The organism is Providencia sp. PROV080 (genome assembly GCF_033688105.1).
In the GTDB taxonomy this organism is placed as follows: domain Bacteria; phylum Pseudomonadota; class Gammaproteobacteria; order Enterobacterales; family Enterobacteriaceae; genus Providencia; species Providencia zhejiangensis.
Genome location: NZ_CP096346.1, coordinates 4,037,005 through 4,143,818 on the forward strand (window position 1 = coordinate 4,037,005; position 106,814 = coordinate 4,143,818).

98 protein-coding genes and 1 pseudogene (1 of these 99 running past the window's edge) are annotated in these 106,814 nt (G+C 40.1%); 44 read left to right on the top strand and 55 right to left on the bottom strand.

Annotation, left to right across the window (positions count from 1 at the left end; translation table 11 throughout):
* From M1F03_RS18275 to M1F03_RS18300, 6 genes are all read right to left on the bottom strand, one after another.
* On the bottom strand, nt 1-212 hold the start of the coding sequence (locus tag M1F03_RS18275; protein WP_163863354.1) for a sulfate ABC transporter substrate-binding protein. 790 nt of this gene lie to the left of the window's left edge; only the first 212 of its 1,002 coding nucleotides appear in the window; the start codon lies at nt 210-212; the stop codon falls past the left edge of the window.
* 184 nt (nt 213-396) lie between these two features.
* Entirely contained in the window at nt 397-1,374 is a 978-nt protein-coding gene (pfkA, locus tag M1F03_RS18280; protein ID WP_154623650.1) for a 6-phosphofructokinase, read from the bottom strand.
* A 573-nt stretch (nt 1,375-1,947) separates the two neighbouring features.
* On the bottom strand, nt 1,948-2,892 hold the full coding sequence (locus M1F03_RS18285) for a phosphatidate cytidylyltransferase (protein WP_154623649.1): 945 nt from the start codon (nt 2,890-2,892) through the stop codon (nt 1,948-1,950).
* The gene (locus M1F03_RS18290) at nt 2,889-3,530 is read right to left on the bottom strand and encodes a lysophospholipid acyltransferase family protein (protein ID WP_154623648.1); all 642 of its coding nucleotides are present in this window, start codon (nt 3,528-3,530) and stop codon (nt 2,889-2,891) included. Before M1F03_RS18290 ends, M1F03_RS18285 begins: the two co-directional genes overlap by 4 nt.
* Before the next feature lie 279 nt (nt 3,531-3,809).
* Nucleotides 3,810-4,559 (bottom strand): M48 family metallopeptidase, encoded by a 750-nt coding sequence (locus M1F03_RS18295; RefSeq protein ID WP_154623654.1) that lies wholly within the window; start codon nt 4,557-4,559, stop codon nt 3,810-3,812.
* A 428-nt stretch (nt 4,560-4,987) separates the two neighbouring features.
* The gene (locus M1F03_RS18300) at nt 4,988-5,527 is read right to left on the bottom strand and encodes a Spy/CpxP family protein refolding chaperone (RefSeq protein ID WP_154623647.1); all 540 of its coding nucleotides are present in this window, start codon (nt 5,525-5,527) and stop codon (nt 4,988-4,990) included.
* Between the two features lie 153 nt (nt 5,528-5,680).
* Between M1F03_RS18300 and cpxR the strand changes: the two genes are divergently transcribed.
* The 22 genes from cpxR to M1F03_RS18410 all read left to right on the top strand — a co-directional run bounded on the left by cpxR (nt 5,681) and on the right by M1F03_RS18410 (nt 28,739).
* Nucleotides 5,681-6,379 (top strand): envelope stress response regulator transcription factor CpxR, encoded by a 699-nt coding sequence (gene cpxR / locus M1F03_RS18305; protein ID WP_004924392.1) that lies wholly within the window; start codon nt 5,681-5,683, stop codon nt 6,377-6,379.
* Entirely contained in the window at nt 6,376-7,746 is a 1,371-nt protein-coding gene (gene cpxA / locus M1F03_RS18310) for an envelope stress sensor histidine kinase CpxA (protein ID WP_154623646.1), read from the top strand. The genes cpxR and cpxA overlap by 4 nt, the downstream gene beginning before the upstream one ends.
* A 498-nt stretch (nt 7,747-8,244) precedes the next feature.
* Nucleotides 8,245-9,684: a capsule assembly Wzi family protein gene (locus M1F03_RS18315; protein WP_196714166.1), complete on the top strand. Its 1,440-nt coding sequence runs from the start codon at nt 8,245-8,247 to the stop codon at nt 9,682-9,684.
* Between the two features lie 741 nt (nt 9,685-10,425).
* A complete protein-coding gene (gene rfbB, locus M1F03_RS18320; protein WP_318840038.1) occupies nt 10,426-11,484 on the top strand; it encodes a dTDP-glucose 4,6-dehydratase in 1,059 nt (352 codons plus the stop codon).
* A 2-nt stretch (nt 11,485-11,486) separates the two neighbouring features.
* Nucleotides 11,487-12,350: a glucose-1-phosphate thymidylyltransferase RfbA gene (gene rfbA, locus M1F03_RS18325; RefSeq protein ID WP_247047997.1), complete on the top strand. Its 864-nt coding sequence runs from the start codon at nt 11,487-11,489 to the stop codon at nt 12,348-12,350.
* Between the two features lie 4 nt (nt 12,351-12,354).
* Complete coding sequence (locus M1F03_RS18330; protein ID WP_272578454.1) at nt 12,355-13,812, top strand: lipopolysaccharide biosynthesis protein; 1,458 nt, start codon at nt 12,355-12,357, stop codon at nt 13,810-13,812.
* Nucleotides 13,805-14,902 carry a DegT/DnrJ/EryC1/StrS family aminotransferase gene (locus M1F03_RS18335; RefSeq protein WP_413242958.1) on the top strand — a complete coding sequence of 366 codons (1,098 nt, stop codon included), beginning with the start codon at nt 13,805-13,807 and terminating at the stop codon, nt 14,900-14,902. Before M1F03_RS18330 ends, M1F03_RS18335 begins: the two co-directional genes overlap by 8 nt.
* Nucleotides 14,892-15,344: a GNAT family N-acetyltransferase gene (locus tag M1F03_RS18340; RefSeq protein WP_318578319.1), complete on the top strand. Its 453-nt coding sequence runs from the start codon at nt 14,892-14,894 to the stop codon at nt 15,342-15,344. The genes M1F03_RS18335 and M1F03_RS18340 overlap by 11 nt, the downstream gene beginning before the upstream one ends.
* Entirely contained in the window at nt 15,341-16,243 is a 903-nt protein-coding gene (locus tag M1F03_RS18345; RefSeq protein WP_318578318.1) for a 1-aminocyclopropane-1-carboxylate deaminase/D-cysteine desulfhydrase, read from the top strand. Before M1F03_RS18340 ends, M1F03_RS18345 begins: the two co-directional genes overlap by 4 nt.
* Nucleotides 16,244-16,245: 2 nt before the next feature.
* On the top strand, nt 16,246-17,265 hold the full coding sequence (locus tag M1F03_RS18350) for an ATP-grasp domain-containing protein (RefSeq protein ID WP_318578317.1): 1,020 nt from the start codon (nt 16,246-16,248) through the stop codon (nt 17,263-17,265).
* Nucleotides 17,174-18,301, top strand: a complete 1,128-nt coding sequence (locus M1F03_RS18355; RefSeq protein ID WP_318840039.1) for a glycosyltransferase — start codon at nt 17,174-17,176, stop codon at nt 18,299-18,301. Before M1F03_RS18350 ends, M1F03_RS18355 begins: the two co-directional genes overlap by 92 nt.
* 251 nt (nt 18,302-18,552) lie before the next feature.
* Nucleotides 18,553-19,584: an O-antigen polymerase gene (locus M1F03_RS18360; RefSeq protein WP_171831100.1), complete on the top strand. Its 1,032-nt coding sequence runs from the start codon at nt 18,553-18,555 to the stop codon at nt 19,582-19,584.
* Nucleotides 19,581-20,639, top strand: coding sequence for a glycosyltransferase (locus M1F03_RS18365; protein ID WP_171831099.1), 1,059 nt, complete (start codon nt 19,581-19,583; stop codon nt 20,637-20,639). Before M1F03_RS18360 ends, M1F03_RS18365 begins: the two co-directional genes overlap by 4 nt.
* Nucleotides 20,640-20,692: 53 nt before the next feature.
* Nucleotides 20,693-21,859 (top strand): nucleotide sugar dehydrogenase, encoded by a 1,167-nt coding sequence (locus tag M1F03_RS18370; protein ID WP_318840040.1) that lies wholly within the window; start codon nt 20,693-20,695, stop codon nt 21,857-21,859.
* Nucleotides 21,860-22,651, top strand: coding sequence for a glycosyltransferase family 2 protein (locus M1F03_RS18375; protein ID WP_318840041.1), 792 nt, complete (start codon nt 21,860-21,862; stop codon nt 22,649-22,651).
* Between the two features lie 77 nt (nt 22,652-22,728).
* Complete coding sequence (locus M1F03_RS18380; protein ID WP_318840042.1) at nt 22,729-23,874, top strand: polysaccharide export protein; 1,146 nt, start codon at nt 22,729-22,731, stop codon at nt 23,872-23,874.
* Between the two features lie 5 nt (nt 23,875-23,879).
* Entirely contained in the window at nt 23,880-24,308 is a 429-nt protein-coding gene (locus M1F03_RS18385) for a protein tyrosine phosphatase (protein WP_318840043.1), read from the top strand.
* Between the two features lie 33 nt (nt 24,309-24,341).
* Entirely contained in the window at nt 24,342-26,420 is a 2,079-nt protein-coding gene (locus M1F03_RS18390) for a polysaccharide biosynthesis tyrosine autokinase (RefSeq protein WP_318840044.1), read from the top strand.
* Between the two features lie 17 nt (nt 26,421-26,437).
* On the top strand, nt 26,438-27,463 hold the full coding sequence (gene galE, locus M1F03_RS18395) for a UDP-glucose 4-epimerase GalE (protein WP_251464801.1): 1,026 nt from the start codon (nt 26,438-26,440) through the stop codon (nt 27,461-27,463).
* 162 nt (nt 27,464-27,625) lie between these two features.
* A complete protein-coding gene (trmL, locus tag M1F03_RS18400; RefSeq protein ID WP_154624169.1) occupies nt 27,626-28,129 on the top strand; it encodes a tRNA (uridine(34)/cytosine(34)/5-carboxymethylaminomethyluridine(34)-2'-O)-methyltransferase TrmL in 504 nt (167 codons plus the stop codon).
* Between the two features lie 78 nt (nt 28,130-28,207).
* On the top strand, nt 28,208-28,462 hold the full coding sequence (locus M1F03_RS18405) for a type II toxin-antitoxin system Phd/YefM family antitoxin (RefSeq protein WP_154624170.1): 255 nt from the start codon (nt 28,208-28,210) through the stop codon (nt 28,460-28,462).
* Entirely contained in the window at nt 28,455-28,739 is a 285-nt protein-coding gene (locus M1F03_RS18410; RefSeq protein WP_318840142.1) for a Txe/YoeB family addiction module toxin, read from the top strand. The genes M1F03_RS18405 and M1F03_RS18410 overlap by 8 nt, the downstream gene beginning before the upstream one ends.
* 81 nt (nt 28,740-28,820) lie before the next feature.
* Here M1F03_RS18410 and cysE read toward each other — a convergent pair whose 3' ends face one another.
* The 4 genes from cysE to M1F03_RS18430 all read right to left on the bottom strand — a co-directional run bounded on the left by cysE (nt 28,821) and on the right by M1F03_RS18430 (nt 31,729).
* Nucleotides 28,821-29,642, bottom strand: a complete 822-nt coding sequence (cysE, locus tag M1F03_RS18415; protein WP_154624171.1) for a serine O-acetyltransferase — start codon at nt 29,640-29,642, stop codon at nt 28,821-28,823.
* A gap of 25 nt (nt 29,643-29,667) precedes the next feature.
* The gene (gene gpsA / locus M1F03_RS18420) at nt 29,668-30,696 is read right to left on the bottom strand and encodes an NAD(P)H-dependent glycerol-3-phosphate dehydrogenase (protein ID WP_154624172.1); all 1,029 of its coding nucleotides are present in this window, start codon (nt 30,694-30,696) and stop codon (nt 29,668-29,670) included.
* An 8-nt stretch (nt 30,697-30,704) separates the two neighbouring features.
* The gene (gene secB / locus M1F03_RS18425; protein WP_154624173.1) at nt 30,705-31,172 is read right to left on the bottom strand and encodes a protein-export chaperone SecB; all 468 of its coding nucleotides are present in this window, start codon (nt 31,170-31,172) and stop codon (nt 30,705-30,707) included.
* 119 nt (nt 31,173-31,291) lie between these two features.
* Nucleotides 31,292-31,729 carry a rhodanese-like domain-containing protein gene (locus tag M1F03_RS18430; RefSeq protein ID WP_154624174.1) on the bottom strand — a complete coding sequence of 146 codons (438 nt, stop codon included), beginning with the start codon at nt 31,727-31,729 and terminating at the stop codon, nt 31,292-31,294.
* Nucleotides 31,730-32,225: 496 nt separating this feature from the next.
* On the opposite strand from M1F03_RS18430, the gene envC reads away from it, so the two are divergent.
* Together envC and M1F03_RS18440 are read left to right on the top strand one after the other, a co-directional pair.
* Nucleotides 32,226-33,518 (top strand): murein hydrolase activator EnvC, encoded by a 1,293-nt coding sequence (gene envC, locus M1F03_RS18435; protein ID WP_163863391.1) that lies wholly within the window; start codon nt 32,226-32,228, stop codon nt 33,516-33,518.
* A 26-nt stretch (nt 33,519-33,544) separates the two neighbouring features.
* On the top strand, nt 33,545-34,540 hold the full coding sequence (locus M1F03_RS18440) for a divergent polysaccharide deacetylase family protein (RefSeq protein WP_269723497.1): 996 nt from the start codon (nt 33,545-33,547) through the stop codon (nt 34,538-34,540).
* Nucleotides 34,541-34,584: 44 nt separating this feature from the next.
* Here M1F03_RS18440 and tdh read toward each other — a convergent pair whose 3' ends face one another.
* Nucleotides 34,585-35,613, bottom strand: a complete 1,029-nt coding sequence (gene tdh, locus M1F03_RS18445) for an L-threonine 3-dehydrogenase (protein ID WP_251464803.1) — start codon at nt 35,611-35,613, stop codon at nt 34,585-34,587.
* A 23-nt stretch (nt 35,614-35,636) separates the two neighbouring features.
* Nucleotides 35,637-36,833 (bottom strand): glycine C-acetyltransferase, encoded by a 1,197-nt coding sequence (locus M1F03_RS18450; protein WP_251464804.1) that lies wholly within the window; start codon nt 36,831-36,833, stop codon nt 35,637-35,639.
* Nucleotides 36,834-37,187: 354 nt separating this feature from the next.
* On the opposite strand from M1F03_RS18450, the gene rfaD reads away from it, so the two are divergent.
* Genes rfaD through rfaC form a run of 3 tightly spaced genes read left to right on the top strand, consistent with a single transcriptional unit; the run spans nt 37,188 to nt 40,145 of the window.
* Nucleotides 37,188-38,126 (top strand): ADP-glyceromanno-heptose 6-epimerase, encoded by a 939-nt coding sequence (gene rfaD, locus M1F03_RS18455; protein WP_196714183.1) that lies wholly within the window; start codon nt 37,188-37,190, stop codon nt 38,124-38,126.
* Between the two features lie 10 nt (nt 38,127-38,136).
* Nucleotides 38,137-39,183 (top strand): ADP-heptose--LPS heptosyltransferase RfaF, encoded by a 1,047-nt coding sequence (gene rfaF / locus M1F03_RS18460; protein WP_154624180.1) that lies wholly within the window; start codon nt 38,137-38,139, stop codon nt 39,181-39,183.
* Nucleotides 39,183-40,145: a lipopolysaccharide heptosyltransferase RfaC gene (rfaC, locus tag M1F03_RS18465; RefSeq protein ID WP_251464805.1), complete on the top strand. Its 963-nt coding sequence runs from the start codon at nt 39,183-39,185 to the stop codon at nt 40,143-40,145. Before rfaF ends, rfaC begins: the two co-directional genes overlap by 1 nt.
* A gap of 75 nt (nt 40,146-40,220) precedes the next feature.
* Here the strand turns inward: rfaC and M1F03_RS18470 are convergent, their stop codons facing one another.
* Nucleotides 40,221-41,687, bottom strand: a complete 1,467-nt coding sequence (locus tag M1F03_RS18470; protein ID WP_154624182.1) for an ArnT family glycosyltransferase — start codon at nt 41,685-41,687, stop codon at nt 40,221-40,223.
* A gap of 208 nt (nt 41,688-41,895) precedes the next feature.
* Entirely contained in the window at nt 41,896-43,173 is a 1,278-nt protein-coding gene (gene waaA, locus M1F03_RS18475; protein WP_154624183.1) for a lipid IV(A) 3-deoxy-D-manno-octulosonic acid transferase, read from the bottom strand.
* A 215-nt stretch (nt 43,174-43,388) separates the two neighbouring features.
* On the opposite strand from waaA, the gene coaD reads away from it, so the two are divergent.
* Nucleotides 43,389-43,874, top strand: coding sequence for a pantetheine-phosphate adenylyltransferase (coaD, locus tag M1F03_RS18480; RefSeq protein WP_154624184.1), 486 nt, complete (start codon nt 43,389-43,391; stop codon nt 43,872-43,874).
* A gap of 1 nt (nt 43,875) precedes the next feature.
* Here coaD and mutM read toward each other — a convergent pair whose 3' ends face one another.
* Nucleotides 43,876-44,685: a bifunctional DNA-formamidopyrimidine glycosylase/DNA-(apurinic or apyrimidinic site) lyase gene (gene mutM / locus M1F03_RS18485; RefSeq protein ID WP_196714187.1), complete on the bottom strand. Its 810-nt coding sequence runs from the start codon at nt 44,683-44,685 to the stop codon at nt 43,876-43,878.
* A 204-nt stretch (nt 44,686-44,889) separates the two neighbouring features.
* Here mutM and M1F03_RS18490 point away from each other — a divergent pair, with 204 nt between their 5' ends.
* Nucleotides 44,890-46,128, top strand: a complete 1,239-nt coding sequence (locus M1F03_RS18490) for an O-antigen ligase family protein (protein WP_251464806.1) — start codon at nt 44,890-44,892, stop codon at nt 46,126-46,128.
* A 31-nt stretch (nt 46,129-46,159) separates the two neighbouring features.
* Here M1F03_RS18490 and M1F03_RS18495 read toward each other — a convergent pair whose 3' ends face one another.
* The 9 genes from M1F03_RS18495 to radC all read right to left on the bottom strand — a co-directional run bounded on the left by M1F03_RS18495 (nt 46,160) and on the right by radC (nt 54,191).
* The gene (locus M1F03_RS18495; protein WP_251464807.1) at nt 46,160-47,140 is read right to left on the bottom strand and encodes a glycosyltransferase; all 981 of its coding nucleotides are present in this window, start codon (nt 47,138-47,140) and stop codon (nt 46,160-46,162) included.
* Nucleotides 47,141-47,561: 421 nt separating this feature from the next.
* Nucleotides 47,562-48,587, bottom strand: coding sequence for a glycosyltransferase family 8 protein (locus tag M1F03_RS18500; protein WP_231131875.1), 1,026 nt, complete (start codon nt 48,585-48,587; stop codon nt 47,562-47,564).
* 58 nt (nt 48,588-48,645) lie between these two features.
* Nucleotides 48,646-49,653 (bottom strand): glycosyltransferase, encoded by a 1,008-nt coding sequence (locus M1F03_RS18505; protein ID WP_196714190.1) that lies wholly within the window; start codon nt 49,651-49,653, stop codon nt 48,646-48,648.
* A 24-nt stretch (nt 49,654-49,677) separates the two neighbouring features.
* Complete coding sequence (gene rfaP, locus M1F03_RS18510; protein WP_251464808.1) at nt 49,678-50,475, bottom strand: lipopolysaccharide core heptose(I) kinase RfaP; 798 nt, start codon at nt 50,473-50,475, stop codon at nt 49,678-49,680.
* Entirely contained in the window at nt 50,468-51,592 is a 1,125-nt protein-coding gene (locus tag M1F03_RS18515; RefSeq protein WP_154622536.1) for a glycosyltransferase family 4 protein, read from the bottom strand. The genes rfaP and M1F03_RS18515 overlap by 8 nt, the downstream gene beginning before the upstream one ends.
* Nucleotide 51,593: 1 nt before the next feature.
* The gene (gene rfaQ / locus M1F03_RS18520; RefSeq protein WP_247047557.1) at nt 51,594-52,658 is read right to left on the bottom strand and encodes a lipopolysaccharide core heptosyltransferase RfaQ; all 1,065 of its coding nucleotides are present in this window, start codon (nt 52,656-52,658) and stop codon (nt 51,594-51,596) included.
* A gap of 197 nt (nt 52,659-52,855) precedes the next feature.
* On the bottom strand, nt 52,856-53,023 hold the full coding sequence (gene rpmG / locus M1F03_RS18525) for a 50S ribosomal protein L33 (protein ID WP_004924244.1): 168 nt from the start codon (nt 53,021-53,023) through the stop codon (nt 52,856-52,858).
* Nucleotides 53,024-53,034: 11 nt separating this feature from the next.
* Nucleotides 53,035-53,271: a 50S ribosomal protein L28 gene (gene rpmB / locus M1F03_RS18530; protein WP_004924239.1), complete on the bottom strand. Its 237-nt coding sequence runs from the start codon at nt 53,269-53,271 to the stop codon at nt 53,035-53,037.
* A gap of 251 nt (nt 53,272-53,522) precedes the next feature.
* Nucleotides 53,523-54,191 (bottom strand): RadC family protein, encoded by a 669-nt coding sequence (gene radC, locus M1F03_RS18535; RefSeq protein WP_163863676.1) that lies wholly within the window; start codon nt 54,189-54,191, stop codon nt 53,523-53,525.
* 180 nt (nt 54,192-54,371) lie between these two features.
* Here radC and coaBC point away from each other — a divergent pair, with 180 nt between their 5' ends.
* The 3 genes from coaBC (at nt 54,372) to slmA (ending at nt 57,214) form a co-directional block, all read left to right on the top strand.
* On the top strand, nt 54,372-55,577 hold the full coding sequence (coaBC, locus tag M1F03_RS18540; protein ID WP_251464809.1) for a bifunctional phosphopantothenoylcysteine decarboxylase/phosphopantothenate--cysteine ligase CoaBC: 1,206 nt from the start codon (nt 54,372-54,374) through the stop codon (nt 55,575-55,577).
* Entirely contained in the window at nt 55,564-56,019 is a 456-nt protein-coding gene (gene dut / locus M1F03_RS18545) for a dUTP diphosphatase (protein WP_154622533.1), read from the top strand. The genes coaBC and dut overlap by 14 nt, the downstream gene beginning before the upstream one ends.
* A 595-nt stretch (nt 56,020-56,614) precedes the next feature.
* Nucleotides 56,615-57,214, top strand: a complete 600-nt coding sequence (gene slmA / locus M1F03_RS18550) for a nucleoid occlusion factor SlmA (RefSeq protein WP_154622532.1) — start codon at nt 56,615-56,617, stop codon at nt 57,212-57,214.
* A 219-nt stretch (nt 57,215-57,433) separates the two neighbouring features.
* On the opposite strand, the gene pyrE is transcribed toward slmA, so the two are convergent.
* Together pyrE and rph are read right to left on the bottom strand one after the other, a co-directional pair.
* On the bottom strand, nt 57,434-58,075 hold the full coding sequence (pyrE, locus tag M1F03_RS18555; RefSeq protein ID WP_154622531.1) for an orotate phosphoribosyltransferase: 642 nt from the start codon (nt 58,073-58,075) through the stop codon (nt 57,434-57,436).
* A gap of 122 nt (nt 58,076-58,197) precedes the next feature.
* On the bottom strand, nt 58,198-58,911 hold the full coding sequence (gene rph, locus M1F03_RS18560; RefSeq protein WP_154622540.1) for a ribonuclease PH: 714 nt from the start codon (nt 58,909-58,911) through the stop codon (nt 58,198-58,200).
* Nucleotides 58,912-59,033: 122 nt separating this feature from the next.
* On the opposite strand from rph, the gene M1F03_RS18565 reads away from it, so the two are divergent.
* The 4 genes from M1F03_RS18565 to M1F03_RS18580 all read left to right on the top strand — a co-directional run bounded on the left by M1F03_RS18565 (nt 59,034) and on the right by M1F03_RS18580 (nt 63,368).
* Entirely contained in the window at nt 59,034-59,897 is an 864-nt protein-coding gene (locus M1F03_RS18565; protein ID WP_251464810.1) for a YicC/YloC family endoribonuclease, read from the top strand.
* A 449-nt stretch (nt 59,898-60,346) separates the two neighbouring features.
* Nucleotides 60,347-61,117 (top strand): glycosyltransferase family 25 protein, encoded by a 771-nt coding sequence (locus M1F03_RS18570; protein ID WP_154635713.1) that lies wholly within the window; start codon nt 60,347-60,349, stop codon nt 61,115-61,117.
* A gap of 12 nt (nt 61,118-61,129) precedes the next feature.
* A complete protein-coding gene (locus M1F03_RS18575) occupies nt 61,130-61,921 on the top strand; it encodes a glycosyltransferase family 32 protein (protein WP_251464811.1) in 792 nt (263 codons plus the stop codon).
* A 316-nt stretch (nt 61,922-62,237) separates the two neighbouring features.
* Nucleotides 62,238-63,368, top strand: coding sequence for an ABC transporter substrate-binding protein (locus M1F03_RS18580; protein ID WP_154625021.1), 1,131 nt, complete (start codon nt 62,238-62,240; stop codon nt 63,366-63,368).
* 230 nt (nt 63,369-63,598) lie between these two features.
* On the opposite strand, the gene M1F03_RS18585 is transcribed toward M1F03_RS18580, so the two are convergent.
* The 3 genes from M1F03_RS18585 to M1F03_RS18595 all read right to left on the bottom strand — a co-directional run bounded on the left by M1F03_RS18585 (nt 63,599) and on the right by M1F03_RS18595 (nt 66,735).
* Nucleotides 63,599-64,846 (bottom strand): nucleoside permease, encoded by a 1,248-nt coding sequence (locus M1F03_RS18585; RefSeq protein ID WP_154625022.1) that lies wholly within the window; start codon nt 64,844-64,846, stop codon nt 63,599-63,601.
* Between the two features lie 113 nt (nt 64,847-64,959).
* The gene (locus M1F03_RS18590; RefSeq protein ID WP_251464812.1) at nt 64,960-65,862 is read right to left on the bottom strand and encodes an EamA family transporter; all 903 of its coding nucleotides are present in this window, start codon (nt 65,860-65,862) and stop codon (nt 64,960-64,962) included.
* 54 nt (nt 65,863-65,916) lie between these two features.
* Nucleotides 65,917-66,735, bottom strand: a complete 819-nt coding sequence (locus tag M1F03_RS18595; RefSeq protein ID WP_154625024.1) for a purine-nucleoside phosphorylase — start codon at nt 66,733-66,735, stop codon at nt 65,917-65,919.
* A gap of 188 nt (nt 66,736-66,923) precedes the next feature.
* Between M1F03_RS18595 and M1F03_RS18600 the strand changes: the two genes are divergently transcribed.
* Entirely contained in the window at nt 66,924-68,126 is a 1,203-nt protein-coding gene (locus M1F03_RS18600; RefSeq protein WP_154625025.1) for an ROK family protein, read from the top strand.
* A gap of 42 nt (nt 68,127-68,168) precedes the next feature.
* Nucleotides 68,169-68,936: a hydroxyethylthiazole kinase gene (gene thiM, locus M1F03_RS18605; protein WP_318840045.1), complete on the top strand. Its 768-nt coding sequence runs from the start codon at nt 68,169-68,171 to the stop codon at nt 68,934-68,936.
* Between the two features lie 40 nt (nt 68,937-68,976).
* Here the strand turns inward: thiM and M1F03_RS18610 are convergent, their stop codons facing one another.
* From M1F03_RS18610 to M1F03_RS18635, 6 genes and pseudogenes are all read right to left on the bottom strand, one after another.
* Nucleotides 68,977-69,681, bottom strand: a complete 705-nt coding sequence (locus M1F03_RS18610) for a lipopolysaccharide core heptose(II) kinase RfaY (protein WP_154625027.1) — start codon at nt 69,679-69,681, stop codon at nt 68,977-68,979.
* Between the two features lie 189 nt (nt 69,682-69,870).
* Nucleotides 69,871-71,037 (bottom strand): nucleotide sugar dehydrogenase, encoded by a 1,167-nt coding sequence (locus M1F03_RS18615; RefSeq protein ID WP_163863421.1) that lies wholly within the window; start codon nt 71,035-71,037, stop codon nt 69,871-69,873.
* 59 nt (nt 71,038-71,096) lie between these two features.
* Nucleotides 71,097-72,098, bottom strand: a pseudogene (locus tag M1F03_RS18620) (NAD-dependent epimerase).
* Between the two features lie 132 nt (nt 72,099-72,230).
* Nucleotides 72,231-73,163: a PfkB family carbohydrate kinase gene (locus M1F03_RS18625; RefSeq protein ID WP_251464814.1), complete on the bottom strand. Its 933-nt coding sequence runs from the start codon at nt 73,161-73,163 to the stop codon at nt 72,231-72,233.
* The gene (locus M1F03_RS18630) at nt 73,163-74,572 is read right to left on the bottom strand and encodes a purine-cytosine permease family protein (protein WP_154624758.1); all 1,410 of its coding nucleotides are present in this window, start codon (nt 74,570-74,572) and stop codon (nt 73,163-73,165) included. The genes M1F03_RS18625 and M1F03_RS18630 overlap by 1 nt, the downstream gene beginning before the upstream one ends.
* A 10-nt stretch (nt 74,573-74,582) precedes the next feature.
* Nucleotides 74,583-75,593 carry an ADP-ribosylglycohydrolase family protein gene (locus M1F03_RS18635; protein ID WP_154624757.1) on the bottom strand — a complete coding sequence of 337 codons (1,011 nt, stop codon included), beginning with the start codon at nt 75,591-75,593 and terminating at the stop codon, nt 74,583-74,585.
* Nucleotides 75,594-75,764: 171 nt separating this feature from the next.
* Between M1F03_RS18635 and M1F03_RS18640 the strand changes: the two genes are divergently transcribed.
* Both M1F03_RS18640 and M1F03_RS18645 read left to right on the top strand, forming a co-directional pair.
* Nucleotides 75,765-76,505, top strand: coding sequence for a GntR family transcriptional regulator (locus M1F03_RS18640; protein WP_154624756.1), 741 nt, complete (start codon nt 75,765-75,767; stop codon nt 76,503-76,505).
* Between the two features lie 123 nt (nt 76,506-76,628).
* A complete protein-coding gene (locus M1F03_RS18645; RefSeq protein ID WP_154624755.1) occupies nt 76,629-77,057 on the top strand; it encodes a TOBE domain-containing protein in 429 nt (142 codons plus the stop codon).
* Between the two features lie 55 nt (nt 77,058-77,112).
* Here M1F03_RS18645 and M1F03_RS18650 read toward each other — a convergent pair whose 3' ends face one another.
* From M1F03_RS18650 to fdnG, 14 genes are all read right to left on the bottom strand, one after another.
* The gene (locus tag M1F03_RS18650; protein ID WP_154624754.1) at nt 77,113-78,771 is read right to left on the bottom strand and encodes an LTA synthase family protein; all 1,659 of its coding nucleotides are present in this window, start codon (nt 78,769-78,771) and stop codon (nt 77,113-77,115) included.
* A gap of 95 nt (nt 78,772-78,866) precedes the next feature.
* On the bottom strand, nt 78,867-80,735 hold the full coding sequence (selB, locus tag M1F03_RS18655; RefSeq protein ID WP_154624753.1) for a selenocysteine-specific translation elongation factor: 1,869 nt from the start codon (nt 80,733-80,735) through the stop codon (nt 78,867-78,869).
* Complete coding sequence (gene selA / locus M1F03_RS18660) at nt 80,732-82,123, bottom strand: L-seryl-tRNA(Sec) selenium transferase (RefSeq protein ID WP_251465257.1); 1,392 nt, start codon at nt 82,121-82,123, stop codon at nt 80,732-80,734. Before selA ends, selB begins: the two co-directional genes overlap by 4 nt.
* 22 nt (nt 82,124-82,145) lie before the next feature.
* Complete coding sequence (fdhE, locus tag M1F03_RS18665; RefSeq protein ID WP_154624752.1) at nt 82,146-83,081, bottom strand: formate dehydrogenase accessory protein FdhE; 936 nt, start codon at nt 83,079-83,081, stop codon at nt 82,146-82,148.
* Nucleotides 83,082-83,796: 715 nt separating this feature from the next.
* Nucleotides 83,797-84,513, bottom strand: coding sequence for a YoaK family protein (locus tag M1F03_RS18670; RefSeq protein ID WP_251464815.1), 717 nt, complete (start codon nt 84,511-84,513; stop codon nt 83,797-83,799).
* 37 nt (nt 84,514-84,550) lie between these two features.
* Nucleotides 84,551-85,270 (bottom strand): potassium channel family protein, encoded by a 720-nt coding sequence (locus tag M1F03_RS18675; RefSeq protein ID WP_154635715.1) that lies wholly within the window; start codon nt 85,268-85,270, stop codon nt 84,551-84,553.
* Between the two features lie 73 nt (nt 85,271-85,343).
* Nucleotides 85,344-87,077: a nitrilase-related carbon-nitrogen hydrolase gene (locus M1F03_RS18680; RefSeq protein WP_251464816.1), complete on the bottom strand. Its 1,734-nt coding sequence runs from the start codon at nt 87,075-87,077 to the stop codon at nt 85,344-85,346.
* Between the two features lie 262 nt (nt 87,078-87,339).
* Complete coding sequence (gene frc, locus M1F03_RS18685; protein WP_163863432.1) at nt 87,340-88,596, bottom strand: formyl-CoA transferase; 1,257 nt, start codon at nt 88,594-88,596, stop codon at nt 87,340-87,342.
* 61 nt (nt 88,597-88,657) lie between these two features.
* Nucleotides 88,658-89,602 carry a transporter YfdV gene (gene yfdV / locus M1F03_RS18690; protein WP_154622151.1) on the bottom strand — a complete coding sequence of 315 codons (945 nt, stop codon included), beginning with the start codon at nt 89,600-89,602 and terminating at the stop codon, nt 88,658-88,660.
* Nucleotides 89,603-89,708: 106 nt separating this feature from the next.
* Nucleotides 89,709-91,412, bottom strand: coding sequence for an oxalyl-CoA decarboxylase (gene oxc / locus M1F03_RS18695; protein ID WP_154622149.1), 1,704 nt, complete (start codon nt 91,410-91,412; stop codon nt 89,709-89,711).
* 63 nt (nt 91,413-91,475) lie between these two features.
* On the bottom strand, nt 91,476-92,726 hold the full coding sequence (frc, locus tag M1F03_RS18700) for a formyl-CoA transferase (RefSeq protein ID WP_154622150.1): 1,251 nt from the start codon (nt 92,724-92,726) through the stop codon (nt 91,476-91,478).
* Between the two features lie 800 nt (nt 92,727-93,526).
* Nucleotides 93,527-94,177 (bottom strand): formate dehydrogenase cytochrome b556 subunit, encoded by a 651-nt coding sequence (gene fdoI / locus M1F03_RS18705; RefSeq protein WP_154624780.1) that lies wholly within the window; start codon nt 94,175-94,177, stop codon nt 93,527-93,529.
* Nucleotides 94,174-95,118, bottom strand: coding sequence for a formate dehydrogenase subunit beta (gene fdxH / locus M1F03_RS18710; protein WP_154624781.1), 945 nt, complete (start codon nt 95,116-95,118; stop codon nt 94,174-94,176). The genes fdoI and fdxH overlap by 4 nt, the downstream gene beginning before the upstream one ends.
* A gap of 11 nt (nt 95,119-95,129) precedes the next feature.
* The gene (gene fdnG / locus M1F03_RS18715) at nt 95,130-98,177 is read right to left on the bottom strand and encodes a formate dehydrogenase-N subunit alpha (protein WP_154624782.1); all 3,048 of its coding nucleotides are present in this window, start codon (nt 98,175-98,177) and stop codon (nt 95,130-95,132) included.
* 182 nt (nt 98,178-98,359) lie between these two features.
* Between fdnG and fdhD the strand changes: the two genes are divergently transcribed.
* Nucleotides 98,360-99,190 carry a formate dehydrogenase accessory sulfurtransferase FdhD gene (gene fdhD / locus M1F03_RS18720; protein ID WP_154624783.1) on the top strand — a complete coding sequence of 277 codons (831 nt, stop codon included), beginning with the start codon at nt 98,360-98,362 and terminating at the stop codon, nt 99,188-99,190.
* A 3-nt stretch (nt 99,191-99,193) separates the two neighbouring features.
* Here fdhD and M1F03_RS18725 read toward each other — a convergent pair whose 3' ends face one another.
* Complete coding sequence (locus M1F03_RS18725; RefSeq protein ID WP_154624784.1) at nt 99,194-99,973, bottom strand: transferase; 780 nt, start codon at nt 99,971-99,973, stop codon at nt 99,194-99,196.
* A 231-nt stretch (nt 99,974-100,204) separates the two neighbouring features.
* Here M1F03_RS18725 and M1F03_RS18730 point away from each other — a divergent pair, with 231 nt between their 5' ends.
* Genes M1F03_RS18730 through M1F03_RS18740 form a run of 3 tightly spaced genes read left to right on the top strand, consistent with a single transcriptional unit; the run spans nt 100,205 to nt 102,503 of the window.
* Nucleotides 100,205-100,774 carry a DarT ssDNA thymidine ADP-ribosyltransferase family protein gene (locus M1F03_RS18730; protein WP_154623507.1) on the top strand — a complete coding sequence of 190 codons (570 nt, stop codon included), beginning with the start codon at nt 100,205-100,207 and terminating at the stop codon, nt 100,772-100,774.
* Entirely contained in the window at nt 100,774-101,418 is a 645-nt protein-coding gene (locus M1F03_RS18735; RefSeq protein ID WP_154623506.1) for a DUF4433 domain-containing protein, read from the top strand. Before M1F03_RS18730 ends, M1F03_RS18735 begins: the two co-directional genes overlap by 1 nt.
* A gap of 11 nt (nt 101,419-101,429) precedes the next feature.
* Nucleotides 101,430-102,503, top strand: coding sequence for a macro domain-containing protein (locus M1F03_RS18740; RefSeq protein WP_154623505.1), 1,074 nt, complete (start codon nt 101,430-101,432; stop codon nt 102,501-102,503).
* Between the two features lie 101 nt (nt 102,504-102,604).
* Here M1F03_RS18740 and mnmE read toward each other — a convergent pair whose 3' ends face one another.
* The 5 genes from mnmE to rpmH all read right to left on the bottom strand — a co-directional run bounded on the left by mnmE (nt 102,605) and on the right by rpmH (nt 106,469).
* The gene (gene mnmE, locus M1F03_RS18745) at nt 102,605-103,969 is read right to left on the bottom strand and encodes a tRNA uridine-5-carboxymethylaminomethyl(34) synthesis GTPase MnmE (protein WP_154623504.1); all 1,365 of its coding nucleotides are present in this window, start codon (nt 103,967-103,969) and stop codon (nt 102,605-102,607) included.
* A gap of 99 nt (nt 103,970-104,068) precedes the next feature.
* Nucleotides 104,069-105,718, bottom strand: a complete 1,650-nt coding sequence (gene yidC / locus M1F03_RS18750; protein WP_154623503.1) for a membrane protein insertase YidC — start codon at nt 105,716-105,718, stop codon at nt 104,069-104,071.
* Nucleotides 105,719-105,720: 2 nt separating this feature from the next.
* Nucleotides 105,721-105,981: a membrane protein insertion efficiency factor YidD gene (gene yidD / locus M1F03_RS18755; protein ID WP_014657163.1), complete on the bottom strand. Its 261-nt coding sequence runs from the start codon at nt 105,979-105,981 to the stop codon at nt 105,721-105,723.
* Complete coding sequence (rnpA, locus tag M1F03_RS18760) at nt 105,945-106,304, bottom strand: ribonuclease P protein component (RefSeq protein ID WP_163863441.1); 360 nt, start codon at nt 106,302-106,304, stop codon at nt 105,945-105,947. Before rnpA ends, yidD begins: the two co-directional genes overlap by 37 nt.
* Nucleotides 106,305-106,325: 21 nt before the next feature.
* Nucleotides 106,326-106,469, bottom strand: a complete 144-nt coding sequence (gene rpmH / locus M1F03_RS18765; protein WP_004906236.1) for a 50S ribosomal protein L34 — start codon at nt 106,467-106,469, stop codon at nt 106,326-106,328.
* Nucleotides 106,470-106,814: the final 345 nt, after the last annotated feature.

Genomic DNA, 106,814 nt, shown 5'->3' on the forward strand with positions numbered 1-106,814 from the left:
GTTGCTTGTTTACCTGAACCACCATGAGACTGACGAATGGTTACCGTATCCCCAGTTTTTCCTTGCCAATACTGGCTAAAAGCTTGGTTATATTGCTGGTAAAATTCCCGAGTCGGATCATAAGAAACATTTAATAATTGAATGTTTTTCGCCCATGCTCCCGTCGTCAGGATTAATAACAATGCCGTTGCTGACTGCCATTTTCGTGCCATTCTTCCATACCTCATTCATTTAAATGTTAAGGCAGGCTGACAGATTTCATAGATAACATGAAATAATTAAAAATGACAATTTATGCAACAAAAGAATATACCGTGAATTCGATGAGAGAGAACAAACCTGTATCGTGCCGTTAATGCACGATACAGGAGAGATTTGCAATTGTAGAGGTAAAAATCAGTACAGTTTTTTCGCTGTATCGTACCAATCTTTCTTAAAGACGCGCTTCATGTTCATTACCGCATCAATAATGTCATGGTGAACCAATTTTTCGTTTTGGATCCCGACACAACGACCGCCATAGCCCTCTAAAAGGAGCTGAATAGAGTATGCCCCCATACGCGAGGCCAAAATACGGTCATAGGCAACAGGCGATCCACCACGTTGAATATGCCCCAGTACCGTTGCACGCGTTTCATGATGGGTTTCTGCTTCAATGTATTTAGCTAATTCATCAACATCGCAAACATGTTCTGTAATCGCAACGATAGCATGTCGCTTGCCTTTCTCAATACCTTGTTTGATTTCAGACAACAGCTCTTCACGATCATAAGCCATTTCATTTTCAGGCAAGACTAAGAACTCACACCCTCCCGCAATCGCCGCGGATAGCGTTAAATCACCACAGTAGCGTCCCATCACTTCAACAATAGAAATACGTTTGTGAGAAGTTGAGGTATCACGCAGACGGTCAATCGCTTCAACAACGGTTTCAAGGGCAGTGAAGTAACCAATGGTATAGTCTGTTCCTGCAACGTCATTATCGATAGTGCCGGGTAGACCAATACATGGGAAACCAGCTTCTGTTAATGCTTTAGCACCGAGATAAGAACCATCACCACCAATCACGACGAGAGCATCAATATGATTTTTTTTCAGATTTTCAATGGCAACAGCACGAACTTTTTCATCGCGGAATTGAGGAAAACGCGCAGATCCGAGGAAGGTACCACCGCGGTTAATCATGTCAGAAACACTATAACGGTCTAGCTGTTTCATGCGATTTTCATATAAACCTAGATATCCATCATAGATACCCATGACTTCTAACCCTTCGCTCAATGCAGCACGTACCACGCCGCGGATTGCAGCATTCATACCTGGTGCATCACCACCGCTTGTTAATACCCCAATTCTTTTAATCTGCTTGACCATGATGACCTCTGATTAATGAATATAAATTGCAAATCGATAAAAGACACAACACCTGCGCTTTTCTACATCAAATTCGATTATAAACCATCGTGCTGAATTGATTCACCTACCACTATAATACGGTAAAGGTACTGATATACCTGTTTTCCATCAAGTTTTGATACTTTATTGTGATCCAGTCTACACAATTTTAGTTCATAAAATGGATTACCGTAAAAACACAGGCTCACTATAGCGGTTGTTGCCTTACTTCGAAACAAAAATTAAGTCTCCATCATAGCATTGATATGAAATAGAAAGTTAACCTTGCGAGTTAAACATCAGCGGCAGTCACTCGCACGGTTATCTATATTCACATGATAAAGCGCCATTATTCACGGGTGTTAAGGAAGCCAAGGTGAACCTCCTTGCATCATTCCCCAGTAGCGTGAGGACGACAACATGCCGTCGTTGGGTTGCTAAACACGCCAACTGTCGCGAGGTATAAAATTTGATAGGCTTTAGCTGAGTGCCTGACCCGCGCGGTTTCAAGCACTTTTTTCATTTTGGAGTTAATCGAACACAGAAGCCAAATTACGTATAAAAATAACGTGTTAAGTGAAAGAATATTGGCGCTGCGAAACATAACGAGTCGATACGGTCTAACATGCCACCATGCCCTTCAATAATTGCGCCGAAATCTTTAATACCACTATCACGTTTGATCGCCGACATACATAACCCCCCGACGAATCCCATTAAAGTGATCGCAAGAGACATCAATCCCGCAACCCACCAACTGAAAGGCGTTACCCAATATAAACAGATCCCAATAAGCACCGAAGAGAGTATGCCGCCAATAAAGCCTTCAATTGTTTTATTCGGACTTAATTTTGGCACTATCGGATGTTTGCCAAACAATTTCCCAAACACATACTGCAACACATCAGAAAGTTGGGTCACAACAATTAAAAACAGGAGTAATTTTACATTCTCGCCTTCATAACCTTGAATATCTAACATCAATAAAGCAGGAACATGGCTTAAACAAAACACCGCAACTAACATACCCCACTGAATTTTGGCTGTGCGTTCAAGAAAATGATAAGTATCCCCCGCTAAAGCGATACGTGTCGGTAGGAAAAGAAATACGAATACCGGTACAAAAATAGAAAACATGCCATACCACTGAATACCAACCAAAACATATTGCAACGGCAGGAATATAAAAAAGCACCAAAATAACGCTTCATGATCACTACGTCGAGTTGGCGTTAAAGTAATAAACTCTCTCAATGCGAAAAATGAAATTAGCGCAAATAAAATCACAACACCGATATTGCCTATCACAACGGCCAATACACACACGATACACATCAACCACCATGCACGTATTCTGGCATTTAAATTGTCGATTGTAGGATTGCTCTTTTCTCCTGAATACCGATAAGCAAGGATCCCACCAATGATACTGGCTACCACGAGTATACTAAATACACCCGATAGCAATAACACGATCTCGCTATCCCAAAGGCTCATGGCATCAACTCCTCTAATGCAGATTTAGCGCGTTGTAAAAATTCAGCTTTAGATTCATCCTCGCCTAATGGCGAGAGAGGCGCTCCCACTACTGCGGAACAAATAACGGGAACCACGAGCTTGGAGCCTTTTGGCAACACACGGTTTAAATTTTCAAGATAAACAGGAACCACTTCGACATGAGGAAATTTTTTAGCTAGGTGGTAAATACCACTTTTGAAATGACTTAATTCTTCGCCATCGCCGCGAGTGCCTTCCGGAAAGAGGATCAATGATTGTTGCTGTACTAACACCGCTTCTAGCGGCGCTAATATATTGTCTTTGGCGGCCCCCTCCCCTTTTCGATCAACCAATACGGCTCGGAATACTTTATTAACCAAATAACGTCTAAACGGTGTTTTATCCCAATAATCTTTTGCTGCCACAGGATGGACGGTATGGCGCATTAAAGGAGGTAAGCCAGACCAAATAACAAGACCATCAAGGTGACTAGAGTGATTCGCATAATATATACGAGACGTCATCGTTGGTTGACAACCGACCCAACGCGTACGTACACCGGTTAATAAGCGGCAAGTAAATGATAATAACATCCCCATTCCTTTTGCCATCAAAGAAACTCTTTGAGCTTTTTCCATCTTTATTCCTTGCAAAGCGTTTTTCTATTTTTCTACCCAGTTCTTAGTCAGAAGAGATAAATATTTTTTAATTAACACATCAGAAATGAAAATTAAGACTTAAGCTAAACGGGTTTATTTATTAGCACAACAGGGAAGCTCTGAATTCCTCTTATTTGAGATTACACTCGCAGACACGCTGCAAATTCTCTGAAAAAACTCACAAAAAATGCAAAAAAAAGTGCAGCGATGGATTCACCATAGCTGCACTTCAATATGATTGTTGACTAACAAAAAGGCTTATTTATCAGCCGCAATACGGTCACGGATATGTTGAGCTCGTTCAGCTGACGGTGGATGCGAGTCAAACATGCTGCTTTCGCTACCGCCCAGTTTTGCTAATTTTTCAAAACTGGTTGCCAGACCTTCGGTTTTAATTCCACGCTTTTTCAGCAGGTCATAAGAGAAATCATCCGCCTGACTTTCTTGGTGTTGAGAGAACTGAGAGTTAACCAGTTTTTCACCCAATGCAGCAACCTGAGACGCGCTCAATTGCTCAACCACGCCACCTGCTGAAGCCGCTGCGGTGCGGGCAGCAACAGCGGCATAAGCAACTTGCATAGCTTTACGTGAGTGACCCAGTGCAACGTGGCCCATTTCGTGGCCTAATACACCTTCAACTTCATTATCATTCATCATATCCATCAAACCGCTATAAACACGCACACAGCCATTCGCCATTGCCCACGCATTTACTTCATCGGTCAGATAAACTTTATAGTTAACAGGAGTGCCATCGATTTCATTGCCTAATGCTTTAGCAATTTTATCTAAGCGCTTCGAGTATTTGCTAGAAGCAGGTGCAATTTTATTTTGTGCATCCATCTCTTTACATGACTGGTCACTTAATTGCTTCACGTCACCGTCAGTTAAAGTAGCAGCTTGCAGTAATTGCATACCCGAGTTTGTTAGCATGCCCTGATCTAAGTTTTTACATCCCGTCAAAATCACGGCTGAAACAGCGACTGCAACAAGCGCCTTCATCTTCATCATATTTTTTCCTTTGCAATACACATAACCATTCTTTTTAAGGTTTTAAAGACTATAAAGTCTGCAAAAAATAACAATAGGAATATAGTAAGAATCGACTTATAAAGTGAAGTTCATCTGTTTTTTATCTCAATAGTAGAATTTGCAGCAGAATAAATCACGATAGACTAAATAATATGATTAAAATTAAATAACAGGAAAGCTCTATCCCGATATTAACCTGTGCACAATTCAACTGTTCATATTCATTAAATCAGTCTTTTTTGGATTTATAAGGCCTATGATACATAGTAATAGGCAAAAAAATAGCCCCAAGAAGGGGCTGTAAAAGACAGGGATGGTGTCTATGGCAAGGAAAAACTTCACTTATTGCTACTTCACTACTACGATCAAGAGAATTTCGAATTAAACAACTTCAACAAAACTATTTACTGTAAAGCCTGAAATTGAGACATCTTCTGTTGATGGATCTGCTCAAGTTGGGCTTTCTGCTCAGGTGTTAATAGCTGGTACAACTCATGGTGAATACGCGCCATTTCAACACGCTGGGCCAATTCTTTTTGCATATGTTTTTCTAACTGGTCACGAACCGCTTTTTCATCAAAATCATCGGCGATGATTAAATTGTGCAGTGCTTCACGCTCTTGCATGGAAACTGGGTTATCAAATTGATAACGACGCTGTGTTGCCATTAAATCTCGCAATTGCTGACGCTGTTTTTCATTTAACGTGATACCATTAAACATAAATGTACTTGTGCGTTCTGCATTACCAAACAGCTCATGGTGCTGAAGCTGAGCAACTACTGATGGAGACTCCGGCTCATTTTGCATTTGTAACATTAGGGGAGTCGATGAATCACCAGTTTGAATAATATTTTCTGGTGTATCCCCAAAAGCCGTCACTGATCCGATAATAAATGCAGAGGTTAACGTCAACATAACTGTTGTTTGTGCTGTTCTTTGCATTCCCAACTCCTTGTTCTCGGACAGTGCTCGTGATTCAATGTAGACAACTATACGCTGGTGGCTGCAAACTAGCGTCAGAGCATGTAAAAGAACGTAAAGTCATGGAATCGTGAAGATTGTTATCGTATTTTGGCAGCTGGAGGACTTAAACACATGCATAAAATCCTATTAGTTGATGACGACCGTGAACTCACGTCGCTCTTAAAAGAACTGCTCGAAATGGAAGGTTTCAACGTTGTCATCGCCTATGATGGTGAACAGGCTTTGCAACAACTTGATTCGTCCATTGACCTGTTATTACTCGATGTCATGATGCCAAAGAAAAATGGTATTGAGACATTAAAAGAGCTACGTCAAATCCACCAAACCCCCGTTATTATGTTGACTGCCCGCGGAAGCGAACTCGACAAAGTATTAGGGTTAGAATTAGGTGCTGACGACTATTTGCCTAAGCCTTTTAATGACCGTGAATTAGTCGCGCGTATCCGTGCATTATTGCGCCGCTCTAATTGGAGTGAACAAAACCAAGGAGATAACAGCAATACACCGGTATTACAGGTGGATAAACTACAATTGAATCCAGGCCGCCAAGAAGCTAGCTTTGACAATGAAATTCTTGACCTAACAGGTACCGAATTCACGTTACTGTATTTATTAGCACAGCACCTTGGTCAAGTTGTTTCAAGAGAACATTTAAGTCAAGAAGTGCTCGGTAAGCGGTTAACACCGTTTGACCGTGCAATTGATATGCACATATCTAACTTACGCCGTAAACTCCCAGAACGTACAGATGGTCAACCTTGGTTTAAAACCTTGCGTGGCCGTGGATACTTGATGGTTTCAGCAACATGATAAATAGCTTAACCGCGAGAATATTTGCGATTTTCTGGTTTACCCTCGCACTAGTTTTAATGCTAGTGCTGATGGTACCCAAGCTAGACTCTAGGCAGCTCACTTCCCTACTGGAAAGTGAGCAACGCCAAGGGGAGATGCTTGAGCAACACATCGAAGCCGAACTTGCACAGGCACCGATGAACGACCTACTTTGGTGGCGACGTATTTCTAACTCCATCAAAAAATGGGCTCCCCCGGGGCAACGTCTCATCATTGTGACCAGTGAAGGACGTGTTATCGGTGCGATGCCCAGTGAAATGCAAGTGATCCGTAACTTTATCGGGCAATCCGACAACGCCGATCACCCGAAAAAGAAAAAATACGGACGAGCCGAAATTCTTGGACCGTTTTCCATTCGCGACGGTGAAGATCACTATCAACTCTATTTAGTACGACCGGCAAATAGCCCGCAATCAGACTTTATTAACTTATTGTTTGATAGACCATTCCTGCTGTTAATTGCCACCATGTTAATCAGTGCTCCGTTACTACTTTGGCTATCATGGAGTCTGGCTCGCCCTGCTCGTAAATTAAAAATGGCAGCTGACGATGTCGCAAAAGGCAATTTACGTCCACACCCTGAACTTGAATCTGGACCTCAAGAATTTCTTTCTACAGGTAATAGTTTTAACCAGATGATCAGTGCGCTTGATGGCATGGTCACCGCCCAACAACGTTTAATTTCTGATATCTCACACGAATTACGAACGCCATTAACTCGATTGCAGTTGGCAACGGCACTATTACGTCGTCGCCACGGTGAAAGTAAAGAGTTAGAACGCATCGAAACCGAAACCCATCGCTTAGATAGCATGATCAACGACTTATTGGTGTTATCACGTAGCCAACACAAAAATGAAATCCTCAGGGAGAACATTAAAGCCGATGATTTATGGGGAGATATTTTAGAGGATGCTCGCTTTGAAGCAGAGCAAATGAATAAAACGTTGGATGTAACCGCACCGCCCGGCCCATGGCCTATCTACTGCAACCCATCGGCAATTGGCAGTGCATTTGAAAACATTGTTCGTAATGCCCTTCGTTACTCTAATACACACATTGCGGTGAATTTTAAAGAGGAAAACAACGGCATATTAATCACTGTTGATGATGATGGCCCTGGGGTTAGCCCAGCAGACCGTGAAAATATTTTCCGCCCGTTCTATCGCACTGATGAAGCTCGTGATAGAGAAACCGGAGGCACGGGGTTAGGTTTGGCGATTGTTGAAACAGCGATATCACAACATAAAGGTTGGGTAAAAGCTGACGATAGCCCACTTGGTGGTTTACGTTTACAGATTTGGTTACCCGAACATGGTCGATAATCTTATCCAGCCATAAGCTTTATTTTAAGCCCTTTAAATAAGATTATTTAAAGGGCTTACTTTTTATTTCGCAATATTGATACCTCACTCACGCCCACCTATTTACTTAAGCATTCTTGCTTATTTCAATATCAACACGTTTTATCATCATTTTTTGATAGGAATTAAAAGCCATTTAAAAACAATAAATAGGAAGTTCTCATATTAATAAAAATGAATACTCGATATTAATCCCTCAATTTCTATTTATCTCGTGATCTATAATCATAAACAGACAAAATACCGGATATATTGATAATCTGCTTTTTATTTACTCAAAGATTACCTATTATATTGATATAGAACGCAGCACGCATGTCTAATCAATACGACAAATATCCCTGTAATCTCAGCGTGGCAATTATCACTCTTAATTTGCGTTCAATTTGAATTATTTTATAGGCAATTGTTTGCATCAAGACACAAAAAATTAGACGACTCAACTCAACGGATTCATCAATGAAAAAAATTAAGCTTACCAAGTTGGCCATCCTAACGTTATTGAGTGCAATGAGTGGTAACGCTCTTGCTGGAGGACTCGTATTACCCGATAACAATCTACGTAACGACCTCGCCTGGTTATCAGAGCGTAATGTTATCCAAATTAGTCTTTCAACATGGCCTTTATCGGCAGAAGAAATAACCCGCTCACTAAATAATGCCAATATCACCAATAGTGAACAAGAAGCGATAGTACAACGTATTAAGCAGCAACTAAACCGCACGAAAAATAGTGTTCAATTACAAACCTATTTATCCACTGGTAAGCCTTCCATGCCACAAGGATTCGCCCAAAGCGAATACAGTGATTTCCGTTACACCGTTGAAGGCAACTATAGTACCGACGATGTTGACTTAAATCTAAAAGCCAACGCTGAACGAGCGCTACGTGTTGAAAATGGCTCTGATTACAACCTTAATGGTTCTTATGGTGGCGTAAAAATTTGGAACCAATGGGTAAGTTTCGGTGAAATCCCTCAATGGTGGGGACCTGGTCATGATGGTAGTTTGATTCGTACTGATGCAGCACGTCCAGTTACTGGTTTCCTTATGCAGCGTGCAGACCAAAGTCCATTTGAGACCCCTTGGCTGTCATGGATTGGTTCATGGCAATATCAGCTGACTGCTGGGCAAATTAAGCAATACTCGTCACAGCCACACACAAAATTAATTGGTTTACGCATGACCATGAACCCAACTGATTTCTTTGAATTAGGTGGTTCGCGCGTAGTGATGTGGGGTGGTGAAGGGCGTCCAAACAACTGGAATTCTTTCTGGAATGCGATGGCAGGTAAAGATAACACCGGTGATCAAAATGATGATCCAGGTAACCAACTCGCAGGACTTGATGCCAAAATTAAACTTTATCCGCTAATTGGCCTACCTGTCAGTGTTTATGGGCAGATGATCGGTGAAGATGAAGCGGGTATGTTTCCATCGAAAAATGCCTTTATGGGGGGCATAGAAGGCTACCACACTGCTTGGGGCCAGCCTTTAAGTTGGTATATTGAAGGTGCCAATACCCACACCGAGTGGAATAAAAACGGGGTGATGTATACTCACTTTATCTACAAAAATGGATACTACCAACAAGGTGCTCCATTAGGCCATGCCATGGGCGGTGATGGGCGTATGCTATCAGCCAAAGTGGAATACACCCTTGACGATGATAACCGTGTTAGTACACGTTTAGTGTATGCAAAAGTTAACAAAGAAAGTGAGTGGCAAAATAAAGCATTCCCTAAATCAGAAACAATTAAAGGTCTTGATTTAGGCTGGTGGCATAATTTTGACGACCGAGTTAGTACAGACGCTAAAGTCTGGGTTTCGAAAACCGATTACGATACCCGTGATGATATCGGTGCTTCCGTGATGGTGACACTGCCATTCAAGTGGTAATACTCCCCCTTATCTAAAAGACATACCCTAGCAGCCTTTCCATGCAGCTAGGGTATTATTCATTTTTTGACACCTTCCCATTCGCAATTAGTTAAGGCCACACTATAATTAACATGAGAAGTCGCTTATTGAGTGTTCTTGAGTTATTACATCAAAAATTAATTATCTTAATTTATCAATTAAACGCCTTTTACGAATATTCATTGGCAACCAAAAAATAAAAATGATGTATATCTCAATTATTCAAGTTATCTTAACGCGATACTCTTGTAACGAGAGAGTTATTAGTTTAATTAAGATAATACCTCGACAAAAAATAGGGTTATTTTATCTCTCTTAAAATAAAATGTTGCCAATTATCAAACGTTATTTAGGAAAAATATAACCTTATAATTTAAAAGAATTTATATGATTTACAAAACCAATAAGACTATTCTTTAAGACTATCACATTAATAGTCATAACCTATATTTAGTGTTATTATTAGTGGCTTTCGCTTGACCGAGTCAGCGTAGAGGCATACCCTCTCGGGGGTAAAAACGATAAGAAATGCTTATCAATTGAGCAATTACATAAAAATGTAATGTTATCAATTAATAAGCATAGATATAGAATTCAATGGTGCTCTGGGGCCCGATAACCCAGTGCGGTAGCTATGCTCGATCACAATTAGATGATGATTATTTATACCATAGCTAATTTTATTTACCCTTAATAAATTATTAAATACCAAGGTTTTCAGTGAAAATATTAGTTACTGGTGGTGCAGGTTTTATTGGTTCTGCGGTTGTTCGTCATATTGTTAATAATACCAATAATTCCGTTATTAATATTGATAAATTAACTTATGCAGGTAATTTAGAGTCACTCGATTCAATTCGTGAGAATTCTAGATATACCTTTATTAAGGTTGATATTTGTGACTCTGCTGCAATTACCGATATATTTAAACAGCATCAACCAGATGCCATTATGCATTTAGCTGCTGAGTCACATGTGGACCGTTCAATTGATGGTCCAAGTGAGTTTATCCAAACCAATATTATTGGCACTTATACATTATTAGAAGCAGCTCGCCAATATTGGAATCAATTGCCAACAGACAAAAAAGAAACCTTTCGCTTTCATCATATATCCACTGATGAAGTCTATGGTGACCTTGAATCAACAACTGATCTTTTCACTGAAACTACACCTTATGCGCCAAGTAGCCCTTACTCTGCGTCAAAAGCGTCTAGTGATCATCTAGTCAGAGCGTGGCAACGTACTTATGGTTTACCAACTATCGTAACAAACTGCTCCAATAACTATGGTCCATTCCACTACCCTGAAAAACTGATCCCTTTAATCATCCTAAATGCATTAGAAGGGAAACCCTTGCCTGTTTATGGTAACGGGCAACAGATCAGAGACTGGCTGTATGTTGAAGATCATGCAAGAGCACTCTACAAAGTTGTTACCCAAGGTAAAGTTGGTGAAACTTACAATATTGGCGGCCATAATGAAAAAGCAAATATTGACGTGGTGAAAACAATTTGTAGCATCCTTGAAGAACTCGTACCCAACAAACCAAATAATGTTGAACATTACAGCGATCTAATTACTTATGTTACAGATAGGCCTGGTCATGATTTACGTTATGCCATTGATGCAACTAAAATCAAAAATGAACTGAACTGGGTACCAGATGAAACATTTGAAACGGGTTTACGTAAAACGGTTGAATGGTATTTAAATAATTTAGACTGGTGTGAGTCAGTTCAAAATAATAAATATAATAGAGAAAGATTAGGGGCTTAATAGTGAAAGGTATTATTTTAGCGGGCGGTTCTGGCACAAGATTATATCCAATTACAATGGGAGTATCTAAACAATTACTTCCTATTTACGATAAACCAATGATCTATTATCCATTATCAGTACTTATGCTGGCTGGTATCCGTGAAATTCTGATTATTACAACCCCAGAAGATCAAAACAGCTTCGAGCGTTTATTAGGTGACGGGTCTCAATTTGGTATTTCATTACAATATGCAATACAACCCAAACCTGAAGGTTTAGCACAAGCCTTTATTATTGGCGAAGAGTTTATTGGCTCAGATAGTGTGTGTTTGGTGCTAGGAGATAATATTTTCTATGGTCAAGCATTTACACCGAAGCTAAAAGAAGCAGCATCACGCCAAGAAGGGGCAACAGTCTTTGGATACCAAGTAAAAGACCCAGAACGCTTTGGTGTTGTTGAATTTGATCAAAATAAAAAAGTTATTTCCATTGAAGAAAAGCCCCAAAAGCCAAAATCAAAATATGCAGTGACTGGCTTATATTTCTATGACAACCAAGTTGTTAAACTAGCAAAACAGGTTAAACCCTCTCAGCGCGGTGAATTAGAAATAACAACACTTAATGAAATGTATTTAAACCAGAATGCTTTAAATGTAGAAATGTTAGGTCGTGGCTTCGCTTGGCTAGATACAGGAACCTATGAAAGTTTACTTGAGGCAGCCCAATTTGTAGAAACAATAGAAAAAAGACAAGGTTACAAAGTAGCTTGTTTAGAAGAAATTGCATATAACAACAAATGGCTAACACGAGAAGATTTATTGGCAAGAGCTAAGCTAATGGCTAAAAATAGCTATGGTGAATATTTGCTATCTTTACTGAAGTAACCCTATGGATAGTAATTTAAAACAAAAAACAACTTCAGGCTTAAAATGGAGTGCAATTGAAAGGTTAGCAACACAAGCCATCCAATTAGTGGTAATGCTTGTACTTGCCCGAATGCTTGGCCCTCAAGCGTTCGGCCTTATCGGTATGTTAGCTATATTTATTGCCGTCAGCCAAGTTTTCGTTGATAGTGGATTAAGTTCGGCATTAATTAGAAAGTTAGATAGAACAGAGCTAGATTATTCAACAGCTTTCTATTTCAATATTGCCATTGCACTTGTTTGCTATCTTATTTTATATATTAGTGCACCGTATATTGCTGATTTTTATAAACAGCCAGAGCTGACTTCTTTAACTCGGGTATTAGCATTGGTTATCATAATTAATGCCCTTGCAATAATACAGCGTACTAAGTTATCCATAAATATGGATTTCAAAACCCAAGCAAAAGCTTCACTAGCCGCTGTTTGTATAAGCAGTATAGTGGCATTCGCTATGGCATATTATGGATTTGGTGTGTGGTCTTTAGTTGGACAAACTATAACTTATACATTATGTAATGTTATCTTCCTTAATATACTACATAAATGGCTACCAAAACTCAGTTTTAACTTTGACTCATTTAAGCAACTATTTGGATTTGGCTCAAAACTTATGCTATCTGGTTTAATCGATAGTATTTATCAAAACATTTATCAAATAGTTATCGGTAAAAAATTTAATGTGTTAGATGTAGGTTATTTTACCCAAGCAAACCAATTAGTTAGAACTCCAGCGATTACGATGACCTCTATTATCCAAAGGGTCACCTATCCAATGCTTAGTAGTATACAAAACGATGAACAACGATTAAATTATGCTTATTTACTAACATTGCGTTTATCTGCTGCTGTTATTTTTCCGCTACTTTTCGGACTTGCAGTGGTAGCTGATCCGTTAATACCTGAACTATTAGGCTATGAATGGAAATCAGCTTCATTACTTACCAGCATACTGGCTACTGGATTACTGCTTTATCCTATCCATGCTATAAATTTAAATTATCTACAAGTAAAAGGTAGGTCTGACCTCTTCTTAAAATTAGAAATAATAAAAAAAGTAATTACAACGATTATTCTTTTCATTACTATCCCCTATGGCATTAATGCAATATGTATTGGAATCGTTATTCAATCTTATTTAGCATTAGTCATCAATACTTATTATAACGGTAAAATTGGTAGCCTATCAGGTAGTTCACAGTTAAGAGCATTATTGCCTATATGGTTAATTGCAATAACTACTTGTTCTATAGCATGGTTAATAACAAGTTTGATATCAGTATCTCCATGGATTTCAATTATATTAATAATTATCATGGCTACATTATTTTATATATTAAGTATCCGTTTTTTACAAAAAGATCTATACAACCATATTATGTTAAATATCTTGCCTAAGAAGCTAACTAAAAATCATGAATAATATTACTGTAACATCACCTTTATTACCACCATTAGAAGAATTGACTCCTTATTTAGAAGACATTTGGTCAAGAAAATGGTTGACGAATAATGGGCATTACCATCAATTATTAGAAAAAGAGTTATGTAACTATTTAGGTGTCGACTATATTTCTCTATTTTCTAATGGGACACTCGCTTTAATTACTGCATTGCAGGCTTTAGATCTCAAAGGCGAAGTAATAACAACGCCTTACAGCTTTGTTGCAACAAGTCATGCCATTTTACTCAACAATTTGAAACCTGTTTTTGTCGATATCGATCCTAACACCTTCAATATAGATCCTAAAAAAATAGAAGAGGCAATTACTGAAGAGACATCAGCGATATTACCCGTTCACGTTTATGGTAACCCTTGCGATCATGATGCTATTCAAGAAATTGCTGATAAGCATGGATTAAAAGTAATTTATGATGCTGCACATGCTTTCGGTGTTAAAAAAGATGACGTATCCATTCTTAATTGGGGCGATCTTTCTATTCTGAGTTTTCATGCAACTAAAGCATACTCAACAATTGAAGGTGGTGCTATTATCTGTCATACCAAAGAGATGAAAGAAAAATTAGATAGACTAAAAAACTTTGGATATGAATCAGAAATTGAAATATCTATGCTTGGGTCAAACGCAAAAATGAACGAAGTACAAGCAGCATTTGGGTTAGCGACACTAAAACATATTGATTCTGCCTTAATAAAAAGAAAAAATGTTGCTTCATTTTATATGAAAAATCTAATAGATGTTGACGGCTTATCTTTATTTCCTACAGACTCAAACGTCTCTATGAATCATTCATATTTTCCTATATTGATAAATGAAGATAAGTTTGGAATGAGTAGAGATAATTTATTTCAAAAACTAAAAGATAATAATATACTAGCCAGACGTTACTTCTACCCTTTAATTACAGGCTTCAATCTTTATAAAAAATATATAGCAGACACTCCTGAATCTCAAAAAATATCAGATAATGTTATCTGCTTACCAATTCATACTGAGTTAAGTAATGATGATTTAGAACTAATTGTGAAAATCATAAAAAATGAAAATTAAATGGATTGAAGACATCGATATCCCTGCTGTTGAAGAATTCATTCGTTGTAATGATACTGAATTTTTTCCATCACTATCTTCCCGTATTGATATTCCCGTTTATACTAAAAAATTAGCAGCTCATGCCATCATACTTGCCATCATAGAAAATGAATCTATTGCTGCATTAATTGCTTGCTATGCAAATGATATTTTTGAAAAAAAAGCATATATTCCTTACATTGCTGTCGATACTAAATATAGAGGGTATGGCTACTCGAAGTTATTATTAGAAAGCATTATTAATGAGTTGAATTTAAATGGATTTAAATCATTATCTTTAACTGTAAGAAAAAATTCAACTGCCTATTATTTATATAAGAAATATAATTTTATTGAAAAAAAAGAGTTTATGTATAAAAACACAACAATACTTGGATGTGATATGGAGCTTAAATTATGAGTGCTATAACTCCCTTAGAAAAAGTAAACTCGTTTACAGATATAAATTTATATATTAAAAGAGATGACTTATATCCTATATCAGGAGGTGGAAATAAAGGCCGGAAACTTAATTATATATTAAAAAAATGCCTAGAAGAAAAATGTAATGCAGTTGTGACATGCGGTGGAATACAATCCAACCATGCTCGGGCAACAGCAATCCGTTGCCGTGAATTAGGAATAGAATGCACAATCATCATCCATAGTACTCCTCTTGAAGACTCTACAGGAAATTTAAAAATTCTTGAGTTATTAGGTGTTCGTCTAGTTTATTGTGAACTTAGTGATATATCGAAAGTGATGGATTTAGAAATGGAGCGCTATTGCAGGCTAGGCTATTCTCCTTTCTATATTTGGGGTGGTGGTCATTGCTATGAAGGTACATTGGCATATTTTGATGCAGTTTCAGAACTCAAAGAACAATCAGAAATTGAATTTGATGCCGTTTTTTTAGCAAGTGGAACAGGGGCTACACAAGCAGGTCTACATTGTGGTTTCAAACATTATTATAACCATACTATAGTTCATGGAATTAGTGTCGCAAGAGATCAAAATAGAGGTACGAGCGAAATAAAAAAATCTGTTGAGGAGTTTGTTTCTATCTCAAATTTAAATAATAATTACATCAATAATATTATTTTTACTGATAAATATAATTGTGGTGGTTATGAAAAAACATGTAATGAGCTATCAGAAATAATAAGCAAGGTAGCTAAAAATACAGGAATTATTTTGGATCCTGTATATACAGGGAAAGCATGGATGGGGATGGAAAATATTATAAAAACAGAGCAATATCCTAAACATACAAACGTCTTATTTTGGCACACCGGCGGTTTACTTAATTTAATGGCATAAAAATGAACATATTACTAACATCTGTGGGTAGACGCACCTATTTAATTGACTATTTTAAAGATGCGTTACAAGAGTTTAATGGCAAAGTTTTTGCCGCAAATAGCATCAAAACCTATGCAATGACGCATGCTGATTCATCCGTTATAACTCCTGAAATTTATTCAAATAATTATATTGAGTTTCTATTACAATACTGTAAAAAAAATAATATTAATATAGTTGTATCTTTATTTGATATTGACTTGCCAATTTTAGCCAAACATAAGCAATCGTTTTTAGATATTGGCATAAATGTTATAGTATCTTCACCAAGTGTCATCGATATTTGTAATGATAAATGGAAGTCATATCTTTTTTTAGCAAATCGAAATATTCCTACCCCGCAAACATTTTTATCTTTATCTTCAGCATATGAAGCTATTAAAAATCACTCATTAGAACTACCTTTAATTGTTAAACCACGCTGGGGGATGGGCTCTATTGGAATTTATAAAGCTGAGACAATAGATGAACTCAACATTTTTTATCAGAAAGTAAAAAATGAAATTCAATCAACGTATCTTAAGTATGAATCTGCCTTAGATATTGATAAATCCGTTATCATACAGCAATATATTTCTGGTCATGAATATGGCATAGAAATTATTAATGATTTAAATGGTAAATATGTCACTACATTCTGTAAGCAAAAAGTAGCTATGCGTTCCGGAGAAACAGATCAAGCTTTAACGATTAATAATCCAACTCTTCATAAGCTTGGTGAGTTATTATCAAGAGAATTAGGTCATATTTGTATTTTAGATACTGATTGTTTAGAAGAAAATGGTAAATTCTATATATTAGAAATGAATGCTCGATTTGGTGGACAATATCCATTCTCTCATTTAGCAGGAGCACACATTCCTAAACAAATAATTGAATGGATTTCAAATGGTCAAACTAAAAATGAGTATGTTACCATTAAAGAAAACGTTCTCTGCTGTAAAGATATCAAACCAACTATTATTAAAAATGAATATTAATCCTTTAAAAGCCCCCGAAAATGAAGCTTCAATCATGGAGCATTGGAAATATACAGATAAAGTATATATTAGCTGTGTTTGCATTACATTTAATCAAGAAGGTTATATTAGAGATGCAATCAATGGAATGTTAGCACAGGTTACAGATTATAGGTTTGAAGTGATAATTCATGATGATGTATCTACCGATAATACTAGAAAAATAATAAAAAGATATCAAGAAAAATATCCAAACATAATTAAGCTAATATTACAAAAAGAAAATCAATATAGTAAAGGTAAAAAAATAATTCCATTAGCAGTTGTTGAAGCAAAAGGTGAATATATTGCGTTATGTGAGGGTGATGATTATTGGATAAGAGATGATAAAATACATAAACAGTTTAATCTACTGAGTAATAATAAGAATGTAAATATCTGTTTCAGTTCTTGTAAATCAATTTCATCAGACCATGTTGTAAAAGTAGTTTCACATTACGGCGATAATGAAATATTGTTTACAACTGAACAAGTAGTAGAAGGAGGGGGGGCATTTATGCCAACTGCATCTCTTATGTTACATTCAAATACAATAAAAAATCTTCCAGAATGGTTTTATAATGTTCCTGTAGGGGACTATTTTATGCAAATTATCGCATCAGTTTCTAATGGTTCTTTATATTTACCTGAAATAACGTGTGTATACAGAACGAACGCAATTGGCTCATGGAGCAGCTCTAGAAAAAATTTAACAAAATATGAAATAAATTCAGAAGCTATACTCTATGAGAAGTCATTATCTAAATTAAGTGAATACGGAATATCAAAAAACACAATTAATAATGTAATAGCTAAACAGTATATAATGTTAACTAAATTAGCAATAAAAAATAATTTTTTCATTGACTCAAAAAGATTAATTATAAAATCATGGTTTTTTTCACCACGCATGAGTAAAAACCAGATGTTTTTATATTATACAAGAATGATACATCCTTTAATTAAAATGATGTATCTATTTAAAACCAATATTTTTAAATATATTCCCAAAATATGATGATAAAAAATTCATTTTATTCAATCCTGTTATTTTTCTTTATATTTTCTTTTCCTATTTTATCATTTTTAAACTCGAGTCATATAGCAGCTATTTTTTGCCTCATTCTACTTATATTTAAAAGACATTATTTCTCGTATTTAAAGAAAATTCTCTATACAAAAATAGTGTTAGTGATGTTTTTTTGCTATGTTTTAATGATACTTTATAGTTCATTAAATACTGCAATCCTTGGGAAAAACGATTTTTCAATGCTAAAAACAATATTTAATAATGTTTTTTCATTTATATTTAGCATTTTCATGGTAGCCCTCTATATTTCTATGTTTAATATCAAATCAAATATAGAAAAACATCTCTCTATAGCTTTAATAATGCAGTCAATAATTATAATTTCAATGTTAATATCACCTGAATTAACAGAACTAATACAGTTTTATATTCGAACTGAAGAAGAGTTAAGTCGAATGTCTGTTTATGATGGTGTAAGGGGATTAGGTTTATCAGGATCTATAGCCTTTGGTCTATCAATTACTATGGGTTTACTATCATATATAATGCTATTTTGGTTTTCCAATTATTGTAAATATTCTAAGTTAACTAAGTTTATATTGTTTTTCATTGTTTTTATAGCTTCATTATCAGCAGGTAGAACTGCTATATTAGCATTCATTTTTGGTTTTTTTCTTATATTATTGCAATCACTAAACTTTAAGTTATTTAAAAATATTAATAAATATATTTTTATATCATTTTCTTTTTTTAGTGTCCTCATCTATATATTAAGTACTAGTGACCATTTCTCAACTACGTTCGATCGATATATAAGTTATGCATTTCAACCAGTAATTAATTTTTTAGATACTGGTAGCTTTTCTGTCTCATCCACTGAGAAATTAAAAGAAATGTACTTCATTCCCAATAAAATATCTACCGTATTATTTGGTGATGGTTTATATACCACCGAAAATGGTTATTATTACATGAATACAGATAGTGGCTATCTGCGTTTTATATTATACTTTGGAATGTTCGGAAGTTTAATTCCTTATTTAGCATTTATTATCTTTATCATTTATACCCAGCGTTTAACAAGAAAACTAAATTCAAATTTAAAATTGTTTTTCTTGTTCATTATGATAATGACTTTTATCTTACAATTTAAAGGTGAAGTAGTATTTTATAATATATACTACATGAAAATAATCTTTATTTTAAGCTTTTACTATATTTTTATCGCTCAACAAATTAATAAAATTAGTTTTTCAATGGGATCGGAATGAAAAATAGAAACAATGTATTAGTTATAGGCCCTTGGGTTAGTGGGCACATTCAGCAATGGATAGGTAACGACTCTAGTTATAATTATACTGTAGTTACATGTCATAAGGATAAAAATAAAAAGCCTACTATGGTACATAATTTATTTTTCATTAATAGACTTATTAGTTTCAGTATCTTACCCTTTGCACTAATATATTATTATTTTCTAGTCAAACCTAAAATTATACATGTACATTACCTTTCGTCTTATGGACTTATTTCGTCATTTCTTCCCGGGAAAAAAATTATTTCTATTTGGGGAAGTGATTTCAATAAAATTGCTAATGCAAATATTATGTCTAGGTTTATTTACCGTTTTGTACTTTATAGATATAACGTTATTAACTCCCCAGGAGAACATATAACAAAACAGCTATTGGGATTTGGTATAAAAAAAGATAAAATCATCACTCTTCAATATGGACTTGATTTTAACAAACTAGAAAATTATTCAACATCACCCAGAAAAAATAAAAAATATGTAATAGCATCTATAAGAAATTGGGACGATGTATATCAAATAAAAAGACTAATAACTAATTGGAGTGAAATTTCACCACAGCATACAGAGCTATGGCTCTTTGGAAAAAGTAATAACAAAAAAACAGAGAAAGAAATAATAAATTTAGCCGCACATAATAGCTCAATAAAAGTATTAGGCTTTCTTCCTCATGATGAACTTTATCAAAAATTATCATGTGCGAATGCATTTATTTCTATCCCTAAAATGGATGGAACACCATTATCTGTACTTGAGTGCTGTTATCTGAAATTAATACCAATAGTATCTAACTTGCCATTTTACGATGCTAGCATCAAAGTACCGCAGAATTGTCTATTACCAGTAGATTTTACATCTGATGAACTGAAGGATGCTATACATACTGCTATAGAAAATGATACCAATGAAACTATAAAAATTTATAACAAGTCTTATGTTGAAAGTCATTTTCATATATTTCATAACAGAAAAATTATGTTAGATACATATAAAAAGTTATTAGCGGAAGTATGAATTTATATGTTTATTTTATATATATTTATTTTTTATAACGTAAGGTAATAATATTGAAAATCTCAATTGCAGGTACAGGCTATGTTGGTCTGTCTAACGCCATGTTACTGTCACAAAACCACGAAGTGGTGGCCGTCGACATCGTGCCTGAAAAAGTGGTGATGCTGAACAACAAGCAATCGCCGATTATCGATACCGAAATTGAACAGTTTTTGCGTGAAAAAACACTTAATTTCCGTGCGACGCAAGATATTGTTGAAGCCTATACTGGCGCACAGTATGTGATTGTGGCGACCCCCACTGACTATGACCCTAAAACCAACTACTTTAATACCAAGTCAGTGGAATCGGTCATTCACGACGTGCAGAAAATCAATCCTGCCGCCACTATCATTGTGAAATCCACCATTCCGGTTGGCTTTACTGAGCGCTTACGTGAAGAGTTTGGCTACACCAATGTGATTTTCTCGCCTGAGTTTTTACGCGAAGGCCGTGCACTTTGGGATAACCTGCACCCTTCCCGTATTGTGGTAGGGGAGCGCTCTGAGCGGGCAGCGATTTTTGCTAACTTGCTGCTGGAAGGGGCCATCAAGAAAGACGTTCCTGTACTGTTTACTGACAGCACAGAAGCCGAAGCGATTAAACTGTTTGCAAACACCTATTTGGCTATGCGTGTCGCCTATTTCAATGAATTAGATACTTATGCAGAAAGTCGCGGTTTGAACGCACGACAAATTATTGAAGGGGTGTCATTAGACCCGCGTATCGGTAGCCACTACAACAACCCCTCTTTCGGTTACGGCGGGTATTGTCTCCCTAAAGACACCAAACAGTTGTTAGCAAACTACGATGATGTGCCGAATAACCTGATTAACGCCATTGTGGAGTCTAACCGCACACGTAAAGACTTTATTTCCGATGCGATTATTGCCAAAGCGCCACGTAAAGTGGGGGTATACCGTTTGGTGATGAAGGCAGGCTCTGATAATTTCCGTGCCTCTGCGGTGCAGGGCGTGATGAAACGTATTAAGGCCAAAGGTATCGAAGTGATTGTGTATGAGCCGGTGCTGAAAGAAGATAAGTTCTTCCGCTCGAAAGTCTACCGTGACCTTGAGGCCTTTAAAGCGGACAGCGATATTATTTTAGCTAACCGGATGGTGCCTGAAATCGAAGATGTGGCGGATAAAGTGTATACCCGCGACCTATTTGGTAACGATTAAATGAATTTGTTTTTTGACAAGCCTTTAGTTTCTGTAATCATGCCCTGTTATAATGCAGAAAAAAACATTCAGGAGTCAATACAGTCTGTTTTAGAGCAGGAGTATGATAATCTTGAATTGATAATTATCGACGATAATTCAACAGATAATACTAGAAGTATTCTTAAAAAGATCGATGACCCTAGGGTTCATATCATTCTTTCTGATGAAAATCATGGTGCTGGGTATTCTCGAAATAAAGGTATCGAAAGTGCTAAAGGACGTTTTATTGCCTTTTTAGATAGTGATGATATTTGGTTGAAAAATAAGTTAAAAGAACAAGTTTCTTTTATGTTAGATAATGATTACAATTTCACCTTTAGTTATTACCAACATATAAGTAACAATGGATTAGGAAAAATTGTCACGGCACCAACATTTACTACCTATCACAAATCACTATACGGTAATGTTATCGGTTGTTTGACAGTAATCTATGATGCTGATTACTTTGGTAAGCAGTACATGCCGCTAATTAGAAAAAGGCAAGACTTTGGACTATGGTTAACATTACTTTCCATCGAAAAGAAAGCTTATTGTTACCCTAAAGTGTTAGCTTATTATCGGACAGACTCCGGTATGACCCAAAATAAGCTTAATGCTGCTAAATACCAATGGCAATTTTATCGAGAAATTTTAAAGTTTAATCCTTTTCAGACTTTCTGGTATTTTTCTTTTTATACCATCAATGGTTTCTTCAAGCATTCGAACGTCCTGAAAAAAAAAACAATGCATCCTAATAATAGGAAATAAATGATTTTCAGTAAATTAACAGTTATATTCTACTAACTTTACTTACGATAAACTCCTACTAAAGGAATAGCTAGTTTATGAAACGCCTTTCTGTTATTGCACTAATGCTCACCGCATTAACTGGCTGTACTGTTACCCCTGGTGTCTATATGTCTACCTCGGGAAAAAACGTCGTCGACACTGGCGATCGTGATATTTCTAAATTTGTCGATATCTACCCGATCTCGCCAAAACTGTTAGATGAGATGTATACCCCGCAAGTTATTGCAAAACCAAACCCAACCCTCGAAAAGCAACTGGCAACCTATGAGTACCGTGTTGGTGTGGGTGATGTATTAACCATTACGGTATGGGATCACCCTGAGTTAACTATTCCTGCCGGCTCTTACCGTAGCGCTGCGGATTCAGGCAACTGGGTACACTCAGACGGCACTATCTACTATCCGTATATTGGTAAAGTGAAAGTCATTGGTAAAACCGTCACTGAAATCCGTAATCTAGTGAGCAACCGTCTTTCTACCTATATTGAATCTCCTCAGGTAGATGTCAGTATTGCCGCTTTCCGCTCACAAAAAATGTATGTATCTGGCGAAGTTTCTAAACCAGGCACATTACCGATTACTAACGTACCATTAACGGTTTTAGAAGCTTTTAACAATGCAGGTGGTCTAACTGAAAAGGCAGATTGGGATAATGTCGTACTGACTCGTAATGGCAAAGAAATTAAAATTTCCTTGCAAGCATTAGTCCAGTATGGCGACCTAACCCAAAACCATCTGATGCTGCCGGGTGATGTGTTATACGTACCACGTAACGATGGGCAAAAAGTGTTTGTGATGGGGGAAGTCGGCCAACCAAATACCCTAACTATTGACCGTGCCGGTATGAGTATCACCGAAGCTCTCAGTAAAGCAGGCGGTACAGATCAAAATACCGCCAATGCAACGGGTGTATTTGTCATTCGTCCGATTAAAAACCAAACCTCTGGTGATAAAGAATTAGACGCCCTACTGCCGAAGAAAATGGCGGCTATTTATCAGTTAGATCTCTCTGATGCCACCTCCATGGTGATGGGAACGGAATTTAAGTTACAACCTTATGATCTGGTTTATGTCACTGCTGCCCCAGTGGTACGTTGGAACCGTCTCATCACTCAATTGTTACCAACCATTGCATCATATAATCAGTTAACCGAAGGGACTAAACGTATTCACGACTGGTAATCCGTATGTTTAACAATATTCTTGTTGTTTGTATGGGAAATATATGCCGCTCCCCCACAGGGGAGCGTTTATTACAAGTTCATTTTCCCAATAAAAAGATCCATTCCGCAGGCATTATCGCCAAAGAGGATCGCCCCGCTTATGATAGTGCTGTCCGTATCGCAGAGAACCACAATCTCTCTTTAGATAATCACCAATCACGTCGTTTAACCAGTGAGTTATGTAAAGAAGCAGACTTAATCCTAGTGATGGAAAACGATCATATTGATAGAATCCATCAACAGTTCCCCGAAACACGTGGCAAAGTCATGTTGTTCGGCCAATGGCTAAATAAAACCGAGATCCCAGATCCGCATAAACGCAGTGATGAAATGTTTGAGCATGTTTATCAACTGATGGAAAAAGCCGTTATACAGTGGCAAGGGAAAATTTAATTTTACTATTTGAAGGCTTAACGTTAATTGATTATGAACACGACAAAAACCAGTTCCGCTGCCTCGGACGAAATCGATCTGCTAGCGCTGTTTAAGGTACTCAAATCCAGTTATCTTAAAATCGGCTTTTTTACCCTCTTTTTTATTGTCATTGGCGCCGCTTATAGCTTTTTAGCCACCCCCATTTATCAAGCCAATGCGACACTACAGTATGATAAAGCGAACCAAGTTTCTCTCGTGGATCAAATGAGTGAAATGATGCCGCTATCCAGTAGCAATAGCCAAGTAGATTCCGAGATCGAAGTAATTAAGTCTCGAATGGTGCTCGGTAAAACGGTTGCAGACCTTAATTTAGATACCCAAATTGCACCGGCTGGTTTTTTTGATAAGCTGTGGGGAGATAAATCTTCTGTTACTATCTCCCTCTATTTTGTACCAGAATCTCTTATTGGTGAGCCTGCAACCCTCACTTATTTAGGCGAAAACCGTTATGCCCTTCATATTGATAATCAAACCGTTGAAGGCAAAGTGGGGGAACTCCTAAAACAAGATGAAATCAGCTTGCTCGTATCCTCAATCAATGCGGAAGTCGGACAAGAATTTACCTTATCTAAAAATGCCCGTTATTCGACCATTGAAAACCTACGTAATACCTTAACGATTGCAGAAGTCGGTAAAGGTACGGGTATTATTAATCTTGCTATTAAAGGTGCTGACAAAGCAGAAAATGTGCAGATTTTAAATAGTATTATCCAAAACTATGTAGACCAAAATACCGAGCGTAAAAAAGAGGTTACCAATAATACTTTATTATTCTTAGATGAATACTTACCGAAAGTAAAAACTAAATTGGACAACTATGAAAACCAATTAAATGCTTTCCGTAAAAAGAATGAATCTATCGACCTATCCTTAGAGGCAAAATCAGCCCTTGATAGCGCCTTGCAAGTTGAAGAGAAACTCAATGAGTTAACCTTTAAAGAGGTTGAAATTCAGCAGCTCTATACTCGTAACCACCCTGCTTATCAGTCATTACTCGATAAACGTCAGCAACTGTTACGTGAAAAAGAGAAAATCAGTAAAAATATTCAAAAACTCCCTAACACCCAACAGCAGATTGTACGTTTAACCCGTGATGTCGAGTCTGAACAAGCTATCTACAATCAATTGGTGGCCAAACAACAAGAACTCAGTGTACTCAATTCAGGTATTACGGCTGATGTGCGTATTATTGACTCCGCGGAATCTCAACCTAATGCTGTCGCACCCAAAAAAGCACTCATAATAGTTCTAGCGACTATCCTTGGCTTTATTGTTGGTTGTGCGTATGTAATTGCCCGTGAGTTCTTTAATAATAAAATTAAAGGTACTGAGGATATCGATGCGCTAGGCGTTAACGTCTATGCCACCATCCCATTCTCTACCCATGAGAAAAAACTGATTGCCGAGGGCAATAAACATCCTTTGGCGTTAGAAAACCCTGCCGATACGGCTGTAGAAGCCATTCGTTCTTTACGAACTAGCGTTTACTTCTCGGTGATGAACCAAGGGAATAACCTTGTGATGATTACCAGTGCTTCACCAGGAGTCGGTAAGAGCTTTGTCACCTCCAATATGGCGGTTGTATTGGCTAATGCCGGCAAAAAAGTCCTGTTAATTGATACCGACTTACGTAAAGGCCGTATCCATAAAGCATTTGGCTTAAGTAATAAAATGGGCTTATCTGATTACTTAGCTCAGCAAGATGCCAATCAGCCAAATATTCATCGTCATGTCATTGAAAACTTGGATGTGATTTGCCGAGGTAAAAATGTCACGCACTCCTCTGAGCTTTTAATGGGGGAACGCTTTAAGCATTTACTCGACACGATGAAAGGTCAATACGATATTGTGGTTATCGATACTGCCCCAATCTTAGCGATCACTGACGCTGCAATTATCGGTAAATATGTCGGCACCTCACTGCTTATTGCCTACTATGGTGTCAATACCGTAAAAGATGTTGAGCTATCGCTAAAACGCTTTAAACAAAACGATATCGAAATCACTGGCGTGATCCTCAATGGTATCGATGCGAAATCAGACGACTATAACTATGTTTATGAGTATTAGTCGTACAGGAATATAAAATGAAGCAAATAAAAGTGTTAGTCACAGGCGGCCTTGGCTACATTGGTAGCCATACCTGTGTACAGATGATTGAACAAGGCATGCAACCCGTTATTTTGGATAATCTCTGCAATGCTAACCCTGAGGTTTTAAAGCGTATTGAAACTATCACAGGTACAAAACCCGTATTTTATGTCGGTGATGTTCGTGATGCCGCGATTCTGGATACGATTTTTGCTGAGCACCAGATCGCATCGGTGATCCACTTTGCTGGGCTAAAAGCCGTTGGTGAGTCAGTTCAAAAGCCAATTGAGTATTATGATAACAACGTCAATGGCACCTTAGTGTTAGTCTCTTGTATGCAAAAAGCCGGTGTGAAGAGTCTTATTTTTAGCTCATCAGCCACTGTGTATGGTGATCCAGAAGAAGTTCCATTAACCGAAGAATCTAAAGTCGGGGGGACCACCAACCCATATGGTACAAGTAAATATATGGTTGAGCGTATTCTGACTGATTTACATGTTGCTCATAACGAATGGTCACTCACTTTATTACGTTATTTCAACCCTGTTGGAGCACACCAATCTGGTTTAATTGGTGAAGATCCCCAAGGTATTCCAAATAACCTAACACCTTATATTGCTCAAGTTGCAGTTGGTCGCCATAAAGAAGTCATGGTTTTTGGCGCAGATTACCCGACTCCAGATGGTACCGGAGTACGTGATTATATCCATGTTATGGATTTAGCTAGCGGTCATATTGCAGCATTAAACAATGTCAGCCATCAAGCAGGTCTACATACCTATAACCTAGGTACGGGTAAAGGAACTAGTGTATTAGAGATGATTTCTGCCTTTGAAAAAGCATCGGGTCAACCCATTCCGTATAAAATTGTTGAGCGCCGCCCTGGCGATATCGCTGAATGTTGGTCTAGCCCTAAAAAAGCATTTAACGATTTGGGATGGAAAGCACAATATTCCGTACAAGATATGGTTAATGATAGCTGGCGTTGGCAATCTCAAAACCCTAATGGCTATAAGCAATAGTCGTTAGCTAGCGTCGATTCACATAAAGCGGGTTCCATATCGAACCCGCTTTTTTATTGCGCTCATTTTAGTATTCACAATGACATGCAACTTGCATCATTTGCGCGTAAAATCCTTTACCACTGTTTCATTTAAATTTACTGTTTAACACAGTCATTCGTTATGCCACATATTGTTTTATTCGAACCTGAAATTCCGCCAAATACGGGCAATATCATTCGCCTTTGTGCTAACACAGGCTTTAGCTTACACCTGATCCATCCGTTAGGTTTTACTTGGGATGACAAGCGGCTACGCCGTGCGGGTTTAGACTATAGTGAATTTGCTGACATCAAACACCATCATGATTATTTTGCTTTCTTAGCAAGCGAAGGATTAAATCCAGATAATAATCAATCTGCTCGTGGTGCCCGTGTCTTTGCGTTAACCACTAAAGGTAAACCAAGCCACAGTAATGTGAGTTATCAACAAGATGATTATTTAATGTTTGGTCCTGAGACGCGGGGACTACCGCCTTACGTCCTCGATAATATGCCAATGGAACAAAAAATTCGTATCCCGATGTTGGCAGATAGCCGTAGTATGAATCTATCAAACTCAGTCGCCGTGGTAGTGTTCGAGGCATGGCGACAATTGGGTTACGCAGGAGCATTATTACGCGACTAATTTAGCAGCATGCATACTGAACTTTCCTTATAACGCCATTATACTTGTACAGAATAAAGTACAAGTATAGCGGGGTAAATGAAAACAATTTCATTTAGTGAGGCTAGAAATAATCTAAAATCGGTATTAGATAGAGTTGTTGATGATGCAGATACAACTATCATCACTCCTCGTGACTCAGAGGATGCTGGAGTTATGTCTTTAGAGTATTACAATAGCCTAATGGAAACGGTTTATTTATTACGCTCACCAGCAAATGCCGAACATTTAAATAAATCAATTGCTCAATTTAAAGCCGGAAAAGTAAAGAAAAGAGAGCTTATAAATAAGTAGATTTTTAATATGGACTGACCAAGGATGGGAAGACTATCTATACCGGCAAACCCAAGACAAAAAAACGCTCAAACGCATTAATAAGCTCATTGACGAGACTAAAAGAACACCTTTTTATGGGATAGGGAAACCAGAACCACTAAAAGAAAACTTAGCTGGCTTCTGGTCTAGACGAATAGATGAAACAAATAGGCTCATTTATTCAATAGATGATGAGGGTTTAACTATTATTGCTTGTCGTTATTATGAAAAGGTTCAACAAATTGTGATACAGTAACATGAAATAACTCATCTGTATGGCTAGTGTATTCATCCATATCTTTTAGCCGTTTCAGCTCAGATACAATAATGACTCTTCTCAAATCCCATCACCGTCTTCAAAACCATAAATCGAGCCATTAAAGTTTTGGTCCATCTCTAACGATGGCTTATCACTATTTGGTTTACCGACAACACGAGCAGGTACACCCGCTACCGTAGTATGAGGGGGAACGGGGTGAAGGACAACTGAACCCGCGCCTATTTTTGCACCACGCCCAATCTCAATATTACCAAGGATCTTCGCACCCGCACCGATCATCACGCCTTCACGAACTTTAGGGTGACGGTCACCGCAAGTCTTACCCGTACCGCCTAGAGTCACGGATTGCAGAATAGAAACATCGTTCTCAACAACCGCCGTTTCACCAATCACAATTCCTGTTGCATGGTCTAACATGATGCCACAACCAATGCGAGCGGCTGGGTGAATATCAACAGCAAAGGTGACTGAAATCTGATTTTGCAAATAAATGGCAAGTGCTTGACGACCTTCTTTCCATAGCCAATGCCCGATACGATAGGCTTGTAACGCATGGAAACCTTTCAGGTATAACAGAGGAGTAGAATATTTATCAACCGCCGGGTCACGCAGACGCACGGCGGATAAATCCATCGCAGCAGAAAAAATCATTTGTTCGTCATTACGATAGGCTTGTTCAACAATTTCTCTCACTTCCATGGCTGGCATGATAGGTGAACTGAGTTTGTTGGCTAGCATATAACTGAGTGCACTACCTAAGTTATCGTGCTTAAGCAAGGTTGCATTAAAGAAACTGGCTAACAGAGGCTCACAATCGGCAAGTGACTTTGCTTCATCTTTAATGAATCCCCAGATTCTATCCAATTCTTCTCGCGACATAATGACTCACTTAAAATTTGATTTTTTAGTCCTTCGATGTTGGCATGTCAGCAATTTCATCTTTAGTCGCTCGCCCTAATAGCGCTTGTGCTGCTTCTAGGACATTTTTTTGGCGATAAAGGATTTGATAAATTTGCTCCGTGATTGGCATCTCAACCCCTGCACGCTCAGCAAGTGCCTTCACTTCTTTGGTATTGCGATAACCTTCCACCACTTGGCCAATTTCTTTTTCAGCTTCACTCACACTAATACCATCGCCAAGCATCATGCCAAAGCGACGGTTACGTGATTGATTATCGGTACAGGTTAACACTAAATCACCCAGTCCCGCCATGCCCATAAAGGTGGAGGGGTCAGCACCTAATGCAGCACCTAATCGACTCATTTCCGCTAGACCACGCGTGATCAAGGCTGTCCGTGCGTTAGCGCCAAAGCCCATACCATCCGAGATGCCCGCACCAATTGCAATCACATTTTTTACTGCCCCACCCAGCTGTACACCAACCATATCAGGGTTTTTGTACACACGGAAACTTTTGCCACAATGGAAAAGCTGTTGCAGTTCATCACCAAATTGGCTGTCAGTTGCGGCAACTGAAATTGCCGTTGGCATACCCGCAGCTAATTCTTTGGCAAACGTGGGGCCTGATAACACAGCAAGTGGAATTTCATTGCCTAATACTTCACGCGCCACATCTTGTAATAAACGCCCTGTATCTCTTTCTAAGCCTTTCGTTGCCCAGATAATACGTGAGTCAGCTCGGAGATAAGGTTGAATTTGTTTGAGCACATCACCAAAAACATGGCTTGGTACTACAATCAAGATATTTGGACTCGCTTCCACGGCACGTTTAAGGTCCGTTTCGAGAGATAAACTATCAGGGAAAGAAACGCCAGGCAAAAATGCCTGATTACTACGTTCTTGTTGTAATTTACGCACATGCTGAGGGTCATGTCCCCACAGCATAACCTGATGGCCATTACGTGCTAACGTAATCGCTAAAGCGGTGCCGTAAGAACCGGCACCGATGACTGTCATTGAAGCAGTTTTCATTAAGCGTCCTATTGAACTTCGCTATTCTGCGCTGGCTCGCCTTGCTGCTGTTGCAAATAATTCATGAACAGAGCATCAAAGTTAACTGGCGCTAGGTTCAGTTGAGGGAATGTACCGCGGCTCACCATGCTAGTGATTGCTTCACGTGCATATGGGAACAGAATATTTGGGCAGTATGCACCTAAACAATGTGCCATTTGAGTCCCATCAATACCTTCGATAGAGAATACGCCAGCTTGTTGAACTTCACACAGGAATGCGGTTTCTTCGCCCAGTTTTGCTGTTGTGGTAACACGCAAAACAACTTCATAAACACCTTCAGTCAATTGGGTAGATGAAGTATCCAAATCCAATTTAATTTCTGGCTGCCACTCGTGTTGGAAAATATGTGGTGCATTAGGTGCTTCGAATGAAACATCCTTTGTATAGATACGTTGGATCTGGAATACCATTTCAGAGTTGTTTTGTTCTGACATAATTTTAATACCTTTTAACTTCCATATGAATTTGACTGTATAGACCGGCAGACGTTCAAATAATGTGTTACCACACAAATGTTATCGTTAGGTTTATTACAATTTACATGTCGGATAAATTACTTCTTACCACGAGCTAACGGCAGATTCTCACCTGACCAGCCAGCAATCCCTTCTTTCAGGACAAAGACTTTTTCAAAACCGTGTTGCACTAAATGCTCAGCCGGTTTACCCGATTCCATGCCACTCGCCGAAACCACAATTATTGGTTTTTGCTTGTGTTTTTCTAGCTCACCTAAATTATTCTCTTTAATTTCAGATGGCGTTAAATTGATAGAATCAATAATATGCCCTTTGCGGAAGTCGTCACGTGTACGCAAATCCACAATGACGGCTTCTTCTTTATTAATCAGAGCAATCGCCTGTGCGCGCGTGATCACTTTTGATTTAGAGAACAGACCTTTAAAGGTCATTACGACCACCGCGACAAATAGCGCGATCCAAACCAGACTCAACAACATGTTCCGGCTGACGAATTGCATGATTTCTTGCATCATGGGGGGCAATCACTCCCGTTAGTTAAAAACGAATATCAAAGGGTTCAGAGTATACCTTTGTGTTGAGCTAATTACAGCCAGTTAGCGCAAACTAGATGGATTTTTTTGCGAAACAGTACGCAGAAATAATCTCTTTTCCCAACAAAATATCATTTGTCTATCAAGATAGACACTTTTGCTATTTTACCATAAGCCCTAGTCGTCACCAAAAATAGCCTATGTACAATCCGTATTCGCAAGATTAAAAAGCACCCTAAGCACTAACAGATCCTGATAATATTTGATTTAATGCTACAAAATGATGTAAGACACGATACAATCAATGGAATGACAAATGATTATGATTGCATCACTACCAAATCGTTTATCTTTCATAAGATAATTGAAACCGCTTGGTTGAATGTTATTTGTTACGATATTCAGAATAGGGTGCTGGTAACTATCGCTATCAGATGAAATAATCAGCTATCGCATTTATTCGAGGTTTTCTATCAGAATGGCCAATAAACATAACTGGATGAAAATAGCCGTTATTCGTCAAGCTATTACCTCAACGCTGTTCGCTTGTGGTTTCATCGCACTCTTGCCGATGCAAGCAATAGCGGCCAATCAGATCACAGAAAACAAAGATCAACTGCAAAATTTGCTGCAAAATATCGCTGAAAAAGAAAAAAGCGTAAAAGACCAGCAGGCCAAGCGATCCGCACTACTCAATCAGCTCCAACAACAAGAAAAAAGTATTTCAGCAGCAGGACGCGAACTGCATAACACACAAGCTCAGCTTAAACAATTAGACAAAGACATTGCTGAGTTAAATAGCAACATTAATCGATTACAAAAACAAAAAAGTGAGCATGAAAAATTACTGGCGGAACAACTCGATGCCGCATTTCGATTAGGTAAACACCAAGGTTTATCATTATTTTTAAAGGGTGAAGAAGGCCAGCGTGAAGAGCGCATTTTGGCTTACTACAGCTATCTCAACCAAGCACGCGAAAAAAATATTAAACAGCTTGAAGCCACGACTCTGGAACTTAATCAGCAAAAGCAACTTGAACAGAAAAAACAAGCTGAACAAAAAACAGCCTTAGCACGTCAGCAACAAGAAAAACGTAAATTAGATAATGCGCAAGCTGCACGTAAGCAAACACTCTCAGCGCTTGAAAGTACGTTGAAAGAAGATCAAAAAAATCTGGCTGTGATGAAACAAAACGAGTCAAGGCTAAGAGATAAGATAGCGCGTGCAGAACGTGAAGCCAAAGCGAGAGCAGAACGAGAAGCGCGTGAGGCGGCTCGTATCCGTGCGGAGGTTGCCGAAAAAGAACGTAAAGCGAAACAAACAGGTTCAACTTATAAGCCATCAGAGAGTGAGCGTTCACTAATGTCTCGAACCGGTGGCTTAGGTCGTCCTGCGGGGCAAGCTTTATGGCCAGTACGTGGACAGACGCTACATAATTATGGCGATGCCATTTCAGGTGAGCTGCGCTGGAAAGGTATGGTGATCGGAGCCAATGAAGGGACTCAAGTCAAAGCCATTGCAGATGGCCGCGTACTACTTGCTGACTGGTTACAAGGCTACGGCCTTGTTGTTGTCGTGGAGCATGGTAAAGGCGACATGAGTTTATATGGCTATAACCAAAGCGCACTCGTGAATGTTGGACAAGAAGTTCGGGCTGGGCAACCTATCGCACTTGTGGGAAGTAGTGGCGGGCAGGAACGTCCCGCGCTGTACTTCGAAATTCGCCGGCAGGGTAAAACTGTTAACCCTCGCCCTTGGTTAGGTAAATAACCAAGCAAACAGTTAGGAAGATAATTATGTTAAAACACCGGCCTTTTAAGCGACTCATTGGGTTATCTCTATTGATAATGAGTCTTCAGGCTAGTGCAGCACAATTGGCGATAGTCATTGATGATTTTGGCTATCGCACCAAAGAAGATAACCAAATATTGGCACTGCCAACGCCAATCACCATTGCCATCCTACCTGATTCACCTCATGGGCAGCTCGTTGCGAACAAAGCGCATCAACAAGGGCGAGAAATTTTGATCCACATGCCGATGAAGCCACTTAGTCAGCAACCTTTAGAAAAAAATACGCTTGCCCCCTCAATGAGCGCAGAAGAGGTTGACCGTATTATTCAACGGGCGATAAGTAAAGTTCCTCATGCCACAGGCATGAATAATCATATGGGCAGTGAGATGACTTCCAGCCTGCCAGGTATGCGTAATGTCATGCGTTCACTTTCCCGCTCAAATTTTTTCTTTTTAGACAGCGTGACGATTGGCAATACCCAAGTTGCGAAAGCCGCTAAAGAATTTGGCGTTCCCACCGTCCGACGTCATCTATTTCTTGATAACCATCAATCTGAAGAAGAGACACGGACGCAGCTGAATAAAGCGGTTGCCTACGCGCGTAAACACGGTAATGCCATTGCAATTGGCCATCCACACCCATCCACCGTACGGGCATTGCAGAAATTTTTACCCCAACTACCCAGCGATATTGAGTTAGTTAACGTCAGCACCCTATTAAATCGTGCTCAGCAGCCTCAAGAGCAACAACCACTTAAAATGCAACCTGAAGAGCCTAAGCAGTCGTCAAAAGACTCACCTAACGGCACGCAAACCACGCCACCAGCCCCTGTTGAAATTGGCATTTGTGAATTTGAGCTACCGAACAACACCTCGGCAACTCAACTTGAAGGCATCCATTTTTTGATGTTTGTTGTTGAATCCATTTATCAAGATAAAACGTTACGGCCTCTATTATCAAATAAAAAGCCGTCACTGTTTACCCAACAAAAACCTTAATCATCCTGCCAGTTGCTTACACACACTAGCCACTGGCATTTTTATCATTTATCCCAATTCAATATCACTTTACCTGATTGCCCCGAACGCATGATATCAAAGCCTTTCTGGAAATCATCGATAGCAAATTGATGAGTAATCATTGGGGTGAGATCTAGGCCAGACTGTACTAACGTTGCCATCTTATACCAAGTTTCAAACATCTCTCGACCGTAGATGCCTTTGATAAAGAGTCCCTTAAAGATCACTTTTCCCCAGTCAATGGCCATTTCAGAAGAGGGAATACCTAATAATGCAATACGACCACCATGATTCATCGTATCTAACATCGTATGAAATGCCGCGGGAGAACCAGAAACCTCTAAAGCAACATCAAAGCCTTCTTGCATACCCAACTCTTTCATCACATCTTGTAGATTTTCTCGCCCGACATTCACGGCTCGAGTAACGCCCATTTTTTTCGCTAAGTCCAGTCGATAGTCATTGATGTCAGTGATCACGACATGTCGAGCTCCAACATGTCGGCAGACGGCTGCGGCCATAATACCTATTGGCCCCGCCCCCGAAACCAGCACATCTTCCCCGACTAAATCAAACGATAATGCTGTATGCACTGCGTTGCCAAAAGGATCAAATATCGCGGCAATTTCATCCGGAATATTATCGGGGATTTTAAAGGCATTGAATGCCGGCAGTACAAGGTATTCAGCAAAACAGCCAGGGCGATTCACGCCGACACCTATCGTGTTACGGCATAAATGGGTACGCCCTCCCCGACAATTACGACAATGTCCACAAGTGATATGCCCTTCACCTGAAACGCGGTCACCAATTTTAAAGCCCTTAACCTCCTGTCCTATTTCAACAATTTCCCCAACATATTCATGACCGACGACCATAGGTACAGGAATGGTCTTTTGTGACCACTCATCCCAATTATAGATATGCACATCCGTACCACAGATTGCAGTTTTACGGATTTTAATCATCACATCATTGTGCCCGAGTTCCGGTTTTGGAACATCTGTCATCCATATACCTGGTTCTGCTTTTAATTTGGACAGTGCTTTCATAGAACGGCCTTATTTAGTTACCATTAAGAAATGACATTCAGTTTTTTACCAATACGCGTAAATGCATCAACAACTCGTAAAATATCGTCCTCTGTATGCGCCGCAGACATTTGTGTACGGATACGTGCTTGCCCTTGAGGAACAACAGGATAGAAGAATCCCGTAACATAAATCCCTTCTTCCAGTAGCTCATTCGCAAAAACTTGCGCCAGCGCCGCATCCCCTAACATCACAGGGATAATGGCATGATCCGCACCAGCAAGGGTGAAACCCGCTTCAGTCATTTTTTCACGAAATAGTGTCGCGTTGTGCCATAACCGCTCACGTAGCTCATTCCCCTCACTCATCATATCGATGACTTTAATCGAGGCTGCAACGATAGCGGGTGCTAATGAGTTGGAAAATAAGTAGGGACGAGAGCGTTGGCGTAACCACTCAACGACTTCTTTTTTTGCCGCGGTATAGCCGCCAGAAGCCCCGCCAAGTGCTTTCCCCAGCGTCCCTGTAATAATGTCTACTCGCCCCATCACATCACAATATTCATGAGTGCCTCGACCATTTTTACCAACAAAACCAACAGCATGGGAGTCATCTACCATGACAAGTGCTTGGAATTCATCAGCGAGGTCACAGATGGCTTTCAGATCAGCAATCACGCCATCCATTGAGAACACACCATCTGTCGCAATCAAGATATGGCGTGCCCCCGATGCTTTAGCTTCCTCTAGACAACGTCGTAGTTCCGCCATGTTATTATTAGAATAACGATAGCGTTTTGCCTTACACAGGCGTATTCCATCGATGATGGATGCATGGTTTAACACATCGGAAATGACAGCGTCTTCAGGGCCTAATAAGGTTTCAAACAATCCCCCATTCGCATCGAAACAAGAGGAATAGAGAATGGCATCCTCCATACCTAAGAAATCGGCTAATTTTTTCTCAAGTTGTTTATGACTATCTTGTGTTCCACAAATAAAGCGGACGGATGCCATACCGAAACCGTGGCTATCCATCCCCTGCTTTGCCGCTTCGATAAGTTCAGGATGATTAGCTAAGCCAAGGTAATTATTCGCACAAAAATTGATAACGTGTTGACCACCAACGATTTCAATGTCAGAACCTTGTGATGACGTTATTATCCGTTCATGCTTGAATAAACCTTCGGATTCCGTTTGCACTAATTGTTCTTTAATCTGCTGATAAAATAACTCTGACATAACTTATTCCTGTTATAATTCAATTTTTAGAGTTTAATCATAGATACTAGAACTCGCGACAGCTACAGCATAAATAAATCAAGTTTGTAGCCAAGATCACGCTCATTAGCCTATAAAAAATGTCACTTCTAGAATGTTTGTCTATTCGTTATGGTGTCGTCAGCGCAGAGAAATGCTATACTCGTCATACTTCAAGTTGCAGCGTTGTTGACTTCATTCATTCACACGAGTCGCATACTTATATATGCGCCTAGCGACCCATTCACTTATCGCCTAGCTGCACCTCGAAACATTTAGAGTAAATTATGGATAGATTCATGTTCCATATGTCATTAACCACTTGAGGTACACCCGATGATCATTGTCACTGGCGGAGCTGGTTTTATTGGTAGCAATATTGTAAAAGCATTAAACGATGCAGGTCGTACAGACATCCTAGTCGTAGATAACCTGAAAGATGGAACTAAATTCGCCAATCTTGTTGACCTCGATATTGCTGATTATATTGATAAAGAAGATTTTATTGCCGGTATTATGGCTGGTGATGACTTTGGTGATATCGATGTGGTCTTCCATGAAGGTGCTTGCTCATCCACGACAGAGTGGGATGGTAAGTATATGATGGATAACAATTACCAATATTCAAAAGAGTTACTGCACTTTTGTCTAGAGCGTGAAATTCCTTTCCTTTATGCTTCCTCCGCAGCCACTTATGGCGGCCGCAGTGATAACTTCATCGAAGAACGTGAATTTGAAAAACCACTTAATGTTTATGGTTATTCTAAGTTCCTGTTTGACCAATATGTACGTGAAATTTTACCTGAAGCACAATCACAGATCTGTGGCTTTCGCTATTTCAACGTATATGGCCCCCGTGAAAACCATAAAGGCAGCATGGCAAGTGTTGCCTTCCATCTAAATAAACAGATTAATGAAGGGCAGCAACCAAAACTCTTTGAAGGTAGCGATGGTTTTCGCCGTGACTTTATTTATGTTGGTGATGTGGCAGCCGTTAATTTATGGTTCTGGCAGAATAATGTTTCTGGGATCTTTAACTGTGGAACAGGCCGTGCGGAATCATTCCAAGCGGTGGCAGATGCCGTAACACACTTCCATAATGACAAAAATGTTGCTATTGAATACATTGAATTCCCAGAAAAACTCAAAGGCCGCTATCAGAGCTTCACACAAGCGGATATGACTAAATTACGTGCGGCTGGCTACAAAGCCCCCTTCAAAACGGTTGCTGAAGGTGTTGCCGAATATATGCAATGGCTGAATAAAGAAGACTAATACATACTTTATGAAAATATTGGTGATCGGCCCCTCTTGGGTAGGGGATATGATGATGTCACAGAGCCTATATCGCACAATCAAGGCTCAATATCCTCAAGCACAAATTGATGTGATGGCTCCGCAATGGTGCCGTCCACTATTAGCCAAAATGCCCGAGGTCAATGCAGCCATCCCAATGCCATTAGGTCATGGTGCGCTCGCTATCGGTGAGCGTCGCCAGCTTGGTCTTAGCTTACGCCATAATGGTTATGACCAAGCGATTGTTCTCCCTAATTCCTTTAAATCTGCGCTCGTGCCTTTCTTTGCTAAAATTGCTAAACGGACCGGCTGGCGTGGTGAGATGCGTTATGGATTACTCAATGACCTACGTATATTAGATAAGAGCGCATTTCCATTAATGGTACAGCGCTATGTAGCATTGGCTTATGATAAGCACACTATTCATAGTGCAGCAGATATTCCTGAGCCTATTTTGTGGCCCAAACTTGTCGTTAACGAACAAGAAGTTACCGATGCGATGAATGTTTTTAGCATCGATACAACGCGCCCCATCATTGGCTTTTGCCCCGGCGCCGAATTTGGCCCGGCAAAACGCTGGCCCCATTATCATTATGCCGCCCTCGCTGAACAACTGATCAGTGAAAAAGGCTATCAAGTTCTCTTATTTGGCTCACAAAAAGATCATGATGTAGGCGAAGAAATTCGCGCAAGCCTAACAGACAGTGCCAACGAACATTGCAGTAACCTTGCGGGAAAAACATCTTTAGAGCAAGCTGTCAGCCTTATTGCCAGTTGCCAAGCGGTTATTAGTAATGATTCCGGATTAATGCATATCGCCGCTGCATTAGGTAAACCGCTTGTCGCACTCTATGGCCCGAGTAGCCCCGATTTTACACCTCCACTATCCCATCAAGCAGAAGTGATTCGTTTAATCAGTGGCTACCATAAAGTCCGTAAAGGTGATGGGGAAAGTGGCTATCACCAAAGCTTAATTGATATTCAACCGCAATTAGTGATTGAGGCATTAGCGCGATTACACATAGGTGTCGATTAATGCGTGTACTGTTAGTTAAAACCTCATCGATGGGCGATGTTTTACACTCCCTACCGGCATTAACGGATGCACAACTGGCCTTCCCAGAGATTCAATTTGACTGGGTAGTAGAAGAAGGCTTTGCCCAGATCCCAACATGGCACAGCGCCGTTCATCAAGTGATCCCTGTCGCCATTCGTCGTTGGCGTAAGAATTGGTTCTCTGCGCCAATCCGAGCCGAACGTGCTCAATTTCGCCAGCAGCTTACCGCGACGCATTATGATGCCATTATTGATGCACAAGGCTTATTAAAAAGCGCATTTCTGGTCACTCGCCTCGCAGATGGTCCGAAACATGGCTATGATCGCCATAGTATTCGGGAACCAATTGCCAGTTTTTTTTACGACTATAAATATCAAATCAGTAAGCAACAACACGCAGTAGAGCGTATTCGCCAACTATTTGCCGCAAGCCTTGGCTATGATTGCCCCAACACACAAGGTGACTACGCAATCGCTCAACATTTTTTACATGCACCGACGGTCATAACAGATGATTACGTCGTATTTTTGCATTCAACGACCCGTGATGATAAACACTGGCCTGAAAGCCACTGGCGGGAACTTATTGCATTAATGGCGGAAAGTGGTTTAAGAATAAAGCTGCCGTGGGGTGCTGAACATGAACGCCAAAGAGCATTACGCCTCGCGGATGGATTTAATTTTGTCGACGTTTTGCCTAAATTAACCTTAGCGGAAGTGGCTCTACAGATTGCTAATGCGAAGGCGGTCGTCTCTGTTGATACAGGTCTTAGCCATTTAACCGCGGCCTTAGATAAACCAAATTTCACCCTATTCGGCCCAACAGACCCTGGGTTAATTGGTGGTTATGGTTTAGAACAGCATGAAATTAAGTCGGATAAACACACGATGGACACTATCGAAGCGGCTACTGTCTTTGCTCAATTAAAAGACTCTCTTTAATCCGTTTACTGCTTATTATGAGCCATCATCGCTTAGTGTAAAAAAATAAGCGGCAATATCGCCGCTTATTGTCGTTTATTTGGATTTCTCAGGCGCGATAAAGCCAAAACACATGGTTTCAGGTTCGGCATCCGGCTCAGAGCGGTAAATAACATCTTCTTTTTCTATCCTGAACTGTGGCCAATATTTACGAACTTTATCAAAGTTTTCATGAGCACAGTCATCATACTTACGCCCCAATAAGATAGCGCCATGCTGGCGAATTTCTTCTTCGGTAATGCCACGGTTATACACATTTGGCGGCATATGATGCTCAAGAGTCCAAGGCTGGATCACATGTGGTCTATCTTTAGCATAAATAATAAACCATTGGTGTAAGTTATCTTCCCCTCCAACATATTTTAAGGGAACCCCATAACGTTGATACCAACGCTCTTCACCTTCTGCAATCAGCGTTTTTACACCAATAAACTTTTGGCCTGCCCCTCGGATATTTGCGGCCTGCACAATGCAGTAACCTAACAAAACAACGACACCAAAAATGGCTAAGCCAATGAGTGGTTTTCTTAACGACTTCGTTGGCATAACCGTTATCGAACCAATAAATAACGGAGCACAGGCCGCCATAAAGGGTTGTAGCCACTCAGTAATACGACCACCATCATGGAAGGAAAACCAACCATAAATAACGATAAGAGGGAAAAGGACTAAAAAATTTGCCATTCGATTCGCCAGAGTTTTTGGCCAACCTAATTTCCCACCGCAACAATACAAAATAATTGCCGCAATAATTAAAGGATAAAATACGCTTAACGCGGCTTGGGTCGTATGTAAATTAAAACCTGGGTCGATCTGTGAATCTACCCACTTAAAGGCAGAAAAATCACTGGCCATTAGCCAAAAGAAGTTAGGTAGTACAATGGCGAACCAAAGGGCTATCGCTAAATAGAAAACAGGGTAGCGATAACTTTGACGAACTTGCTTAACGAATAACGTCAAGAGAAATACTGAGCCTACAAGGGATAACGTGGAGTATTTACCCATTGTCGCTAACCCAGCACATAGCGCGAATAACAGCCACCATGTTGGGTTTTCATAAACAGCACGTAGGAAGAAATAGATTATCCAAGCCCAGAAAGTGACTAAAATATAGTTATCATTATAAGGGATGATATCAAAATTAATGACACCCGATAAATTCAACATGAGCATCGCGAACCACGCTAAATCACGACGTTCTGTTAAATAATAGGCTAATTTCCAAACGCCTAATAAACCGAAGGCAATACCGACAAAATGAATAAAGTACCAATAAAAGCTGTAGGATATACCTAAGTGGATAGCTGGCCACATAAGTGCACCAACAAACCAAGGATTTTTAGGTGATCCCCACTCCCCATTCATCCCCCAGTTAACGGCCTCTACCGTATCATAAGGTACAGTGGGGTCTAAATAGAAACTGGCTAAAATCCATGCAACCGCATAGCCAATGACCCATAAATAAACATATTTGTTTGATGTTGATTGATTGATTGTTGGCATACTGTCTTAAATAATCAAGTAAAGGTACCCACCATCTATTCAGCCCTTTTATAACTTACAGAAACATAAGGCGAATAGTCGTAATGGAAATTAAACGGCAGATTCTACTATAGTTTATAGTGAATAATAAGAAGAGTAGACAAATAGTCATTATCTATTGTCGTTTTATTCAAGTTAAAAAATTCTGAATTAAAGATAATGACTAAAATTATTGTTCTCTAGGAGGTAAATAAGGCTGTAACAGCTTGAGCAACCGTTGTAATGCGCCTTGATTTTCATGTAATACTTCTGCTGCATGACGCCCATAATACAAACGATAATCTTCGTCTGATAAAAGACTTGTCACGGCTTGTGTCATCGAATCACTGTCAGTCACCGTGATTAGGCCATCCGCTTGCTTTAACTTTCCACAAATATCTTTAAAGTTAAATGTATGTGGCCCCATTAATACAGGTAATGCATGAGCGGCTGCCTCAAGGGGATTATGTCCACCGGTTTCCACAAGGCTGCCACCGACAAACGCCAAATCCGCAATTCCATACAGCAACATCAATTCGCCCATCGTATCGCCGATCACGACTTGTGTCTCTGCGGTAGGAACAATCCCCTCGCTGCGCCGGATGAATTTTAGTCCTGCTTTACGTGTCAACTCTTCCGCTTTGCTAAAACGTTCAGGATGACGAGGCACTAAAATTAATAATAAATCAGGGAACTGGGTAAGTAGCTGTTGATGGGCATCTAAAACAATGGCTTCCTCACCTTCGTGAGTACTCGTTGCGATCCAAACGGGCCGATGTGCTGCCCATTGCCGACGTAATGTGACTGCACGAACAGCAAGTTCCGGTGTCACCGAAATATCAAACTTCAAGCTACCCGTCACATTCAATTGCACCCGTCTTAAACCAAGCTTAATGAAGCGTTCCCCATCTTCTTGATGTTGTGCTGCTACCATCGTGACATTCCGCAACATACGCTTCACGAAACTACCCAGTTTTTGGTAACCCGCGGCAGAACGTTCTGATAACCGTGCGTTAGCAATCACTAATGGAATTTGTCGGCGATTAAGCTGATTAATCATATTAGGCCATAATTCCGTTTCCATAATGATGACCAGCTTAGGATCAACGTGGTTGAGGAAACGGCGCATCGAGCCAGGAAGGTCATAAGGGAGATAAACATGATAAACATCATCACCAAATGCGGATACCACACGTTCAGAACCCGTTGGGGTCATCGTTGTCACTGTTATTGGTAATGATGGGTAGTGATGTCGTAGTGCTCTTACTAAAGGCACAGCAGCAAGTGTTTCACCAACAGAGACGGAATGTAACAGGATACCACCTGGCGCAACTTTACCGGCGCAAAAGCCGTAGCGTTCTCCCCAGCGTTTACGATACGCGGGAGCCTTGCGACCTCGCACTAATAGACGAATCCAAATGAGTGGTTGGATAAGATAAAGCAGTACCTGATATAAACGCAATAACATTCGATCTGATTCACTTACTAAAATTGGCGCTATCTTAACATAAACCTTTTATGAAAGTGTGCAGAATATGCACCTAAAAATAGACTTGAAATTAACTTAAGCGGCTATTCGTGAGTTGCAACTCCCCTTAATAGTCGATAATGTTGATGATATGCACATATTACTTAATTTAAATTCATATAAATAAGTATTAATAAACAACGAGATAACAATTTATGAAACACAAAGCGATTTACCCTGGCACCTTTGACCCCATAACATCAGGCCATATTGATATTGTTTCTCGTGCAGCAGCAATGTTTGACCATGTGTTACTCGCCATCGCCAATAGCCAACGCAAAAGCCCTATGTTTACCCTTGAAGAACGCGTGGAACTTGCGCAAAACGTTACCGCACATTTAGATAACGTAGAAGTCGTTGGCTTCTCAGAGCTCATGGCTAACTTCGCACAAAAGCATGGTGCCAACATCTTGATCCGTGGCGTTCGCTCAGTCGCTGATTTCGAATATGAATGGCAACTCGCCAATATGAACCGCCATTTTGTGCCTGAATTAGAAACGGTATTTCTACTTCCTTCACAAAGCTTGTCGTTCGTTTCATCATCACTGATCAAAGATGTTGCTCTTCATGATGGTGATATCTCTTCTTTCCTACCACCGATCGTTGCAGAAGCGATGCTAAAAAAACTCAATAAAATTTAAATTATTTTTGGCATTGAGGGCAATAAAAAGTACTGCGTTGACCTTGTTTGATACTCATAATCGGCGTCCCGCACATCAAACAAGGTTCCCCTTTTTTACCATAAACAAATAATTCTTGAGCAAAGTAACCAGGCTTACCATCAGACTGTAAAAAGTCTTTCAACGTTGTTCCACCTTGTTCAATGGAACGCCGCAATACTTTCTTAATTTGTGTAACCAAACCCTCTGATTGCTCAAGCGTTAATGTATTCGTGATTTTTTCTGGCGAAATACCTGCCGCAAATAGCGCTTCATTCGCATAAATATTCCCCACCCCGACGACCACCTTGTTATCCATCAGCCAAGGCTTGATAGCAATTTTTCGTTTTGCTGCCTGCTCAAATAAATATTGAGCATTAAACTCATCCGAAAGAGGTTCAGGCCCTAAATGTGCCAAGACAGAGCTCGTCGCAAGGTCGTCACACCATAACCAAGCCCCGAAGCGTCTCGGGTCGGTATAACGCAAAACCTTGCCATCCTTTAATACTAAATCAATATGGTCATGCTTTTCTTCAGGCAACTCTTCTAACAAAATGCGTAAGCTGCCCGACATACCGAGATGAATGATTATCCAACCTTGTTGTAGTTCAATTAATAGATATTTCGCACGCCTTTGAACACTTAAAATAACCTCATCAGATAAACTTTTGATCTGTTCTGAAACAGGCCAACGTAAACGGCCATTACGCACTACGGCATATTGGATAATATTACCGACGAGATGAGGCTCTATGCCTCTGCGGCTGGTTTCAACCTCGGGTAGCTCTGGCATGAATAGATCCTTAAACAGCGATATGATTAATATAAAAATCAAAATACCTTAAACGAACTGACCATGTTAACCCACTGATCAACTGGACATTCAAGTATATGATAAATACAATTCGCCTATTAGCAATCAAAGATCCGTTATCTAACACAATATCGTCACTTTTGATCACCGACAAAAATCTGACAGCAATCGATAGGCAAACTTGTGAATATAAAAAACTATATTATTAGTCAATTTCCTTTTTTATTAGTTTCCCTTGTCATATTGGGTATGTTTACAAATGATACTCAAGGCGTGTTAAATATTTCTGCTGTCTTACTCTTTCTCTATACTGTCTATACCATTATTAAAAATAAAATAAATATCAAAGATGACCTTATTCAGTTAGTTAGAGGACGAAAAGTATTCTTTTTATTTAGCTTATGGTGCATTTTATGCGCGATATTTTTTACTTACTCTCAATTTACACTAGAAGCGCTGAAAGAATTTTTCAATGACTGGCGCTATGTCATTATCATTACGTTATTTTTAATCGCATTCAAAAATAACGAATCAAAATCAATAAAAACAATAAGTTATGCCTTGATTGCCACTTTGGCATTTACTCTTTTTATATCTCCAATATTAAAACAATTTAAAGATAGTGACTTACCTCTATTTTTACAGCTTAGGTATGGTTTTGCTCACTATACAACATTGCTTTTTCCATTTACCTTTACTGCCTTATTTATTTTTAAAAATAATCTATTAAAAGTAGCAATGTTTATTTTATCCATTTTTGCATTTTGTTTTTTACTTTATACTGGTAGTCGTGGAGGCGTACTTACTGTAGTTATTGAAACATTAATTATTTTATTTTTGTTTTCTCAAAGTATTAAAAAATTTACTTTATACATTGTTATTTTTGCCATTGCCTCTTTAAGTGTTACAACCATCGCTTATACCACCATTCCTCAAGTAAAAAATAAGATAAACCAAACTCTAGACGCAAAAAACATTTCATCAGGTAGAGACAAAATTGTGATGACACGTTTCCCTATTTTTATGAATCAAACTAAAAATATTCTATTTGGTGTTGGGTATGGTTCTGTCTCTTACAACCAGTATCTGAATGATAATAATGCAGAAAGATTTCGTGGTGGCGGAAAATTTTCACAACGCAAAAATGAATATGTACATAATAATGATGACCCATTTTTCTTAAACATCTTATATAATGTAGGTTTAGGTGGGTTGCTATTATTTATTATTGCTTATGTTATTAACTTAAAAGATTTAATGAGAAATATAAAATTACAAAAAAATATTTTAAATGTGGGTATCTTTGCCTCCTCTATTGGCTATTTTTTAATCTACTGCCTCTTTGAATTTATATTTTTAGATATTTTCTTCCTATACAATATTTTCGTTGCTATCTTAATTAACCAAAAGCGCATCCATTAGTCATATTCATGCTGACAGTGTCAGCATGATATCAATGAAATATTTTCTTGTTTATATATTCAACTGTTGCTAATAAAAATTGAAAAAACTTTCTATTTTTTCTTAGATGTGATTTTTTGCGAGATAATTGCTTGTAATTTTCGGCTTTGAGCAAGGGAATATTCTTCCAAGGCGAATTCTGTCGTGCAATATCAAAAAACTGATACTCTTTATAGAAAATAGCCCATTCATGAAATGGTTTAGTTAATCCGACAAAGTGAATAAAAACAACATCATTTGGTATATTATCAGTGCTTCTTTTGCTGGTAATATACCAATCTAAAGAAAACATAAAGTTGAAATTTTCACCTATATTAACCAGTTTATCATTTAATAAAATATTCAATGCATCCTGATCTGGATGAGTAAAATTATTATTTTTTACTAATTCAATAACTCTGTTGGGTATGTCTGCTTTCACCATTTGCTGAATCGACATATATAAAAACCCAGAGTTAAAGTATTTGCTCATATCCATAGGCAACTGTTTCTTTTCACTGCAAAATTTATCTTTTACAGCATAAAGGTAAACATGCTCATTAAATTCTAATGTTTTTAGATATTCGAGATTGCCTTTACAAATAATATCCGCATCTAAATACAATAATTTATCGATTGATTGAGACAGATAATCAATAATCACTAATCTAAAGTAGATGGCGTGACTCCAAGCAGGTGATGGCAATGGTAAGCGTCTAAATTCTTGGATGTCGATCAGATAAACCGTGATTTTATGGTAACTATTTGCAATTAACTGCTGAAAAAGATTCTCGTCAACTAAGCTATCAACTAAAATATGGAAATGAAAATGCGTCTCTTTATTGTTAAGGAGTATCGAAGAGATTGATGTACCAACACCGTAGAGGAACTTTTCATCAACCCCATAAGCAATATGAAAATACGCTTTATCACCATCACTAGCTTTGCTACCACTTATTTCAACTAGAGATTTGATCATTTCATGGCTTAACATTTTGTTGACCTTACTGAATATTATTGTTCGATACCTGTTTTGTAACCGGAAGACTGTTTTTATTTTCAGTCCAAATCAAACAACTACAGAACATACAAAAATTCTATCATAACCTAGTATCTATTCATAATATTCTGAAAATATATAAATCGAAATGTTAACATCTACAATAATATTGATATACGATAAAAATCAAGACATTATGATGCTACCTTAACTCAATCGAACGCATTCAATATGCTTCCCTATCCAGCATATCAATTATTATCCCTTTCACAGAGGCAAAATTTGTGAACACTATGCATAAACAATGCCTATCATTCACTTTTGAGTAATAAGGGTACCCTTCATTCTCACGACAGACAGTGACTAAGGAAGGATTAATAAACTTCACAGTAAAAACCATTTATTTAGCATATTACTATTTTTTATTTCGAAAAACTTTCATCAACAAGTATTGGATTCCACACAGACAGCCAGCAACAATCTTTTTTTGTTTCAATAAGTGCTTATATTCTTTTTTTCTTTCAACAAATTTACTTGCTGATTTTAAATCATTTTTACACCATGGCGACTGCTCAAGAGCGATATAAAAAGGCTTAGCAGACGGGTAGTTTGCCCAAGTATGCCATGGCTTAGTGATCCCTGTATAATGTATCAACGTGGTATTATCCGTGATCACCTGTTGATATTTTTTATGGCTTCGATCATATAGCTCATTCTTTAAGGTATAAATAGTATTAAAACGCTGATTAAGCTGAACTTGGTTATCCACCAGAATTAAATTCAACACATCCTGGTCAGGGTATTTATAACGTTGCTTTGCATCCGATGCAGATAATAGTGCTAAACAACGTTTAGTCACTTCATGTTCTTGCCATTTTTTTAAATTAATAAACATCACGCCTGAATTAAAGTACCGTGTACTTAATTCAGGTACACCCAACCTTGACCCACTTTTGCTTCTCACCATTTCACTATCAAGAACAACACCACAAATAACTTGGCTAAGAATATTGGCATCTAAATTTAGTTCACTATGACATACTACATCTGCATCGAGATATAGTGCATAATCATAATGAAAAGCTAAATAATCAAGCGCGATCAGCCTAAAATACATTGCTGATGACCAAACGTCACAGGCAGGTAATTTCTCTAAAAAATCGTGATTCAGTTTATACACAATTATTTGTGTTGAAAATTGTTCAGCAATCCATTTTAATTTATCAACAAAATTAGGATTTATCGTATCCAAAAAAAAGTGGAATCTAAAAGATGTACTAGGATTATTAATTAACAAAGATACTGCTGAAACTCCTGCTCCAAACTGGTAGTTTTCATCTGAGCCATAAACGATATTAAGGCATTTTTCATTTAAGTCTTCATCACTATCGTTTAAAACATATCTCTCAGTCACTATGTCATGGATATTAAAATTCATCATTTATCTCCAATAATAAAATATTGTTTTATGCTACTTTTCACTAAAACGTAAATGTTAATTATTTACTAAGCTTAGATAATAAGTACCTAAAATGGAGAAGAAATCCAAATAGATAGTGGCCTTGATTGATATTATGCTTCGCACAATAACGTAAATGGTTGCTACTTTTAGCCTTTAATAATGGTACTTTATTCCAAGGTGACGCTGATCGAGCATCAGAGAAAGGCTTGGCTGTTTCATAAGTAGCCCATTCGTGCCAAGGTTTCGTTGGCCCAACATAGTGAATAAAAATAGTGTTTTGAGTAACAGGATAGTGAAATTGATCTTTTAACTCATAATTTAAGCTAAATTGTGTATTATAAACAGCATCCAAATAAATGACTTTATCTGCTAATAATATATTTAATACATCTTGGTCAGGATAACTAATCTTATGATTAATATTCGTATCCATAAGCAATGACATTGATTTTTTTGTAACCTGATTTTCTTCCCAAGCGGCTAAATTTACATACATCACACCACTATTAAAATAGCCAGCGGATACTTCGGGGAAACCTAACGTTTGAGCCCGTTTTTTCCACCAATTTTCATCCCTTTCAGTGACAACCGCAGCCACTTTATTTTGTAAGTCTAACTGAGTCAGCCCTTCAATCGAATTATTACAAACAACATCGGCATCTAAATACAATAGATAATCTATTTTATTGATAAAATATTCGGCAACAATAAATCGAAAATAGATGGCATGCGTCCAATTCTTAGTCGTCGGAAGTGTTTTTATACTACTAGAATTAATTATATAGAGGGTGATTTGTACATTATAGTCGTCACTGAGCTCCCTAAACAGAGCTAAATCCGCATCACTAATTGAATCGTCTATAAATACATGAAAAGAAAAATTGGTATGCTCATTGTGCATCAACAACGAGGCAATAGATACGCCACAGCCATATAAAAAATGATGATCAATGCCATAGGCGACATGAAAATAAGATGAAATATCTAAGTCTGACACACCGAGCGGGATAACTTGTTGTATCATTTTATCAAATTCAACGACCATATAAGACCCCAACAAATTGTTTATCTATAAACCACGGCGCTTTGTACGCTCTTGGATTTTTTTTGCTTTGCTTCCCGCTTTGAGTATCAAAGCCTGTTCTTCTTTTAAAATATCTCGTAAAGGCAAATCAAAGTAAACTTTCATAAAACGGAAAATATCTCTGCTTGTTAGGCCGATATTTAATGAAGAAAAGTATAACCCAATAAGGTCTTTATCACGCCAACGTATTGGAACCTTTTTTCTGAGTTGTGCTCGATGTAAATCTATCACCGAGATTTTCAAGTCCTGCTCTTCACCTGAAAAAGGCAAGTGTAGTAAAAAATGGCAAATATAACAGTCGCGGTGATTTATACCAACGGCGTGCATTTTACGTACCATTTGAGCAACACGGCGAATAATCAATTGTTTGACTGTAAAATCAGGCGCTAGGCTTGACCAATTGGCACAGTAATCTTCCAAACTGATCGTTGGCGTTAAATCTTTCGTAATAATAAAGGAATGTCGACGTAGCGGGTTCATCCCCTTTTGCCCAAATGCACGACCATCCATCGTATCCACACCCGCTTTTGTTAGCCGATGTATCGCGTTCCATTCCCTATCAGCACCCAATACTGGTAACCTTAATGAAAACAGGTTTTTTAACACCTCTTTTAAACTTGTACCATAATGGATTTTGATAAAATAGCTCTCTCCACCAAGCTCAAAGCGCAATGTTTTGCGACTTTCTAGCTGACGAAACACCTCACCTTCTAACTGCTCAGTTTCCACAAAAGGATCTTTATTTTTCCATAGATCACTAAAAGGTGTTTTAAGTTCAATCATCTAGATGTCCTAAAATAATATCAGCCGCTTTTTCAGGTAAACTATATAAGTCCTCTGTATCCGCAAAATGCCGCGCCTTTTCTGCCCAATTTTTTAATTGTTGTTTATTTTGCAGACTTTCTGAAAGCGCGGAATCTAACGTTTTTTGCTCAAATGGTTCACGGATCACCATGCCGCATTGAGCATCAGCAATAAATGAGGCATAACCACAAACTTCCGTAACAATAATAGGTAAACCTGCTGTTATAGCCTCCAGTAACACAATACCCGCGGCTTCTTGGTATGCTGGATGCATTAAAATATCTGCCGCTGCCATTAGCTCAGCAACGTCATTACGCCCACTAAAAAAGGAGACTTGTTGACCTATGCCCAGTGTATTGGCTAGACGCTGATATTTTTCAGGTTTATCCTGCCCAACAACCATTAATCGCGTATTTTTCTTAATCTCTTCAGGCAATGCTGCCATTGCTCTTAAGGTTCTATCGACTCCTTTACGCTTAAAGTCGGAACCAACCTGCAATAACAAATACGCTGACGGAGGTATCTGATTTTTTTCTCGATAAATTTGCCGTGCATTGGGGATCTGCTTATCGTATTTTCTATCTTGCGCAATACCCGGCGGTAGCATATAAAAACGCGATGCTTCTGTAGCATAATGTTTTTTAAAATGTGCAATTTGATGAGGAGTCAGCATTAATAATTTGGTAGGTTTTCCTACTTGAAATACGGCCTTTTCAAACGTTGCATAATGCTTATAACGGGGAGTTAGCCTATAAAAAAAACCTTTTTCATTAGCGACTTTTTCTGCATAACAAACGTCCGCCGCATAATATACATCTAGGCCAGGCATTTTATTGAAACCAATAATACGGTCTACTGGATATTGTTTGATATGAGCGTGCACCCACTCACAATATTGTGCATTACGTCCATGATTGGTTTTCGATGTGACTGGTACAATCATAATTTCAAAACCAGCAGGTTTCTCACCATGCCAAGATTGAGTATAAACGCGGATATGATGCCCTCTTGCCTGACACGCTAACGCAATACGTAAGAAATCACGTTGTAAACCACCAAACGGAAAATACTTGTACAGACAAAATGCCAAAATCATATTAGAACCTTGTCATTATTGAACGAATATTCATCGGCAACATTTTTTCTGTTGCCTTGATAACGTCAGATGCAGGAATGATAGAAAGGTATTTTTTATTTCTATCGAGTTTCTCGCGTGGTGGCATAGCTTCATAGTCACCCGCCCAGAATTGCACTACGTTTTCACTCCACGGACGCCAGAATACATGGTTGGTTGCACCGAACAAACAAACTATGGGTGTTTTGACCGCTGCTGCAATGTGCATTGGGGCAGAATCTACACCGATAAATAACGCAGAGTGGGCAATGAGTGCACCAAGTTCAGGAAATGTCGTTTTACCCGCCAACTCAGTGATGGGCCTAGTGTGGCAATGGGATGCAATATTTTCAACACAATCAAGGTCATCTTGACTTGGCCCAGAAGTCAATACCACTTGGTAACCACGGGATTGCAACGCATCAATGACTTCCGCAAATTTTTCATCATCCCAACACTTAAATATCTGCCGTGCCGTTGGCTGGATGACGACATAGCTGCTATGAACACCAAGTTCCAATAGCTGCTGATCGATCTTTTTCCAATCTTGCTCTGCATATGACATCGTTAAATCTGTTTTAAGGTTATTGATTTTTAACGGTTCAAGAACAGAAAGATTGTTCATAACAACGTGTTCACCGTGAGGTGCAGTCAAATGGGTAAAGCTATTATGCCAAAACGTCGACTCTCGATGAGCAAATTTATGTGAAATTTTTACCTGAGCAGGGATAGCCCGCACAAGCACTGATATCATCCATTGGTCTGCAAGATTTACAACCAAATCATACTTATTACGACGTAATTTTAATAACAAATTGACAAAGTTACAGGCTTTACTGAGCCCATTAGCCTTCTTACCTTTAATTCCATACAAGGCATGGATTTCCCTATTTTCAGACAAAATAGGGATCGTATCTTGATAAAGTAACACGTCAATCTCGGCATCAGGATAGTTTTGCTTTAATGTACTGATCACAGGCGTAGTCAGTAGCATATCCCCATGAAACCGCATCTTGATAACAAGAATTTTTTTAAACTGTTTTTTCACCAGACACTCTTAATGATATCTATACGCAAAATGACATAGTTCTTTGACAAAAACTAACACTATTAATTCAATCAAGAACGAACATGTTACTACTTTAGGAATAATCGATATAGCCTTGAATGCGTATAAGTATAGTTTTTTGATTTTGAAAATAAAAAACCCAGCCAAAGCTGGGTTTTTTAATAAGAAAACAAAAATTATTTAATTTTCGCTTCTTTGTAGATCACATGCTTACGAACAACTGGATCGAATTTTTTCATTTCCAGTTTTTCAGGCATAGTGCGCTTGTTCTTCGTCGTGGTATAGAAGTGACCAGTACCTTCAGAAGAAACCAGCTTGATTTTCTCGCGAATACCTTTAGCCATTTTTTAGCTCCTTAGTACTTCTCACCGCGGGCACGCAGTTCAGCAAGAACAGCATCAATACCCTTTTTATCGATAATGCGCATGCCTTTAGCAGATACACGCAGCGTTACGAAACGTTTCTCAGACTCAACCCAGAAACGATGAGAGTGCAGGTTTGGCAAAAAACGACGCTTGGTCGCGTTTAATGCGTGTGAACGGTTGTTACCGCTCATTGGACGCTTGCCAGTAACTTGGCAGACTCGTGACATGTCTATTCTCCAAAAATCTAATCAGCTCGAGCTTTTTTGTTCTGGGTATGGCCGCCTCGTCAGGCTTAGGAGCCCATCTCAGCAAACTTTATTGACTGAAAAGAATGTTATCATCTTAGTAAAAAATTTACTGAGATAGGCTCTTCTCGCCAAACCCAAGATCCTCAAAGGTGGCGTAGTATACGCTTTCAATCGTTCTCACTCAAGCCCAATGCGGCAAAAGTTGTCATTTTTTAGTCAAAAAAATGCTTTTACAACCACCCTCGTTCAAGAAATGAAACACAATTTTTATGTCCAACAACAAAATGGTCAAGCAATTTAATTCCCACTAAGCTACAAGCATCTTTAATACGAAAAGTCACTTGTTTATCCGCTTCGCTAGGCTCTGCATTGCCTGATGGGTGATTATGCGCCAAGATGACCGCACTTGCATTCATTTTCATGGCATAACGAATAATTTCTCTGGGATGAACCTCTACCCGATTGATAGTTCCTTTAAAGAGTTCTTCATAACTAATAATTTGATGTTGATTGTTTAAAAAGAGTACCACAAAAACTTCTCTTTCTTGCCCAGCAAACAATTCAAGTAATCGTATTTTTAAATGGTTAGGTTCAGAGATCACATCTTCATATAAAAATTGTTCAGTAAAAAAACGCCGTGCGATCTCACTAATCGCCTGAAATTGAGAGAATTTACAAACACCGACACCTTTGCATTTTGCTAGCTTTGTGTAGTCAGACTGTAAGAGTAAGTATAAAGAGCCGAACTCTTTCAACAAACGCTCCGCAAGTTGTAAAACGGATTCGCCTTGGCTACCCGTTCGTAAAAAAATAGCCAATAACTCTGCATCCGTCAGCGTTGCGGCACCATACGCCAATATTTTCTCCCTTGGCTTTAAGCTCTCTTCATGCTCCATTATCACCCCCTTATGCCCCTTGCTGCTTCTCTTTCTATACATAGGCGGTAACGACAACAACACATCAATTGTTGATTTGCGTAACGCTTCGCAAAAAATAAAAGGGTGATGATATATACAGTACTCTCGCTGACACTTCTGATATGATAATATGCTCTTCACGATGATTAGATGGATAAAACGATGGCACAGCTATTAGGTAAAAAAATAGTCCTCGGCATAAGTGGTGGTATTGCCGCATATAAAATTCCTGAGCTCACTCGTCGCTTACGTGATGAGGGTGCTATAGTCCGCGTTGTTATGACTCATGGGGCAAAAGCCTTTATTACACCTTTAACATTGCAGGCGGTTTCTGGTCATCCCGTCTCTGACGATTTACTCGACCCAGCGGCGGAAGCAGCAATGGGCCATATTGAGCTCGCTAAATGGGCCGATATCATCATATTAGCGCCAGCTACAGCAGATTTAATTGCTCGAATAAGTGCTGGTATGGCGAATGATTTATTGACCACCATTTGTTTAGCTTCGGCTGCGCCGCTTGCGGTTGTTCCTGCCATGAATCAACAAATGTATCGAGCAACGGCGACACAAGAAAATTTAATCAAACTGAAACAACGTCAATGTATGATTTGGGGGCCAGATGATGGCAGCCAAGCCTGCGGTGACATCGGCCCAGGAAGAATGCTCGATCCATTAGAGATTATACGTTTTACCTGTGAACACTTCCGTTCTCGAACTGACTTACAAAATCGAAAAATTATGATTACGGCAGGGCCTACCCGTGAAGATTTAGACCCAGTCCGCTTTATTAGTAATCACAGCTCAGGAAAAATGGGGTTCGCTATTGCTGAAGCAGCCAGTCAACGTGGTGCACAAGTGACTTTAATTGCAGGCCCAGTGACTTTAGCGACACCGGCAGGAGTCACGCGAATTGATGTTATCAGTGCTCTCGATATGTACGAAAAAGTGCACCAAACTATCACTGAGCAAGATATCTTTATCGGTTGTGCGGCTGTCGCTGACTACCGTGCAAAAACAATTGCTGAAAATAAAATTAAAAAACAGGGTGATGAAGTTGCCATTACATTAGTCAAAAATCCTGATATTGTTGCCAGTGTTGGCCAATTAGCACAACATCGCCCTTATGTGGTTGGATTTGCAGCCGAAACCCAGAATGTGGAAGAATACGCACGTCAGAAACGCCAACAAAAACAGTTAGACCTAATTTGTGCGAATGATGTTTCGCTCGCTGATAATGGTTTTAACAGTGATAACAATGCACTGCATATTTTTGATGCTTTTGGCGACACCCGTTTACCACACAGTAGTAAACTTGAATTAAGCCACCGTTTATTAGACGAGATACTTCAACGTTATGAAAAAAATTGATCTGAAAATTCTTGATCCCCGTATTGGTAACGAGTTTCCTTTACCAACTTATGCAACGACTGGCTCAGCGGGATTAGATCTGCGTGCTTGCCTTGATGCACCAATCGATTTAGCGCCGGGTCAAACAGAGTTAATCCCTACTGGCCTCGCGATTCATATCGCTGATGAGCAGCTAGCAGCAGTCATCCTACCGCGTTCCGGTCTTGGCCATAAACATGGTGTTGTACTTGGTAATTTAGTTGGATTGATTGACTCTGACTATCAAGGGCAATTGATGGTGTCTGTCTGGAACAGAGGCAACCAGACATTTACCATTGAACCGGGCGAACGAATGGCCCAAATGGTTTTCGTTCCAGTCGTTCAAGCTGAATTTAATATTGTCGATGACTTTGATGCGACAGAACGAGGCGCTGGAGGCTTCGGACATTCAGGACGTCAATAAATTTGCTTACTCCTAATTCTTAGCTTTACTGATAATACCAAATCCATATTTCATGATGGAATAACAAATAAACTTATCAGTGAGTTTAGCGAAAAATAGACGGTATCATTTTAGTACGACAGTTTAGTTGCTTTAAAGGGTATTTTGTTGGTAGCGATATGTTTATCTAAACGAGGTATACGTCCTAACAGACCCTATCTCGAAACTGACAACAATAGCAATTCGTGAAATATAGGCTGTTATTTTGTCAGCTTTTTAAGATAAATTGATGGCTTAGCCTACTAGCTCTCCTCTTTATGATTTAACTGAGGAGCTAATACGCTAAGTCGCGCAAGTGGCAAGTAAGGTTCCATTGATAAAAAGTTCGCGGGTAAGAAACTCGTCCCTCGAAGGCTGAAAATGGTCACTTTACATGCCACATGCAAGGTCACAAGTATATACCATCTAACGATACAACAAGCATATGCCCTTTTAAGCCAGCCGAACTTTATCGATATCGTGCTCTTTTATCTACTTTTTGCCCTTTATTTTCTATTTACTCGGGGCAAAATTTTAGATAGTTTGTTTTGCTGTTTTAGCAGGGGTCTTATCAGACATGGCAGAAAAAGCGATAACAAAAAAACGCAACAGACGTGAAGAGATTTTGCAGTCTCTGGCGCTGATGTTAGAAAGTAGTGATGGTAGTCAACGAATTACAACTGCAAAGCTTGCAGCAACTGTAGGAGTATCTGAAGCTGCACTTTATCGTCATTTTCCGAGTAAAACGAAAATGTTCGATAGCTTAATTGAGTTTATCGAGGACTCTTTAGTTTCGCGCATCAATCTTATCCTAAGCGATGAGAAAGATACGCTAACTCGCATTAAACTGATTTTAGCCCTTATTTTAGGCTTTTCAGAGAAAAACCCGGGGCTGACCCGTATTATGACCGGCCACGCCCTGATGTTTGAGCAAGATAGGCTGCAAGGTCGTATAAACCAATTATTTGAACGAATAGAGTCACAATTACGCCAAGTATTAAAAGAGAAAAAAATACGAGATGGGCATGGTTTTCTGCATGATGAATCCCTTCTTGCAAGCCAACTGCTCGCATTTTGTGAAGGAATGTTGTCGCGTTTTGTACGTTCAGAATTCCGTTATCGACCCACAGTAGAATTTGAATCACGCTGGCCTTTAATTTTAGCTCAGTTACAATAACAGATTAAACAACTACTCACCCCGCCCACATTCTTTGGGCGAGGGCTTTTTTCTTTATTTACCTGTTTCTTGATTACCTTAGGGTAAACAAGCTCAAATCCAGGACATGATGAATGCCATTCATCTGTGCAGCTCCTCATCATTGTAGGATGACTAGCCCAAATCCCTCTTCATCTAAAAAGTGATTACCCGGAATAAGAAGACAACAGCTGATTAACCTCAAATACCATACTGCTGACGATAAGCTTGCATCGCGATGAGATGTTGTTGCATATCTTCTCGTTCAGCGAGGTAAGCAATCAAGTCGCTCATCGTAATAATTGAATAAACTTTGCAGTGATAATCGCGTTCAACTTCCTGTACCGCCGAGATCTCACCTTTGCCTTTTTCTTGACGATCAAGACAGAGAAGGACGCCATTAAGTGTCGCATTTTGCTGTTTAATAATTTCCATCGATTCACGAATTGCCGTACCCGCTGTAATAACATCATCGACAACCACCACACGCCCCTGTAGTGGAGAGCCCACTAATGTGCCACCTTCACCATGATCCTTGGCTTCTTTACGGTTAAAGCAGTATGGCATATCAATATTATGATGTTCAGCAAGTGCAACTGCTGTCGTCGTTGCTATTGGGATCCCCTTATAAGCAGGCCCAAACAAAACATCACATTCGATTGCACTTTCTTTGAGAGCTTGCGCGTAGAATCGACCAACCAGTGCCAGATCACGCCCCGTATTAAACAGCCCAGCATTAAAGAAATAGGGGCTTTTACGGCCTGATTTCAGCGTAAACTCACCAAATTTAAGCACCTGTTTTTTCATGGCAAGCTCTATAAATTCGCGCTGATAGGCTTTCATGGGTCAATCTCCTCAATATTTAATGTCAATATATTTAATACGATGATACACATACTGGTGAGCTCGAAAAAATCACCAGACATAAAAAAGGCGACTATTTCAGCCGCCTATTAAAAATATTCTTATTTCAACGCTTCTCGTTGAGCTTCAAAAATAGATTCTAGTCCCGTTTTTGCTAATGCAAGTAACGACAATAGCTCTTCATGGCTAAATGGTTCGCCTTCGGCAGTTCCCTGAACCTCTATCATACGACCATCATCCATCATAACGACGTTCATATCGGTCTCAGCCGCAGAGTCCTCAACATATTCAAGGTCACATACAGCTTCATTATTCACAATTCCTACAGAGACTGCGGCTACCATCGATTTTAAAGGGCTCGCCGTCAATTTACCTTGTTCAACCATTTTATTAAGTGCATCGACTAACGCAACGCAAGCCCCTGAAATAGCTGCTGTACGAGTACCACCATCTGCTTGTATCACATCACAATCTAATGTAATGGTATATTCGCCTAACTTTTTCAAATCAACCGCTGCGCGTAAAGATCGTGCGATTAGACGTTGGATTTCCATTGTACGCCCAGTCTGCTTACCTTTTGCCGCTTCACGTTGATTACGCGAATTTGTTGCTCGAGGTAGCATGCCATATTCTGCTGTCACCCAGCCTTGGCCTTGACCTTTTAAAAAACGAGGCACTCCCTCTTCGACAGTTGCATTGCATAACACCTTAGTGTCGCCAAACTCAATAAGAACAGAGCCTTCCGCATGCTTAGTATAGTTGCGTGATATTTTAATCGGACGCATTTGGTCTGCCATTCTGCCTTCTGGACGCATGGTGTTATCTCCATTTTCAACTAAATTGCCGCGCATTATACGTCCTTAAAACGATAATGCCTATCATGACATCACTCATAGCGTTATAATCCCTCTTATATTCATTTTGATAGGAACGAATTATGATCCGTAGTATGACCGCTTTTGCCCGCCGTGATATCAAGGGTGAATGGGGGAGTGCGGCCTGGGAGCTGCGTTCCGTTAACCAACGCTATCTAGAAACCTATATCCGCTTACCAGAACAATTACGAAGTCTTGAGCCAGTGGTTCGTGAACGAATTCGTGCTCGCCTGACTCGAGGCAAAGTTGAATGTAATTTACGTTTTGAATTAGATGGAGCAAATCGAGGAGAATTAATCCTTAACGAAAATTTAGCTCGTCAAATTATTAGTGCGGCTAACTGGGTAAAAAATTACAGTCATGAAGGCGAAATTAATCCATTAGAAATTCTACGTTGGCCTGGCGTTATGTCAGCGGGCGAGCAGGATTTAGATGCGATCAGCGAGCAGCTGTTAGCAGGGCTTGATGAAACATTAGATGCATTTATTCAAAGCCGAGAAGCTGAAGGCACTGCGTTACACGCTCTTATCGAACAACGTCTGGATGCAGTACTGGTTGAAGTTGCAAAAGTCCGTCAGCATATGCCCGAAATTTTGCAATGGCAGCGTGAGCGCCTACAAACCAAATTAGAAGAAGCTGATATTCAAGTAGATAGCAACCGTTTAGAGCAAGAACTCATTTTATTAGCTCAACGTGTCGATGTCGCCGAAGAACTGGATCGGCTGGAAGCACACGTGAAAGAAACGCGTAATATTCTCAAGAAAAAAGAAGCCAATGGTCGACGCCTAGACTTTATGATGCAAGAGTTTAATCGTGAATCAAATACTCTCGCATCAAAATCTATCAATAGTGAAGTGACCAATTCAGCCGTTGAGCTCAAAGTGTTGATAGAACAAATGAGAGAACAAATTCAAAATATTGAATAACGCATTATAAAATATAAAGCCGGTTCATTCTCTATACCTAAATTTTTACTGGCTTTATATTTATCTTATATATGAATTCCAACCACTCTTTATCTGTCTTTCTATTAAGAATTTTAATACAGGGACAGCAAAAATAAAAATCATTAGAAAGCATACCGACGTATAACCTTATATTACTTTAATTCATTAATAACTAAAAAATATTTTAAGTTTGCTTTATTTTAAATATAGCTATTTTAATAATAGTCGCATTGCATTTTCCAGCTAAACGAGCAAAACACCCCATGCATTCACCATAAGAAAAAACCAATATAATCAATGCATTGATAGGGTTTCAATAATAGTCTAGGAGCATTATTTTTAACAATAATGGAATAATATCTGAAGACTAATTATCATTTTTTATTTATAATACAAAAAGGTTGCATAACGATACAGGATCCGCTGTTATGGAAAGTAACATCCCTATTTTCATAGTTTCATTAAAAAAAGATATTGAACGTCGAAAAAAAATTACTGATTCGCTATCAGCACAAAAGTTGTCTTGGGTAATGATCGATGCTGTCGAAGGCAAAGATTTGCCATCTGACTACCTTAACTCACTAAACTTTCAATATAATAAGCCCTCATGTGCTAATGAAGTTGCATGTAGTCTCAGCCACCAATTAATATATAAAAAAATTGTTAATAGCAATTATGAGTGGGCAATTATTCTAGAAGATGATGCTATTATTAGCGATAAATTATCAGATCTCGTTAAACAGTTAAATAATGAAAAAACATCCTTACTCAAAAAGAATAATATTTACTTACTAGGTGGTCAAGAAGGCTTAAATTCAAGAAAACGCCTTTCTCTCAGTTTTTTTAATAAAATTAAAATCGGTAATGTTGTTTTTAGAAAAGTCACTTACAAACCAAGTAAATTATTTAGAACATGTTGTTACTTAATTCATAGAGATGAGTGTGAAAAATTAATTACTCTATTTGACAAAGCTTATTATGTTGCTGATTCATGGAATTTATTTTATAAGCTCAAAATTGTAGATGGTTACTTTTTGACTGAAATAATTGAGCATCCAATACTAACACTTGAAAATAGTAATATTGAGAAATATAGGATTACAGAAAAAAAAACCAGACGACAAAAAGGTTTCATTGAAAGTAAAATATCTTTATTTTTCTTGCAAATAAGAAAATTTTTCCGTTCACTAAAATACTAATAGGAATTCATTTTGATACCTAAAATAATACACTATGTTTGGGTTGGTAATAACCCTAAACCTCAATTTGTGTTAGATTGTATTGATACTTGGAAAAAACACCTTCCTGATTATGAGATTATGGAATGGGGAAATGACTGCCTAGACGAAATAAATAACACCTATGTTACCGAAGCAATAAAAAATAAAAAATGGGCCTTTGCTTCTGACTATATAAGGCTTTATGCTCTCTATAATTACGGAGGGATCTATCTTGATAGTGATGTAGAAGTAACACAAAGTTTTGACCGTTTTTTGAACCTTAGTTTTTTTAGCGGGTATGAACAATATGATGGTAAGTATCTACCTATTACAGCTGCTATGGGTTCTATAAAAGGCTCATCAGTCATAAAAGGGCTACTTTCTGATTATGATAATCTGAATTTTGAAGTCAATGGAGAACTTGTTTTAGAACCCAATACATTCAAAATTAGCCGCTATTTCTCTAGTGAATTTGGCCTTAATCCCCCCTACGATGGAAGCCAAGAATCCCATCTAGCAGAAGGGGTAGTCATTTATCCATCTTATTATTTTTGCAGTCCTGAATATAATAAGATTAACTATTCTATTCACCACTTCAGCGGCTCTTGGCTACCGTCACATAAAAGAAAAGATAAATTAAAAATTCTTAATAAATTTATTATTAGTCGATTTAAAAAGTCTAGAGATCAAGGTGATTATCCATTAAGCGATAGTGAAAAAATCTTATTAAAAATTAACTTTTCAAAAATTGTCTCTTATGTTTTGATCTCAAAAAATAAGTAAACACGCGATTACTACTTGATACACTCAGTTTTTTCGAGTGTATCAAGATTAAACATGATTTCTTTCCCTACTTAACCTAAGTTTTGTCTCTCTCCATTTTAGCCCTTCTAACCGTCACTATATTCGCAGATTAAATACCCTCGTTTCTTTTTCTGTAGGATTTACTCAAATGATTAAACGTGTAATGCATTGAATTTATTATTAAAGATAGCTACTCACCGATAAGTAAATAAAAACTATCAGCGATTGGCTTAGAACACTTAAAATTGATAATGATAATTGTTATTATCAAGACTCAATCAAAAAGGGTCTAAATATGAAGATAATTAATCACCTGCTATCAATAACATTCGTAACCTTATGCTCATCCTCGGCCTTAGCAACGACCTATCCCGTTACAGTGACCGATACCGATGGCCAAAAAATTACGTTACAACAAGAACCGAAACGAGTTGTATTGCAAGATGGTCGAGATATTTTAACGCTGGCTTTGCTTGATAGAGAGAATCCGTTTAATCGCCTCGTCGCATGGAATAATAATCTACAAAAAACGGACCCTCAGACGGTAGAATTACTGGCAAAAAAATGGCAATCCGATCTACAGAAAATTCCCGATATGGGATTCAATGACAAAGGTGAAGTTAACACTGAAGTGGTCATTGCTCAAAAACCCGACCTCCTGATTGCGCAGTTACGTGCAAAACCTGCATTAGAAGGCTCTGGTGTTGTTAGCCGTTTAAAAGATGCTAATATTCCTATTCTATATATCGATACTTTTTTGCACCCAATCGAAAATACAACCACGAGCATCGACATGCTTGGATTGGTGTTAAATAAAGAAAAAGAAGCCAAAGAATATACTGACTTTTATCAAGCTCGCTTATCAGACATCCAACAAGCAACGGCAAAAATCCAGAATAAGCCGCGTGTTTTTATTGAAGCCAAGGCAGGAGCAAATGGTAGCGATAGCTGCTGTTTTACCCATAATAACGCCGGTTGGGGTGGTTTAGTGCAAGCAATTGGCGCCGATAATATTGGCAGTCAATTTTTACCGGGTGCTTCTGGCACTGTCTCTTTAGAACAAGTCATTACAACAACGCCTGACGTTTATATCGTCACCGGCTCTCGTTGGGTTAATAAAAACAATATTGCTGCTCCCTTTGGTTATGGCGTGACAAAAGAAGAAAACCAACGTGGTTTTGAACGACTAAAAAATAGAACGGGTTTTAGCCAAATTAGTGCCGTTAAAAATAATCGGTTATATGGCGTCTACCATAACTTCTATAACCATCCTTATAATATTGTCGGTATGGAATATCTTGCAAAATTTATCTATCCCGAACAATTTACATCACTTAAGCCTGAAGAAACGTATAATCAAATTATTAAAACATTTACAACAATCCCTATTGCTGATGCACTTTGGGGGTCTCAAGCCGCACAATAATAAATTAATAGCCCTCAGAGTATGAGGGCTATCATGATGACTTTAATCGACTGAAATCGCATCTACACCTTAAGCCTTCTCCACTTAAGCTGATACCCATTCAAAACCAATTCAATACGAGGAGTATAATTACAGCTCAAGCAATTGTTAGCTAATAATGAGTATGTTAATAGATAATTTATCAAAAAATCTGGTGATACTCACATCACCAGATCCCATAAAATTTAATCTCAATCAGCTTTGACTTCACCTTCCCTCACATGATGATAGTGAAAAGTGAAATAGAAAATAATAGCAAGCACAACGGTATACGATGAAAAAACAAGCCAAATCGTCTGCCAATCTTTAACGCCATCCACACTAAAGTAATCAACCACGAGTCCACTTAATATCGCACCAAAATAAGCGCCAACGCCATTCACCATGGTCATAAATAATCCCTGAGCGCTTGCTCTCATTCGATGATCAACTTCTTTTTCAATGAAAATGGAGCCAGAAATATTAAAGAAATCAAAAGCACATCCATATACGATCATGGATAAAATCAGGAACATTAAACCAATTGCGGATGGATCGCCAAAAGCAAAAAAACCAAATCTTAATGTCCAAGCTAACATGCTCAATAGCATGACTGTTTTGATGCCATAGCGTTTTAAAAAGAATGGAATGGCTAAAATAAACACAACTTCTGCCATTTGTGAAACGGATAATAAGATAGCAGGATACTGAACGATTAAACTATCTTGGTACAATGGGTCACGAGCAAAGTCGTGTAAGAATGGGCTACCAAATGTATTAGTGATTTGTAAAACAGCCCCCAGTAGCATTGCGAATAAAAAGAAAACCGCCATTATCGGTTTTTTGAATAACACTAATGCATCAAGACCTAACTTACTAACCCAACTAGTAGAAATCGCTTTTTTGTTAACGGCAATATGCGGCAAAGTCAAAGAATATAGCGCCAACAACAATGAACAGCTACCCGCAATATAGAGTTGCATGCTACTTAATTCAAATTTTAATAGACTAATACTCCACATAGCGATAATAAAACCTACCGTGCCAAATACTCGAATAGGCGGAAAATTTGTCACTGAATCTAGATGAAATTGGCTTAATGAGGAGTAACTAATTGAGTTGGATAATGCAATCGTTGGCATAAATGCCATCGCATTAATCAGCATTACCCAGAACATCAATGTAGAGTCTGTTACGCTGGCGGCGTAGAATAACGAACCAGCACAGATAATATGACAAATCATATATAACCGATTAGCAGGGATATATTTATCTGCAATAATTCCGATAATACCCGGCATTAAAATAGCAGCAATCCCTTTCGAACTATAAACCATTCCAACTTCAGCGCCAGAGAAATTCAGTGTTTTCATCATGTAGGCACCTAGCGTGACTAACCAACTTCCCCAGACAAAATATTGTAGGAATAACATGGTTTTTAGACGGGTTTTAATATTCATATCAATCTCCGTTTGGAGTTATATTCGTCAATACTTCAAGTGATAGCATAGTTATTTCACTCATTTACGCTCATCACAGCGCAATTATCGACTCAGCTGTAACCCCGAATTGTTTAACGTGTTTGTTTATTTGTTTTTATTTTCACTTCAGCAATTGCGACACCAAATAAGATAATGGCGACACCGACAAACTGAATGAACTCAAGAGGTAGATGTAATACAGTTACGGACAATATGATGGTTACAGGCAATTGCATTGAACTGACTATTGTCGCTAAGCTCGTTCCAATCAATGGAGTGCCTTTAGCAAACATCCACATCCCAAAGAAAGAACCAAAAAAGGCCAATGGTAATCCGTAAGAGAAAAACAAGGAGTTAAATGTGGTGAAGTCTAATAAAAAGGTTGGAGGCACAACAATCGAGGTCAAAATAGCCCCTCCTGTTACCATAATGGCTGAACGCATCATTGGTTCAGTTTTTACAGCAAGCGCGCCACTGACATAAACACGTACTGCATTTGATAGCGCTGCACATAAGCCAAATACAATACCTAACCAGTAGAATTGCACACTCGAACTGTTCAGTAGCCCTGTCGCTAGTAAGGTTCCAACTAAGATAAAGAGTACTGATAAGATCGTCATGACGGTAGGCATTCGGCGAGTCACAATAGAATTAATCGCGACTCCCATCCAAGTGAACTGCAAAAATAGCACAACCCCCAATGCCGGTGATAAATACTGTAATGAGGCGTAATAGAGTAGTCCCGTTAACCCAGTAGTGGTTCCCGTCAATAACATTAATGTTGATTGCTTTCCTGTTGGCCAGTTTAGCGTTTTTTTTCTCATCGCTGATCCAGCTAACACAAACACCCAAAGTAATGCCGCACCTAAAACAGTTTGACTACCAATCACATCATTTAAAGAGAATCCAGCCTGATAAGCCAATACAACCAATGTTGATAAAATGCCATAGCTACAAGCGCCAAGCGAAACTAAAACTAGCCCCTTTAATTTCATTGAATACCTACCTACTTGTTTCTATGACATTCTTTATATTATTTTGAGAATAAGTTAGAAGCGAGCAATCACGCCAGTGACTAATTGCAAGAAGGTGGCTTTCACTTTTTCAGCCGTTTCGATCACTTCATCATGGCTCAGAGGCTGTTCCAAAATACCGCAAGCCATATTCGTTAAGCAGGAAATACCAACCGTTTTAATTTGTGAATGATGGGCCACCAGTGCTTCAGGTACCGTTGACATACCAACAGCATCAGCGCCTAACGTTCTAATCATGCGGATTTCAGCAGGTGTTTCATACGTTGGGCCAGTCCACCACGCGTAAACGCCTTGACGCACGGAAACCCCTTGTTCTTTAGCAACATCCAAAATTATTTGACGTAGTTCTTTGTTATAAACTTCACTGACATCCAAGAAACGGACACCTAATTCAGGGTTATTTGGCCCAATCAATGGGTTATTTGCGGTGAGGTTAATATGGTCAGTAATCACCATCAGGTCGCCAGGGTTAAAGTCGGTATTCACTGCACCACATGCGTTAGTAATGATCAGTTTTTCTACCCCGAGTGCTTTCATCAATCGCACAGGAAAGGTCACTTGGTCGAGAGAAAAACCTTCGTAATAGTGGAAACGGCCTTTCATCGCGACCACATTTTTACCCGCGATAGTTCCGATCACCAATTCATTCGCGTGGCCAACAGCCTCAGATTTTGCAAAATGGGGGATTTCGCTATAAGGAATATGAACCGCGTTTTCTAATGTATCTGCGAATGGACCTAGACCTGACCCTAAAATGATACCAACGGTTGGTTTAATGTCGGTGTGAGTCTCAATGAAGCGTAAGCTTTCTAAAATATCATTGGTGTTATGCATGGAAATCTCCGAAATAGTACCAAAAGGATGAATAAGGGGGATGATAAAGCAATTTAAAAACTGTACAGCGATCTTAATCTCATTTTAAGAAAAAGATTCTCGCTATGATATCGACCAAAGAGCAGTACTTTCTGAGCAAATCTGCTAATCTTTGACGCGGTATCTCTTGATAAGAAAAGGGTGATGACTTGTTACTGACATTATTGAATGAATTTCGCACCTCTAAGAATTCCAAAACTCGTAAGCTGAAAATGCTTTATCGATTAATTTTGAATCATGGGCCGATTAGAGCGGAAGAGTTATCATCACTGGCGAGTATGAAACCTGCAACTTGTGCAAGACTGCTTGATGAGTTGAGTAAAAGCCAATTGATTTCTACGTCAGAGCTTGGCGAGTCAACGGGTGGACGTAAGCCAATACTGTACAGCATTAACTCTGATGATGGCTATGTTGTCGGTATTGAGATGAGTGATCTCTATTCAACGATTCTATTACTCAACTTAAAATTAGATATTTTAGGCATGCTCAAAATAAAAAATGAGCAATTAGAAACAGCGGAAAAGATGCTGGATAACCTATTAATAAAAGTTGAACAGTTATTATCTGAGCATCAACTCACCACAGAAAAAATATTGGGTATCGGCATTGCCATTGACCATATATTAGAACGCGATAAGGTCGAATTTAGTCAGTATGATGCTAGAATTACTGACTTATTCAGTTATATTAATGACAGAGTTCCCTGCTTTGTCACGCTAGGCAGCGGCATTACTTTCGCTGCACTTGCCGAATATCGGTTACGCTATCATTCAAAAAGCCAACGCTTTTTATTTACAACCTGTGATACAGATATACGAAGTTGTACCGTCATTAATAATACATTTGCGCCTGCATCAATTAGCACCGCTCAAGCTTTCGGTCATATCACCATTGATATTCGGGGCCAGCGATGTGAATGTGGCTCATATGGTTGTTTGAAACAATACAGCTCATTATCAGCGATAAAAACACGCATTATTCAGCAAATTCGCTTAGGAAAATCTTCAGTAATAAATAAACTGGTTAGTACTGAAGCAGAAATTAATTACCATACTATTTTTCAAGCTCTCGCCATGGATGATCAGTTGTGTTTGGATGTGTTAGAAGAAGCTGCCTATTATTACGGCCTAGCGCTAGCAAATGCTATTTTGACATTACAGCCTGATGTTGTAGTGTGTGGTGGAACACTGACACCCAAAAATCATTTTTTTGCGATGACAAAGAAATCGATAGAAGAAAAAATGTCCGCATTCCCACATATTAAAACACGTATTTTTCCAGCAAATGACTCATATGAGGTGGTAGCACAAGGGGCTGGAGGGATGGTGTTGGAAAATTATTTATCTGACTAAATCATAGCCGTTAGTTTATGTAGACGAGGAGAGGAGAAAAAAATGCAATTTGAAACTATTTCAGAAACTCAAATTTCAAAGACTAAACAGTTATTTACTGTGCACTCTCCATTGATCCATTGTATGACTAATGATGTTGTACAAACCTTTACCGCCAATATTTTATTAGCGATAGGGTGTTCACCGGCCATGGTTATTGAGCCTGAAGAAGCAGAACAATTTGCGGCGATTGCTGATGGTGTGTTGATTAACGTGGGAACCTTAACTTCTGATCGCCAGTCTGCAATGCGTTTAGCCGTTTATAGCGCTCGACACGCCCAGAAACCATGGGTTTTAGATCCTGTTGCGGTGGGCGCTCTTCAGTTTCGAACACAGTTTTGTCGAGAACTGTTGAAGCTAAACCCCACAGCCATTCGTGGTAATGCTTCCGAAATCATGGCATTGGCGGGGTCGGGTCAAGGTGGGCGCGGGGTCGATTCATTAAATACCCCCAATGATGCCTTACCCGCAGCTCAAGCTCTTGCTCGTGAAGTCAACACCATGATTGTGATAAGTGGCGAGGTTGACTATGTCACTGACGGTCACAGAACGATTGCGATAACAGGCGGACACCCCATAATGACCCGTGTGGTTGGCACGGGTTGCGGGCTATCGGCCGCTGTTACCGCAGCTTGTGCCCTACCTGGTGACCGATTACTTAATATTGCAAATACCTGCGCCATCATGAAACAAGCTGGTGAAATTGCGAAGAGAAATTGCCGAGGAACGGGCAGCTTTATTCCTGAATTTCTTGATGCCTTATCACAGTAGAATAACTAGCCATCATTAATAATTTTGTGATGGCTTTCCTTTATAAACGTGTTTTCTTACCGCGAATTTTACGTGACCAATGGCGAATATTATTTCGCAACATAATGAATCGGTACATAAAACTCTTTTTATCTGGTTCGATACCATAAAACCGTTTTAATGCGATTAAATCATTCGCTTTGCAAATCGCGAGGTTACCAAAATCTGATAAATCAATAATTTTCAGACCATGCTCAGTCAGTACCAAATTACCGGCATGAATATCATTTGATGATAAATTATAGGCGTGCAGTTGGCTAATTAATGCTGCTATTTCAGAATAATAAGGGGTGATATCGTTAATTTCAGAGAGTACCGTTCCCTCAACATATTCGGCAATAATCCAAGTTTCAATCGATTCTCGGCATCGCATTTTCTCTGCCACAAAATAAATATCATTGGTGATGGTACAACCTTGGTTTTGTGCTTGAACTAAACGAACAAGTAAGCGAGAAAAATAAGGGCCGTACATCATACGCATAATACGTTTTTCTAAACGACTATCACGCTCTTTTTCGCATTTAATAATGTAGTTTTTTCCATCAATATTAATACGAGCGACGCTACGCTCCATATTTCCACTATTGAGATTTTTACCGATAATTTTTCCTTGAATATAATCATCAATAACTTGCCAATAATCAATCTCACTTTCTTTTTGATATACTTGATATCCATTTTTTTGTGTCTTTATTATTTTATTCATCGCCCGCCACTCAGCCCTACCCGCTATTAAAAGCTGATGCTAACAATTAGTGATATTTATTTCTTAGCGATTATTGCAGATTACTCGAGTGATTCAATTAAACTAGGAAATAAAACGACAAAAAATAGTCAACTAGCCAGCGTGATAACTGGCTAGTGATAGAAGCAATATATTGGAAGGGATCTTAGTTTAATCGTTACCAAAAAGATCACGGGTATACACTTTATCCGCCACATCTTCGATTTCAGGTACCATCCGGTTAGCCAAAATGATGTCGCTGTCCGCTTTAAAGGCCTCAAGGTCACGGTAGACTTTCGAGCGGAAGAATTCATCTTCTTTCAGCACCGGTTCATACACAATCACTTCGATACCTTTGGCTTTGATACGTTTCATGACGCCTTGTACCGCAGAGGCACGGAAGTTATCTGACCCTGCCTTCATCACCAAACGGTATACCCCCACTTTACGTGGTGCTTTAGCAATAATTGCATCGGAAATAAAATCTTTGCGAGTACGGTTTGATTCCACAATGGCGTTAATCAAGTTATTCGGTACATCATCATAGTTGGCTAATAGCTGTTTGGTATCTTTTGGCAAGCAATAACCGCCGTAACCGAAAGACGGGTTGTTATAATGGCTGCCGATGCGCGGGTCTAATGACACCCCTTCAATGATTTGTCGTGCATTCAAACCACGGCTTTCTGCATAGGTATCTAATTCATTGAAATAAGCGACGCGCATCGCCAAATAGGTGTTTGCAAACAGTTTAATCGCTTCGGCTTCCGTGCCATCGGTAAACAGCACAGGAACGTCTTTTTTGATGGCACCTTCGAGCAATAAGTTCGCAAAAGTTTCCGCACGCTCAGAGCGCTCGCCCACCACAATACGAGAAGGGTGCAGGTTATCCCAAAGTGCGCGACCTTCGCGTAAAAACTCAGGCGAGAAAATGACATTGGTGTAGCCGAACTCTTCACGTAAACGCTCGGTGAAGCCGACAGGAATAGTGGATTTGACGATAATCGTGGCATCGGGGTTAATTTTCTGCACGTCATGAATGACCGACTCAACCGATTTAGTATTAAAGTAGTTGGTTTTTGGGTCATAATCTGTCGGTGTTGCCACAATCACGTACTGGGCGCCAGTATAGGCTTCAACGATATCTTGCGTGGCACGGAAATTGAGTGTTTTTTCCCGTAGAAACTGCTCGATTTCAGCATCAATAATTGGTGACTGTTTGTTATTCAGCATCGCCACTTTTTCGGCAATGATATCGACTGCCACCACTTCATGGTGTTGTGACAGTAACATGGCATTAGACAGACCCACATAGCCTGTACCCGCAATTGCTATTTTCAAAACTGACCTCTCAAATCCATCTTAGTAGATTACAGGGTATCCTTCATCAATATCATAAGTTACAGGCGATAGTATGACTGATACCAATCAACAAACGCTTGTACACCCTGTTCAATAGAAACTTGTGGACGATATCCCGTCACCTTAAATAAGTCTTCGGTATCCGCCCAAGTGGTATACACATCCCCAGCCTGCATAGGTAAAAAGTTTTTGATCGCTTTTTTGCCTAAGGATTTTTCCAGTGCGGCAATAAAATCCGTTAACTGAACCGGTTGCCCATTACCAATATTGTATAACCGGTATGGGGCGCGACTCTGTGCAGGAGAAAGAGAACCATTTTCTGGGTCTGCTTGTGGGATTATATCGGAAATACGGATAACCCCTTCCACGATATCATCAATAAAAGTGAAATCACGACTGAGATTGCCGTTATTATAAACATCAATGGGTTCACCAGCTAAAATGGCTTTAGTAAATTTAAATAACGCCATGTCTGGACGACCCCATGGGCCATACACCGTGAAAAAACGTAAACCGGTCGTTGGCAACTGGTAAAGATGAGAGTAGGAGTGAGCCATTAACTCATTGGCTTTCTTCGTTGCTGCATACAGGGAAACCGGATGGTCGGTCGGCATATCAGTACTGAATGGTGTTTGATTGCTTATGCCATACACGGAGCTAGACGAGGCATACACTAGGTGTTTGACGTTTGCCTATCGGCATCCTTCAAGGATCGCCAAATGGCCATTGAGATTACTGTCTGCATACGCAAAGGGATTTTGCAGTGAATAACGAACGCCAGCTTGAGCGGCAAGGTGGATCACACGGTCAAAATCTTCTTGCGTACAAAGTACAACCACTTTTTCTCGATCGGTAATATCAAGTGGGATAAAACGAAAATGAGGATAGTGTTCAAGAATATGTAGACGGGATTGTTTCAGCCCCTGATCGTAATAAGCGTTCATGTTGTCGATACCGACAACTTCATGCCCACTATCTAATAAACGCTGACATAGTCTAAAGCCAATAAAACCTGCACTGCCAGTAACTAAGTATTTCATATTAATGTTCTTCTAGCGTTAAGCCGTACTCAATAGTTCGAGACGAACCATTCAATGGTAATTTAGAGTATAAGACCTATAAATGTAGCAATGGTTTTATTTGCCAGTAAATAAAAATGCGCTGAAGAACAATTAAGACGTTTCTGGCATGACTTTTTTCAGATTGGATTGCTGTATTTCCGTTATTGTTGGAGCGCCAGCTGGGCCTTGCTGACTCACCACAATCGCGGCAACATGGTTCCCAAGGTCAACACACTCTTTCAATGACAACCCGTGAGATAATCCAGCTAATACTCCAGCGGTATGTGCATCGCCAGCGCCTATCGTATCAACAACAGAAACTTGATACGCGGGTACAAACTGGGGTTGTTTATGTGGCTGACACAACCATGCCCCTTGACTATCTAAGCGAACAATTAACGTGATGCCGTTATGGTTGGCATACTCCACCGCAAGTTGTATTAAGTCACCGTCTCCGCAAAGAAAACGGGCCTCATCGCGATTGACTGTCAAAATAGTTCTATTGGCAGGTAATTGGGCGATAAAATCACGGGGGAGAGCCGCAAGCCGTGGCCCTAAGTCCAAAACAATCGTTTGTGTGGGGCAATCATGGAGCAGCCATTCCTGCAACGCTTCCCCTTGTTGGCAACCTAATTCATAACCGCTGGCATAGATGATACCCTCTGTAGGTAGTGGAAGAGCTTGTAGTTCAGCTCTATTCCACTCTTCTTCACAGCCAGGAATTGAAATAAATGTCCTTTCGCCATCAGGTTCAGTGAGGGCGAAACACCAGCCATTATCTTGCGTATCACTCGTCAAAATAGGCTTTACACCCAGTTCCGATAATACGTGGCGAACATGCTCTCCCCATTGCCCCTTGCCTACTCGGATACCATTCACCAAGGGGATTTGTAGACGGCTTAAAGCACGCAGGACATTAAAGGCACACCCACCAATCTGCCATCCATGGTCGCGAGCGGCAATATCTTCACCGCGACGGGGCATTCTCGCGATACTCAATACACAATCACCCGCTGCTGCACCAATCACAATAACAGTGCGCATTAAACCTTCTCCGCTGAACGACTAAACAGTAGATATAAGCCGTAAAGTACAAAGCTTAATACGAATGAAAGAAGGATAGATAAGCTAGAACCCTCGAAAATACCGGTCGCCCATGGCCCTTTAATAAACTCATTATCACTGACTAATAGGCCCGCCAGTGCACCGAGTAACCAACATAACAGCGGGATCCAACGGATTCCAGCGTTAGATTGTCCAAACAGTTGCTCGAACGCATAGCCCTTTCGGCTCCGTAGTACGGCATAATCCAGCATAAACACCGCTTCCCATGAGGCTAAAAACACCCCGCAAAACAAAAGGAAAGCAATAAATGAGTTAATAAACTCTCCTGAAATAAATAGGATATAAATTGCCACTCCCATGACTAAAATAGCATCTAATGCAACGGCATAAACTTGGCGAATTTTGACACCGATAGTTAATAAATTCAGGCTTGCAGAGTAAAGGCTGAGTACGGCAATAGTGATAATCCCAGCTGTCGCCGTTAATAAGTAAGGGATCGACATCCAACTCGGTAATTCAGAACCTATCAATGCAATTGGGTTTTCCGCTGAGGCTAATTCAGGCAAACGAGCAGAAAGCAAAATACCCGTAAATAATAAAATAAATAGCGGTAATGTGGCCCCAAAGGTCACCGCATTGAAAATAGAGGATTTTGATGACCGTTCGCTTTGGTAGCGGCTATAATCTGCTCCCGCTATCCCCCAGCCAATGCCTGTTCCAGCGGCAATAATGGATACCGCGGGTAAAAAACCCGTCAACCAACTACCAGAAGGCATTGATAAAACAGCATTCCAGTCTGTTTGCCAAATAATATACAGCGCAGCGATTAAGGTCATAGTACCAAAAATACGCGTGATCCAACTTTGCATCACAACGACGGTCGCTTGGCCGAGTAAGCTAATCGTAATTGCCAATCCACCAAATAACACCATGCAAACCACGGTTAATGCGACGGAGTCACTGAATCCAACTACTTGAAATAGGGCTTTTAGTGTCAACGTACCCGTGATCATATTGATGGATTCCCAACCCATCAGTGTTATCCAGCTAAAAAATGTGGGAGCGATGTTACCTGTTTTACCAAAAATCGTGCGCGACAGCGTCAACGTAGAGGTGCGGCCTTTCTGCCCTGATAAACTGATATAGCCCACCAGCGCGAAACTGGCTATACCAATAATGGTGGCGAGTAGAGATTGAAAGAAGGAGAGTCGGAAGGAAACAATAATCGCGCCATAAACGATACCGAGTATACCGATATTCGCGGCGGACCAAATCCAGAAGAGTTCCAGAGGGGTAGCTGTTCGCTCATGTTCGGGAACGATATCAATACCCGTGTTTTCAATTTTCCAAGCTTCATTTTTTTGCGGAGTGTCAGGTAATGCACTCATTCCACTCTCCTTAATGGCGTAAGGTACTGAGTATTTTTGCGTAGGGATAGAAATCTATATTATTAGAATTATTAATCAATGCAATCCATTCTTCAGGAAAAGCTTCAATACCTGACAGAGCTCCCGAAATCGCTCCGGCCATAGCACCAATGGTGTCCGTGTCTCCCCCCAGGTTGGCACAATACTTCGCACACATGACAGGATCACCATTTGTTAGCTCGACTATGGCCAGAGCGCAGGGAATAGATTCTATCGTGTCCATACCGGCTCCGATAAAATCGTACAGCTCTTTTAGTGTTGTCTGAGGCGAGCAGTTCTGTAGCGCGTTCGCCTTCTGAAAAGCCAGTGAGATTCGCTGTCCTAAAGAAGGGCTAAACGTTGAGGCATACAACTGCTGAACCTCTTCGGCAAGTATTGGAAGTTCTTTTTTTATTTGAGACCAAGATGTTTGCTCAATGGCTCGACTAATTGCCCAAGCAATGACACAGGCACCTGCAATCGCAATATCCGACTTATGTGTCGGAATACAAGCCGCTTCAACGGTTTTTATAAATTGATTGCGATCCGCAGTTGAAGCAACGCAGCCCACAGGCGCTATCCGCATTGCCGCACCATTAGTGACCCCATTTGATACAATTTCATTAATCGGTATGCCTGCTTGAATAGCTAATAGAGATTGTTTTGAAGTCGGTCCAAAAATATTCTTATCGAAAGCATTAATGCGTCCCGCCCACGCTAAAATATTTTGTGCCACCACCTTCGGCTCTACCTGACCATTACAAGTAATAATTGCATCCATTAACGCAATTGCTTGATGAGTATCATCAGTCACTTCACCGGCACGAAACCCAATCGCCGCAACATTTTCGTCTGGCCCTGGCAAAAAATTATCTATCCAGCCGAAAAACTGTTGAACACGATCTTGTCGCCATAGCTCAGATGGCATGCCCATGGCATCCCCCGTCGCCTGACCATATAAACATCCAAGAATCGCTGATTGAATGTCGGGTTTACGCCCCATTTTTGCTCCCAATACTTTCCTTAACAACATTAATTATATTAGCAGCAATTAAGTCCAATACCAGTCCAATCAGTGAAAAAATAATGCCAATATAAGTCCATTAGATGATATTATGAATATATTAAAGTCTGTTATAAACTTAATTTGTTGAAAGCTTTATGGAAAAATATAATGCAAGCCCGCTTTCTTGAATGGATAAAAAATCAGCTAGATGTGAACTCAACGACACCTTTGTACCGTCAGCTACAGCATGCGATTGAGTCCGCTATTGAACATAAAATCGTCGATGCTGGGGATTATCTTCCTGCGGAGCGTTACCTTGCCCAACAGTTAAAGCTCTCTCGAGTGACAATCAGTAAAACAATGCAGGCTCTGGAAAAGAAAGGAACGGTGATCCGCCAACAAGGAGTGGGAACACAAGTCGCCAAATATTTAGGCTATTCACTATCCCATGAAAGTGGCTTTACTTCTCAAGTCATTAAAGCGGGAGGAACGGTGACCACTCAGTGGTTACTCCGCACCTTAACTGAGGCTACCGCGGATATTGCCGCTAAATTAGGTTTACCTGTTAATAGTCCAATAGCACAATTGAGGCGTATCCGCATCGCAAATGGGCAGCCTGTCTCTTTTGAAAATAACTATATTCCAGCTCAATACCTCCCTGAACCGGAAAAACTCACTGACTCCCTTTATGCATTATGGGGTAGCCAAGGCATTAACTTTAGCCGTGTCCAGCATAAAGTCAAAGCTATCAGCTGTAATGAAGAGTACGCCAATTGGTTAAACACGACGGTAGGGGCACCTCTCTTACTCGTGAGACAAACTAGCTCTATTCAAGCTGGCAGAATTATTGAGTACAGTGAAATTATCTGTCGTGGCGATATTTACGAACTCGAGTTTAATTCCCCCTAGTACCTTATTAATCTGAATGGCGTGATCTTAGGCACGAACGTGGCGCATATTTTAGCTAACTTCACCTTTTACATTTATTCTATGAAGAGTGATTTTTTATTATTAAATGGAATGAGGTAAATCATGCAAGTTTCTGCTCGAAATCAATTAGTCGGTACAGTTAGCGCAATAAAAGAAGGGGCGGTTAACAATGAGGTTGTTTTGTCATTGGGAAATGGTGAAGAGCTAACAACTGTCATTACATGCGAAAGCTGCAAAGCATTAGGTTTGGCTGTCGGCAAAGAAGCCGTTGCCATTATTAAAGCCCCGTGGGTGGTACTCGCAAAACCGGATTGCGGTTTACTATTTTCAGCACGTAATCAATTTAACGGTAAAGTCAGTAATATTATTGAAGGGGCTGTGAACAGTACAGTTCACCTAGTGACAAATAAAGGTGTTGAACTCACCGCGATCATTACCAATGAAAGTCTGCAAGACATGGCATTAACGAAAGGTGTCGATATCACTGCATTGGTCAAAGCATCAAGCGTAATCCTTGCAACACGCCGCTAATCCACAGTACAGAGAATATATCGCGGAGTAAAACTCCGCGATATATTGATTAACCTTATTCTTCCGCTTTTTTATTAGCAACTTGTAATGTTTGATAGATATAGTGGTGATAACTTTCTAATAATTGTTTGTCTTCACAATCATCCAACTTACCATCACACAAATGGCGCATTTTAATATTCGCTTCATAGAATGGCGAAATCTTTAGATTTGCACGTTCTAATAAGATACCGCCAAGGAAGGCGATATCGGTTAGCTTACCTGTTTGGATGCTATTACCTGATTTTAAATTATCACGTAACGTAAATTGGGTGATAAACGCAGGGTTAGCATAATCAGATTGATATTGATTCAAGCTAATACCCGGTTGATGATCACCAAAATACAAGAACATGAGTGGCCTTTCTCGTTTCGCCATAAAGTCAACAAAATCGCGGATCGCATTATCTGAAGCAACAATCTTCTCCATATAATGGCTAAATTCGCCCGCTGAATCTGCATTTTTCACTTTACCTTTTAAGCCATAATCATCACTGTGACTATCTTTATAAGGACCGTGTTCATACATCGTTAGCGAAAAAATAAATACCGGTTTATCCGTTTCTTTCGCTAAAATTTCCTTAGCGTATTTCAGCATATCCTCAGTACTGATCGTCCATAAGTTATCTTGTAATTTTCCAGGATAACCTAACTCTTGAGGTTGAATAATTCTATCTACACCCAGCGTCTGGTATGCATGGCCAGAATGGTAAGCTCCACGGTTAAAAGGCGTTAAAACAACCGTATAATAACCATTCGCTTTCATCTCTTTAAATAAACTATTGTTGAGATGGTCGACAATAAAATAGAAAACACCACTTTTCTGTGAGCCGAAATCATCACTGTTTAGCCCTGTTAGTGCCGCAAACTCAGATAGCCAAGTCCCCCCACCAAACGTTTGTACACGCATATGACTATGTGCGATCAATTCGTTATCTTGTTGGAACATAAATAGATTTGGCAACTGTGTTCCATCAGGTAATCGATAGATGTTTGGATTGACTGTCGATTCTTGTAACAATAATAAAATGTCTGGTTTTTCTGTGGTTGCAGAAACAGGCAATGTGACAGAAGCTGCTCTTTGTAAAAAATAATCGGATGAACCTTTCACTTGTGGCGAGTGATAGCTCGAATTTTTTGCCGACATAACTAAATTGGTTACTGTGCCCTTCCCCTTAGGCAAGGTTTCAGTCCATTGCGTGTAATAGTGAGACGCTGCAAAACTGGCCCCAAAATATCCACCAATGCCGAGAACAATCGCCAATAAACGCCACACAAATGATCGTTTAGGCGATAATAAACGCCAGCTCAGTACTGCATTCACCACGAATAAGATCAATAAGCCAATCAACGCAACACCAGCCAACCAATAATGAGCCAATGTTCCGATATTTGAGGTGTCTGTCATGACACTGATATCGGAATAAAATAACTGTTCTTTATAATAATGGACTTTGAGTTGGTTAAGGAATTTAATAATAATAAATAGCGTACTCGTGACAACCGCCGAAAATAGCCATCTTGCAGAAAGAAAATAGAGTCCCCCAAAGATCACGGCGTAAACACTGATCGAAATCAATGCTGGGTAAATCACACCACTTTTTTCAAAAACAAGGAAAAGGGAGGCAATTAAAATCAGTGTGAGATAAATGGCAGAAAATACGCTTTTTTTCATCGAGCTTACCACAAAATATGTGAGTACCGACGGCCTTCAATAGGCAGAGACCGCCACGAATTGACTGGCTATTCTAACTAATTTAGACGATAAATCTATTCGGCAAAAATGCCTTTATCACGTAAAAAATGTCCATCACCTTTACGCCGCGTAAAGCCACTTTTATCAAAAAATTCGAGTATCTGAATCGCTAACTTACGACCAATCCCTAATTCACTCCGAAAATCAGCAGCGCAAATTTCTTCTTTTTCAAGACAATATCGTAAGATTAACTCAGCAAATTGTTTGATTTCATCACTACTATAATAGCGATCACGTACAATTGCCGTCACGAATCCCATTTGTGCTGCTTTTTTCATCACACCTCGTATCAGGTTTTCATCCTGGTTAAGCTCTGCTGCAATATCGCGAACCCACCATGCATCTATACGAGGAAATAACGGAACTATTTGTTGCCAAATGCGTTGTTGTTCTGCATCGAATACCAGACCATGTTGCGGCATATGCAGCCAACCACGCGTTTGCTTAATACGTTCATCAACAATCAGCTCATTAATTAATTTAAAAACTAATGATTCACTCATTGTTGGTAATGCCATCCGCTTTAATCTCGCTTTACTGACACCGATTTGGTCACTGTGAACCTCATGGAAATCTTCTAACGTTTGCACTAATCGCTCTTTCGCGACTTGAGCCTTAAAAGCGGATAGCACTAAATCACCGACACGAACTAATTCCACCTGGGTTAACAACGGCTCCAGTGCGCTAGGTGTTAACTGACGAGACCACCCATAGCTCTTTAAATTTAATTCACCATTCGGCAGCTGTAATTTCAAATGGGTGAGTTCATCGTTCGCCGAACAAAGACGTTGTAGCCAGTCAATAAATTCAGGTAATCTTTTCCCTCTGCGTGGAGAAGTTAATCGGATCACTCTTGCGGCTGCCAAGGTTTCACGGGCGCTAATATCGCGCACAATGAGACGATCATTATCTGCTAACCACAAAGGCGTATCGAGGATAAGTTCCGCCAGCAAAGGCGTTGTTGCGAATTCGGTCAATAAGGATACTCGCCCCGTGATATGGCTGGCACCATGATACAAATGCACAGGCTGCCAATGTTTAATCACTGAATCACATTTTAATTCAACAATCACTCGGGTTGCCGCTGCAAATGGCTTTTCAGAGAGTAACCAATCACCACGGGTGATCTCTGCTTTATCGACGTCACCAGTAAGATTTAATGCAACACGATCCCCCGCTTGCGCGAATTCTGCGGGTTGGTTTTGCCTATGAATTCCTCTGACACGAACGGAGGTGTCCACTCCCGTCAGCCATAAACTCTCACCTAGCTGAACTTGCCCTGCCAAAGCGGTACCGGTGACCACTATCCCCGCGCCTTTGACATGAAATACACGGTCAATAGCTAATCGAAAACGTTGTTGGGGGTTTTGATGATCGGTTGCTTCTTGATGTAATTGTTGCAGGTATGCTTGTAACTCAGCAATACCACAACCATTATTAGCTGAAGTCACAAATAGAACGGGGTCAGACCAACCTTGTTGATGAAGTTCATCCTGTACTTGTTGAATAACTTGAGTGATCCGCTTTTCATCAACTCTGTCTGCTTTGGTCAAAATAGCCGTTATTTTCTGGCAGCCCGCTAAGCGCAAAATGGCTAAGTGTTCTCGTGTTTGCGCCATAACACCATCATCACACGCCACCACCAACAGAGCATGTTGAATACCCCCAACGCCTGCCAGCATATTACCTAAAAATTTTTCATGCCCAGGAACATCAATAAAGCCAATTGAGCTGCCATCTTGTTGAGGCCAATACGCATAACCAAGATCGATGGTCATGCCGCGCTTTTTCTCTTCGGGTAAATGGGCGGTATTCACCCCAGTAATCGCTTGAATTAATGAAGTTTTACCATGGTCAACATGGCCAGCGGTAGCAAAAATCATGAAAGCAGTACCTGCAATAATGCATGTTCATCATCTAAACAACGGAGATCCAGCCATAATTTACCCTCTTTCAATCGGCCTATCACAGGCTGGGTAGAGTGACGCCAACGTGCCATAAGTAAGGCCAATGTATTTCCTCGCCCATCAAATGGCGCAAATGTCACAGCATAGCTTGGCAACCTATCAACCGGTAAAGACCCACTACCGATTTGGGATAAACAAGGTTCGATTTCAACCACAAATTTATCACCATAAAAAGCCTGCAAGGGAACAATCAAACGCTGCGCACGCGCTTTAATTTCATCGGCACTACGGGTTAACCAACGTAATGTCGGTAGCTCAGTAACCAGTTTTTCTGGCGTGCAATACAGTTTTAATGTCGCTTCTAATGCCGCTAATGTCATTTTATCGGCACGTAATGCACGTTTAAGCGGATGCTTTTGAATGGCTTCAATCCATTTTTTCTTGCCGAGAATGATCCCTGCTTGCGGCCCTCCCAGCAGTTTGTCACCCGAAATCGACACCAAATCAATCCCTTGCGAAAGATACGTTTGTGGCATTGGCTCAGCAGGTAAACCATACGCTGTCATATCTATCATTGATCCACTGCCCAAATCAATTGCTGTCGGCAATTGATACTGCTTACCTAACTCAGCCAGCTCGGCACCTTCAACTTCTGCGGTGAAACCTTCAATGCTGTAGTTACTGGTATGCACCTTCATCAATAATGCAGTGTGTTCATTGATAGCATTAACATAATCACGTAAATGAGTTCGATTGGTTGTTCCGACTTCCACGAGTTGGCAACCTGCTTGTGCCATCACATCAGGCACTCGAAAAGCCCCACCAATCTCAACGAGCTCGCCGCGCGAAACAATCACTTGTTTACCTTGCGCGACAGTCGCTAATAACAATAAAACAGCTGCCGCATTATTATTAACAATGCAGGCATCTTCTGCGCCAGTTAATTGACAAAATAAGTCAGCCAAAGCGCGGTCACGATGCCCTCGCGTGGCACCATCAAGAGAGTACTCCAACGTTACAGGTGAACTCATCACCTTATTCACCGCCTCAACGGCGGATTGCGCCATTACCGCGCGACCTAAATTCGTGTGTAGTACCGTGCCCGTTAAGTTAAAAACGGGTTTTATCGCACTTTCCTGTAACCTGTTATGACGTTTAGTCAGCTCTGTCACCCAGTCAGCGTGCCATGCAGGCAATTGCTCATATTGCTGGATAAACTCACGGGCTTGCTGCTGCATATCTCGTAACTGCTCAGTCACCCAATGATGCCCTGATTCAATGACGAGGGTTTGTACCTCGTCGAGTTGCAGTAACTTATCAATAGCAGGAAGCTGGCGGTATAGCGCGGCAGTGGAGTCTGACATCATGGTTACTCTCTTTTAGTGACTATTTTTCGCCGGGAAACAAGAATGGGTTAAGGCTACTACGAGCAAAGCCTTCTTCTTCCATACGTGCATCGAGAATAATAGACGCTAAATCATCAGCAACAGCTTCAACTTTTGCGTCTTTTTCTTGATAAAGAATTTTGAGGTAACTGCCACAATCACCACAACTTTCTGCTTTAACGGCCGCGTTTTCATCATCAAGAGACCAATAGTTCAGCTTACCTGTTTGTTCACAATTACTGCATTTCACTCTAACCATATGCCAATCGGTTTCACATAAATTACAGTGTAAATAACGTAAGCCTTGTGTTGTCCCAATTTGGACAATACTTGATACTGGCATGCTATTACAAACCGGACATAAATGACGATGATCGCCATGTTCCGCACGAGCTTTACCCGGAATTTGCGCTGCCATTTGAGCCCAATAAACAGAGAGTGCCGCCCAAATAAACATTGATTTATCCGCCGGTACTTTTTCGAACTGTTCATTCAGCAATGCGGAGGCCATCTCTTCAAGCTCATTGGCCGAGGCTTTATCGAGATTTTCCAGAGCAGGACGCACAGACTCAGGTACTACAGGTAATAATTCCGCAATAATCGAATGCAGAAGCTTGTGCCAATGTGCTGTACGCGGAAATGTTTTCACATCAAGAGGCGAATTATGACTCGCTGTCGCTCGCTCTAATACCGCATTCATATCCATTTCTAATGGATTATCATGCTGTGCATTATTCTGTGCAGTGGCCACTTCAGCGGCAAAATTAAGATAACCTGCAAAAGGATGTTCTCCAGCGCCGAGTTCTTTTAATCTTTCAGCACGACGCTGATATAGACTCTTCAAATTCGGAAATAGGACAGGAGGAATAAAACCAATACCTTTTTCTTTCAGTCTTTCTTGCCCTAATTCTTCTTTAGGGACGATACGAATACCCATCGCATTGCTCTCTTTTAAATTTTTTAAACGACTTATCCGAGGGTATGCTAGCCATATCCTCGGATTTATTGTTCGTATTTTATGCTTATTCAGCGAAAATTGCAGTTATCTACTGCTCAGGATAAAACAAAAGTCGCTAGGTAGCTACCTTGTTGCCTTGGTATCAGCAAGTTTCCTTTTAAGGAGCTAAGTAAAAATCCATCTAATAAAGTGACTTCATCACTTAACCTTGTACCTTTAGCGGTTTATGCTCTGAGAAATAGCCACTATTCGCTCTCTTCTTTGAAGTTAATCACTTTACGCTAACGAAATTTTTTGACCTACCAAAGTGATGAAATGATCTTCGATTAAGTGTTATTCAATCGCAATGATGGGAAATGAGCGCAGTGCAACAGTATGACCCAACGTAGAGTGGGCGCATGGTGATTGCCTTTAAGATAATGTTGGTGTTTCCCCATGAGATACTATCGGAAACCGTGATCAATGAGGCCATGAAAATGAATGAATAGCACATTCGCTTATTATCGAGACGTTATTTAGCGGCGAAAGCGCCATGCTATGACATGGATAGTAAGATGAGAAAGTACAATGGTCATCAAACAATAATATTTGCTTTAATCACAGGCGAGTTAACTCGCCTGTGATTCTTTATTTCAAGTAAAGTGAGTTGACTCAATATCACTACAATAGACTCAATACCTTCCGGATATTCTACTTAGTTAGAGTCGATAGATTGTCCACTATTTTCTCTTGAGAAATGCCGCCCTAGGGTAAAAATCAAACATAATGGGATTAGGGTAATTAATAATGCGTACTCTCTCGCATAGTCAGCTAACATGGCCATCATAAAAGCCCCACCCGCAAAGCCAAATAAAGTTAAAAAGTAGCAATAACTTTTATAAAGCGCCTCTTTTCTTTCTGGTCCTTTAAACGCAACGGATTCTGCTAATGAACTAAACCCGAGTTGAACATTCAGTGTCACGGCAATATTACCGTATAGCATGCCATTAATTTTATGGAATGCATTACCTTGCATACCCGCAATAAAGGACAGCACCCAAACGGCATGGAAACCACTCGCGGCAACATTAAAAAAGTAAATATAAGCGATAAGCAGCAGTAACAACATGATTTCTAATGATAATAGGGTAAATGTCCATGTTTTCTCATTGGTGTTGTATTTATAACGTAATAGCGCCAGTAGCATGGCACCAGCACCAAATGAAAAAATCGCAATAATGTAGGGAACGGTTGCCATCATGCCGTGTTTAGCAAATTCATAGCCTAACATGATGATGTTACCCGACTGAAAAGTGGCAAATGATTTAGTCGTAAAAAAAGCATAGCCATCAAGCATGCCCGAGGTTATTGCCAATAAAAAGGCAATGGTTGGCAATTGCATAAAAGGAATTTTCGATGTTGATGTTGTCATTATGATTAAACCTATCAAGTATGGTTATTTTGTGTGATTACAGTGCATCAGGATTTCCTGATAATACTTTTTTAGATTGGCTTAGTCGGCTGATCACCGAGGTAATATAAACAGTAAATATTGGAAATACCGTCATGCCTGTCGCCGCTAATAGTGTAGTTACCACTTTTCCTGCGGTTGTGACGGGAATAATATTGGAACCAAGTGTTGTTACTGTCATCGCAGCCCACCAAATCGCATCACCATAATTTTTAACGTCTGCATTATTGCCTCGCTCAAAAATAAAGAAAATTAGGCTAATAAAATACACCGTTGAAAAAAGTAGGATGATGTAAGAAACAAATAAGGCAGTGGTATTTCGTTTTACGACCATCATCATAAGCATGACAAAAGCGGCACCACCTCGAAAAAGAGGAATAAAACGAATTAGGTAAATTTGTTCTTCCGTAAATTGAATCGACGTATAATCTAAGATGGTTAAATACGGGATAGAGAGAAAAATAATAATAAAATACTTAGCAATAAATTTTTTTCTCTCTTTCGAAAGAAATAAAAAGATAAAAAAGTCGAGAGTAAAATAGATGCAAATCCAGAACTGGATATCAAAATAAATCGAGTGCGCTAAGAAAGGATCATGTCTGAAGGTTTCAAGTGAAATACTCGCAATTAAAAATAACGAAGCGACGACCCCAAAAAAATGTAATGTTTTGATCAGGGTTTGCTTTGTATAAAAAGTTTGAGCGGCTGTTATATTCATTTTTATCTTTGTCATCAAATAGGTAGGCAATCCGCTGGATGCCTACCTAACCACATGAATCAATTGAGATTAATTAAGATACAAGAGGGGGAAACCAAATCGCTTGTTGCCCACTAATAAGACGCTCTTGGTTAATCCAAGTATAGGGTGCTGGTACCTGTGCTTGTAATCTAACATCTGCTGCACCGCGTTCTGCGGTCAGTGTTGGTGTTAACACGACGGGTTCAGGTCCATAGATTGCTGCTGACGTGAAATCTCTTTCACTGCGTCCTCCGCACACTACCCATAGCTGATTTAACGTTGCGATAGCATACGGAATAAAGTCGGCTCGACCTGTTGGCGGATTGTCAACAGAATAAAGATGGCTGTCGATCTCAACACGTAAATCACTTGGCAGGCCGGCAGGAGCAGCAATAATATCTGCTCGTAAAGTACTATATAGCCCACCTAGCTCGGGCACTTCTAATTCGTGCGCAGCGGCGAGCGCGATACGTCCAATCGGTGTTGTGGTCACGCTGACAGAGTGACCCGCGCTTGCCCAACCTTTATCACGCTCATTGAGATGAGTGACACGATATCTTGCTAAAATATCTCCCGCAGGGCCAGCTAATACGACCGTATGATATAATTTATCAACATCAATTTCAGGATAGCTGCCAACGACATAGCCTTTCCCTTCAGAAGCGATCTGACCTAATGCTTGCTCAAAAGCGCCACCTTGTTTCTCTGCATGGGTTAGTAGGACATTCGGATCATTGGTATAAGGCAATGCAGACAACTCAGGCAGTACTAATAACGCATTTTCCTCCACTTTGACCGACGATAAATCAGACACGGATTTCTCCCATTGTGCTGCAATCAACGTTGCTTGCGTTTTTGTGGCCGTTGCATTTGCATCTGTTGGGCTACGATGAAAAGCTAATGTTGGGAAATATAATTCAGGGCGACGTTTTGCTAATAATGCATTGCGCTGTTTATCTGCTTCATCAAGGTCAATCGTTGCGCTGTATATTCCATTAAGGCCTGGCTCTAATTCAAGTGGGCTTAGAACCGGAGATTGCGCCACTTTATGCCCTGAAGGTGCCCATACACTCGACCCTCCATTGTAATAAAGCTGACCATGTGTGATAGGGTTAGTTTCAATGCCACTACGGGTGGCACAAATCACCCACATGCCATTAAACGCACTCATATGCTGAACATGCGCCACGGTTGAGTGGTCTCCAAGCATTTCAGCTGGTGTAGCATTAGGCATCATACGATCTGATACTGAATGCCACCCTAAAATTTGCGCACCTTCTAAGGCTGCTAAACGCACATATTGCCAATAGGTATCATCATAACAAATCAACAAAGCAATACGACCAATCGGAGTATCAAAGGTATTCACGCCTGTATTTCCGGGGGCGAACACTTTTTGATCCTGTGAATTTAGGCCTATTTTTCGATACTTACCAATAATGCCTTCTGGCCCCATTAATACTGCCGAGTTATAGGCGATCCCTGTATCCGTATCACGTTCCGCAATACCAACACTCATATACATACCTGTACGCGCCAATACAGGCAAGATTGCCTCTGTCGTTTTACCCGGAATCGTATCTAAATAAGGCGCTAACTCTGCTGAATCTGAAAATAAATAGCCACTCACCGCTGTTTCTGGGAATACCGCATAATCAACGCCTTGTGCAGCAACCTTTTCTGCGGCTTCCACTAGGCGGCGAATATTGCCCTCTAGGTCGCCCCAAGCCGGAACAAAATCAACAGCAGCCACTTTACTGCTTTTCTTGACGGTTAAATTATTCATATTATTAATCCTTATTTAATAACAAAAGTTATTGTCAAAAATAAAATAGTGTCGTCTCGCTATAAGCCGCGATAACAAATAATGAGTATTTAAATAATTGGCGAATAAAACCGCCTCACCCTAATGGGTGAGGTAAAAAACCTTTAATTTGAGCTATTAACCTTTTTCAGTTAATAATGGATTTTCTTATTTTGAGCATTTTGAATGCCATTATTTCATTACCGCCCAATTAACCTATTTATAATTAATTGGGCTAAATACGTTAAATAACGTTTTTAGTTTTCATTAACGCTATTTGTTGGTCGCTATAACCTAACTCTTTTAAGATTTCATTATTATGCTCACCTAAAAGTGGGGCGCTTTTAATCTCTGGCGTAAAAGCTGAAAACTTCATTGGGCAACCAACCGTTAAATAGTGACCTCTTAATGGCTGTTTGACTTCAACAATAGAACCACTAGCGCGCAAAGCGGGGTCATACATAATCTCTTTCATGCTCAATACCGCAGAGCAAGGCACACCAAACTGATCAAAATAATCCGTCAGCTCATGTTTATCTTTGTCTTTAGCGACCTCTTCAATCGCATCCCAAACGTCTTGAATATGGCTCATTCTCGCTTCTGTCGTCGCAAAAGCAGGATCCGTTTTCCATTCCGGCTTACCAATTGCATCGCACGTATTTTCCCAGTTATGATCCTGATTAATAAAATAGATATAAGCATTTGGATCAGTATCACTGCCTTTGCATTTCAGCATCGTACCGGGCTGACCACCACCACTTGCGTTGCCGCCTCGTGGAACTGCATCACCAAATGACCCATTCGGGTATTGTGGATACTCTTCTAAAAAGCCAAGCTTTTCCAAGCGCTGTTGATCACGCACTTTGACACGGCATAAATTGAGTACCGCATCTTGCATCGACATGGTTACGCGCTGCCCTTTCCCCGTTTTTTCACGTTGTAGTAATGCCGCTAATAAACCAATTAAGAGATGCATCCCTGTGTTACTATCACCTAACGCTGCGGAACTAACGACTGGAGGCCCATCAGGAAAACCTGTCGTGGATGCAGATCCCCCCGCCGCTTGCGCAACATTTTCATAGGCTTTCACATCCGCATATGGCGAATTTTCATTAAAACCTTTGATTGAACCAAAAATCAAACGTGGATTGAGCTGCTGAATGACTTCCCAGGTAAACCCCATATGGTCAATAGCGCCGGGATGGAAATTTTCAACCAAAATATCGGCTTGGCGGATCAGCTTCTCCATCACTTCTTTGCCTTCTGGCGTCTTCGTGTTTAATTCTAGTGAGCGTTTATTACTATTGAGCATAGTGAAATAGAGTGCATCAATATCAGGGATATCCCTGAGCTGATGACGGGTAACATCTCCAATACCCGGTCGCTCAATTTTAATAACGTCCGCCCCAAACCATGCCAACATTTGAGTACATGATGGGCCAGACTGTACGCCAGTAAAATCGAGAACACGAATGCCTTCAAGTGGAAGTGGAAAAGCCATAATCACTCCTTTATGTCATAACAGAGGTGAGACCGCCAGCGGCGACCTCACCTCCATTTATTTATGCAACTAAGCGCGCGATGTAAATCCACAACGGTGCAGCGATGATAAAACCAAGCACACTCACGGCCAGAGAGGCGGTTCCTGTACGAGTGTACAAGTTAAAGCGACTCGCAATAATAATACCTGAGAATGCCGGAGGTAATGCTCCCGCTAATACCATCATTTGTAACTGCTCTGAACTCATATTAAAGGTCATACCCACCAGTAATAATAGGCCAGGCATTAAGACTAATTTAAGTAAGGTGTTGTAGATAATCTCACCGTCAAACTCGAACTTATTCGCAGCCAGAGTCAGGCCCGCAGCAAAGACCGCCACTCCCGAGTTAGCTTTAGCAATCAAATCAAAAGTGGGATCCCACATATCTGGGATTTTAATGCCAATTAATACCAAAACGGTTGCTAAGACTGGTGACCAAACAACCGGCTCCTTGAACGCCGAAATCAAGGCATCCATTCCACCGCCACCTTTTTTGCCATCTGCATTAGAAGGATTCAGTAAGAACAACCCAATTGGGATAGTAATAGCATTAACAATAATCGAGATAATGGCGACCACTAAACCTGTAGAGACGGTTTGGCCATAAATAGGGTCCAGTACGGCGAAACCCAAGAAACCGATAGTAGGAGAACCGGCGATCAGTGCGCACACCGCAGCTTCACCACGACTATGTTTAAAAATGTATTTACAGCTAAAGAAAGAGAAGAAAAAACAGACCAACAGGACGACAAAAGAAATAATGGTTAGCTTAGTATCAGCAAAAATCATTTCGCGGTTTGCACGTACAATCGAGACAAATAACGCGGCTGGTAACGCATAGTTTAATACCAGTTTATTAAATGCTTTGGCTTGATCGTTGGTAAATACGTTACGTTTACCGCTCGCGTATCCCAAAATCATAATGATAATTATGGGTAATAGGTCACTCATAAATATCTTAAACATAAAATCGGCCATCAGACTCACCTTTTTTTGGCAAAAAGCAGCCCTGTGCCATTTAATATATAAATGGCACAGATGTAATGCTTACTTTTATTTAATTAAGTAATAACTAGTTTTTCACCACAGATTTCGGGTTTAAGTTTCCAATATGGCCACTTTCCGTTCCCACCGCTGGGTCAATAACTACATTAATTAATGTTGGCTTACCGGACTCAAGACCTGCTTTTAACGCTTGTTGAATCTCATCCGGTGTCGTTGCGTTATAACCGATGCCACCGAAAGCCTCGATCATCTTGTCATAACGAGCACCTGCCATTAATACAGTAGGGCAAGGATCTGCATCACCATGCAAGTTCACGCCGTCCCCACGGTAAATGCCCCCATTGTTAAAAATCAAAATGGTGACAGGGAGTTTGTAGCGGCAGATAGTTTCAATTTCCATGCCACTGAAACCGAAAGCACTATCGCCTTCAATGGCAACAACAGGTTTTCCGCTCGTCACGGCGGCGCCTACCGCATACCCCATACCAATGCCCATAACTCCCCAAGTACCACAGTCTAAACGCTGACGAGGTTTGTACATATCGATGATGTTACGTGCGTTATCGAGCGTATTAGCGCCTTCATTCACCACATAGACATCTTTATGATCAACTAATACATCGCGAATGGCGCGTAACGCGTTGAAATAATTCATCGGTGAAGTATCAGTGTTTAACTTAACCGCCATTTTCTCACTATTGGCTTTTTTGATATCATCAATACCCGCCATCCAATCACTTGGGGATTTCACAGGCGTTGAGGCCAACCCAGCCAGTAATAACTCAATACTCGAATAGATATCACCCACCACAGGTGCCGTAATACGGCGATTACTATCAATTTCAGACGGTTCAATATCCAGCTGAATGAACTGTGTATCCGGAGACCAATGTTTACCTTTTCCATGATCTAACAACCAGTTCAAGCGAGCTCCCATCAATACGATAACATCGGCGTTAGATAAGGCATGCGAGCGTGCTGCTGCCGCTGATTGAGGGTGATCATCCGGTAATAACCCTTTCGCCATTGACATCGGTAAATAAGGAATACCTGTTGTTTCAATGAATTTACGAATATTTTCGTCTGCTTGTGCGTAAGCTGCACCTTTACCCAAAATAATTAACGGTCGTTTAGCTGACGCCAGCAATTTAAGGGCTTTATCAACAGACTCAGGGGCTGGCAGTTGGCGAGGAGCAGGGTCTTCAACAGTAAAAATGGTTTTATCTGCTTCATCTTTATCCATCACAGCAGCCAGTACTTCTGTGGTTAAATCCAGATAAACGCCTCCCGGACGACCTGAAACAGCAGCACGGATTGCACGTGCTAGCGCGATCCCCAAGTCTTCAGGCTTATTGACACGGTAAGCAGCTTTAACAAAGGGTTTCGCTGTATTCATTTGGTCCAGTTCTTCATAGTCGCCCTGTTGTAGGTCGATAATCGCTCTATCACTGGAACCACTGATTTGAATCATGGGAAAACCATTCGTCGTCGCATTGGCGAGAGCCACCATACCATTTAGGAATCCTGGTGCAGATACGGTTAAACAAATACCTGGTTTTTGCGTTAAAAAACCGCTGATTGCCGCAGCATTACCCGCAGATTGTTCGTGACGAAAACCGATGTAACGAATACCTTCGGCTTGAGCGTGACGAGCCATATCTGTCACAGGAATACCAACAACACCATAAATGGTATCAATGCCATTTTTTTTCAGAGCATCGACGATAATATGCATACCATCGGTTAAGTTTTGGGTTTGTTCAGTCGACATGTCCACCTCATAAAATACAGAAAAGTGCGTAGGGAACTTTCAGCAACGTTCCCTAATTTAAGATTAAATCGCTTTGTTAGTCCGCATTGACGCAATTTGTTCCGCGCTATAACCCAATTCAGTTAACACTTCCTCGGTATGCTCGCCTAACAGTGGTGCACTTTTAATTTCAGGGGTGAAAGAGGAGAACTTCATAGGGCAACCAACGGTTAAGTAAGTACCGCGTTTTGGTTGCTCAACTTCAACAATACTGCCGCTATCACGCAGTGATTGATCACGTGCTATCTCACGCATGCTAAGTACCGGTGCACATGGCACACCGTATTGACTAAGATATTCAACCGCTTCATGCTTGTCTTTATCCGCTAAGAATTTCTCAATCTCAGCAAAGATATCAAAAATATGCGGCTGACGAGCTTGCGGTGTGCTGTAAGCGGGGTCTTTTGCCCACTCAGGTTTACCAATAGCAATACAGGTTTGCTCCCAATCCTGCTCTTGAATTGTGAAGTAAATATACGCATTTGGGTCAGTTTCCCAACCTTTACATTTTAAGATCCAACCGGGTTGGCCACCGCCCCCCGCATTACCTCCACGAGGTACCGCATCACCAAACTTACCGTTCGGATATTGAGGATACTCTTCGAGGTAACCCACTTTTTCTAAACGCTGTTGGTCACGCAACTTAACACGACACAGGTTCAATACTGCATCTTGCATCGACATCGTCACTCGTTGCCCTTTGCCTGTTTTTTCACGGTGCAACAATGCGGCGAGTAAGCCGATTAATAAGTGCATGCCCGTATTACTGTCACCTAATGCCGCCGCACTCACTAACGGTGGGCCATCCCAAAAACCTGTCGTTGAAGCCGCACCACCCGCAGCTTGTGCAACGTTTTCATAGGCTTTTACATCTGCATAAGGTGAATTTTCATTAAAACCTTTGATTGAACCAAAAATTAAACGAGGGTTAAGTTCTTGAATATGTTCCCAAGTAAAACCCATATGGTCGATAGCACCTGGATGGAAATTCTCAACCAAAACATCGGCCTGCTTAATCAGGCGTTCCATCACTTCTTTACCTTCTGGTGTTTTGGTATTTAATTCAACTGAACGTTTATTACTGTTTAGCATGGTGAAATACAGCGCATCGACATCAGGAATATCTCTCAACTGATTACGCGTCACATCCCCCACACCAGGGCGTTCAATTTTAATTACATCAGCACCGAACCACGCTAACATTTGAGTACAAGATGGCCCAGACTGTACACCTGTAAAATCGAGTACTTTGATACCTTGTAAAGGAAGATCCATGAATTACCTCATTATTTAGCTGTCGTAAATGGAATTAAATGATTTATTTAGCTGTGGTGAATGTCATTTCAAAAAACAATGATTATATTTAGATGAATTCTTATTAAGAAATAATGATTTACACCGTTATAATAAATATTTCATCTAATGTCTAGGCAATCAAAATAATATCGGCCAATGGTTTTATTATTCTATCTTGTTAATAATAAACAGTTATTAATCTCTTAATTTTTCAATAACTGAATGAATTGCTATTTATAAATACTAAAATGTACAGTATTGATTATTATAATACGTCATTAATCACTCCTATTATGATTATCTTATTTGATATTATTAATTCGAGCATCTTAATTAAGCTAACCATAAAGGATAAACAAAAGAGATAAAAGTGTTATAAATCAATGATGGAAATAAAAACACAACTTTATTATCAAAATAAAATCAACAATCAGAGTACTATTATTGAATGCGCTTTAATTATTATTTATTTGATATAACCCTTATTATGATTAATCCAGATCATCATAATATGAAGGGTATTAATAATATTTTTCGTTTTGTACGCTTATTATTTTTATTTTTCTTAAATTATAAATTTATTTATATTACGATAATAATGAAATAAATTATTACATTATTTATATTACTGAATAGCGTTAGTTATATTATACGTCTAATATGAATATATTGACTGCTTGTGAAGCCAATTTATTCAATACATTGAATATTGTTTTTATCAAAAAAAACCCACAAACAATAAACGTTTGTGGGTTTTTGATCAGAACAACAATAGAAGCTTAGTTTTTCTCTTGTTGCTGCTGTTTCTCTTTTTCGACAATTTCACGATACCAACGTGGGTGATGCTTCTTCGCCCAACCACGTGTTACCCAACCTTCAACCATTGCACGTACTGAGCCTTTGACCCAGATAGCAGCATAAGCATGCACCACAATCATAATGATCAAGGCAATCGCTGAAATGGAGTGCACGATAATGGCTGCACGATAAATTGGGATTGAGAAAAAGTCTGCGAAGTAAGGACGCCACATGATCACACCGCTTACCGCTAGCAGCAGTAAACAGATAGTCACCACCCAATATACCCCTTTTTGACCAAGGTTATATTGACCAACGTCCCCAGCCTCTTCATTCTTCAATACCTTACCGATATTTTTCGCCCACTTAATATCTTCTTTATTGATAAAGTTATGGTGAAAATAGCGGAAGAACATAAAGACGAACAATAAGAACATCGCTGTACCGACAAAAGGATGCAGGATCCTAGCCAGCTGTGGCGTGCCTAGAATGTTCATAAACCAGTTCAGGGATGGGAAGAAAAATCCCAATCCACTGATAGCCGTGAACAAAAAGCAAATCACAACCGCCCAGTGATTGATCCTCTCAATCGGTTTATGGCGAATAATCTTTTCATTATCCTGCGGCATCATTTGTGATCCTCCCCTTCAACTGATTTTGAAGTCTCAGAAGATGTTGAGTCCTGAATGTCCTTCAGTGCCTCTTCCTCTTCTTTTTTGGAGACGCGGTTCGGACCAATACCCACATAGTGGAAGATGGCCGCCGCAAACGTTGCAGCAAAACCAACCGCTGCTAACGGCTTCCAGATACCTTTCCAGAAAGTGACTGTTGGGCTAATTGTCGGATTGTCCGGCAGACCATGATATAGCTGAGGCTTATCTGCATGATGTAATACATACATTACGTGGGTACCACCAACACCTTCCGGATCATACAGACCCGCGTTGTTGTAACCACGTGTTTTCAGTTCAGCAACACGGTCTGACGCCAATGCGGTCATGTCCTCTTTGCTACCAAAATGGATAGCACCGGTTGGACAGGTTTTCACGCAGGCAGGTTCTTGCCCAACTTCCACACGGTCGACACATAGCGTACATTTATATGCACGGTTATCTTCCTGATTAATACGTGGAATATTGAACGGACAGCCTGCAATACAGTAGCCACAACCAATACAATGTTCTGATTGGAAATCGACAATACCGTTTTTATACTGAACAATCGCGCCTTCTGATGGACAAGCCTTTAAACAGCCTGGATCATAGCAGTGCATACAGCCATCTTTACGAATCAGCCATTCAAACTTGCCATTCTCTTCCACTTCAGAAAAGCGCATCACGGTCCATGACTTAGCGGTTAAATCGGTTGGGTTATCATATACCCCAACGTTTGTACCGATTTTGTCACGGATATCGTTCCACTCTGAACAGGCTACCTGACAAGCTTTACAGCCAATACAGGTAGTCACGTCAATCAGCTTCGCCACTTCTTCCTTAAAGTCCCTCACTTGCGCTGGGGGCGTCAGGGAATTGGTGGCGGAGCGACGAATAATGTCTTGTGATTGCATTGACATAATTTATCTCCTTACACCTTTTCCACATTGACAAGGAATGATTTAAATTCCGGCGTTTGCGTATTGGCATCACCCACATATGGCGTCAGTGTATTTGCAATGAAGCCTTTCACCGCTAAACCTTCAAAGCCCCAGTGGATAGGAATACCTATGGTATCCACATCTTTGCCGTTGACTTTCAACGTATGAATACGTTTTGTGACAACCGCTTTCGCTTTAATATAGCCGCGTTTAGAGCTGACTTTCACCATATCGCCTTGTTTAATCCCTTTTTCTTTCGCCAAGCGATCACCAATTTCAATGAATTGCTGTGGCTGAATAATGGCATTCAACAACGCATGTTTTGTCCAATAGTGGAAATGCTCAGTTAAGCGATAGGTTGTTCCAACATAAGGGAATTCTGTCGCTTTACCCATTTGCGCCCAGTCGTCTTTAAATACACGAGCAGCAGGGTTAGACACCACATTAGGGTGTAATGGGTTGGTATCGAGCGGTGTTTCAATCGGTTCATAATGCTCTGGGAATGGACCTTCCGCCATTTTATCCAGTGCAAACAAACGTCCCATACCTTCTGGTTGCATAATGAATGGGTGTACACCACTGCCCGGAGGCGCATTACTGTAGTCCGGTACGTCCATACCTATCCACTTGCTGCCATCCCATTCTAGAATTTGACGGCGTGGATCCCATGGTTTGCCCATTGGGTCAGCAGATGCACGGTTATAAATAACACGGCGGTTTAACGGCCATGCCCATGCCCAGCCAAGGGTATTACCCAGACCTGTTGGGTCAGAGTTATCACGACGCGCCATCTGGTTACCTTTCGGTGTCCAGCTACCCGTAAAGATCCAGCAACCACTCGATGTAGTCCCATCATCACGTAATTGGGCGAACGAACTTAACAGCTCACCTTTCTTCACAATGATGTTGCCATCAGCATCTTTTAGATCGACCAGCGCATAACCATTACTTTCTTGTGCCACTTCTTCCGGAGTTGGATTATCACGGTCAAAGTAGTTCCAAGTCATGTTTAATACTGGCTCTGGTGACTCACCACCTTCGGTTTCATAGAGCTGGCGTATACGGTGATAAATACCTGACAGAATTTCACCATCACTGATGGCTTCACCTGGGGCATCTGCACCTTTCCAGTGCCATTGCAACCAACGAGCAGAGTTTACAATCGAACCATTCTCTTCAGCAAAACAGCAAGATGGCAGACGGAAAACCGTTGTTTGAATAGTCGATGGGTCGACATCATTCATTTCGCCATGGTTTTGCCAGAAGTTTGACGTTTCTGTATTTAATGGGTCAATCGTGACTAAGAATTTCAACTTAGATAGCGATTTGATGATTTTGTTTTTGTTCGGGAATGAGGCTAATGGGTTAAAGCCTTGGCAAATATAACCATTGACTTCACCTTTATCCATCATTTCGAAATAACGTAAAACATCATAGCCTTGGTCCCATTTAGGTAACCAATCAAAGCCCCAGCTATTCTCTTTTTGCGCTTTATCACCGTAGAAAGTCTTCATCATACTGACAAAGAATTTCGGGTAATTGCCCCAATAGTTCACCTGACCAGGTTGGGTCATTTTAGGGGTATTCGCTTCTAAATAGCTCTCTAGCGTGGTTTGTTTTTCTGACGGTAAAGTCAGATAACCCGGTAAGCTTTGAGATAACAAGCCTAAGTCAGTCAGACCTTGGATATTCGAGTGACCACGCAGTGCGTTAACCCCACCGCCTAGCATACCCATATTACCCAACAGTAACTGGATCATCGCCATGGTACGAATGTTTTGTGCACCGATGGTATGTTGCGTCCAGCCAAGTGCATACAGGAAAGAGGCCGTTTTATCTTTTGCACTCGTCTCTGCAATGTACTCACAGACTTTCAAGAAGTCTTCAATCGGCGTACCGCAGATGTTATTCACCACTTCAGGTGTATAACGGCTAACGTGATCTTTCAGCAGATTCAAGACACAACGAGGGTGAGTTAACGTAGGATCGCGTCGTGCGAAACCATTCTCATCCATCTCGTAGTTCCACGTCGTTTTATCATACTGACGTTTTTCTGCATCATAGCCTGTGAATAAACCATCATCAAAACCGTAGTCTTCACGAATGATAAGGCTAGCGTTGGTATAAGCTTCAACGTATTCCTGCTGAATTTTTTTGTTATCCAGTAGGTATTTAATCACACCTGACAAAAATGCAATGTCAGTACCAGAACGGATAGGCGTATAGAAATCCGCCACAGCCGCTGTACGGGTAAAGCGTGGATCAATAACAATGAGTTTAGCTTTATTATGGATTTTGGCTTCCATCGCCCAGCGAAAACCGACTGGGTGAGCTTCTGCCGCATTACCGCCCATAACAACAACAAGGTTTGCGTTTTTAATATCAACCCAGTGGTTGGTCATCGCACCGCGACCAAATGTTGGAGCAAGACTTGCTACCGTTGGTCCGTGTCAGACACGCGCTTGGTTATCCACGGCAAGCATGCCGAGGGCGCGACTAAATTTTTGGGTGACAAAACCTGTTTCGTTACTAGCGGCTGAAGCACAGAGCATACCTGTTGTCAGCCAACGGTTAACCGTTACACCATCTTTATTCTGCTTGATGAAATTGGCATCACGGTCTTCTTTCATCAACTTGGCAATACGATCAAAAGCGTCGTTCCAAGTGATGCGTTTCCACTCATTGGTTCCGGGTTCGCGTACTTCAGGATATTTGAGTCGACTTTCACTGTGGATAAAGTCGATAAGTCCTGCACCTTTCGGGCAGAGTGCGCCGCGGTTAACCGGATGATCCGGGTCACCTTCAATATGAAAAATGCTTTCTTTGGCATTTTTCGCTCCATCGCCTAAGCTATACATCAATAGCCCACAACCGACAGAACAGTACGTGCAGGTATTTCGGGTTTCTTTCGCACGCAGTAATTTATACTGACGTGTCGACGCTAACGCAGTTGAGGGTGCAAAACCCAACGCTGCTGCCGTCGTACCCGCCATACCGCCAGCGCAGATCTTAAAGAACTGCCTTCTGCTGACTTGCATGGGGATCTCCTCATTTACATTGCTCTTGTTTACCTAAGAAATGTTTTAAATCGCGATATTCAGGTAAACTGTTCTTATTCAACGTCTTCCGTATCGTATTCAGGTTCATTGCCTGAGAAATGGTGTAAATTCTTTTTACCCATAATTAATATTATGTATCATTAGTGCTAGGAATTCATCTAATGTATGAAACAAATAACACGAAACTGTCAAAATCTTTGAAAATGATTGGCGCAAACCATACAAGTGTGCAACAAAAAGGCAACCTTGATCAGTCTATAACTGATTGGGTAGCCGAAGAATTACCTGTTGCTTTAGTTTATAACGGCATATCACATGTCGTGATGATGGCGACACCAAAAGATTTAGAAGATTTTGCTATCGGGTTCTCATTATCGGAAGGGATCATACAATCAAAACAAGAAATCCGAGGAATTGATATCATTCAAGGCTGTCATCGTGGCCTTGAAGTGCATGTTGAGTTATCTAACCGCCGTTTTATGGGGTTAAAAGAGCGTAGACGTAACCTAGCTGGGCGAACTGGCTGTGGTATTTGTGGTACTGAACAACTTGATGAGATATTCAAACCGATTCCTCCACTGCCTTTCACTCAAACGTTCTCACTATCTCACCTTGATCACGCATTAACTGAACTGAAGAAAGTGCAAGAAATCGGTGCATTAACGGGCTGTACCCATGCCGCTGCATGGATTTCCCCAGAAGGCCTGCTTGTGGGGGGATGTGAGGATGTCGGCCGCCATGTTGCGCTTGATAAGCTATTAGGCATGAAACATCGCCATCATTGGCAACAAGGCGCTGTCTTGGTCTCTAGCCGTGCCAGTTATGAAATGGTACAAAAAGCAGCAAGTTGTGGAGCAGAAATCTTGTTTGCTGTTTCAGCAGCCACCTCCCTTGCCATCGAAGTGGCTGATAAAGCCAATCTAACCTTAGTGGGTTTTTGCCGCCAAGGGAAAGCAACTGTCTTTACTCACCCAAGCCGCATAACGAACTAATGGTTATGCCTTCTCCAGAGAGTGCAACATCCACAAATTCGGCTCAATATATTCAATCGATTGTTTTTCTATATCAACAGTGACAGGGACTAACGCGTTCGGTACGACGTATTGTCCTGACTGTATAAAACGCATGCCTGTCCATGACTCCCACTGCTCGACCGTGCCTTTAATCGACATTGAGCGGTGTATAGGTTTTAATATTTTGCCACCTAAGCGCCAATGTGTGCGTATCCAAGGGTCAAAAGGTTCTCCCTGCTCGTTGGTCCATCGGCAATAATCATCGAAGGGTTGTAATGGATAACGATGCTTTAAAGTTGGGCGAACAGGTACTACGACGGCCTTTGCACCATACGCTACCGCTGCTTTTTTCAACGCGTTGATCAGCAGAGCTGGTATTTGATAGCCGCGATATTCAGGCTCAACAGTGACAGAGAGTGCAGAAATATAGCGATCCTCACCGTTTTTGTTTTCAATCGCAAAATTGAAAATGTCATCCCAGCCTAAATCCACTAATTTTGTGAGGTTGTGATCAGGCCATTGGAAGAGGACGGATTTAATCACCCCGACCACTTTTTCAGTACCTTGAATATCCGCTACCGCTAAAAATTGAAATTGGTTCATAGGCTCTTCATAAAGTTTTTCCCAATATTCATCACAGACGGCCGTTTCACACATAAATTGTGGCCATAACTTGTCTAGCAGTTCATCAGACTGTTCAATAAGATCAGGGCGTTGGACAAAACTGTGGATGTTTATCGTAATAGAAGGTTTGATACTCATAAATATAACCTATGACGAAAATGAGCTCGGTAGTATAAAAGGAAAATAAAAAGAAGGATTAAGATAAAATTAACGTTAAGCAGGCACCATCCGAATAATAAGTATTTCTTAATGATGTTAGCACTATCACTGCCCTTTGCCATACATTGCGATATTCTCTTGATAATAAAATGGAATAATTAAACTAACACTCTAATTATATTATTTTTATAATAATCAAAGGAATATTAGATGAATGATATCAAAACAAAAAAGCTAATTTATCATCTTACTAGTTTGAAAAATATAAGAAATATATTGATTGAGGGGTTAAAACCAAGAGTAGATATTAATAAATTTCATGATATTGCAGACAAAGAGATCATCGAAGGAAGAAAAAAACATCAACTAGATAGCTATGTTCCATTTCATTGGTTTTCACGTAATCCCTTTGATGGCAGAGTGCAAAAAAATTTTCCTGATGAAAAATTTGTCCTCATTACGATTAAAAGAGCGTTAGCTCAAAAAGAAAACTGGAAAATTATCCTAAGGCACCCTTTGGCTGAAGCCAATATTAAAATTTATGACTACAATGAAGGCTTTGCTCTTATTAACTGGGATATAATGAATCTACGTGATTACCATGATCCTGACAGCAAAAGCATTTGTATGGCAGAATGTCTTTCACCAACGGTTGTTGAGGTATCAAAGTTTTTCAAAATTTATGTTCCCACACCGGAAGTTTCAAAAATCGTTAATAGAGAGTTAAAGACCCTTAATTTAAACCTTGAAATTGCTATCAATGAAGGAATGTTTTGTTAATGGCGTATATGAACCTAAACCCAGAAAAAGCACTTATCTGGAGAATAACCCATCGTCAGAATATTCCTTGGCTTTTTGCCAATGGCTTATATGCAGGAAATAGTGAACATTATTCACCTAATTGGGTGACTATTGGCAATACAGACCTGATTAACCGCCGCAATCAACGTCATGTACCTATTCAGCCGAATGGGGTACTTAATGATTATGTACCTTTCTATTTCACCCCTTTCTCGCCAATGATGTATAATATTTATACAGGCCGTGGTGGGGTGCGAAAAGTTCCCAATGATGATATTATCATCTTGGTTTCCAGCATGTATAAAATAGCCGCTCTAAAGATACCTTTTGTTTTCACCGATCGTCATGCGTATCCTGTAACATCTCAGTTCTATAACCAGCTAACAGATCTCGCGGAGATAGATTGGGCTTTACTACAGCAGCGCAATTTTCACCGTGACCCTGATGACCCTGAAAAAGTTGAAAGGTATCAAGCAGAAGCGTTAATTTATAAACATGTTCCTATGGAAGCCCTATTAGGTGCTGTTTGTTACACAAAAGAAACCCAGCTAGAACTTCAAGCAAAAGCCAGCCAACTTGAGATTCATTTAGATATCCATTGCATTCCAAACTGGTACTTTTAAGGAGGCTGATAATGATAGAATTTACCCAAGGTAATTTGTTAGAAGCTGACGTAGAAGCGCTCGTTAATACCGTCAATACCGTTGGTGTTATGGGTAAAGGGATCGCATTAATGTTTAAAGAGCGTTTTCCCGCCAATATGGCTGCATATGCTAAAGCATGTAAAACACATGAAGTGCAGACTGGAAAAATGTTTGTTACTGAAACCGGGGAGCTCATGGGCCCTCGTTGGATTGTTAATTTCCCAACAAAGCAGCATTGGCGAGCAAAATCTCAAATTCAGTGGATTATTGATGGCTTATTGGACCTACGTAACTTCATTGAAGAGAATCATGTTAAATCTATTGCTATCCCGCCATTAGGGGCTGGTAATGGCGGTCTCAATTGGGATGATGTCAAGCCTCATATTGTGGAAATATTAGGTGATATTCAAAACGTAAAAATTATTGTTTATGAGCCAATAGCAAAATATCAAAATGTTGCTAAGCCAAAGGGTGTTGAAAAACTGACGCCGGCCCGCGCCTTAATTGCAGAACTTATCCGTCGTTATTGGGTTATGGGGATGGATTGTAGCCTATTGGAAATACAAAAGTTAGCTTGGTTTTTAGAGCGTACAATAGAGGCTGAAGGGCTGAGAAATCCATTAAACCTAAGGTTTGAAGCCAGAAACTATGGTCCCTACGCCGATAAGTTACGACACTTATTAAACGGGCTAGATGGAAGCTACCTCAAGAGTGAAAAACGGATTAGTGATTGTAGTCCATTAGACGTAATTTGGTTTAATGATGATAAACGCGCTACGATTGAGCTGTATTTAAAAACCGAAGCAAAAGACTATTTATCCGCGCTAGAGAAGACAACGAAGCTTATTGATGGATTCGAATCTCCTTTCGGGATAGAACTTCTCTCCACTGTAGACTGGTTGCTGTACAAAAAGCAATCTTCACCTAATATTGAGTCCTTACTTGAAGGAATGCGCCAATGGCCAGCAGGGGATAGATGGGCACAACGTAAACTTAGGTTATTTGACTCAAATAAGTTAGAACTTGCATTAAATCATTTGAAACAAATACCGTTCTATAGCTAATTAACCAATAAACCTTTTCTAAGCCTATAAAGAGCCATTCCGTTTTACAGCAGCTTGCTGATTAGATAGCAAGCTGCTACCACACTGAGTTAAATCAGTTTTTACTTCCCGATACAGAAACTTGAGAAAATGCGGCCGAGCAAATCATCTGATGTGAATTCCCCCGTGATTTCACTGAGCTCTTGTTGCGCTAAACGTAATTCTTCGGCTAATAGTTCTCCTGAACGGGCAACGACCAATTGTTCATGCCCCTGAGCTAAATGCACAGCAGCAGCATCTAATGCCTGTAAATGGCGGCGGCGAGCCAAAAACCCCCCCTCCGTGTTACTATTAAAACCCATGGTTTCTTTGAGATGATCGCGCAGCAAATCTATACCCAGTTCTTCACGCGCCGATAAACGAATCAATGGGTAACGCACATCCCCTACAAATTCTATTTTCTCACCCGTTTTATCGGCTTTATTACGGATGACCGTTACGGGTAAAGTTTCAGGTAAACGCGCCATAAACTCAGGCCAGATAGCTTGTGGTTCTGTCGCATCTGTCGTGGTGCTATCAAGCATAAAAAGAACACGGTCAGCTTGTTCGATCTCTGCCCAGGCACGCTCAATACCAATGCGCTCTACTTCATCACTTGCCTCACGTAAACCGGCTGTATCAATAATATGTAGCGGCATGCCGTCAATATGAATATGTTCACGTAATACGTCTCGTGTGGTACCCGCAATATCCGTAACGATGGCAGCTTCACGCCCTGCTAATGCATTTAACAGACTCGATTTACCTGCATTAGGACGCCCAGCAATAACCACTTTCATTCCTTCACGCAATAAACTCCCTTGGCGTGCTTCAGAGCGAACTCGGGCTAAATCGGCAATCACCTCATTCAACTTCGCTTCAATTTTTCCGTCAGAGAGAAAATCAATTTCTTCATCGGGGAAATCGATAGCCGCTTCTACATAGATACGCAGAGTCGTTAGTGCTTCAACCATTTGATGAATTTGAGCAGAAAACGCGCCTTGTAAAGAGTTCATTGCCGAACGAGCAGCTTGTTCTGAACTTGCATCAATAAGGTCTGCAATCGCTTCTGCTTGCGCTAAATCTAGCTTATCGTTCAAAAAGGCGCGTTCAGAAAATTCACCCGGATTGGCAATACGAACGCCTTCAATCGTAAGAATCCGTTTCAGTAATAAATCTAGAATGACAGGGCCACCATGCCCTTGCAGTTCTAAAACATCTTCCCCTGTAAATGAATTTGGGCCAGGAAAGAAGATAGCAATACCTTGATCAAGTACGCTGTCATTAACGTCTCGGAAAGGTAAATAATCCGCATAACGTGGTTTTGGCAGTTTACCCAATACCGTTTGAGCAACGAAAGCCGCTTTCGGGCCTGATACTCGTAAAATACCGACTCCACCACGACCTGGAGGCGTTGCTTGGGCAACAATCGTATCGTTGGTTTGCATGATGTTTCTCTGTCATAGCTATAAAAAATTAAGGCGGTCCGTAATGGCCGCCTTAATACTATATCCTTAAGTGGCCTTTCGGCTCACCTAAGATTGAGATTATTTTTTCTCTTTTTTATCGCGACTATGTAGACCACGTTTTTCCAGACCACGATAAATAATCTGTTGCTGGATGATGGTCACTAAGTTACTCACGATATAGTACAGTACCAGACCTGATGGGAACCACAGGAAGAAGATAGTGAATACGACCGGCATATAGGTCATAATCTTCTGCTGCATTGGGTCTGTCACCGCCGTTGGCGACATCTTCTGAATAACGAACATCGTCACACCCATTAATACTGGCAGGATGTAGTATGGGTCTTGTGCTGACAAGTCCTGAATCCAACCAAAGAATGGGGCATGACGTAGCTCAACAGAGCCCATCAACATGTAATAAAGTGCAAGGAAGATTGGCATTTGGATAAGTAGCGGTAAACAACCACCTAGTGGGTTTACTTTTTCTGCCTTATACAACGCCATCATTTCTTGGCTCATACGCTGTTTATCATCACCAATACGCTCACGCATCGCAGCCAGTTTTGGTTGCAGTAAACGCATTTTCGCCATTGATGTGTACTGAGCTTTTGTCAGCGGGTACATGATACCACGGACGATAAAGGTAATAACGATGATAGCAATACCCCAGTTACCGACAAAACCGTGAATGAATTTCAACAGCTTGAACAGTGGCTGAGAGATAAACCATAACCAACCGTAATCAACAGTTAAATCTAAGTGAGGAGCAACTTCAGCCATCTCTGATTGGATTTCAGGACCAACCCATAATGTAGATGAATAAGTTCCAGCACCATTAGCCGCAATAGTCATTGGCTCACTCTTATAACCAATGATGGCTGACTGTTTATCAAGGTCAATGGTATAGAAAGTGCTTTTTTCGTTGCTAGCAGGGATCCATGCGGTTGCAAAATATTGTTGCAACATCGCTATCCAGCCACCTTTCGTTGTGATATTCAGGTTTTTATCTTCAATATCACTAAAGCTATATTTTTTATAGTTAGTTTCATCTGAAGAATAAGCAGCACCGCGATAAGTATGTAAGGCGAAGTTGCTACTACCTGTATCACGTTCTTTTGGTAATTGAATTGTTTGTTTCAATTGACCAAAGAAGGCGAGATTTAAAGGTTGTGCTGTTGGGTTTTGAATATTGTATTCAACATCAACAGTATACTGGCCGCGTTTCAAGACATAGGTTTTTTGATAAACCACACCGTCTTTATCGGTGAATGTCATTGGCACACGCAGCTCATTTTGGCCATCTTGTAATACGAAGCTTGATTCAGCCGTGGTATACACAGGACGTTGACCATTATTATTCGCTGGGTTGTCTGGACCGTGTTGGCCAATCAGACCACTTTGAGCCTGATAAAGAAAGTCAGGCGCCGTTTCCAATAGACGGAAAGGGTCTTCTGAATGAAGGGTTGCAGGATAGGCTAACAAGTCAGCCTCATCGATATCACCACCACGAGTATTGATGCGTAAATCTAACACATCTGTTTTCACTGTGATCAGCTTACCTTGCCCACTGCTCGTCACAGTTTGGGAATCACTGCTTGGCATATCTGTTCGTTGTGCCGTTTGGACAGTTTTTATATCCTGAGCAGCTTTATCGCTCTCCCAGGCCTGCCATACTAAGAACGAAACAAATAGCAAAGCGATGAGTAGAAGATTGCGTTGCGAATCCATCGTTATAATTCTCTATTATCATCGTTTTTTTTAGGCGGAACAGGATCGTCTCCACCAGCGTGTAAAGGGTGGCATTTTAATACGCGTTTCGCCGTTAACCAACTACCTTTTAACATTCCAAACCTGCGCAATGCCTCAATTCCATAATTTGAACAAGTTGGATTGAAACGGCAACGTGGCCCTAACAGCGGGCTAATTGCCAATTGGTATCCCCTAATCAAGCCAATCAGGAGTTTTGAGCCAAGCGACAGTGTCGACGCCATAATTTACCCAATGCTTCCGTGATTTGTTGATTATCGAGATTAGAAACCCCTTTTCTTACCAATACCACAAAATCCATTGGCGGTAACTCGTGTTGATGCAAACGAAAATATTCACGCGCTAATCGTTTAATTCGATTTCGCTCATGAGCTCGTTTAACATTTTTTTTAGCGATGGTAAGACCGATGCGGGGATGCCCCAGCTCGTTTAGGCGACCAAGGATTGTTATCTCTGGGGAACTCGCCCTCTGCGGCTGCTTAAAGACATTATCGAAATGCCTGGGAGTTAGCAAACGTAACTCCCGGGTAAAAGCGAGCTTAACCACTGGAATAGAGGGCTAGCTTTATTACTTAGATGAAACGGTCAGACGAGCGCGGCCTTTAGCACGACGGCGAGCCAGAACCTGACGACCATTTTTAGTGGCCATACGAGCACGGAAACCGTGTGAACGGTTGCGTTTCAGTACGGACGGTTGAAAAGTGCGTTTCATAACGATTTCTACCTAACTTTAAAATTTATTACTGATTCAGTAAACGCGTTGGCAACCAGTGGAAACTGATTTACACCTGTGCCTCTATCGCAACAATATAGAAAGAGGCAGGATTGTAATAAAACATAGGGGGTCACGTCAATGAAATGACGCAATCAAACCACTTTTATTTATAGCCTGGCTGACAGGTTTGCTGACATATGCTGCAACAGCGAATGAAGCTTAAAGCCCATAATTTACTTTAAATTAGTTCATTATGAAAACAACTTCAATGCGCTATACAGGGTGGGAGATTATACGGACTCCACCTCAAAGCGCAAGGATCATCGAGCGATCTAAAAATAT

What these genes read in the sequence shown, in the direction of transcription:
- M1F03_RS18625 (WP_251464814.1), bottom strand. Translation starts at nt 73,163, where the DNA reads ATGCGCACTGTTATTGTGATTGGTGCAGCAGCGGGTGATTGTGTATTG.
- trmL (WP_154624169.1), top strand. Translation starts at nt 27,626, where the DNA reads ATGCCACATATTGTTTTATTCGAACCTGAAATTCCGCCAAATACGGGC.
- thiM (WP_318840045.1), top strand. Translation starts at nt 68,169, where the DNA reads ATGCAATTTGAAACTATTTCAGAAACTCAAATTTCAAAGACTAAACAG.
- rfaD (WP_196714183.1), top strand. Translation starts at nt 37,188, where the DNA reads ATGATCATTGTCACTGGCGGAGCTGGTTTTATTGGTAGCAATATTGTA.
- M1F03_RS18350 (WP_318578317.1), top strand. Translation starts at nt 16,246, where the DNA reads ATGAACATATTACTAACATCTGTGGGTAGACGCACCTATTTAATTGAC.
- fdhE (WP_154624752.1), bottom strand. Translation starts at nt 83,081, where the DNA reads ATGGGTATTCGTATCGTCCCTAAAGAAGAATTAGGGCAAGAAAGACTG.
- coaD (WP_154624184.1), top strand. Translation starts at nt 43,389, where the DNA reads ATGAAACACAAAGCGATTTACCCTGGCACCTTTGACCCCATAACATCA.
- mutM (WP_196714187.1), bottom strand. Translation starts at nt 44,685, where the DNA reads ATGCCAGAGCTACCCGAGGTTGAAACCAGCCGCAGAGGCATAGAGCCT.
- M1F03_RS18330 (WP_272578454.1), top strand. Translation starts at nt 12,355, where the DNA reads ATGGATAGTAATTTAAAACAAAAAACAACTTCAGGCTTAAAATGGAGT.
- M1F03_RS18390 (WP_318840044.1), top strand. Translation starts at nt 24,342, where the DNA reads ATGAACACGACAAAAACCAGTTCCGCTGCCTCGGACGAAATCGATCTG.
- rph (WP_154622540.1), bottom strand. Translation starts at nt 58,911, where the DNA reads ATGCGTCCAGAAGGCAGAATGGCAGACCAAATGCGTCCGATTAAAATA.
- rpmG (WP_004924244.1), bottom strand. Translation starts at nt 53,023, where the DNA reads ATGGCTAAAGGTATTCGCGAGAAAATCAAGCTGGTTTCTTCTGAAGGT.
- M1F03_RS18650 (WP_154624754.1), bottom strand. Translation starts at nt 78,771, where the DNA reads ATGAAAAAAAGCGTATTTTCTGCCATTTATCTCACACTGATTTTAATT.
- M1F03_RS18635 (WP_154624757.1), bottom strand. Translation starts at nt 75,593, where the DNA reads ATGGGGCGTAAACCCGACATTCAATCAGCGATTCTTGGATGTTTATAT.
- waaA (WP_154624183.1), bottom strand. Translation starts at nt 43,173, where the DNA reads ATGTTATTGCGTTTATATCAGGTACTGCTTTATCTTATCCAACCACTC.
- tdh (WP_251464803.1), bottom strand. Translation starts at nt 35,613, where the DNA reads ATGAAAGCACTGTCCAAATTAAAAGCAGAACCAGGTATATGGATGACA.
- fdhD (WP_154624783.1), top strand. Translation starts at nt 98,360, where the DNA reads ATGTATGAAACAAATAACACGAAACTGTCAAAATCTTTGAAAATGATT.
- M1F03_RS18315 (WP_196714166.1), top strand. Translation starts at nt 8,245, where the DNA reads ATGAAAAAAATTAAGCTTACCAAGTTGGCCATCCTAACGTTATTGAGT.
- rfaF (WP_154624180.1), top strand. Translation starts at nt 38,137, where the DNA reads ATGAAAATATTGGTGATCGGCCCCTCTTGGGTAGGGGATATGATGATG.
- M1F03_RS18470 (WP_154624182.1), bottom strand. Translation starts at nt 41,687, where the DNA reads ATGCCAACAATCAATCAATCAACATCAAACAAATATGTTTATTTATGG.
- fdoI (WP_154624780.1), bottom strand. Translation starts at nt 94,177, where the DNA reads ATGATGCCGCAGGATAATGAAAAGATTATTCGCCATAAACCGATTGAG.
- M1F03_RS18670 (WP_251464815.1), bottom strand. Translation starts at nt 84,513, where the DNA reads ATGACAACATCAACATCGAAAATTCCTTTTATGCAATTGCCAACCATT.
- M1F03_RS18565 (WP_251464810.1), top strand. Translation starts at nt 59,034, where the DNA reads ATGATCCGTAGTATGACCGCTTTTGCCCGCCGTGATATCAAGGGTGAA.
- M1F03_RS18675 (WP_154635715.1), bottom strand. Translation starts at nt 85,270, where the DNA reads ATGAATATAACAGCCGCTCAAACTTTTTATACAAAGCAAACCCTGATC.
- M1F03_RS18730 (WP_154623507.1), top strand. Translation starts at nt 100,205, where the DNA reads ATGAATGATATCAAAACAAAAAAGCTAATTTATCATCTTACTAGTTTG.
- M1F03_RS18385 (WP_318840043.1), top strand. Translation starts at nt 23,880, where the DNA reads ATGTTTAACAATATTCTTGTTGTTTGTATGGGAAATATATGCCGCTCC.
- rpmB (WP_004924239.1), bottom strand. Translation starts at nt 53,271, where the DNA reads ATGTCACGAGTCTGCCAAGTTACTGGCAAGCGTCCAATGAGCGGTAAC.
- M1F03_RS18290 (WP_154623648.1), bottom strand. Translation starts at nt 3,530, where the DNA reads ATGGAAAAAGCTCAAAGAGTTTCTTTGATGGCAAAAGGAATGGGGATG.
- M1F03_RS18365 (WP_171831099.1), top strand. Translation starts at nt 19,581, where the DNA reads ATGAAAAATAGAAACAATGTATTAGTTATAGGCCCTTGGGTTAGTGGG.
- mnmE (WP_154623504.1), bottom strand. Translation starts at nt 103,969, where the DNA reads ATGCAAACCAACGATACGATTGTTGCCCAAGCAACGCCTCCAGGTCGT.
- M1F03_RS18570 (WP_154635713.1), top strand. Translation starts at nt 60,347, where the DNA reads ATGGAAAGTAACATCCCTATTTTCATAGTTTCATTAAAAAAAGATATT.
- coaBC (WP_251464809.1), top strand. Translation starts at nt 54,372, where the DNA reads ATGGCACAGCTATTAGGTAAAAAAATAGTCCTCGGCATAAGTGGTGGT.
- M1F03_RS18335 (WP_413242958.1), top strand. Translation starts at nt 13,805, where the DNA reads ATGAATAATATTACTGTAACATCACCTTTATTACCACCATTAGAAGAA.
- M1F03_RS18430 (WP_154624174.1), bottom strand. Translation starts at nt 31,729, where the DNA reads ATGATGCAAGAAATCATGCAATTCGTCAGCCGGAACATGTTGTTGAGT.
- M1F03_RS18375 (WP_318840041.1), top strand. Translation starts at nt 21,860, where the DNA reads ATGAATTTGTTTTTTGACAAGCCTTTAGTTTCTGTAATCATGCCCTGT.
- M1F03_RS18515 (WP_154622536.1), bottom strand. Translation starts at nt 51,592, where the DNA reads ATGATTTTGGCATTTTGTCTGTACAAGTATTTTCCGTTTGGTGGTTTA.
- M1F03_RS18585 (WP_154625022.1), bottom strand. Translation starts at nt 64,846, where the DNA reads ATGAATATTAAAACCCGTCTAAAAACCATGTTATTCCTACAATATTTT.
- M1F03_RS18295 (WP_154623654.1), bottom strand. Translation starts at nt 4,559, where the DNA reads ATGAAGATGAAGGCGCTTGTTGCAGTCGCTGTTTCAGCCGTGATTTTG.
- M1F03_RS18505 (WP_196714190.1), bottom strand. Translation starts at nt 49,653, where the DNA reads ATGGTCGTTGAATTTGATAAAATGATACAACAAGTTATCCCGCTCGGT.
- cysE (WP_154624171.1), bottom strand. Translation starts at nt 29,642, where the DNA reads ATGTCGCGAGAAGAATTGGATAGAATCTGGGGATTCATTAAAGATGAA.
- yfdV (WP_154622151.1), bottom strand. Translation starts at nt 89,602, where the DNA reads ATGTTTAAGATATTTATGAGTGACCTATTACCCATAATTATCATTATG.
- M1F03_RS18285 (WP_154623649.1), bottom strand. Translation starts at nt 2,892, where the DNA reads ATGAGCCTTTGGGATAGCGAGATCGTGTTATTGCTATCGGGTGTATTT.
- M1F03_RS18500 (WP_231131875.1), bottom strand. Translation starts at nt 48,587, where the DNA reads ATGATGAATTTTAATATCCATGACATAGTGACTGAGAGATATGTTTTA.
- M1F03_RS18645 (WP_154624755.1), top strand. Translation starts at nt 76,629, where the DNA reads ATGCAAGTTTCTGCTCGAAATCAATTAGTCGGTACAGTTAGCGCAATA.
- rfaC (WP_251464805.1), top strand. Translation starts at nt 39,183, where the DNA reads ATGCGTGTACTGTTAGTTAAAACCTCATCGATGGGCGATGTTTTACAC.
- oxc (WP_154622149.1), bottom strand. Translation starts at nt 91,412, where the DNA reads ATGTCGACTGAACAAACCCAAAACTTAACCGATGGTATGCATATTATC.
- rfaP (WP_251464808.1), bottom strand. Translation starts at nt 50,475, where the DNA reads ATGATTGAACTTAAAACACCTTTTAGTGATCTATGGAAAAATAAAGAT.
- frc (WP_163863432.1), bottom strand. Translation starts at nt 88,596, where the DNA reads ATGGCTTTTCCACTTCCACTTGAAGGCATTCGTGTTCTCGATTTTACT.
- M1F03_RS18735 (WP_154623506.1), top strand. Translation starts at nt 100,774, where the DNA reads ATGGCGTATATGAACCTAAACCCAGAAAAAGCACTTATCTGGAGAATA.
- M1F03_RS18640 (WP_154624756.1), top strand. Translation starts at nt 75,765, where the DNA reads ATGCAAGCCCGCTTTCTTGAATGGATAAAAAATCAGCTAGATGTGAAC.
- selB (WP_154624753.1), bottom strand. Translation starts at nt 80,735, where the DNA reads ATGATTTTTGCTACCGCTGGCCATGTTGACCATGGTAAAACTTCATTA.
- M1F03_RS18590 (WP_251464812.1), bottom strand. Translation starts at nt 65,862, where the DNA reads ATGAAATTAAAGGGGCTAGTTTTAGTTTCGCTTGGCGCTTGTAGCTAT.
- M1F03_RS18300 (WP_154623647.1), bottom strand. Translation starts at nt 5,527, where the DNA reads ATGCAAAGAACAGCACAAACAACAGTTATGTTGACGTTAACCTCTGCA.
- envC (WP_163863391.1), top strand. Translation starts at nt 32,226, where the DNA reads ATGGCCAATAAACATAACTGGATGAAAATAGCCGTTATTCGTCAAGCT.
- pyrE (WP_154622531.1), bottom strand. Translation starts at nt 58,075, where the DNA reads ATGAAAGCCTATCAGCGCGAATTTATAGAGCTTGCCATGAAAAAACAG.
- M1F03_RS18580 (WP_154625021.1), top strand. Translation starts at nt 62,238, where the DNA reads ATGAAGATAATTAATCACCTGCTATCAATAACATTCGTAACCTTATGC.
- fdxH (WP_154624781.1), bottom strand. Translation starts at nt 95,118, where the DNA reads ATGTCAATGCAATCACAAGACATTATTCGTCGCTCCGCCACCAATTCC.
- secB (WP_154624173.1), bottom strand. Translation starts at nt 31,172, where the DNA reads ATGTCAGAACAAAACAACTCTGAAATGGTATTCCAGATCCAACGTATC.
- slmA (WP_154622532.1), top strand. Translation starts at nt 56,615, where the DNA reads ATGGCAGAAAAAGCGATAACAAAAAAACGCAACAGACGTGAAGAGATT.
- frc (WP_154622150.1), bottom strand. Translation starts at nt 92,726, where the DNA reads ATGGATCTTCCTTTACAAGGTATCAAAGTACTCGATTTTACAGGTGTA.
- yidC (WP_154623503.1), bottom strand. Translation starts at nt 105,718, where the DNA reads ATGGATTCGCAACGCAATCTTCTACTCATCGCTTTGCTATTTGTTTCG.
- M1F03_RS18725 (WP_154624784.1), bottom strand. Translation starts at nt 99,973, where the DNA reads ATGAGTATCAAACCTTCTATTACGATAAACATCCACAGTTTTGTCCAA.
- M1F03_RS18740 (WP_154623505.1), top strand. Translation starts at nt 101,430, where the DNA reads ATGATAGAATTTACCCAAGGTAATTTGTTAGAAGCTGACGTAGAAGCG.
- M1F03_RS18340 (WP_318578319.1), top strand. Translation starts at nt 14,892, where the DNA reads ATGAAAATTAAATGGATTGAAGACATCGATATCCCTGCTGTTGAAGAA.
- pfkA (WP_154623650.1), bottom strand. Translation starts at nt 1,374, where the DNA reads ATGGTCAAGCAGATTAAAAGAATTGGGGTATTAACAAGCGGTGGTGAT.
- M1F03_RS18405 (WP_154624170.1), top strand. Translation starts at nt 28,208, where the DNA reads ATGAAAACAATTTCATTTAGTGAGGCTAGAAATAATCTAAAATCGGTA.
- cpxR (WP_004924392.1), top strand. Translation starts at nt 5,681, where the DNA reads ATGCATAAAATCCTATTAGTTGATGACGACCGTGAACTCACGTCGCTC.
- cpxA (WP_154623646.1), top strand. Translation starts at nt 6,376, where the DNA reads ATGATAAATAGCTTAACCGCGAGAATATTTGCGATTTTCTGGTTTACC.
- M1F03_RS18630 (WP_154624758.1), bottom strand. Translation starts at nt 74,572, where the DNA reads ATGAGTGCATTACCTGACACTCCGCAAAAAAATGAAGCTTGGAAAATT.
- M1F03_RS18360 (WP_171831100.1), top strand. Translation starts at nt 18,553, where the DNA reads ATGCTAAAAACAATATTTAATAATGTTTTTTCATTTATATTTAGCATT.
- rpmH (WP_004906236.1), bottom strand. Translation starts at nt 106,469, where the DNA reads ATGAAACGCACTTTTCAACCGTCCGTACTGAAACGCAACCGTTCACAC.
- gpsA (WP_154624172.1), bottom strand. Translation starts at nt 30,696, where the DNA reads ATGAAAACTGCTTCAATGACAGTCATCGGTGCCGGTTCTTACGGCACC.
- M1F03_RS18495 (WP_251464807.1), bottom strand. Translation starts at nt 47,140, where the DNA reads ATGTTAAGCCATGAAATGATCAAATCTCTAGTTGAAATAAGTGGTAGC.
- M1F03_RS18450 (WP_251464804.1), bottom strand. Translation starts at nt 36,833, where the DNA reads ATGTCAGAGTTATTTTATCAGCAGATTAAAGAACAATTAGTGCAAACG.
- selA (WP_251465257.1), bottom strand. Translation starts at nt 82,123, where the DNA reads ATGTCAGACTCCACTGCCGCGCTATACCGCCAGCTTCCTGCTATTGAT.
- M1F03_RS18380 (WP_318840042.1), top strand. Translation starts at nt 22,729, where the DNA reads ATGAAACGCCTTTCTGTTATTGCACTAATGCTCACCGCATTAACTGGC.
- M1F03_RS18680 (WP_251464816.1), bottom strand. Translation starts at nt 87,077, where the DNA reads ATGAATAATTTAACCGTCAAGAAAAGCAGTAAAGTGGCTGCTGTTGAT.
- M1F03_RS18345 (WP_318578318.1), top strand. Translation starts at nt 15,341, where the DNA reads ATGAGTGCTATAACTCCCTTAGAAAAAGTAAACTCGTTTACAGATATA.
- M1F03_RS18610 (WP_154625027.1), bottom strand. Translation starts at nt 69,681, where the DNA reads ATGAATAAAATAATAAAGACACAAAAAAATGGATATCAAGTATATCAA.
- M1F03_RS18355 (WP_318840039.1), top strand. Translation starts at nt 17,174, where the DNA reads ATGGTCAAACTAAAAATGAGTATGTTACCATTAAAGAAAACGTTCTCT.
- yidD (WP_014657163.1), bottom strand. Translation starts at nt 105,981, where the DNA reads ATGGCGTCGACACTGTCGCTTGGCTCAAAACTCCTGATTGGCTTGATT.
- galE (WP_251464801.1), top strand. Translation starts at nt 26,438, where the DNA reads ATGAAGCAAATAAAAGTGTTAGTCACAGGCGGCCTTGGCTACATTGGT.
- M1F03_RS18595 (WP_154625024.1), bottom strand. Translation starts at nt 66,735, where the DNA reads ATGCATAACACCAATGATATTTTAGAAAGCTTACGCTTCATTGAGACT.
- M1F03_RS18440 (WP_269723497.1), top strand. Translation starts at nt 33,545, where the DNA reads ATGTTAAAACACCGGCCTTTTAAGCGACTCATTGGGTTATCTCTATTG.
- dut (WP_154622533.1), top strand. Translation starts at nt 55,564, where the DNA reads ATGAAAAAAATTGATCTGAAAATTCTTGATCCCCGTATTGGTAACGAG.